Annotated in this window: 111 protein-coding genes, 1 tRNA gene, 1 other RNA gene and 1 pseudogene (1 of these 114 cut by a window edge); 37 read left to right on the top strand and 77 right to left on the bottom strand. The window is 59.7% G+C overall.

Features of this window, described 5'->3' with window-relative positions:
* The 17 genes and pseudogenes from JJQ76_RS10390 to rsmI all read right to left on the bottom strand — a co-directional run.
* Nucleotides 1-142 (bottom strand): annotated as a pseudogene (locus tag JJQ76_RS10390) (cell division protein FtsA); the annotation flags it as partial.
* An 11-nt stretch (nt 143-153) separates the two neighbouring features.
* A complete protein-coding gene (locus JJQ76_RS10385) occupies nt 154-906 on the bottom strand; it encodes a cell division protein FtsQ/DivIB (protein WP_246480565.1) in 753 nt (250 codons plus the stop codon).
* A 17-nt stretch (nt 907-923) separates the two neighbouring features.
* The gene (locus JJQ76_RS10380) at nt 924-1,871 is read right to left on the bottom strand and encodes a D-alanine--D-alanine ligase (protein WP_210396744.1); all 948 of its coding nucleotides are present in this window, start codon (nt 1,869-1,871) and stop codon (nt 924-926) included.
* A 5-nt stretch (nt 1,872-1,876) separates the two neighbouring features.
* Nucleotides 1,877-3,292 carry a UDP-N-acetylmuramate--L-alanine ligase gene (gene murC / locus JJQ76_RS10375; protein ID WP_246480564.1) on the bottom strand — a complete coding sequence of 472 codons (1,416 nt, stop codon included), beginning with the start codon at nt 3,290-3,292 and terminating at the stop codon, nt 1,877-1,879.
* Nucleotides 3,293-3,320: 28 nt separating this feature from the next.
* Complete coding sequence (gene murG, locus JJQ76_RS10370; protein ID WP_210396742.1) at nt 3,321-4,409, bottom strand: undecaprenyldiphospho-muramoylpentapeptide beta-N-acetylglucosaminyltransferase; 1,089 nt, start codon at nt 4,407-4,409, stop codon at nt 3,321-3,323.
* On the bottom strand, nt 4,406-5,587 hold the full coding sequence (ftsW, locus tag JJQ76_RS10365) for a putative lipid II flippase FtsW (protein ID WP_210396741.1): 1,182 nt from the start codon (nt 5,585-5,587) through the stop codon (nt 4,406-4,408). Before ftsW ends, murG begins: the two co-directional genes overlap by 4 nt.
* Complete coding sequence (gene murD / locus JJQ76_RS10360; protein ID WP_210396740.1) at nt 5,584-6,930, bottom strand: UDP-N-acetylmuramoyl-L-alanine--D-glutamate ligase; 1,347 nt, start codon at nt 6,928-6,930, stop codon at nt 5,584-5,586. The genes ftsW and murD overlap by 4 nt, the downstream gene beginning before the upstream one ends.
* 11 nt (nt 6,931-6,941) lie before the next feature.
* Nucleotides 6,942-8,024, bottom strand: coding sequence for a phospho-N-acetylmuramoyl-pentapeptide-transferase (gene mraY, locus JJQ76_RS10355; protein ID WP_210396739.1), 1,083 nt, complete (start codon nt 8,022-8,024; stop codon nt 6,942-6,944).
* 2 nt (nt 8,025-8,026) lie between these two features.
* Complete coding sequence (locus tag JJQ76_RS10350; protein WP_210396738.1) at nt 8,027-9,385, bottom strand: UDP-N-acetylmuramoyl-tripeptide--D-alanyl-D-alanine ligase; 1,359 nt, start codon at nt 9,383-9,385, stop codon at nt 8,027-8,029.
* Nucleotides 9,382-10,860, bottom strand: coding sequence for a UDP-N-acetylmuramoyl-L-alanyl-D-glutamate--2,6-diaminopimelate ligase (locus JJQ76_RS10345; RefSeq protein ID WP_246480543.1), 1,479 nt, complete (start codon nt 10,858-10,860; stop codon nt 9,382-9,384). Before JJQ76_RS10345 ends, JJQ76_RS10350 begins: the two co-directional genes overlap by 4 nt.
* A 1-nt stretch (nt 10,861) precedes the next feature.
* Entirely contained in the window at nt 10,862-12,562 is a 1,701-nt protein-coding gene (locus JJQ76_RS10340; RefSeq protein ID WP_210396737.1) for a peptidoglycan D,D-transpeptidase FtsI family protein, read from the bottom strand.
* Nucleotides 12,559-12,888 (bottom strand): cell division protein FtsL, encoded by a 330-nt coding sequence (gene ftsL / locus JJQ76_RS10335; RefSeq protein WP_210396736.1) that lies wholly within the window; start codon nt 12,886-12,888, stop codon nt 12,559-12,561. The genes JJQ76_RS10340 and ftsL overlap by 4 nt, the downstream gene beginning before the upstream one ends.
* A 7-nt stretch (nt 12,889-12,895) precedes the next feature.
* Nucleotides 12,896-13,831, bottom strand: a complete 936-nt coding sequence (gene rsmH / locus JJQ76_RS10330; RefSeq protein WP_210396735.1) for a 16S rRNA (cytosine(1402)-N(4))-methyltransferase RsmH — start codon at nt 13,829-13,831, stop codon at nt 12,896-12,898.
* An 11-nt stretch (nt 13,832-13,842) separates the two neighbouring features.
* Nucleotides 13,843-14,298, bottom strand: coding sequence for a division/cell wall cluster transcriptional repressor MraZ (mraZ, locus tag JJQ76_RS10325; protein WP_210396734.1), 456 nt, complete (start codon nt 14,296-14,298; stop codon nt 13,843-13,845).
* Between the two features lie 289 nt (nt 14,299-14,587).
* Nucleotides 14,588-14,794: a DUF2061 domain-containing protein gene (locus tag JJQ76_RS10320; protein ID WP_210396733.1), complete on the bottom strand. Its 207-nt coding sequence runs from the start codon at nt 14,792-14,794 to the stop codon at nt 14,588-14,590.
* A 128-nt stretch (nt 14,795-14,922) separates the two neighbouring features.
* An RNA gene (rnpB, locus tag JJQ76_RS10315) (RNase P RNA component class A) lies at nt 14,923-15,277 on the bottom strand.
* 42 nt (nt 15,278-15,319) lie between these two features.
* Entirely contained in the window at nt 15,320-16,162 is an 843-nt protein-coding gene (rsmI, locus tag JJQ76_RS10310) for a 16S rRNA (cytidine(1402)-2'-O)-methyltransferase (protein WP_210396732.1), read from the bottom strand.
* 53 nt (nt 16,163-16,215) lie between these two features.
* Here rsmI and JJQ76_RS10305 point away from each other — a divergent pair, with 53 nt between their 5' ends.
* Genes JJQ76_RS10305 through JJQ76_RS10290 form a run of 4 tightly spaced genes read left to right on the top strand, consistent with a single transcriptional unit; the run spans nt 16,216 to nt 19,558 of the window.
* Nucleotides 16,216-18,045: a penicillin-binding protein activator gene (locus JJQ76_RS10305; RefSeq protein ID WP_210396731.1), complete on the top strand. Its 1,830-nt coding sequence runs from the start codon at nt 16,216-16,218 to the stop codon at nt 18,043-18,045.
* Entirely contained in the window at nt 18,042-18,389 is a 348-nt protein-coding gene (locus tag JJQ76_RS10300) for a YraN family protein (protein WP_210396730.1), read from the top strand. The genes JJQ76_RS10305 and JJQ76_RS10300 overlap by 4 nt, the downstream gene beginning before the upstream one ends.
* A gap of 12 nt (nt 18,390-18,401) precedes the next feature.
* Complete coding sequence (locus JJQ76_RS10295) at nt 18,402-18,992, top strand: SIS domain-containing protein (RefSeq protein ID WP_210396729.1); 591 nt, start codon at nt 18,402-18,404, stop codon at nt 18,990-18,992.
* A complete protein-coding gene (locus tag JJQ76_RS10290) occupies nt 18,992-19,558 on the top strand; it encodes a BON domain-containing protein (RefSeq protein WP_210396728.1) in 567 nt (188 codons plus the stop codon). Before JJQ76_RS10295 ends, JJQ76_RS10290 begins: the two co-directional genes overlap by 1 nt.
* A gap of 57 nt (nt 19,559-19,615) precedes the next feature.
* On the opposite strand, the gene JJQ76_RS10285 is transcribed toward JJQ76_RS10290, so the two are convergent.
* From JJQ76_RS10285 to rplM, 7 genes are all read right to left on the bottom strand, one after another.
* Nucleotides 19,616-20,017, bottom strand: a complete 402-nt coding sequence (locus tag JJQ76_RS10285; RefSeq protein ID WP_210396727.1) for a ClpXP protease specificity-enhancing factor — start codon at nt 20,015-20,017, stop codon at nt 19,616-19,618.
* Between the two features lie 98 nt (nt 20,018-20,115).
* Complete coding sequence (gene sspA, locus JJQ76_RS10280; protein WP_210396726.1) at nt 20,116-20,742, bottom strand: stringent starvation protein SspA; 627 nt, start codon at nt 20,740-20,742, stop codon at nt 20,116-20,118.
* Between the two features lie 102 nt (nt 20,743-20,844).
* Nucleotides 20,845-21,579, bottom strand: a complete 735-nt coding sequence (locus tag JJQ76_RS10275; RefSeq protein WP_210396725.1) for a cytochrome c1 — start codon at nt 21,577-21,579, stop codon at nt 20,845-20,847.
* Nucleotides 21,579-22,838 (bottom strand): cytochrome b, encoded by a 1,260-nt coding sequence (locus JJQ76_RS10270; RefSeq protein WP_210396724.1) that lies wholly within the window; start codon nt 22,836-22,838, stop codon nt 21,579-21,581. The genes JJQ76_RS10275 and JJQ76_RS10270 overlap by 1 nt, the downstream gene beginning before the upstream one ends.
* On the bottom strand, nt 22,838-23,437 hold the full coding sequence (petA, locus tag JJQ76_RS10265) for a ubiquinol-cytochrome c reductase iron-sulfur subunit (protein ID WP_210396723.1): 600 nt from the start codon (nt 23,435-23,437) through the stop codon (nt 22,838-22,840). The genes JJQ76_RS10270 and petA overlap by 1 nt, the downstream gene beginning before the upstream one ends.
* A gap of 235 nt (nt 23,438-23,672) precedes the next feature.
* Nucleotides 23,673-24,065 carry a 30S ribosomal protein S9 gene (rpsI, locus tag JJQ76_RS10260; protein ID WP_210396722.1) on the bottom strand — a complete coding sequence of 131 codons (393 nt, stop codon included), beginning with the start codon at nt 24,063-24,065 and terminating at the stop codon, nt 23,673-23,675.
* A gap of 12 nt (nt 24,066-24,077) precedes the next feature.
* Nucleotides 24,078-24,506, bottom strand: a complete 429-nt coding sequence (gene rplM, locus JJQ76_RS10255; RefSeq protein WP_210396721.1) for a 50S ribosomal protein L13 — start codon at nt 24,504-24,506, stop codon at nt 24,078-24,080.
* 269 nt (nt 24,507-24,775) lie between these two features.
* On the opposite strand from rplM, the gene JJQ76_RS10250 reads away from it, so the two are divergent.
* A complete protein-coding gene (locus JJQ76_RS10250; RefSeq protein WP_210396720.1) occupies nt 24,776-26,485 on the top strand; it encodes a mechanosensitive ion channel family protein in 1,710 nt (569 codons plus the stop codon).
* Between the two features lie 13 nt (nt 26,486-26,498).
* On the opposite strand, the gene zapE is transcribed toward JJQ76_RS10250, so the two are convergent.
* Nucleotides 26,499-27,605 carry a cell division protein ZapE gene (gene zapE / locus JJQ76_RS10245; RefSeq protein ID WP_210396719.1) on the bottom strand — a complete coding sequence of 369 codons (1,107 nt, stop codon included), beginning with the start codon at nt 27,603-27,605 and terminating at the stop codon, nt 26,499-26,501.
* A gap of 123 nt (nt 27,606-27,728) precedes the next feature.
* Here zapE and JJQ76_RS10240 point away from each other — a divergent pair, with 123 nt between their 5' ends.
* The 5 genes from JJQ76_RS10240 (at nt 27,729) to JJQ76_RS10220 (ending at nt 30,426) form a co-directional block, all read left to right on the top strand.
* A complete protein-coding gene (locus tag JJQ76_RS10240) occupies nt 27,729-28,061 on the top strand; it encodes a CidA/LrgA family protein (RefSeq protein WP_210396718.1) in 333 nt (110 codons plus the stop codon).
* A complete protein-coding gene (locus JJQ76_RS10235) occupies nt 28,022-28,777 on the top strand; it encodes an LrgB family protein (RefSeq protein WP_343232520.1) in 756 nt (251 codons plus the stop codon). The genes JJQ76_RS10240 and JJQ76_RS10235 overlap by 40 nt, the downstream gene beginning before the upstream one ends.
* A gap of 92 nt (nt 28,778-28,869) precedes the next feature.
* Nucleotides 28,870-28,946: transfer RNA gene (locus JJQ76_RS10230), tRNA-Pro, on the top strand.
* A 113-nt stretch (nt 28,947-29,059) separates the two neighbouring features.
* Nucleotides 29,060-29,623, top strand: coding sequence for an NUDIX domain-containing protein (locus JJQ76_RS10225; RefSeq protein WP_210396717.1), 564 nt, complete (start codon nt 29,060-29,062; stop codon nt 29,621-29,623).
* Nucleotides 29,623-30,426 (top strand): alpha/beta hydrolase, encoded by an 804-nt coding sequence (locus tag JJQ76_RS10220; protein WP_210396716.1) that lies wholly within the window; start codon nt 29,623-29,625, stop codon nt 30,424-30,426. The genes JJQ76_RS10225 and JJQ76_RS10220 overlap by 1 nt, the downstream gene beginning before the upstream one ends.
* Before the next feature lie 38 nt (nt 30,427-30,464).
* Here the strand turns inward: JJQ76_RS10220 and mazG are convergent, their stop codons facing one another.
* The 14 genes from mazG to rpoE all read right to left on the bottom strand — a co-directional run bounded on the left by mazG (nt 30,465) and on the right by rpoE (nt 43,795).
* The gene (mazG, locus tag JJQ76_RS10215) at nt 30,465-31,313 is read right to left on the bottom strand and encodes a nucleoside triphosphate pyrophosphohydrolase (protein WP_210396715.1); all 849 of its coding nucleotides are present in this window, start codon (nt 31,311-31,313) and stop codon (nt 30,465-30,467) included.
* Between the two features lies 1 nt (nt 31,314).
* Nucleotides 31,315-33,567: a GTP diphosphokinase gene (gene relA / locus JJQ76_RS10210; protein ID WP_210396714.1), complete on the bottom strand. Its 2,253-nt coding sequence runs from the start codon at nt 33,565-33,567 to the stop codon at nt 31,315-31,317.
* Between the two features lie 141 nt (nt 33,568-33,708).
* Nucleotides 33,709-34,617 carry a cysteine synthase CysM gene (cysM, locus tag JJQ76_RS10205; RefSeq protein ID WP_210396713.1) on the bottom strand — a complete coding sequence of 303 codons (909 nt, stop codon included), beginning with the start codon at nt 34,615-34,617 and terminating at the stop codon, nt 33,709-33,711.
* 6 nt (nt 34,618-34,623) lie between these two features.
* On the bottom strand, nt 34,624-35,019 hold the full coding sequence (gene acpS / locus JJQ76_RS10200) for a holo-ACP synthase (RefSeq protein WP_210396712.1): 396 nt from the start codon (nt 35,017-35,019) through the stop codon (nt 34,624-34,626).
* Nucleotides 35,016-35,789: a DNA repair protein RecO gene (gene recO, locus JJQ76_RS10195; protein WP_210396711.1), complete on the bottom strand. Its 774-nt coding sequence runs from the start codon at nt 35,787-35,789 to the stop codon at nt 35,016-35,018. The genes acpS and recO overlap by 4 nt, the downstream gene beginning before the upstream one ends.
* A complete protein-coding gene (gene era, locus JJQ76_RS10190) occupies nt 35,773-36,687 on the bottom strand; it encodes a GTPase Era (protein ID WP_210396710.1) in 915 nt (304 codons plus the stop codon). The genes recO and era overlap by 17 nt, the downstream gene beginning before the upstream one ends.
* A 5-nt stretch (nt 36,688-36,692) precedes the next feature.
* Complete coding sequence (gene rnc, locus JJQ76_RS10185; RefSeq protein ID WP_246480542.1) at nt 36,693-37,373, bottom strand: ribonuclease III; 681 nt, start codon at nt 37,371-37,373, stop codon at nt 36,693-36,695.
* Nucleotides 37,366-37,740, bottom strand: a complete 375-nt coding sequence (locus tag JJQ76_RS10180) for a DUF4845 domain-containing protein (RefSeq protein ID WP_210396708.1) — start codon at nt 37,738-37,740, stop codon at nt 37,366-37,368. Before JJQ76_RS10180 ends, rnc begins: the two co-directional genes overlap by 8 nt.
* 10 nt (nt 37,741-37,750) lie before the next feature.
* Nucleotides 37,751-38,563 (bottom strand): signal peptidase I, encoded by an 813-nt coding sequence (gene lepB / locus JJQ76_RS10175; protein WP_210396707.1) that lies wholly within the window; start codon nt 38,561-38,563, stop codon nt 37,751-37,753.
* A 3-nt stretch (nt 38,564-38,566) separates the two neighbouring features.
* Complete coding sequence (lepA, locus tag JJQ76_RS10170) at nt 38,567-40,366, bottom strand: translation elongation factor 4 (RefSeq protein ID WP_210396706.1); 1,800 nt, start codon at nt 40,364-40,366, stop codon at nt 38,567-38,569.
* 121 nt (nt 40,367-40,487) lie between these two features.
* Nucleotides 40,488-41,900: a DegQ family serine endoprotease gene (locus tag JJQ76_RS10165; RefSeq protein WP_246480541.1), complete on the bottom strand. Its 1,413-nt coding sequence runs from the start codon at nt 41,898-41,900 to the stop codon at nt 40,488-40,490.
* A gap of 32 nt (nt 41,901-41,932) precedes the next feature.
* Nucleotides 41,933-42,370 carry a SoxR reducing system RseC family protein gene (locus JJQ76_RS10160; RefSeq protein ID WP_210396704.1) on the bottom strand — a complete coding sequence of 146 codons (438 nt, stop codon included), beginning with the start codon at nt 42,368-42,370 and terminating at the stop codon, nt 41,933-41,935.
* Between the two features lie 4 nt (nt 42,371-42,374).
* A complete protein-coding gene (locus JJQ76_RS10155; protein WP_210396703.1) occupies nt 42,375-43,181 on the bottom strand; it encodes a MucB/RseB C-terminal domain-containing protein in 807 nt (268 codons plus the stop codon).
* Between the two features lie 29 nt (nt 43,182-43,210).
* Nucleotides 43,211-43,795: an RNA polymerase sigma factor RpoE gene (gene rpoE / locus JJQ76_RS10150; protein WP_210396702.1), complete on the bottom strand. Its 585-nt coding sequence runs from the start codon at nt 43,793-43,795 to the stop codon at nt 43,211-43,213.
* A 244-nt stretch (nt 43,796-44,039) separates the two neighbouring features.
* Between rpoE and nadB the strand changes: the two genes are divergently transcribed.
* Nucleotides 44,040-45,656 carry an L-aspartate oxidase gene (gene nadB, locus JJQ76_RS10145; RefSeq protein ID WP_210396701.1) on the top strand — a complete coding sequence of 539 codons (1,617 nt, stop codon included), beginning with the start codon at nt 44,040-44,042 and terminating at the stop codon, nt 45,654-45,656.
* Here the strand turns inward: nadB and JJQ76_RS10140 are convergent.
* The 3 genes from JJQ76_RS10140 to JJQ76_RS10130 all read right to left on the bottom strand — a co-directional run bounded on the left by JJQ76_RS10140 (nt 45,623) and on the right by JJQ76_RS10130 (nt 47,244).
* The gene (locus JJQ76_RS10140; RefSeq protein WP_210396700.1) at nt 45,623-46,057 is read right to left on the bottom strand and encodes a protein YgfX; all 435 of its coding nucleotides are present in this window, start codon (nt 46,055-46,057) and stop codon (nt 45,623-45,625) included. The genes nadB and JJQ76_RS10140 overlap by 34 nt on opposite strands.
* Entirely contained in the window at nt 46,041-46,292 is a 252-nt protein-coding gene (locus tag JJQ76_RS10135) for an FAD assembly factor SdhE (RefSeq protein ID WP_210396699.1), read from the bottom strand. The genes JJQ76_RS10140 and JJQ76_RS10135 overlap by 17 nt, the downstream gene beginning before the upstream one ends.
* A gap of 292 nt (nt 46,293-46,584) precedes the next feature.
* On the bottom strand, nt 46,585-47,244 hold the full coding sequence (locus JJQ76_RS10130; RefSeq protein WP_210396696.1) for a YiaD family glycine zipper/OmpA-like lipoprotein: 660 nt from the start codon (nt 47,242-47,244) through the stop codon (nt 46,585-46,587).
* Nucleotides 47,245-47,492: 248 nt separating this feature from the next.
* On the opposite strand from JJQ76_RS10130, the gene JJQ76_RS10125 reads away from it, so the two are divergent.
* A complete protein-coding gene (locus JJQ76_RS10125; protein ID WP_210396695.1) occupies nt 47,493-49,409 on the top strand; it encodes a beta-ketoacyl synthase in 1,917 nt (638 codons plus the stop codon).
* A 30-nt stretch (nt 49,410-49,439) separates the two neighbouring features.
* Here the strand turns inward: JJQ76_RS10125 and JJQ76_RS10120 are convergent, their stop codons facing one another.
* The 4 genes from JJQ76_RS10120 to JJQ76_RS10105 form a co-directional block, all read right to left on the bottom strand.
* Nucleotides 49,440-50,222, bottom strand: a complete 783-nt coding sequence (locus JJQ76_RS10120; protein ID WP_246480540.1) for a TatD family hydrolase — start codon at nt 50,220-50,222, stop codon at nt 49,440-49,442.
* 78 nt (nt 50,223-50,300) lie between these two features.
* Complete coding sequence (locus tag JJQ76_RS10115; protein ID WP_210396693.1) at nt 50,301-51,041, bottom strand: hypothetical protein; 741 nt, start codon at nt 51,039-51,041, stop codon at nt 50,301-50,303.
* Nucleotides 51,042-51,274: 233 nt separating this feature from the next.
* Nucleotides 51,275-51,661: a hypothetical protein gene (locus JJQ76_RS10110; RefSeq protein ID WP_210396692.1), complete on the bottom strand. Its 387-nt coding sequence runs from the start codon at nt 51,659-51,661 to the stop codon at nt 51,275-51,277.
* Between the two features lie 281 nt (nt 51,662-51,942).
* Nucleotides 51,943-53,523 carry a peptide chain release factor 3 gene (locus JJQ76_RS10105; RefSeq protein WP_210396689.1) on the bottom strand — a complete coding sequence of 527 codons (1,581 nt, stop codon included), beginning with the start codon at nt 53,521-53,523 and terminating at the stop codon, nt 51,943-51,945.
* A gap of 346 nt (nt 53,524-53,869) precedes the next feature.
* Here JJQ76_RS10105 and JJQ76_RS10100 point away from each other — a divergent pair, with 346 nt between their 5' ends.
* A complete protein-coding gene (locus JJQ76_RS10100; protein WP_210396688.1) occupies nt 53,870-55,396 on the top strand; it encodes a SulP family inorganic anion transporter in 1,527 nt (508 codons plus the stop codon).
* Between the two features lie 22 nt (nt 55,397-55,418).
* On the opposite strand, the gene JJQ76_RS10095 is transcribed toward JJQ76_RS10100, so the two are convergent.
* The 4 genes from JJQ76_RS10095 to JJQ76_RS10080 form a co-directional block, all read right to left on the bottom strand.
* The gene (locus JJQ76_RS10095; protein ID WP_210396686.1) at nt 55,419-56,111 is read right to left on the bottom strand and encodes a flagellar brake protein; all 693 of its coding nucleotides are present in this window, start codon (nt 56,109-56,111) and stop codon (nt 55,419-55,421) included.
* A gap of 68 nt (nt 56,112-56,179) precedes the next feature.
* Nucleotides 56,180-56,623, bottom strand: coding sequence for a ribosomal protein S18-alanine N-acetyltransferase (gene rimI, locus JJQ76_RS10090; protein WP_210396684.1), 444 nt, complete (start codon nt 56,621-56,623; stop codon nt 56,180-56,182).
* Nucleotides 56,620-57,408: a hypothetical protein gene (locus JJQ76_RS10085; protein WP_210396683.1), complete on the bottom strand. Its 789-nt coding sequence runs from the start codon at nt 57,406-57,408 to the stop codon at nt 56,620-56,622. The genes rimI and JJQ76_RS10085 overlap by 4 nt, the downstream gene beginning before the upstream one ends.
* Nucleotides 57,408-58,946, bottom strand: a complete 1,539-nt coding sequence (locus JJQ76_RS10080; RefSeq protein WP_210396682.1) for a 2-isopropylmalate synthase — start codon at nt 58,944-58,946, stop codon at nt 57,408-57,410. Before JJQ76_RS10080 ends, JJQ76_RS10085 begins: the two co-directional genes overlap by 1 nt.
* Nucleotides 58,947-59,258: 312 nt before the next feature.
* Between JJQ76_RS10080 and JJQ76_RS10075 the strand changes: the two genes are divergently transcribed.
* Nucleotides 59,259-60,458 (top strand): MalY/PatB family protein, encoded by a 1,200-nt coding sequence (locus JJQ76_RS10075; RefSeq protein ID WP_210396681.1) that lies wholly within the window; start codon nt 59,259-59,261, stop codon nt 60,456-60,458.
* On the opposite strand, the gene JJQ76_RS10070 is transcribed toward JJQ76_RS10075, so the two are convergent.
* From JJQ76_RS10070 to efp, 3 genes are all read right to left on the bottom strand, one after another.
* A complete protein-coding gene (locus tag JJQ76_RS10070) occupies nt 60,449-60,775 on the bottom strand; it encodes a DUF1904 domain-containing protein (RefSeq protein ID WP_210396680.1) in 327 nt (108 codons plus the stop codon). The two genes, JJQ76_RS10075 and JJQ76_RS10070, sit on opposite strands and share 10 nt — an antisense overlap.
* 20 nt (nt 60,776-60,795) lie before the next feature.
* Nucleotides 60,796-61,752 carry an EF-P lysine aminoacylase EpmA gene (gene epmA, locus JJQ76_RS10065; protein WP_246480539.1) on the bottom strand — a complete coding sequence of 319 codons (957 nt, stop codon included), beginning with the start codon at nt 61,750-61,752 and terminating at the stop codon, nt 60,796-60,798.
* A gap of 85 nt (nt 61,753-61,837) precedes the next feature.
* The gene (gene efp / locus JJQ76_RS10060; RefSeq protein ID WP_210396679.1) at nt 61,838-62,404 is read right to left on the bottom strand and encodes an elongation factor P; all 567 of its coding nucleotides are present in this window, start codon (nt 62,402-62,404) and stop codon (nt 61,838-61,840) included.
* Between the two features lie 48 nt (nt 62,405-62,452).
* Here efp and epmB point away from each other — a divergent pair, with 48 nt between their 5' ends.
* The 5 genes from epmB (at nt 62,453) to JJQ76_RS10035 (ending at nt 65,773) form a co-directional block, all read left to right on the top strand.
* Nucleotides 62,453-63,514, top strand: coding sequence for an EF-P beta-lysylation protein EpmB (gene epmB / locus JJQ76_RS10055; RefSeq protein WP_210396678.1), 1,062 nt, complete (start codon nt 62,453-62,455; stop codon nt 63,512-63,514).
* 203 nt (nt 63,515-63,717) lie between these two features.
* A complete protein-coding gene (locus tag JJQ76_RS10050) occupies nt 63,718-64,368 on the top strand; it encodes a glutathione S-transferase family protein (RefSeq protein ID WP_210396677.1) in 651 nt (216 codons plus the stop codon).
* Between the two features lie 60 nt (nt 64,369-64,428).
* Complete coding sequence (locus JJQ76_RS10045) at nt 64,429-64,758, top strand: hypothetical protein (RefSeq protein ID WP_210396676.1); 330 nt, start codon at nt 64,429-64,431, stop codon at nt 64,756-64,758.
* Nucleotides 64,759-65,193, top strand: a complete 435-nt coding sequence (locus JJQ76_RS10040) for a DMT family transporter (protein WP_210396675.1) — start codon at nt 64,759-64,761, stop codon at nt 65,191-65,193.
* A gap of 10 nt (nt 65,194-65,203) precedes the next feature.
* A complete protein-coding gene (locus tag JJQ76_RS10035; protein WP_210396674.1) occupies nt 65,204-65,773 on the top strand; it encodes a lysophospholipid acyltransferase family protein in 570 nt (189 codons plus the stop codon).
* 50 nt (nt 65,774-65,823) lie between these two features.
* On the opposite strand, the gene pepQ is transcribed toward JJQ76_RS10035, so the two are convergent.
* The 10 genes from pepQ to JJQ76_RS09985 form a co-directional block, all read right to left on the bottom strand.
* Nucleotides 65,824-67,140 (bottom strand): Xaa-Pro dipeptidase, encoded by a 1,317-nt coding sequence (gene pepQ, locus JJQ76_RS10030; RefSeq protein ID WP_210396673.1) that lies wholly within the window; start codon nt 67,138-67,140, stop codon nt 65,824-65,826.
* Nucleotides 67,137-68,069, bottom strand: coding sequence for a LysR family transcriptional regulator (locus JJQ76_RS10025; RefSeq protein WP_210396672.1), 933 nt, complete (start codon nt 68,067-68,069; stop codon nt 67,137-67,139). Before JJQ76_RS10025 ends, pepQ begins: the two co-directional genes overlap by 4 nt.
* Nucleotides 68,070-68,198: 129 nt before the next feature.
* Nucleotides 68,199-69,215, bottom strand: coding sequence for an ABC transporter ATP-binding protein (locus JJQ76_RS10020; RefSeq protein WP_210396671.1), 1,017 nt, complete (start codon nt 69,213-69,215; stop codon nt 68,199-68,201).
* Between the two features lie 10 nt (nt 69,216-69,225).
* Nucleotides 69,226-70,212 carry an ABC transporter ATP-binding protein gene (locus JJQ76_RS10015; protein WP_210396670.1) on the bottom strand — a complete coding sequence of 329 codons (987 nt, stop codon included), beginning with the start codon at nt 70,210-70,212 and terminating at the stop codon, nt 69,226-69,228.
* Nucleotides 70,213-70,301: 89 nt separating this feature from the next.
* Nucleotides 70,302-71,246 (bottom strand): ABC transporter permease, encoded by a 945-nt coding sequence (locus tag JJQ76_RS10010; RefSeq protein ID WP_210396669.1) that lies wholly within the window; start codon nt 71,244-71,246, stop codon nt 70,302-70,304.
* Nucleotides 71,243-72,223, bottom strand: coding sequence for an ABC transporter permease (locus tag JJQ76_RS10005; RefSeq protein WP_210396668.1), 981 nt, complete (start codon nt 72,221-72,223; stop codon nt 71,243-71,245). Before JJQ76_RS10005 ends, JJQ76_RS10010 begins: the two co-directional genes overlap by 4 nt.
* 132 nt (nt 72,224-72,355) lie before the next feature.
* Nucleotides 72,356-73,918 (bottom strand): ABC transporter substrate-binding protein, encoded by a 1,563-nt coding sequence (locus tag JJQ76_RS10000; RefSeq protein WP_425515230.1) that lies wholly within the window; start codon nt 73,916-73,918, stop codon nt 72,356-72,358.
* A gap of 157 nt (nt 73,919-74,075) precedes the next feature.
* A complete protein-coding gene (locus JJQ76_RS09995; RefSeq protein WP_210396666.1) occupies nt 74,076-74,825 on the bottom strand; it encodes a hypothetical protein in 750 nt (249 codons plus the stop codon).
* Between the two features lie 60 nt (nt 74,826-74,885).
* On the bottom strand, nt 74,886-76,427 hold the full coding sequence (locus JJQ76_RS09990) for a GGDEF domain-containing protein (protein WP_210396665.1): 1,542 nt from the start codon (nt 76,425-76,427) through the stop codon (nt 74,886-74,888).
* 98 nt (nt 76,428-76,525) lie between these two features.
* Complete coding sequence (locus tag JJQ76_RS09985; RefSeq protein WP_210396664.1) at nt 76,526-77,371, bottom strand: LysR family transcriptional regulator; 846 nt, start codon at nt 77,369-77,371, stop codon at nt 76,526-76,528.
* A gap of 131 nt (nt 77,372-77,502) precedes the next feature.
* Here JJQ76_RS09985 and JJQ76_RS09980 point away from each other — a divergent pair, with 131 nt between their 5' ends.
* The 3 genes from JJQ76_RS09980 to JJQ76_RS09970 are packed head-to-tail and all read left to right on the top strand — an operon-like array spanning nt 77,503 to nt 82,007.
* Entirely contained in the window at nt 77,503-78,678 is a 1,176-nt protein-coding gene (locus tag JJQ76_RS09980; protein WP_210396663.1) for an acyl-CoA dehydrogenase, read from the top strand.
* A gap of 24 nt (nt 78,679-78,702) precedes the next feature.
* Nucleotides 78,703-80,967 carry a dehydrogenase E1 component subunit alpha/beta gene (locus JJQ76_RS09975; RefSeq protein ID WP_210396662.1) on the top strand — a complete coding sequence of 755 codons (2,265 nt, stop codon included), beginning with the start codon at nt 78,703-78,705 and terminating at the stop codon, nt 80,965-80,967.
* A complete protein-coding gene (locus JJQ76_RS09970) occupies nt 80,964-82,007 on the top strand; it encodes an ACP S-malonyltransferase (protein ID WP_210396661.1) in 1,044 nt (347 codons plus the stop codon). The genes JJQ76_RS09975 and JJQ76_RS09970 overlap by 4 nt, the downstream gene beginning before the upstream one ends.
* 67 nt (nt 82,008-82,074) lie before the next feature.
* On the opposite strand, the gene JJQ76_RS09965 is transcribed toward JJQ76_RS09970, so the two are convergent.
* Nucleotides 82,075-84,762 (bottom strand): S8 family peptidase, encoded by a 2,688-nt coding sequence (locus JJQ76_RS09965; protein WP_210396660.1) that lies wholly within the window; start codon nt 84,760-84,762, stop codon nt 82,075-82,077.
* Nucleotides 84,763-84,989: 227 nt separating this feature from the next.
* Here JJQ76_RS09965 and JJQ76_RS09960 point away from each other — a divergent pair, with 227 nt between their 5' ends.
* The 5 genes from JJQ76_RS09960 (at nt 84,990) to JJQ76_RS09940 (ending at nt 87,993) form a co-directional block, all read left to right on the top strand.
* On the top strand, nt 84,990-85,259 hold the full coding sequence (locus JJQ76_RS09960; RefSeq protein WP_210396659.1) for a hypothetical protein: 270 nt from the start codon (nt 84,990-84,992) through the stop codon (nt 85,257-85,259).
* Nucleotides 85,260-85,364: 105 nt separating this feature from the next.
* Nucleotides 85,365-86,315 (top strand): AEC family transporter, encoded by a 951-nt coding sequence (locus JJQ76_RS09955; RefSeq protein WP_210396658.1) that lies wholly within the window; start codon nt 85,365-85,367, stop codon nt 86,313-86,315.
* A 29-nt stretch (nt 86,316-86,344) separates the two neighbouring features.
* Complete coding sequence (locus JJQ76_RS09950; protein WP_210396657.1) at nt 86,345-86,521, top strand: hypothetical protein; 177 nt, start codon at nt 86,345-86,347, stop codon at nt 86,519-86,521.
* 114 nt (nt 86,522-86,635) lie between these two features.
* Nucleotides 86,636-87,577 (top strand): M23 family metallopeptidase, encoded by a 942-nt coding sequence (locus JJQ76_RS18250; protein WP_210396656.1) that lies wholly within the window; start codon nt 86,636-86,638, stop codon nt 87,575-87,577.
* A gap of 29 nt (nt 87,578-87,606) precedes the next feature.
* Nucleotides 87,607-87,993, top strand: a complete 387-nt coding sequence (locus JJQ76_RS09940) for a bactofilin family protein (protein WP_210396655.1) — start codon at nt 87,607-87,609, stop codon at nt 87,991-87,993.
* On the opposite strand, the gene JJQ76_RS09935 is transcribed toward JJQ76_RS09940, so the two are convergent.
* Nucleotides 87,990-89,111 carry a cation diffusion facilitator family transporter gene (locus JJQ76_RS09935; RefSeq protein WP_210396654.1) on the bottom strand — a complete coding sequence of 374 codons (1,122 nt, stop codon included), beginning with the start codon at nt 89,109-89,111 and terminating at the stop codon, nt 87,990-87,992. The two genes, JJQ76_RS09940 and JJQ76_RS09935, sit on opposite strands and share 4 nt — an antisense overlap.
* A 175-nt stretch (nt 89,112-89,286) precedes the next feature.
* Between JJQ76_RS09935 and JJQ76_RS09930 the strand changes: the two genes are divergently transcribed.
* Both JJQ76_RS09930 and msrB read left to right on the top strand, forming a co-directional pair.
* Nucleotides 89,287-89,739, top strand: a complete 453-nt coding sequence (locus JJQ76_RS09930) for a DUF302 domain-containing protein (protein WP_246480538.1) — start codon at nt 89,287-89,289, stop codon at nt 89,737-89,739.
* A gap of 78 nt (nt 89,740-89,817) precedes the next feature.
* Nucleotides 89,818-90,360 carry a peptide-methionine (R)-S-oxide reductase MsrB gene (msrB, locus tag JJQ76_RS09925; protein WP_246480537.1) on the top strand — a complete coding sequence of 181 codons (543 nt, stop codon included), beginning with the start codon at nt 89,818-89,820 and terminating at the stop codon, nt 90,358-90,360.
* Between the two features lie 27 nt (nt 90,361-90,387).
* Here the strand turns inward: msrB and JJQ76_RS09920 are convergent, their stop codons facing one another.
* The 3 genes from JJQ76_RS09920 to JJQ76_RS09910 all read right to left on the bottom strand — a co-directional run bounded on the left by JJQ76_RS09920 (nt 90,388) and on the right by JJQ76_RS09910 (nt 94,321).
* Nucleotides 90,388-92,199, bottom strand: a complete 1,812-nt coding sequence (locus JJQ76_RS09920; protein ID WP_210396653.1) for a hypothetical protein — start codon at nt 92,197-92,199, stop codon at nt 90,388-90,390.
* An 87-nt stretch (nt 92,200-92,286) separates the two neighbouring features.
* Complete coding sequence (locus tag JJQ76_RS09915) at nt 92,287-93,468, bottom strand: vWA domain-containing protein (protein WP_210396652.1); 1,182 nt, start codon at nt 93,466-93,468, stop codon at nt 92,287-92,289.
* A 7-nt stretch (nt 93,469-93,475) separates the two neighbouring features.
* A complete protein-coding gene (locus JJQ76_RS09910) occupies nt 93,476-94,321 on the bottom strand; it encodes an AAA family ATPase (RefSeq protein ID WP_210396651.1) in 846 nt (281 codons plus the stop codon).
* A 121-nt stretch (nt 94,322-94,442) separates the two neighbouring features.
* Here JJQ76_RS09910 and JJQ76_RS09905 point away from each other — a divergent pair, with 121 nt between their 5' ends.
* The 3 genes from JJQ76_RS09905 to JJQ76_RS09895 all read left to right on the top strand — a co-directional run bounded on the left by JJQ76_RS09905 (nt 94,443) and on the right by JJQ76_RS09895 (nt 96,970).
* Entirely contained in the window at nt 94,443-95,333 is an 891-nt protein-coding gene (locus JJQ76_RS09905; RefSeq protein WP_210396650.1) for an alpha/beta fold hydrolase, read from the top strand.
* 123 nt (nt 95,334-95,456) lie between these two features.
* On the top strand, nt 95,457-96,056 hold the full coding sequence (locus JJQ76_RS09900) for a gamma-glutamylcyclotransferase (protein WP_210396649.1): 600 nt from the start codon (nt 95,457-95,459) through the stop codon (nt 96,054-96,056).
* A 50-nt stretch (nt 96,057-96,106) separates the two neighbouring features.
* Nucleotides 96,107-96,970, top strand: a complete 864-nt coding sequence (locus tag JJQ76_RS09895; protein ID WP_210396648.1) for a hypothetical protein — start codon at nt 96,107-96,109, stop codon at nt 96,968-96,970.
* A gap of 18 nt (nt 96,971-96,988) precedes the next feature.
* On the opposite strand, the gene JJQ76_RS09890 is transcribed toward JJQ76_RS09895, so the two are convergent.
* From JJQ76_RS09890 to yfbR, 3 genes are read right to left on the bottom strand one after another with little or no spacing between them, the layout of a single operon-like run.
* A complete protein-coding gene (locus JJQ76_RS09890; protein ID WP_210396647.1) occupies nt 96,989-98,020 on the bottom strand; it encodes a cyclic di-GMP phosphodiesterase in 1,032 nt (343 codons plus the stop codon).
* A gap of 2 nt (nt 98,021-98,022) precedes the next feature.
* Entirely contained in the window at nt 98,023-98,229 is a 207-nt protein-coding gene (locus JJQ76_RS09885; protein WP_425515229.1) for a rubredoxin, read from the bottom strand.
* A 33-nt stretch (nt 98,230-98,262) separates the two neighbouring features.
* Nucleotides 98,263-98,886 (bottom strand): 5'-deoxynucleotidase, encoded by a 624-nt coding sequence (gene yfbR / locus JJQ76_RS09880; RefSeq protein WP_210396646.1) that lies wholly within the window; start codon nt 98,884-98,886, stop codon nt 98,263-98,265.
* A 132-nt stretch (nt 98,887-99,018) separates the two neighbouring features.
* Between yfbR and JJQ76_RS09875 the strand changes: the two genes are divergently transcribed.
* Nucleotides 99,019-99,753: a hypothetical protein gene (locus tag JJQ76_RS09875; protein WP_210396645.1), complete on the top strand. Its 735-nt coding sequence runs from the start codon at nt 99,019-99,021 to the stop codon at nt 99,751-99,753.
* A 7-nt stretch (nt 99,754-99,760) separates the two neighbouring features.
* On the opposite strand, the gene JJQ76_RS09870 is transcribed toward JJQ76_RS09875, so the two are convergent.
* The 5 genes from JJQ76_RS09870 to JJQ76_RS09850 form a co-directional block, all read right to left on the bottom strand.
* Nucleotides 99,761-100,204 (bottom strand): hypothetical protein, encoded by a 444-nt coding sequence (locus JJQ76_RS09870; protein ID WP_210396644.1) that lies wholly within the window; start codon nt 100,202-100,204, stop codon nt 99,761-99,763.
* Between the two features lie 81 nt (nt 100,205-100,285).
* Entirely contained in the window at nt 100,286-101,137 is an 852-nt protein-coding gene (locus tag JJQ76_RS09865; protein WP_210396643.1) for a diacylglycerol/lipid kinase family protein, read from the bottom strand.
* A 6-nt stretch (nt 101,138-101,143) separates the two neighbouring features.
* Nucleotides 101,144-101,506 (bottom strand): translation initiation factor Sui1, encoded by a 363-nt coding sequence (locus JJQ76_RS09860; RefSeq protein WP_210396642.1) that lies wholly within the window; start codon nt 101,504-101,506, stop codon nt 101,144-101,146.
* A gap of 36 nt (nt 101,507-101,542) precedes the next feature.
* The gene (arfB, locus tag JJQ76_RS09855; RefSeq protein ID WP_210396641.1) at nt 101,543-101,956 is read right to left on the bottom strand and encodes an alternative ribosome rescue aminoacyl-tRNA hydrolase ArfB; all 414 of its coding nucleotides are present in this window, start codon (nt 101,954-101,956) and stop codon (nt 101,543-101,545) included.
* Nucleotides 101,953-102,327: a hypothetical protein gene (locus tag JJQ76_RS09850; RefSeq protein WP_210396640.1), complete on the bottom strand. Its 375-nt coding sequence runs from the start codon at nt 102,325-102,327 to the stop codon at nt 101,953-101,955. Before JJQ76_RS09850 ends, arfB begins: the two co-directional genes overlap by 4 nt.
* Nucleotides 102,328-102,457: 130 nt before the next feature.
* On the opposite strand from JJQ76_RS09850, the gene JJQ76_RS09845 reads away from it, so the two are divergent.
* The 4 genes from JJQ76_RS09845 (at nt 102,458) to JJQ76_RS09830 (ending at nt 104,961) form a co-directional block, all read left to right on the top strand.
* Entirely contained in the window at nt 102,458-103,195 is a 738-nt protein-coding gene (locus JJQ76_RS09845; protein WP_210396639.1) for an AzlC family ABC transporter permease, read from the top strand.
* Entirely contained in the window at nt 103,192-103,521 is a 330-nt protein-coding gene (locus JJQ76_RS09840) for an AzlD domain-containing protein (protein ID WP_210396638.1), read from the top strand. The genes JJQ76_RS09845 and JJQ76_RS09840 overlap by 4 nt, the downstream gene beginning before the upstream one ends.
* A gap of 60 nt (nt 103,522-103,581) precedes the next feature.
* The gene (locus tag JJQ76_RS09835) at nt 103,582-104,274 is read left to right on the top strand and encodes a YciC family protein (RefSeq protein ID WP_210396637.1); all 693 of its coding nucleotides are present in this window, start codon (nt 103,582-103,584) and stop codon (nt 104,272-104,274) included.
* Between the two features lie 132 nt (nt 104,275-104,406).
* Nucleotides 104,407-104,961 (top strand): YfaZ family outer membrane protein, encoded by a 555-nt coding sequence (locus JJQ76_RS09830; protein ID WP_210396636.1) that lies wholly within the window; start codon nt 104,407-104,409, stop codon nt 104,959-104,961.
* A 479-nt stretch (nt 104,962-105,440) separates the two neighbouring features.
* Here JJQ76_RS09830 and JJQ76_RS09825 read toward each other — a convergent pair whose 3' ends face one another.
* Nucleotides 105,441-105,537, bottom strand: partial view of a type 1 glutamine amidotransferase family protein gene (locus JJQ76_RS09825; RefSeq protein ID WP_210396635.1) — the end only. The gene runs 98 nt beyond the window's last position; the window shows 97 of its 195 coding nt (coding positions 99-195); the start codon falls outside the window, past its right edge; its stop codon occupies nt 105,441-105,443.

Here is a 105,537-nt window from a genome sequence, read left to right as displayed (position 1 = left end):
CGCGCTTCAGCCCTTTGCTCGGGTGTGAACCTACGCCCACCACCTCGATCCGACCGTCGACGTCCACTTCCGCCACCAGCGCCACCACCTTGCTGGTGCCGATGTCCAAAGCCACGATCATGTTGTTGTGCTCCATTACCATCCTTCAGCTCACTACTTCGCGGCATCCAGGCGCCGCGGCGGTTCATTCCAGGTTACCGTCAACCCGTTGGTGTAGCGCACGTCAACCGCACGGATGCGATCAACATAGTCCTCTAGCTGGGCGGTGTAGATACGCGTAAAACGCTCCATCCGCTCCAACGTCTTACCGCGCCCTACCCTTAATTCGATGCCGTTATCCAACGTCAGCGTCCAGGCGCCACGCGCCTCCATCGACAACGCCGTTACTTTCAACCCCAGCGGACGCAACAACTGGGTAAAGTTACGGTACTGGCGCATCATCTCCAGCGCCTGCCCCTGGCCACCCCGCAGCAGCGGCAGCCGCTCAAATCCGGCGACCTGCGGCGGCTCAAACACTACCCCGCGCTCGTTCACCAGCCCCCGTTCACCCCAGCGCGCTACCGGACGATTCTCATGCACCTCGACCGCCAGGGTCTGGGGCCAGCGACGATGCAGATCGACACGATCGATCCAGGGGTCGCTTTCCAGTTCGGCCCGAATCGCCGCTAACGGCAGTTCGATGTAGGGCGTACCGGCATAGGCCATCAGCCGTCGCTGGATCGATTCTCCGGCCACCTGATGGAGGGTGCCGCTCACCCGAACCTCTTCCATCGGTGCGTTAACCCAGCGCTCAAAAACCCCGCGCAGTAACCACACGCACAACAGCAGCAGCAGCACCTGCAGCGCCACCAATACGCCGTACCAGCTCAACCGCATCGCCGGCGGCTCTGCCGGACTATCAGCCATAGCCACTAACGACACCGTCAGCCCACACTCGCCAATATTTTCACCACCAGCTGCTCAAAACTCAGCCCGGCCTCACGCGCAGCCATCGGCACCAGGCTGTGATCGGTCATGCCCGGGCTGGTGTTGACCTCCAGCAGCCAGAACTGCCCCTCGGCATCCTGCATCAGATCGACCCGGCCCCAGCCACGACAGCCCACAGCGCTGAACGCCTTCAGCGCCAGCGACTTGATCTCCTCCGTCTGCGTCTCGTCAAGCAGGGTGTCAAAGTCGTAACGGGTGTCATTGGCGAGATACTTGGCGTCGTAATCGTAAAACTGGTGAGGCGTTTCCAGCCGGATTACCGGCAGCGCCTGATTGTCCAGAATCGCCACGGTGTACTCGCGCCCCTGGATCCAGCGTTCGGCAAACACGCAGGAGTCATAGCCGGAGGCACTGTCGTACGCCGATGCCAGCTGCTCGGGCGTTTCCACCCGCACCATGCCGATACTCGACCCCTCATGAGCCGGTTTGACCATTGCGGGCAACGGTAACGCCTTGGCGATGGCATCCCAGTTCGAGCTACTACTGAGCAAACGATAGGGCGGGGACGGCAGCTGCAAACTGCTCCACAGCTGCTTGCAGCGCATCTTGTCCATCCCCAGCGCCGAGGCCATCACCCCGCTGCCGGTATAGGGGATCTGCAGCATCTCCAATGCCCCCTGAATAGTACCGTCTTCGCCACCGGGACCATGCAGGGCAATAAAAGCGATATCGATCGGCTGCGCCTGCAGTTGCGCCATCGGGTTGGCGCTGCCGTCGTCGCCGTACAGGTCGATACCAAAGGCATCAACCCCGGCGCGCTGCAGCGCCGCCAATACCGCCTTGCCACTGTTCAGCGATACCGGACGTTCGGAGGAGTTCCCCCCCATGAGTACCGCGACCCGGCCAAAGGATGCCGGCGAACGCTCACTGGGCAAAATCTGCATCTTGCTTAGCTCTCCTGTTCCGGTTGCAGACCACGCGCCGCCAGACTATTGGACAGACCGCCGATGTCACCGGCGCCCTGGGTCAACAGCAGATCGCCGGGCTGCAGGATGTTTTGCAATACTTTGGCGACATCTTCGCCGCGCTCAATGAACACCGGATCCACCTGACCACGCTGACGAATACTGCGACACAGGCTGCGCCCATCAGCCCCCGGAATCGGCTCTTCACCGGCGGGGTAGATATCCATTAGCAGCAACACATCGGTACCGGACAGCACCTGGACAAAATCTTCGTAGAGATCACGGGTACGACTGTAGCGGTGGGGCTGATAGATCATTACCAGACGCTTGTCCGGCCAGCCGGCACGGATCGCCTGCAGGGTGACTCCAACTTCGCGCGGATGGTGACCATAGTCATCCACCATCATCACCTCACCCTCGCCCGCGGCGGTCCTGATCGGGAAGTGACCCTGAATCTGGAAGCGGCGGCCGACACCTTCGAAACCGCTCAAGCCATCGATGATGGCCTGATCGTCAATCCCCTCGTCGGTGGCGACCGCAATGGTTGCCAGGGCGTTCAGTACGTTGTGCTCGCCCGGCATATTGAGGGTTACCTCCAGCTCGCCGGCACCATTAGGGCGCAAGGCACGAAAGTGCGTTCGCATCCCCTCCTGGCGAACATCGACGGCGCGGAAGTCAGCATCCTGATTGAAACCGTAGGTAATCACCGGACGACTCACCTGCGGCAGTATCTCGCAGACCACCGGATCATCGGTGCACATCACCGCCAAACCGTAAAACGGCAGGTTGTGGAGAAAGTCGACGAAGGTCTTTTTCAACACGTTAAAATCGCCGCCATAGGTGGACATGTGGTCGGCATCGATGTTGGTGACAATCGCCACCATCGGCTGCAGGTGCAGAAAGGAGGCATCACTTTCGTCCGCCTCCGCCACCAGATAGCGACTTTCACCCAATTTCGCATTGGTACCGGCGCTGGTCAGGCGGCCACCGATCACATAGGTGGGGTCCAGCTTGCCCTGGGTCAGTACCGACGCGATCAGGCTGGTAGTGGTAGTCTTGCCGTGGGTGCCCGCGACCGCGATGCCGTGCCGGTAACGCATCAACTCGGCCAGCATCTCAGCCCGACGCACCACCGGTACCCGCTGATCCCGGGCAGCCTTCACCTCGGGATTTTCCTCACCGACCGCACTGGAGACCACCACCGCGTCGACACCGCAGATGTTGTCTTCCCGGTGACCGATATGAATGGTGGCGCCAAAGCCCTTCAACCGTTCGGTAACCGCCGACTCGCGGATATCGCTGCCACTGATGGCATAGCCCTGGTTCAGCAACACCTCGGCAATACCGCACATTCCCACCCCGCCGATACCGACAAAATGGATACAGCGGATGCGGCGCATCTCGGGGACTTCATATCGTTTTGGCGTTTTAGCTTTCACCGGCACACTCCCGACATTGTTGAGCAACCGTCGCGGTGGCCTGGGGGTGAGCCAGTTCACGCGCCTTGCCGGCCATCGCCAGCAATCGATCACGATCGTTGTATTGATTCAGCAACGCACTCAGACGTTGCACGTTCAGTTGCGGCTGCGGCAGTAGCACCGCCGCGCCAGCGTCGGCCAGATAGCGTGCGTTGGCGGTCTGGTGGTCATCCACCGCAAACGGAAACGGCACCAGCAGCGACGGCACGCCGGCTGCAGCCAGCTCACTGACCGTCAACGCCCCGGAGCGACACAGCACCAGATCGGCCCAACCGTAAGCAGCGTCCATATCATCGATAAAGGGCACCACCCGCGCCTCCACTCCCAACTCCCGATAACGGGTCTGGGTCTCGTCCAGATTGCGCTTGCCGGTCTGGTGCCAGACCTCAGGCCGCTGCTCCGGCTCCAGCGCGGCCAGGGTTTCCGGTACGCAGTCGTTGATCGCCTTGGCACCCAGACTGCCACCCACCACCAGTAGTTTGAGGGGGCCGTTGCGCCCGGCAAACCGCTCCGCCGGCGCAGGCAGCGCCATGATGGAGCTGCGAATGGGATTACCGGTGGCCAGCGCCCTGGCGGAAGCCTCAAACGCGCCCGGGAACGCTTCCATCACCCGCGTAGCCAACCGCGACAAGACACGGTTGGTCATCCCCGGGATGGCGTTCTGCTCGTGAATCAACAGCGGCACCCGCTGCAGCCAGGCGGCCAATCCTCCGGGACCACTGGCGAAGCCACCCATGCCCAGCACGCATACCGGCTTTACCCGGCGGATTACCGCCAGCGCCTGCCAGGTTGCGCGCAACAGTTTAAAGGGGGCCAATAGCAGCCCCAGCTTGCCTTTGCCCCGCAGCCCCGCCACGCTGATTCGATGCAACAGAATATCGTTGGCCGGCACCAATTCGGCCTCGATACCGGCGGCGGTTCCCAACCATTCGATCCGGTAGCCGGCCTGCTGCAGTTCGTGCGCCGTGGCCAGCGCCGGGAACACATGACCACCGGTACCGCCGGCCATCACCAGTACGGTCGGAGCATGCATACTCATGCATCCTCCTCCGACTCGCGCTCGGCTTCGTTGCTGTCGATATGGATGCGACACAACAAACCCAGCATCCCCAACGACACGAGTAGGCTACTGCCGCCGTAGCTCACCAGCGGCAGGGTCAGTCCCTTGGTCGGCAGCACGCCGACATTGACACCGATGTTGATCAGCGCCTGACCGGCAAATACCAGCCCGATGCCGTAGGCCACGTAGGCCTGATAGCGCAGCCCCAGCTCCTCAGCCCGGCGCCCGATGGCAAACACTCGCACCACCAGGATGGCAAACAGCACCACCACCGTCAGCGCACCGATCAGGCCCAGCTCTTCCGCCAGCACCGAATACACAAAGTCGGTATGCGCTTCCGGCAGGTAAAACAGCTTCTGTACACTGTTCCCCAATCCCAAGCCAAACCACTCACCACGCCCAAAGGCGATCTGCGCCTGCGCCAACTGATATCCGGCGCCAAAGGGGTCCGCCCAGGGATTCATGAACGAGGTCAAACGCTGCATCCGGTAGGGTTCGGCCACCGCAATCAACGCCACCAAAATCGAGCTACCCAGCACCACCAGCAGGAACTGCCCCAGCTTCATGCCGCCCAGAAAGATCATCCCCAGCACGGTGCAGGTCATCACCACCACGGCGCCAAAGTCCGGTTCCAGCAGCAGCAAGCCGACATACACTCCCACCACGCACATCGGCTTGATAAAGCCGCTCCACTGGGTACGCACCTCGTCGAGGCGGCGCACCAGATAACCGGCGATGTAGACAATGACGCACAGCTTGGCCAATTCGGAGGCCTGAATATTGATCGGACCAAGCCGAATCCAGCGGATACTGCCGTTGACCTCGCGACCAATTCCGGGAATCAGCACCGCCACCAGCAGCAGGAATCCTGCCAGCAACCACCAATGCCCGGTACGCTGCCACAAGGACATTGGCACCAGAAAAACGGCAACGCCAAACACCAGCGCGATCAGCATGAACACCATGTGCTTGCCGGCGTGATAGAAAGGCGAACCGTATTTGACATCCGCCACCTCCATCGAGGCAGACGTGATCATCAGCGCGCCCAACACCATCAGGGTAAAGGCACTGAACAGCAGCCAGGGATCAAAGGCACCGGGAGTGCGCACCTCGGCGCTGGCGCGGGAGAACCAGGGCAGCGATAGAGGCAGGTTCATCGCAACCCCTCCACCGCGGCCACAAACTGATCGCCGCGGTCTTCAAACCCTTTGAACATGTCAAAGCTGGCACAGGCTGGCGATAACAACACCAGATCACCGGGTTGCGCCAGTGCGCGCGCGGTACCGACCGCGGCAGCCAGACTCTCGCTCTGGACGACCTGGCAGGCACCGTCAAGGGCGGCATCAATGCGTGGCGCGTCGGTTCCGATCAACACCGCCGCACGGCCATACTGCGCCATCGGTTGCTTGAGGTCGTCAAAGGCCGCACCTTTGCCGTCGCCGCCGGCGATCAGAATCAGCTTACCGGCACAATCAGGACCAAGGCCGTTGATCGCCGCCAGCGTAGCGCCGACATTGGTGCCCTTGGAGTCGTTAACATAATCCACCCCGTCCAACGCCCGCACCCACTGGCAACGATGGCGCAGACCGGCAAATTCGCGCAGAGTCGCGAGCATAGCGTCCATCGGTAACTTTACCGCCTGCCCCAGCGCCAGCGCCGCCAGTGCGTTAGCCACATTGTGCTGGCCGCGCATCTTCATCGCCGCCAGCGGCATCAGCGGCTCCAGCCCTCGGACCAGCCAGGATGCGCCTTCATGCTCGCGTACGCCAAAGGCGCCCAGATCGGGCTGGCCAAGGCCAAAGCTGGTCTGCGGCACGGTATCCGGCAGCAGTGGCTGGGTCAGGGTATCGTCACGATTGAACACCGCCTGACGACAGCCGCGGTAGATACGCTGCTTGGCCCGATGGTAGGCCGACAGGTCGGCATAACGGTCCATGTGGTCAGGACTGACGTTCAGCACCGTTGCCACCTCGGCCCGCAGTTTTTCGGTGGTTTCCAGCTGAAAACTCGAAAGTTCAAGCACATACAGAGCCTGTTCGCCCTGTTCCAGCATATCCAGCACCGGCGTACCCAGATTGCCGCCCACGCCCGCATCCACGCCGGCACGAGCAGCCATGGCGCCCACCAGCGAGGTGACCGTGCTCTTGGCGTTGGAGCCGGTGATCGCCACGATCGGTGCCTTCACCGCCAGACAGAACAGATCGATATCGCCCAGCAGCTCAACACCGGCAGCCGCAGCTGCCTGAATCGCAGGCTCCGCCAGCGCCACCCCGGGGCTGACCACCAAGCGACTGGCGCTCTTCAGGGTATCCGCGTTGAGCGGGCCACACTCGACCGGCACCTCCGGGTACAAGCGCTGAAATTCGGCCAGATTGGGCGGAGCAATACGGGTGTCCACGGCGCCAAAGCGCGCCCCAGAAGCCGCCAGATAGCGCGCACAGCTCATCCCGGTCTTGCCCAGACCGACAATCAGTGTGAATTGGTCGCTACCGATCAGCATCGCATTGGCCCTTATCGAATCTTGAGGGTCGCCAGACCCACCAGTACCAGAATGACGGTGACAATCCAGAAGCGCACGATCACCCGCGGCTCCGGCCAGCCCTTCAGTTCAAAGTGATGATGCAGCGGCGCCATGCGGAAGATCCGCCGCCCGGTGAGTTTGAACGACCCCACCTGCAAAATGACCGACACCGTCTCCATCACAAACACGCCGCCCATGATCACCAGCACCAGTTCCTGGCGTACGATCACCGCCACCACGCCGAGCGCCGCACCCAACGCCAGCGCACCGACGTCGCCCATAAACACCTGGGCGGGGTAAGTGTTGAACCAGAGAAAGCCGAGGCCCGCGCCCACCATGGCACCGCAGAACACGATCAACTCGCCGGAACCGGCGATATAGGGGATCTGCAGATAGTCGGCGAATTTCACGTGCCCGGAGACGTAACAGAAGATCGCCAGCGCACCGGCGACCAGTACCGTCGGCATGATCGCCAGACCATCGAGCCCGTCGGTTAGGTTGACCGCATTGCTGCTGCCGACGATGACAAAGTAGGTAAACACGATAAAGAACAGCCCCATATCGATGGCGATGTTCTTGAAAAAGGGCACGATCAGCTGGGTTTCGGCCGGGCCAGACGCCGTCAGGTAGAGCGCCACCGCCGCACCGATACCGCCCACCGATTGCCACAGATATTTCCACCGCGCGGGTAGCCCGCGCGGGTTCTTCTCCACCACCTTGCGGTAATCGTCAACCCAACCGACAGCACCGAACACCAGCGTCACCAGCAGTACGATCCAAACATATTTATTGGACAGGTCGCCCCACAGCAGGGTACTGATGCCGATCGACACCAGAATCAGCGCCCCACCCATGGTGGGCGTACCGGCCTTGCTGAGGTGGGTCTGCGGCCCGTCGTCGCGCACCGCCTGACCGATCTGATACTGCTGCAGCTTGCGAATCATCATGGGGCCGAACAGCACTGACAGGGTCAGCGCCGTCAACACCCCCAGAATGCCGCGCAGGGTCAGGTACTGGAACACAGCGAAGCCGCTGATGTAGTTGGATAACAGGTCCGCCAGGAGCAGTAGCATGGTTAACGGTTTTCCTCGTCGAACAGGGCCTTGATAACATCTTCCATGTGAGCGCTCCGGGACCCCTTCACCAGAACCACGCTGTCGTCGCTAATCGTGTTTTGGAGCCAGGCAGATGCCGCGGCGCAATCATCGAAGCAGGGAGCATCAGCGCCAAAGGCGTGCGCCGCATTAGCCGCGAGCCTACCCACGGCCACCAGCTGATTCACCCCGTGAGCGGCCGCATAGCGACCGATATCCGCGTGCAGCGCCTCGCTGTCAGCGCCCAGCTCCGCCATATTGCCCAACACCAGCACACGTGGGCCGGGCAGATCTGCCAGCACCCGCACCGCCGCTTTTACCGACTCGGGGTTGGCGTTGTAGCTGTCATCAATCAAACGCACCCCGCCGCGACCACGCATAACCCGCAGTCGCCCCGGCACGCCGACAAAGCGTTCCAGCCCCGTCGCGATCTCCGCCAGCGTGAACCCCAAAGCAAAGGCCGCAGCCGCAGCCGCCAACCCGTTACTCACCGCGTGTCGACCGACCACGCTCAGCGCCACAGCTACCTGATCACTATGGGTGTTGAGGACGAAGCGGTAGCAACCGTCACTGCCGGGCTCCAGATGACTGGCGAACAGATCTGCGGCCGCACTTTTCAGACTGAAGGTCAGAGCGCGTTTGCCGCGCAGTTGCTCCAGCCATACCTCTGCATGGGGGTCATCAAGGTTCACCACCCCGACGCCATCGCTATCGAGCCCATCAAAAATTTCGCCCTTGGCACGCACCACCCCTTCGAGACTGCCAAAGCCCTCCAGATGGGCACCACCGGCATTGTTCAGAATGGCCACCTGCGGACGAGTCAACCCCACGGTGTAGGCGATTTCACCAGCGGCGCTGGCCCCCAGCTCGATCACGCCATAGCGATGGGCATCGTCCAGCTCCAGCAGCGTCAAGGGCACACCGATATGATTATTGAGATTGCCGCGCGTGGCATGAACAACACCACGGGTTCGCAACACTTCCGCCAACATCTCCTTAACGCTGGTCTTGCCACTGCTGCCGGTCACCGCCACCAGCGGATGTTGAAAACGCGACCGATTGAGCGCTCCGAGCTGCCCCAGCGCTTGCTGGGTATCGGCAACCCGCAGCTGTGGCAACTCGCTCGCCTGCCAGTCAGTGACTACCGCCGCGCAGGCCCCGCTCGCAGCGGCTTGCGGAACAAAGCGGTTGCCGTCAAAGTTAGGACCGCTAAGCGCCACAAACAGGTCACCGGGTACTAACTGCCGGGTATCAGTGCTGACCCGCGCAAACTCGCTGTCACCGCGGCACTCGCCCTGCAGCGCCTCGCGCAGATCACTCAGACGCCACTGACCGATCACGCCGCACCTCCCAGTGCTTGTCGCACCTGATCCGCATCACTGAAGGGGTAACGCACGCCGCTGATCTCCTGATAATCCTCGTGTCCCTTACCGGCCACCAGCACCACATCACCCGCCTCGGCATGGGTGACGGCGTAAGTGATGGCGCGACTCCGGTCCGCTTCGACCACGACCCGCCCGGATCGTTTCAGCCCTGCAGATATATCCTCAATAATCGCCTGCGGTTCCTCGCTGCGTGGGTTGTCGCTGGTAATGACCAGGCGATCGGCCGCTGCCTCGGCCACGGCCGCCATCTGCGGCCGCTTGCCCCGATCCCGGTCGCCACCGCACCCAAACACACACCACAGCTGCCCCTGACAGTGACCGCGCAGCGCCTGCAGCGCCTTCTCCAACGCATCCGGGGTGTGGGCATAGTCGACCACCACCAGCGGGCGGTGGGGCTGATGGAAGCTCTCCATTCGCCCGGCAACACCCTGCAACTGCGCCAGCTGCTCGACCACCGCAGCCAACGCATGGCCGCGCCCCAGCAACACCCCGGCAGCCGCCAGCAGGTTGAGCAGATTGAAACGGCCGATCAGCGCGCTCTCCAGCGTGCAACGCTGCTCGCCGTAACGGATCACCGCGGCGATACCACTGGCGGTCTGGGAGAAACCCTCGACGCTCAGCCCGTCCTCACCCGGGTTATCCAGGCCGTAGCTGATCGACTGCACTTCGTCGCCGAGTCCGGCCAGCAGCGTACGGCCGAAGGGGTCATCGCGGTTAACCACCGCCCGGGTAACACCGTACTCATGGAACAGACGCGCCTTGGCAGCGCCATAGGCCTCCATTGTGCCGTGATAGTCGAGGTGATCACGACTGAGATTGGTAAACACCGCCTGGCTGAAACGCAGCCCCGCGACCCGCTGCTGCTCCAGCGCGTGGGACGACACCTCCATCACCACCTGACGCGCGCCGCGGTCGCGCAAGCCGGCCAACAGCTGCTGCAAACGAATTGCGTCCGGGGTGGTATGGCTGGCGCTTTCTAACTGGCCATAAAAGCCGTAACCGTTGGTGCCGATCAACGCCGGAGCCTCACCCATGGCGGCCAGCGCCTGGGCAATAAAATGGCAGCACGAGGTCTTGCCGTTGGTACCGGTAATGGCGATCAGGTCGAGCTCATCACCGGGCTGACGGTAAAAACGCGCCGCCAGCTCAGCCTGATGCACCGCCAAGTCAGGCTGCACCATAACCGGCACGCCCACCTCGCCGCCGGCACCGCCGTCGGTCACTACCGCCACTGCGCCTGCGGCCACCGCTGCATCGATAAAGGCAGCACCATCAAAACGCTCGCCACGGCAGGCTAAAAACAGGTCACCGGGCTGAACCCGGCGACTATCGTTGGTAAGGCCTGTGACTTCTTGCGCACACCAGGATGCGCCCGCCGCCAGTTCTGGCAGCAGTTCATCCAAGCGCATTCGGTAGTCCGGCTGATTCATCTCAGTTCCAGGCCAGTTGTTGTTCCAGCGGCGCCGGCATCTTGTCCGGGGCCACATTCATCAATCGCAGTGTGCCCGCCATCACCCGTGAAAATACCGGTGCAGCAACTTCACCGCCGTAGTACTTTTCGCCCTGCGGCTCGTCAATCATCACCACCGCCACAAAGCGGGGGTTCTCCACCGGCGCAATGCCGGCGAACACCGCCACGTACTGATCGTCTTCGTAACCGTTGCTGCCAACCTTGTGCGAGGTACCAGTCTTGCCGGCAACCCGGAACGCCGGCACCTGAGCGCGCGTGCCGGTTCCCCCTTTGAGGGTGACCCCCTCCATCATGCGCAGCACATCGCCTGCCACCCGCGTCGGCATGATCCGTTCACCGGCTACCGGCCCCTCTACCTTCAGCAACGATAACGGGCGCTTAAGTCCTCCGGTTGCAAAGGGGAGATACGCCTGCGCCAGCTGCAACGGCGTCACCGCCAGACCATAGCCGTAAGACATCGCCGCACGTTCGACCGTGCGCTTGGGTGAAAAGTGCGGCAGGGTACCGACTCGCTCGCCGGGGAAACCGGTGCCGGTCGCCTGCCCCAGACCCGCGTTGAAGAACAGATTGCGCACTGCGTCCTCTTCGAGGCTCAGCGCCAACTTGCTGGCGCCGACGTTGCTCGATTTGCTGATGATATGCGCCAGATCGAGCACGCCGTAATCACGGTGATCACGAATGGTGGCATTACGAATGCGCAGATAGCCGGGACTGGTGTTGACCTCACTGCTGGCGCTATAGCGACCGCTTGCCATGGCCGCGGCGACTGTCAGCGGTTTCACCGTAGAGCCCGGCTCAAAGGTATCGGTCGTAGCCCGGTTACGCAGGTGCGCCACTTCCAGCGTCGAGCGGTCATTGGGGTTGTATGAAGGCTGGTTCACCATCGCCAGCACCTCACCGCTACGCACATCCAGCACCACCAATGAGCCGGACTTGGCGCGATGCTGCTGCACCGCGGCCTTGAGCTCGCGATAAGCCAGATACTGCAACCGCAGGTCAATGCTAAGGGTGATATCCTTACCCGGATGGGCATCGCTGATCGCCTGAATATCCTTGATAGTGCGACCCAGACGATCCTTGAGCACCCGCTTGCGACCCGACTCGCCGCGAAGCCAGTCGTCATAGGCGAGCTCCATACCCTCCTGCCCTTTACCATCAAGATTGGTAAAGCCCACCAGATGAGTCGCCACCTCGGCGGCCGGATAGTAGCGCTTGTACTCGCTCTGGCTGTACACCCCGGGCAGCCGCATCGCCAGCACCCGCTCAGCCTCCTGCGGCGTCATATGGCGACGCAGATAAAGAAACTGCTTGTCCGCATTACGCTCCAGCTGAGATTTGAAACGCACGAAGGGGAGGTCCAGCGCCCGTGCCAAACGACGCTGCTGTTCGGTAGTGGCGTCGAACTCCTGCGGATTGAGCCACAGACTTTCAACCGGCGCACTGACTGCGAGCGGCTCACCATGACGATCCAGAATCATGCCGCGGTGGGCAGGAATCTCCACCACCCGCAAACTGCGCGCATCACCCTGCCCCTGCAGAAACTCATCCTCCAGCAGATGCAGATACACGATCCGGCTGACAACCACAGCGGCCATCGCCAGCAGCAGCACCAGAATCAGCCGCAAGCGCCAGGTATAAGGTAGAGAGGGTGCGGCGCTCATGGCTTAACCACCACGATTTCATGAGGTGCCGGCACGTACATATCCAGCTTGCGCGTCACCGCCCGCTCGATCCGGCTGTGTGCCGCCAGCGCACTTTGTTCCAGCAGCAACTGCCCCCACTCCACCTGCAAGCCGTCGCGCTGCTGCAACTGCTGCTGGTGCTCATTGAACAACAGGCGATAGTGGTAGGCGTTATAGATCACCGCCAGAGCCGACAGAATAACCATGACGAACAGCGCCGAACCCGCCGGCACCGACCACGCGCCAAGCTCGGGCATCACCCCGAACTTTAGCTTGCGCAGTCGATCCAGATTCAGCTTTACCATCCCGCCCTCACGCAATCTTTTCCGCCACGCGCATGATTGCGCTGCGCGCACGTACATTGGAGGTCACTTCGTCATCACCCGCTTTGACCGGCTTACCCACCAGCTTGAGGCGCAGCCCGAGCATATCCTGCGTCACCGGCAACCCCGGCGGCACCGGCTTGCCACGCGCCTGATCCCGCATAAAGCGTTTTACGATGCGGTCTTCCAGAGAATGGAAGCTGATTACCACCAGCCGCCCACCCACCTTGAGCACCTCCAGTGCGGCCTGCAGACAGCTTTCCAGATCTTCAAGCTCGCGATTGATGTGAATTCGAATACCCTGAAACGCCCGCGTCGCCGGATGCTTGCCTTTCTCCCATTTGGGGTTTGCCGCCGCCACAATGGAAGCCAGCCTGGCGGTGGTTACAATGGGTGATTTCTCGCGCTCTGCCACAATGGCGCGCGCCATCCGCCGGGAGAATCGCTCTTCGCCGTACTGGTACAACACATCGGCGATCTCTTTTTCATCTGCACGCGCAATCCATTCCGCCGCACTCTCGCCAGCATCCGGATTCATGCGCATATCCAGCGGACCATCCTGGGTAAAACTGAACCCGCGCGAAGCGTCATCAAGCTGCGGAGAGGAGACCCCCAGATCCAGCAGCACGCCATCGACTTGACCGGTCAAATCACGTTCGGCAACAAAGCGATCGAGCACGGCAAAAGAGCCGTGCTCGATCGAAAAGCGGCTGTCCCCTTCTTCTATCAGCCGCCCCACCTTGATCGCCTCGGGGTCTTTGTCGATGCCCATCAGACGACCGTTCGGACCCAGCTGGCTCAGCACCAACCGGCTATGACCACCTCGACCAAAGGTACCGTCGATATAAAAACCGTCCGCGTCAGTGATCAGTTGCGTGACCGCTTCCTCGAGCAACACCGTAATATGCTTGAATTCGTTACTCATTGATCACTGCCTCATAGCGACAGCGACTGCAGCTCCTCCGGCATGACCCCACCGCCTTCAACTTCTTGCAGGTAGGCATCCCGAGTCTGCGTCCACAGCGCCTCACTCCAGATTTCAAACTTTTTGCCCTGTCCGAGCAGCACCACTTTCTTGTCCAGTTCCGCATAGTCGCGCAGCGGCGCCGGCAACAGCAATCGCCCGCTGCCGTCCATTTCAAGATCGGTCGCGTGACCAATCAACAGGCGCTGGATACGGCGGGTTTCCGCATTGAAACTGGACAGCGCTTCGATCTTGGCCTGAATTACTTCCCACTCAGGCAGGGTATAAAGCAGCAGACAGCGAGCTTCGGTATCGATAGTGGCGACCATCTGCCCCTCGCAACGCTCGGCAATACGCTCCCGGTAACGGGTGGGTATTGCCATCCGTCCCTTCGCGTCGAGGTTGATTGGATTTACGCCCCTAAACATCGCTGCCGCCAAAATTACCCACAATTACCCACTTTTTGCCACTATAGCACACTTGGCATAGCCAACTACCACTTTTCCCCACCCTGAGCCACTAACGACGGGGATCATGACCCAGCGCATTAGCCGCTCACATGCAGCACCGAAGAAAGATGAGGAATGAACAGCAAGAGGTATCCAGAAAACAGCGAATTAGCACCCGCAAAGGGGATGCCGAAGAGAGCCGCAGAGAGAACGGCGCATGAGAATATTTTGAGCGGGCTGCAGTCCCAGCAACCCGCCCCATCAACATTCAGACGGAGATTGTCGCTGCATCAGCGTCCTTACCGGCCTGCTCGCGACGCTTCCAGAAGCGTTCGTGAAAATAGTACGCCAGGGTATTGACCGCAGGTTCCACCAGGGCGATGGTTCCACCGACCAGCACACTGCCAGTCATCAGGTAACCTACGGTAAACGCGACTGTAAAATGGAGCAGCGCAAAACTGATTGTCTTCGCCATCTGAGCCCTCCTTGCGGTCATGCGGATCGGCATGAGCCCAGTATCGGCGCACCAAAAACAAAGAGGAAATCAATTTATCCGAAATAAACGATAGCGCCAGCCTATTGACCACCGCCATCGACAGAAAAAGTCAGAGTCCGCCTATAAGCCGGGTTCTGTCGTGGACAGTCATTCATCTGGGACCTGCGTCGCCGCAAGCCTCAAGCAACCTACCCGGATCCAGCGCGGGACACGCCAATGGATCCCTATTTGGTCTTGCTCCGAGTGGGGTTTACCGTGCCGTGGAATGTTGCCACCCACGCGGTGCGCTCTTACCGCACCCTTTCACCCTTACCGGCGCGACCGAAGTCGCGCTTAGGCGGTCTGCTCTCTGTTGCACTGGCCGTAGGCTCGCGCCCCCCAGGCGTTACCTGGCACTCTACCCTGTGGAGCCCGGACTTTCCTCCATCCCGCAAGCGGAACAGCGACTGTCCGGCGGACTCTGGGCGGCAATGGTACGCGCAAGCCCGCGCCTTGCCAAGCGGACTATTCGCCTTTCAGGCGCAGCGCTTCTTGATACAGCAGCTTCTTCTTTACCCCTGTCAGCTTGGCGGCCAGCGCCGCCGCCTGCTTCACCGATAACTCTTCGAGCAGCACCTCCAGTACCCGCAACGCGTCACCATCCAAATCATCGGCCGCCGGTGCTTCCGCACCCTGCACCACCAACACAAACTCACCGCGCTGCTGATTGGCATCATGCTCCACCCAAGGAATCAGCTGATCAAGCGAATCCCCATGGATGGTCTCGAAGGTCTTGGTCAGCTCCCGCGCCAGCACCACGTAACGCTCTCCTCCGAACACATCACGCAAAGCCGCCAGCGAATCGAGAATACGGTGAGGAGACTCGTAGAAAACCAGCGTCGCGGTGTCTGCCACCAGCGACTCCAGGCGCTGAAGCCGGGCTTGCACCTTGGCTGGCAGAAAGCCCTCGAAGCGAAAACGGTCAGTGGCGATCCCTGCGGCACAGAGCGCCGTGACCAACGCACAACAGCCCGGCACGGGAACCACCCGGAGCCCGGCCTCTCTAACCGTGCGCACCAGATAGAAGCCGGGATCAGAGATCAACGGAGTACCGGCGTCGGAGATCAGGGCGATGTTTTCACCCCCCTTCAAACGCTGTAGTATTCTATCCGCCTGCCCGCGTTCGTTGTGGTCATGAACCGCCCACATCGGCGTTTCAATACCAAAGTGCTGCAACAAGCGCGCACTGTGGCGGGTGTCTTCCGCGGCGATCAGCTGCACCGAGCGCAGAACATCCAGCGCCCGGGCGGTAATATCGCCGAGATTTCCAATCGGGGTTGCGACTATATATAGAGCTGCTTCTGACATGGCACCCTGCGAGAGACCGTCACCACACCACCATGGCGCACCGACACTGTCTAATGATTAAAAACACGCGAATTGTTATCACCCTGGCCCTGCTCAGCAGTCTGCTGATCGGCTGCGCCCCCGGGCCGGAGCGGCCGCCGACCGATACCGCGACAGACGCCGGCAGCGGCCGTGAGCTGAGCGAAATCGAACAACTGCTACTGCAGGCGGAGACCGCTCCGCCGCTGGCAAGGGCGCAGTATACCTTAGAGGCTGCCAAGCGTCTTATCGCTGAAGAGCGGCAGGATCGGGCCGAAGCGCTGCTCCGCCAGATAAACCCGCTACTGCTGAGCGATGCCCAGCAACAACTGCTGTGGTTGCTGCAGGGCGAGCTCAGCAGTGCCAACCAACAACCGGCAGCAGCCCTCGACTGGCTCGAACGAATCCAGTCGCCGGAGCTGCTCACCAGCACGGATCAGGCCCGCCTGGCCGAATTACGCGCGGCAGGCCTCAATCAGCTGGGCGACATCAAAGCCTCAACCCTGGCCCTGATCCAACAAAGCAAGCAGGTTAGCGACGATCAGCAACAAGCGCTGTCCGATCACATCTGGCAGCAGCTTTTGCGATTGGACGACAGCACCATCGACGAGCTGCTGGGCCAGCAAAACGACTATCTGACCCAGGGCTGGCTGGAGCTAAGCGAACTGATGCGGCGCCCGGACGCCGACATTCTCGAGACCAGCGAGCAGCTGAACGAGTGGCATAGCCTCTGGAGCCTGCACCCCGCGGCCAGCCACCTGCCGCAGCCGCTGGCCCCGCTGCGCGAACTGCAAGCAGAACCGCCGCGCCATATCGGCGTACTCCTGCCCCAGAGCGGCAAACTGGCCGAGCCGGCACGCGCACTGATAGAGGGGTTCATGGCCGCCCATTATCGCGCCCGGCAACGGGGGCGCTCGGCCCCGCTAATCAGCTTTTTCGACAGCGAACAGATCGACAACCTGGGCACCTTCTATCTGCAGGCAGAGCTGCGCGGCATCGACCTCATTGTCGGTCCGCTGGATAAAGACCAGCTCAACCAACTGGCCGACAAACCGCTGCTGGGCATCACCACGCTGGGGATGAACTATGTCGACCACAACAGCATCGCCGCCGATCTTTACCAGTTTGGCTTGCGCGGCGAAGACGAAGCACGCCAGGCCGCCCGCCAGGCCTGGCAGGACGGTCACCGCATCGCCCTCACCCTGACCCCGACCACAAACTGGGGCGACCGTATTCTGCGTACCTTCCGCAACGAGTGGCAAAGCCTCGGCGGCATCGTCGCCGACAGCGAACGCTTTACCGGCGACAGCGACTACTCAACCCGCATCAGCCGCTTGCTGGCGGTGGATCAAAGCGAGCTGCGGGCCGATCAACTGCGCCAACTGCTGGGCGAAAAGATCGAGTTCGACACCCGCCGGCGTCAGGATGTCGATTTTCTGTTTCTGGCCGCGCTCAACAAAGATGCCCGCCAAATCAAACCGACCCTGGCGTTCCACTTCGCTGGCGACCTGCCGGTGTACGCCACCTCGCACGTCTATAGCGGCCAGCCCAATCCCGAGCGAGACCGCGATCTGGACGGCGTTCTGTTCAGCGACATCCCCTGGGTGCTTGACGACGACCTGCCCCTGCGCGCTGATATCGAGCGGCAACGCAAGGACTCGAGCAGCCGCTTTGGGCGCCTCTACGCGCTCGGCGCCGATGCCTATCGGCTCGCCCCCTACCTGACCCAACTGCAGAGCCTGCCGGGCACCCACCTCAGTGGCCTCAGCGGCGACCTGCAAGTCGATGCCAACGGCGAAGTTCTGCGCTCGCTGGAGTGGGCGACTTTTCGTAACGGCCGCGTGCGCAAACAGAGCGGACAATGAGCCGCAGTAAGGGACAGCAGCAGGAGCAGCTCGCCGAGGCTTATCTGATCGCCGCCGGCCTGACCCCGGTGGAACGCAATTATTTTTGCCCTCGCGGTGAGATCGACCTTATCATGCGCGACCAGAACACCCTGGTATTTGTCGAGGTCCGCTTTCGCCGCTCCCGCGGATTCGCCAGCGCCGCAGAAAGCGTGGACTATCGCAAACAGCAGCGCTTGGTCGCAACTGCCGAGCATTATCTGCAAAAACATGCCGGACGGCGGAACCCACCCTGCCGCTTTGATGTCTTGGCTTGTGACGGCGCCGCAGACTGGGTCTGGATAAAGAACGCCATCGACAGCTGAACGAGACCGTGCATGGACCTGCAACAACGACTGATTGAGCACTTTCACACCAGCCTGGATCTCAAGGCCCACGTGATTGAGGAGTATGCGCCGCAGATCGAACTGGCGGCGCAGCAGCTGTTTCACAGCCTGATCAGCGAAAACAAAATCCTCACTTGCGGCAACGGCCCCTCCGGCGCGCTGGCACAGTACTGCAGCGCCTTGCTGATCAATCGCTACCAGCATGAACGCCCGGGGCTTCCGGCAATGGCACTCAGCGCCGACAGTGCCAGCCTTACAGCCATCGCCGCCGACAGCCACTTTGGCGATATCTACTCCAAGCAGATACGGGCTCTCGGCCAGCCCGGCGACGTGCTGCTGGTGCTGTCATCCAACGGACGCTCTGCCAGCCTGATTCAGGCGGTACAAGCCGCCCATGATCGCGAGATGGTGGTGGTGGCGTTAACCGGCGACCAAGACGACCTCACCGCACTTTTACAGCCGGACGATATCGAGATCAGGATTCCGTCAGACGCAGCCGCGATGGTCAATGAAAGTCATCTGCTGATCATTCACTGCCTCTGCGACCTGGTCGAATTTCAACTTTTTGGTGGAATGGAATAATGAAGCTACCCGTACTGACCCTGAGCCTCTCCCTGCTGCTGGGCGGCTGCGCCACTGTCATTGACGCAACCTCGGAAAGCCCGATCGAAGAGAACCCCACCAGCCGCACCACCGGCAGCTTTATCGACGACGAGATCATTGAAACCAAGTCGCTGGTAAATCTCAACAAGGTCAGCGAACAACTCAAAAACGCACACCTGAGCGTGGTCAGTTACAACGGCGTGGTGCTGCTGGCCGGACAGGTGGCCACCGAACAGGCTCGCCAACTGGCAGAGAAAACCGTGCGCGAGGTGCGCAAGGTGCGCGTGGTGCATAATGAACTGACCGTCTCGGGCCCAACCTCTGCGATCGTTCGTACCAATGACGCTTGGCTGACCACCAAGCTCAAGACCAAGATGCTGGCAGAGAAGAACCTCGACTCGGGCAGCATCAAGGTGGTGACCGAGAACGGCGTCGTCTACCTGCTGGGACTGGTGCGCCGCATCGACGCGGACCATGCGGTAGCAGTGGCGCGCGGCACCAGCGGGGTACAAAAAGTGGTGAAGATGTTTGAATACGTCGACTAACCGCCTCTTCAGGACATAAAAAAACGGCGCCCTGCGCCGTTTTTTATGTCCTTTTGATTACTTCACAACCTTCAACGAGGGTCGCCCCTTGCTCTTGCTCTGGTCACTCTGCCTGGGCGGTTGCGGCTGGGTCGGCGGCTCTGGTGCCCCGGGCTCACGCCCAAAGCTCATCCCCTGGCCGGTTTCCTTGGCGTAGATCGCAAGCACCGCAACGATAGGGATATACACCTGCATCGGCACACCACCAAAACGCGCACTGAACGACACCGCATCATTGGTAATGGCAAGCTCCTTTACCGCGCTCATCGACACGTTCAGCACTATCTGGCCGTCGCTGACGTACTCCTGCGGCACTTCCACACCCTGCACTCCGGCATCGACAACGATATAGGGAGTACTGTGGTTATCATTGATCCACTCGTTGAGCGCACGAATCAAATAAGGACGACTTGGGGTCATAGACACTTTCCGCGGACTGACGCTAATTCCATTGCGATTATATCGATAAAAAAAGGGGGATGTCTTCGCATCCCCCTTATCCTGACCGCTTTTGCGGCTTATCGCATCTCTTTTTCCGCTTCAGAGAGACTGGCCTGGAACGAATCACGCTCGAACAGGCGATCCATGTAAGCCTGGATCAGCTTGCCAGCCTGCCCCGGCAGCTCAATACCGAGCTGCTCCAGCCGCCACAACAGCGGCGCCATGCAGCAATCCACCAGCGTGAACTCGTCACTCATAAAGAACGGCTTCTCGGCGAAGATCGGTGCGATCGCCACCAGACTCTCACGCAGCGTCTTGCGCGCCTCTTCAACCGCATCATCGTCCAGCGAGGTAAGGATCGTTTCGATCAACTGACCCCAGTCCTTCTCGATGCGATGGATGAACAGCCGGCTTTCAGCCCGCGCCACCGGATAGACCGGCAACAGCGGCGGATGCGGAAAGCGCTCGTCGAGGTACTCCATCATGATATTGGGCTCGAACAGCACCAGCTCACGATCGACCAGCGTCGGCAGACTGTTATACGGATTGATATCAGCCAGCTCCTCCGGCGGATTGTTCGGGTCGCTATCGATGATATCGACCGCCACACCTTTCTCTGCCAGCACGATGCGGACACGATGGCTGTAATGACTCAGGCCATCGGAAAAAAAGGTCATTGAGGAACGTTTTGCCATTACGCCCATGGATATCCCCTTGGCTATTACTTTCAAGTTAGAAACGCGTACGCGGCCTTACGGCCGCGCAGCATATGAGCAGTAGTCTGAACCTTCAGACAGGCTGCTGTATCAGTGCTTCTCCCGCCAGGAGCCACTGTAGACGTCTTTCCAGTACTCTTTCTTCAGCAGGTATGCGAAGACAAAGAGAATGGCCAGGAAGATCAGCGCATACTTGCCGATCTTGTCGCTCATCATCTTGGAAGGCTCGCCCATGTAGGTCATGTAGTTGGTCAGGTCGTACATCGCCTTATCGAACTCTTCGGCGGACATGGAACCGGCCTTAACCAGCTCCAGCTCCTCGCAGTGCTCGCCTTTACAGACCTGAACACCCTGCATGCCTTGCAGCACGTTAGGCATACCTACATCCTTGAACACCTTGTTGTTGACACCCCAGGGACGGGATTCATCAACGTAGAAGCTCTTGAGGTAGGTGTACACCCAAGCGGAACCGCGCAGGCGGGTTTCCAGCGTCAGATCGGGCGGAGGCGCACCGAACCACGCAGCGGCGTCTTTCGGGTCCATGGCGATGGTCATCTGATCACCGATCTTGTGATCACCGCGCAGCAGCTCGGCCTCAACCACGGCCTTGTCCATGCCCAGATCATCAGCGGAACGCTCGTAGCGCTGATACTTGGCGGAGTGACAACCGAGACAGTTCTCAACAAACAGCTTAAAGCCGCGCTGCAGAGACTCTTTGTCTGCCAGATTCGCCTCGAAAGGCTCCAAGTGTACGTTCGCACCACCGGCTGCCCAGACGGTCATCGGCAGCAGTGCGAACAGCATCGCAATCAGTTGCTTTTTCATTAGCCTGTCACCCTCTCAGGAACCGGTTTGGTCTTGTCGATCTTGCTGTACCACGGCATCGCCAGGAAGAACACGAAGTACAGGGTGGTGGTGATCTGAGCCACAACAGTGCGGCCCGGAGTAGACGGCAATGCGCCCAGCACACCCAGGATCACGAAGGAGACCGCGAATACCAGCAGCATCACCTTGGAGATCATGCCCTTGTAGCGGATCGACTTAACCGGGCTCTTGTCCAGCCAGGGCAGCACGAACAGGATTGCAATCGCGGCACCCATGACCACAACACCCCAGAACTTGGCATCCACACCGAACAGCGGGTAGGTCACCGCACGCAGCATGGCGTAGAAGGGAGTGAAGTACCATACCGGGGCAATATGCTCGGGCGTCTTCAGCGGGTTAGCCGGTTCGAAGTTGGGCTTCTCGAGGAAGTAACCACCACCCTCAGGGAAGAAGAACACCACCAGCAGGAAGACAAACAGGAACACCACCACACCGACGATATCTTTCACCGAGTAGTAGGGGTGGAAAGGAATACCATCGACCGGGATACCCTTCTCATCCTTGTTCTTCTTGATCTCAACACCGTCAGGGTTGTTGGAGCCCACTTCATGCAGCGCCAGGATGTGCAGTACAACCAGACCCAGCAGCACGATCGGCAAGGCGATGACGTGCAGCGAGAAGAAGCGGTTCAGGGTGATGCCGGAGATCAGGTAGTCACCACGAATCCACTGCTGCAGGTCTTCACCGATCCAGGGGATGGCACCGAACAACGAGATGATAACCTGGGCTCCCCAGTAAGACATCTGACCCCAGGGCAGCAGGTAACCCATGAAGGCTTCTGCCATCAGCAGCAGGTAGATGGCCATACCGAAGATCCAGATCAGCTCACGCGGGTTGCGGTAAGAGCCGTACATCAGGCCACGGAACATGTGCAGATAAACCACCACGAAGAACGCAGACGCACCGGTGGAGTGCAGATAGCGCAGCAACCAGCCGTACTCGACATCACGCATGATGTACTCAATGGAAGCGAAGGCACCTTCCGCTGAGGGGTTGTAGCTCATGGTCAGCCAGATACCGGTCACGATCTGGTTAACCAGCACCAACAGCGCCAGTGAGCCGAAGAAGTACCAGAAGTTGAAGTTCTTCGGTGCGTAGTATTTGCTGAGATGCTCTTCCCACATCTGGGTAGCGGGGAAGCGATCATCGATCCAGCGCATCAGGCCTTTTTCAGCCTTGCTTCGATTAGGATTTCCCATTATGCAGCCCCCTCAGGATCGATACCGATGACAAGCACATTGTCGCCCTCGTAGGAGTGCGGCGGGATCACCAGGTTGGTCGGCGCGGGAACGCCAGCGTAAACCCGTCCGGACAGGTCGAACTTGGAACCGTGACAGGGACAGAAGAAACCACCCAGCCAGTCATCACCCAGGTCAGCCGGAGCCACTTCAGGACGATAGGTAGGAGAGCAACCCAGGTGAGTACAGATACCGGTCATCACCGCAATCTCCGGTTTCAGCGAGCGCTGAGCGGTCTTGGGGATGTAACTCGGCTGCTGATCTTTCTCGGAATTCGGATCGGCAACTTTGTCGTTCAGCTTCTCAAGGTTCGCCAGCGCTTCTTTGGTACGACGAACGACCCAGACCGGCTTACCGCGCCACTCTACGATCATCTGCTGACCCGGCTCCAGCTTGCTGATGTCCGCCCGAACGGGGGCACCGGCAGCCTTAGCCTTTGCACTGGGATTCCATGAAGCTACAAATGGCACCGCTGCACCGACCGCCCCTACTGCTCCAATCGCGGAGGTAGAAGCAACCAGGAAGCGACGGCGTCCATTGTTTACGCCTTCAGTACTCATCAAGGTTTCTCCCATTTACCGACCACCACAGGGAAAACAACTCCCCCCGCTGGGCCGCAATGATTCAAAGACATGAATTCAAGGATTACAAAATGGCCGAGATTCTATAGGGAATAGCCATTTCTGGCAAGTGAGAGCAGCTCTTTTATTGCACTGCATCATACTAAGGAACAACCCTATTCCAGGCACAAAAAAGCCCGCAACTGGGCGGGCTTTTCGTAATATTCCAGCGAAATTAACGCTTGGAGAACTGCGGCTTCTTACGTGCTTTGCGCAGACCGACTTTCTTACGCTCAACTTCACGCGCATCACGGGTAACGTAACCCGCTTTACGCAGCACCGGACGCAGTGTTTCGTCGTACTGCATCAGCGCACGAGTGATACCGTGACGAATGGCGCCAGCCTGACCAAAGTTACCACCACCTTCAACGGTGATGTACAGATCAAACTTCTCGGCAGTTTCAGTCAGTTCCAGCGGCTGACGCACGATCATGCGCGCAACTTCACGACCAAAGTACTGCTCCAGAGAGCGCTTGTTGATTTCGATATTGCCTGTGCCCGGCTTCAGGAAGACACGGGCAGTGGAGGTCTTGCGACGGCCGGTACCGTAGTATTGAGTAGTGGACATTATCCGCCTTCCTTAAACGTTCAGTTCTTGAGGTTGCTGGGCTGCGTGCGGGTGAGAACCACCGGCGTACACCTTCAGCTTGGTGAACATGGCACGACCCAGAGGGCCCTTGGGCAGCATACCTTTTACCGCTGACTGGAGAACACGCTCAGGGGCGTGGTCGATCAGCTGATTGAAGTTCATGGAACGCAGACCACCCGGATAACCGGTGTGACGGTGGTACATTTTGTCCTGTGCTTTGTTGCCGGTCACGCGAACTTTTTCCGCATTGATCACAACAATGTAGTCACCCGCGTCAACGTGCGGGGTGTACTCGGGCTTGTGCTTGCCGCGCAGACGACGGGCAATCTCTGTAGCCAGACGGCCCAGAGTTTTACCTTCTGCGTCAACAACAAACCACTCGCGCTTTACTTCAGCGGGCTTAGTGCTAACAGTTTTCATGTGTATGACCTTTAAGTCTTCCCCGGGCCTCTAAGAACCCGGCGTTTCCTATAGTTATTGGTTGCCACACCTCAGACCGCATTCTATCGACGGCTGTCGGTTTGACGTGACAACTTACATACCTTGATTACCGCGGCAGGCAAACCGGCCTACCAAAAACGGACGGCGCATTATAGAGAAATATTTACCCGATGCAAAGCCTGGTTTCACTGCCATTATCACCCAAGGATCTATGCTAAAGATTCGCTGACCACCAAGAGGCACACCTGATGAACCGGCTTTGCCAACCCCTGCTTTGCGCGCTACTGCTAATCACCACGCCCGCCTTCGCCTCTGAAGCCCAGCCCTCAGCCAACCCACCGCCTGCCGAGGCTGGCACCGAGCTGTTTCAAACCTTCGAGCGCCAGAAAGAGGAGATCAGCACGCTCAGAGCACAGGCCAACGAGCTGAGCGGCGAAGAGTCCGCCGCCATCAACAGCAGACTTTACGAAAAGCAGCTGGCAGCGCTGGAACAGCTCATCAAAATGGCAGACCTGATTCAGCAGCGCCAGCAGGATAACCTTCCCGTGGACGAGCTGCGCGACCGCGCGTCACCCATTCTGCTGGCCGTTGGTCAGCAGATTATCGACGCCCTCGCCAAGGCGCAGACTCGTTACCAGCGTCAAAGCGCCGAAGAAGAGCAATTAAGTGCCGACGGACTGCGCACCTACATAGGCCACCTGAACAAGCTCAGCAACGCGCTCGAACACTTCACCGAGCTGACACTGAAAAACCAGCAGATAGGACTCGACGACAAGGTATCTCTGCCATACCTGAGAAAAACCCTCAGGGAGCGCGCCCAACTCGCGGTCGGCACGCTGGAGGTCAACCGCAACAAGCTCAGCGATCTCAACCGGCTGCTGAAGGTAACCCCCAAGGACGACGCCCTGCTGCTGCAGAAAGATATCCTGATCGAGCGCAACAAACTCACCATCGAACACCTGCGCAAGAGCATCGCTCTGATGCAACAACTCGACATCGCCACCGACGAGTATCAACAACACCTGATCAGCCTCAGCGGCGAAATCACCCCCGACATGCTGGACATTCAGCTCGCCTCGCAAATTCTCAGCCGCTGGAGCGAGACGCTGGTTACCTATTTTGCCGACAACGGCATCGAAATCCTGTTCAAGGTGCTGATCTTCCTTGCCATCCTGGCGCTATTCCGGTTTCTGTCCCGACTGGCGGAACGGCTGATACTGCGCTCATTCAAACGCTCCAACCTCAACCTGTCATCGCTGATGAAAGAGATGGTGACCTCCATCGCCAGCCGACTGGTGATGCTGCTCGGCGTTCTGATTGCGCTCTCACAGATCGGCATATCACTCGGGCCACTGCTGGCGGGCCTCGGCGTGGTCGGGTTTATTATCGGCTTCGCGCTGCAGGACACCTTGGGCAACTTTGCCTCCGGCATGATGATCCTGATCTATCGCCCCTACGACGTTGGCGACATGGTGGAAGCCGCCGGTGTCTATGGCGAAGTTAAAGGGATGAGCCTGGTCTCTACCACCATCCTGACGGTCGACAATCAAACCCTGATGATCCCCAACAACAAGATTTGGGGTGATGTGATCAAGAATGTTACCGCACAGAAAACACGCCGCGTCGACATGGTGTTCGGGATCGCCTATAGCGACGACATTGAACACGCCGAGCGGATCTTCCGCTCCATTCTGGAGCAGCACGACCGGGTACTGAAATCACCGGCTGCGGTAGTCAAACTGCACAACCTGGGGGAGTCGTCGGTGGACTTTATCGTTCGCCCCTGGGTGAAAACCGAGGATTACTGGGAGGTCTACTGGGACGTCACCCGCGAGGTAAAACTGCGCCTCGATAGCGAAGGACTCAACATCCCCTTCCCGCAACGAGATGTGCACCTGTACCCGGCCGGACCGATGGAACTCAGCACCATTGCCGGCAAATCCGGCGCATCAGGATAAAGGTTCAGAAAACTTAGAGGCGGTGGGCGCGAGCGAGATACTCGTGCGACTGCATCTCCAGCAGACGGCTGGTGGTGCGCTCGAACTCAAACTCGAGCCGCCCACCGGCATAGAGTTCGGTCAGCGCCACTTCGGCCGAGAGAATCAACTTGACCCCACAGTCGTAGAACTCATCCACCAGATTGATGAAGCGGCGCGCCTGATCATCGCGCTGACCGCCCAACTGCGGCACATCGGAGATCAGCACCGCGTGGTACTGCTTGGCAATCTCGATGTAGTCGTTCTGGCTGCGAGGGCCGTCACACAGCGCCTCGAAATCGAACCAGACCACATCCTCACAGCAGCGCCGACTGTGAATCGGGCGCCCGTTGATCTCCAGCAACTGACCGTTGATCGCCTCGCGCAGGTCCGGCGCCAGACTCTCGAAGCTGCGATTGAGACTTTCATCCGCCGCCTCATCCAGCGGCGAGTGGTAAAGTTCGGCCTGCTCCAGCGCGCGCAAACGGTAATCCACCCCGCTGTCGACATTGACCACCTCGGTATGCATGTTCAGCAAGGCAATCGCGGGCAGAAAACGGGCCCGCTGCAAACCGTTCTCGTACAACCGGTCAGGCACAATATTGGAGGTCGCCACCAGCGCCACGCCATGACCAAACAGCTTTTCCATCAGCCCGCCCAGGATCATGGCATCCGTGATGTCGGAAACGAAAAACTCATCGAAGCAGATAACCTCCGCTTCAGAAGCAAACTTGCCCGCCACGATATCCAGCGGGTTTTTCTCCCCCGCCAGCAGCTTCAATTCCGCGTGTACCCGCTGCATAAAGCGGTGAAAGTGGGTACGCATCTTGGTGGAAAACGGCAAACTATCGTAGAAGGTATCCATCAGGTAGGTCTTGCCACGCCCGACCCCGCCCCAGAAATAGAGCCCCCTGACCGGCACCGGCGTCTGCTTCTTGAAGCGGTTACCCAGCCTCGCCATCAAGGTCGGCTGCGGCCGGCTGCGACGTGCCAGCAGGTCGTCATAGAGACGCTGCAGATGGCGCACCGCCTGCTCCTGAGATGCGTCGTACTGGAAATCGTCGCGTTGCAGGTCCTGCTGATAGCGTTCAAGCGGAGTCATGATCGCACTTCGGTAAGAAAAAACGGCGCCACTTTAACCATAAGGACGTGTTTTATCAATTAGCCGATCCGCTTACACTAGCGCCCCGAACCCTTAACGACACGCTTCGACATGATCAAGGCAATGACCCAGATCCTGCTGTTCTGGCTGCTGGGCGAAACCCTGCACTACCTGACCGGCATCCCCATCAGCGGCAACGTACTGGGCATGCTACTGCTGTTTCTGTGGCTGATGATTCGCCAGCACCTGGATGACCAGCTCGAGCGCACCAGCCACACCCTGATCAGCCTGTTGTCGCTGTTACTGCTACCCGGAGGCGTGGGCCTGTTTTTTCTGGGCGAACGGATGCAGGGCCAGTGGTTGCCACTGCTGCTCGCCGTGGTGATCGGCACCGCCGTCAGCATCCTGATCTGCCTGTGGCTGATGCGCCGCCTGATGCCAGCGGAGAAGCACTGATGGAGCTGCTGGCCGGACTGATCGAGCACCTGGCAAAAACCCCGTTGCTGCCGGTGGCCATCACCCTGCTCGCGTTTCAGGGCGGTGTCTGGCTGTATCAGCGCCTGAAACGCCCCCCCTGGCTGCCTCCGATCGTTGCCGGCAGCCTGCTACTGGTCCCGGTGATCTACCTGCTGCCGATAAACTATCAGCAGTATTACCAGGGCGCGCGCTGGATTAGCTTCCTGCTCGGCCCGGCCACCGTCGCTCTGGCCATCCCGCTATTTCTGCAGTTTCATCACATCCGCGCCGCGCTGATACCGATCACAGTCACCTTGCTGGTCGGCGCGCCGCTGGCCGCCGGCCTGTCGCTAGCGATTGCCTGGAGCCTGGGCGCCGATACCACCGTTCTGCTCTCCCTAGCGCCCAAATCGGTCACCGCCCCCATCGCCGTATCGCTGACCGAGCAACTGGGTGGTCTGGTAGGCCTTGCGGTCGGCATCGTTGCGCTCACCGGCGTGCTGGGCTCGCTACTGACGCCGCTGTTCTGGCGCTGGATCAAAGGCGATGATGACCGAGTACTGGGCTTCGTCATGGGCCTTAACGGCCACGGTATCGCGACCGCCCAGGCCTTTGAAATCAGTGCCAAAGCCGGCGCATTCTCCAGCCTGGCCATGGGGCTGACAGGCGCGCTGACCGCCCTATTGCTGCCACTCTGCTTCAGCCTAATCAGCTAAGCCGAGAACACAAAGATTTTGTCATAAAACGGTTGTGTTTTACGGGCTGTTTCCCTATCATTCCCCGCGCTTGCAACAAGCACCATCAAGATCGGCGTGTAGCGCAGCCTGGTAGCGCACATCCTTCGGGAGGATGGGGTCGGAGGTTCGAATCCTCTCACGCCGACCATCTCTAAAACCCTGTTTTTCACTATTCTGGTTCAGTCTTACCTCTTGGTGAAAACCTTGGGGCCGCATTAGCCATGCGCTATGCTTGCAGCCATTGCCTGCTGGAGCCCCGCCATGAACGATTCCCCCTTCGCGCCTCACTGGACCACTCTGGCCAGCCGCTGGGTGTACGAAAACAACTGGATTCGAGTGCGTGAAGATGAGGTAATCACGCCTACCGGCAGCGAGGGGATCTACGGGGTGGTGAAGTTCCGCAATCGCGCGGTGGCGATCGTACCGATCGATGATGAGGGTCATACCTGGCTGGTCGGGCAACACCGCTATCCGCTGGACCGGTTCAGTTGGGAGGTACCCATGGGTGGCCACCCGCTGGATCAGGAGCCGCGCGACGGTGCACTGCGGGAACTGGCCGAAGAAACCGGCTTGCGCGCGGCCGAGCTGACCGAACTGCTTCGGGTAGATATCTCCAACTCCATCACCGACGAGCAAGGCATCATTTATCTGGCCCGCGACCTGACTCCGGGGGCGACCGACTTCGATGATACCGAAGACTTGGCCATCCGCCGCGTTCCGTTTGACGAAGCGCTGGCCATGGCCCAGGATGGCCGCATCAGCGACCTGATGAGCGTTACCGCATTGATGTCTCTGGCGCTGCGCCGCAAGGAGTTCAACCTCTAATGATGAATTTTGTCCTGGGCCTGCTGAGCCTGCTGTTGTTGGCGTTTCTGGCGCTCGTCGGGGTCGCCTATTTTTATCAGGACCGGATGTTATTTCACCCCACGCCCGTCGCGGCGGACAGCCGCGACAAGCTGGCGCCCTGGGCGGTCAGCAGTATGATCGGGGGGGCCCGCCTGCATGGCTGGTATGCTCCGGCCGATCGCGCTGACGCGCCGCTGCTGGTCTATTACGGTGGTAACGCCGAAGAGGTCTCATGGAACCTACCGGCGCTGCGCGAACTGGGTGTGGCGGTACTGCTGTTCAACTATCGCGGTTACGGTCTGTCCGAGGGTGAGCCGTCAGAAGCGGCGCTGAAGGCAGATGCGCTGGCACTGCTGGACCACTGGCTGGAGCAAACCGGTCGCTCGCCCGCTGAGACCATCCTGATGGGGCGCAGTCTGGGCAGCGGCGTGGCAACCTATGTGGCCAGCCAGCGGGCGGTACGCGGAGTCATTCTGGTCACCCCATACGACAGCCTGGTGCGCGTTGGTCAGACTCACTACCCCTGGTTTCCAGTCAGCACGCTGATGCGCAATCGGTTCGAGTCAATCAAGTTGGCGCCGCAACTGTCGATGCCGCTTCTCAGCATTCTTGCTGAGCAGGATCGGGTGGTGCCACCGGCGCTGGGTCGTCGCCTGAGTTCGGCTTGGCAAGGCCCGGTAACCGAGCTCGAAATCAAGGGCGCCGATCATATCAATCTTACCAGCGCGCCGGACTACCAGCCGGCGCTGAAAAAATTCGTGGACGATTTGAGCCGCGATTAGACTCGCCGTCTTCGGCCTGAGGAGGCAAGCGGTTGGTATCAGCGCCCGGTCGATGCCGTCAGCTCGGCCTTGGCCCGCTGCCACAGCCGATCCAGCTCCGCTTCATCCGCTTCTGCCATAGCGATACCGGCGTCAGCGGCTAACTGCTCGACCCGGCGAAAGCGGGTTTCGAATTTATGGTTGGCCTGACGCAGGGACTGCTCCGCATCTTGCTGCAGATGCCGGCTGAGGTTGACACAACTGAACAGCAGGTCGCCCAGCTCATCGACAATGGCGGCGCGATCACCACTGGCTACGGCCTCACGCAGCTCGCTGATTTCGCTCTCCAGGTTAGTAAACACCGGCTCCAGCTGGCGCCAGTCGAAGCCCACCGTAGCGGCGCGCTTTTGCAGTTTATGCGCCCGTAACAATGCCGGTAGCGCCGCAGAGATATCATCGAGCACCGATGCTGGCAGGTCGTCCAGCTCACCCGAGACCTCTTTTGCGGCCCGCTCCTCCGCCTTGATCCGCTCCCAGTTGGCTTTGATTTCAGCCTCGGTCAACGGCGATCCGCTGCCAAAGCTCGCCAGGGAGCCATCCGGAAACACATGGGGGTGGCGACGCAGCAATTTGGTCACCAGGCCGTCAACAATCCGGGCAAAATCAAAGCGCCCCGCCTCGGCACTGATCTGGGCATAAAACACCACTTGGAACAGCAGATCACCCAGCTCGTCGCAGAGATGGGCGTGATCCTCACGCTCAATGGTGTCGATCACTTCGTACACTTCATCGAGGGTATGCGGCACGATGCTGGCGAGTGTTTGCTCGCGATCCCAGGGGCAACCATGCTCCGGGTCACGCAGATTGGCCATCAACCGCAGCAGATCATTGAGGTTGTACCCTGCCATCTCAATGCCCCGGCAGCTGGCGATGAACGTCGATGATATTGGGCAGCTGGCTGATTTTGTCCATCAGCCGGCCCAGATCTTCAAGGCGCGCGATCTCGAGGGTAATCAGCAGCCCCGCGGTGCTCTGGGTTTTGTCGGTGCGGGTGTTCACCGCCAGCACGTTGACCTTCTCGTTGGCGGTGACCACCATGATATCGCGCAGCAGGCCGTGACGGTCGTAGGCGTCGATACGGATATCGACGGTGTAGTGGGAGCCTTCGCCCTCCCCCCAGCTCACCTCGATCATGCGCTCATGCTCGAGGTCTTCCAGTTGCAGCGCGTTGAGGCAGTCCTGACGATGAATCGAAACACCGCGCCCCTGAGTGATGTAACCGACGATGTCATCACCGGGCATCGGCTTGCAGCAGGCGGCAATGGTGGTCAGCAGGTTGCCCACGCCACAGATGGTCACCTCATCCGCCTTGCGCCGGCGCTCGCGTCCGCTGGCGGCAAAATCCAGCGCCAACTGGTCGTCGATGGGATGTCCTTCAGGGCTGCGCTGGGCGGCGCCGATCAACTGACTGATGCGCAGGTCGCCGGCCCCTAGCGCAACGTACAGGTCTTCAGCGTGATTGAAATGCAGCCGCTCAGCCAGCGCCTCATAGCTGATGTCAGTCAGCGCCAGGCGCTTCAGCTCGCGCTCGGCGATATGGCGACCGGCGACCAGGTTCTGGTCGCGCGCCTGCTCCTTGAACCAGTGGCGGATCTTGGCGCGCGCCCGTGACGAGGTCACAAATCCCAGATTGGGGTTCATCCAGTCGCGACTGGGGCCTCCGGATTTGGTGGTCAGAATCTCCACCTGATCGCCGGTTTTCACCTTGGTGGTCAGCGGCACGATACGGCCATTGATCTTGGCACCGCGACACCGGTGGCCAACCTCGGTGTGCACCCGGTAGGCAAAATCCAGTGGCGTAGCGCCCGCACCCAGATCAACTACGTGACCATCGGGGGTAAAGGCGTAGATGCGGTCGTGTTCGATATCACCCTTGAGCTGGTCCACCAACTCGCTGGCGTTACCGATATCGTCCTGCCATTCCAGCACCTGCCGCAGCCAAGCGATCTTGTTTTCATAGCTATCGCTTTTGCTTGAGGTATCCGTGCCCTTGTAGAGCCAGTGCGCACAGACCCCCAGTTCGGCGTCATCGTGCATCTGGAAGGTGCGAATCTGCACCTCCAGCACTTTGCCGGAAGGGCCGAATACCGCGGTGTGCAGCGAACGATAACCGTTCTTCTTGGGGGAGGCGATATAGTCGTCAAACTCGTGCGGAATGTTCTTCCACAAGCTGTGAACGATTCCCAGCACCGCGTAACAGTCGCGCGGCTCCGGTACCAGAATCCGCACCGCGCGCACGTCGTAGACCTGATGAAAATCGATCTGCTTGCGCTGCATCTTGCGCCAGATGCTGTAGATATGCTTGGCGCGCCCCATCAGCTCGCCCTCGATGCCGGCTTTTTCAAGCTCACCCCGCAGGGTAGCCAGCACGTCATTGATATACTGCTGCCGGTCGAGGCGTTTTTCATCCAGCAGTTGGGCGATCTGCTTGTAGGCATTGGGCTGCAGGTAGCGGAAGCTCAGGTCTTCCAGTTCCCACTTGATATGGCCGATCCCCAAGCGATGCGCCAGCGGCGCATAGACATCGAAGACTTCACGCGCGACCCGGTAGCGGCGCTTACGATCGCTGTTCTTGACCGCTCGGATGGCACAGGTCCGCTCCGCCAGTTTTATCAGCGCAACCCGCACATCCTCGATCATGGTGACCAACATCTTGCGGACGTTGTCCAGTTGGCCTTCACTCTGCCCCAGCACGGAGTCCGGCGTCGGGTGGATGATATTGCCAATCGCCGCCATCTGCAGCACCCCGGAGACCAGCTTGGCAACCGGGTCACCGAACTCATCCCGTACGCGGCGGATACTGAGTTTTTTCTCGCGCACGCCGCGATAGAGCACCGCGGCGACCAGCGCGTCCTGATCCAGTCGCAGGTCGGCGAGAATTTCCGCCATCTCCAGGCCGGTAATGAAACTTCCCGGGGTGTTCTCTGCCCACAGATCCTCACGAGCCGGCATTTTGTCCTGGGCTTCACGGCTGACTTCACACGCTCGCAACAGAACGTTGACGTCACGCACGTTGCCGTCTTTCTGAATCCGCGTCAGCCAGCGATCAAGATTGACCGAGCCATCGGGATCGATGGGGTGGTCTTCTCTTACTTTAACCATGTGATACTGCAACTCCCGGCATTCGATAGGGGCCCTGGGTTGTTATTTTATGCGGGCGTCGGCCACTTCCTGCAGCCGTCTGGGCTGGTTCACCCCGAGAAACAAAGCAGGCATTATCCCACGCTGGCCGCATAGCTCAAGTCAGGCCGACTCGGGCGAATCAAAGACCCCGGTGGAGAGGTAACGATCACCACGATCGCAAATAATGCAAACGATCACCGCATTCTCGACTTCGCGCGACAGACGCAGCGCACCGGCCACGGCGCCGCCTGAAGAAACCCCGCAGAAAATACCTTCCTGGCGGGCCAATTCACGCATGGTCCGCTCTGCATCGGACTGGGCCATATCGATCACCCGATCGACGCGGGTGGCGTCAAAAATCTTGGGCAGATAGGCTTCCGGCCAACGCCGGATCCCCGGTATGCTGGCGCCATCTTCCGGCTGCAGGCCGACAATCTGTACCTCGGGGTTTTGGCTTTTGAGGTATTGGGATACCCCCATAATGGTGCCGGTGGTCCCCATGGCGCTGACAAAATGGGTGATTCGGCCACCGGTTTGCTGCCAGATTTCCGGCCCGGTACCTTCAAGGTGCGCCACCGGATTGTCAGCATTGGCGAACTGGTCCAGTACCTTACCCTCGCCGCGCTGCTGCATCGCCATCGCCAGATCGCGTGCGCCCTCCATCCCCTGAGCCTTGGTCACCAGTACCAACTCAGCACCGTAGGCACTCATCGCCGCCTTGCGCTCGGCGCTCATGTTATCCGGCATGACCAAAACCAGACGATAGCCCTTGATCGCGGCCGCCATCGCCAGGGCGATGCCGGTATTGCCGCTGGTCGCCTCGATCAGGGTATCGCCGGCGGCTATATCGCCCCGGGCCTCGGCGCGGGCAATCATACTCAGCGCTGGACGATCTTTGACCGAGCCGGCCGGGTTGTTGCCTTCGAGCTTGACCAGAAGGGTGTTGCTGGTATCACCGGGCAAACGCTGCAGGCGCACCAGCGGGGTATTGCCAACACAGGCTTCAATCGTAGGAAACTCAATACTCATACCACATCACTCTTGGTGTTCGCTCCGGCGCTCCAGCACGACAAAAGCGATCACATGATCCTGTTCGTCGCTCAAACTGACGTGCAACGCGTCAATCTGTTGCACCTGTTGCAACTCCGCCGCCCGGCCACACAGGTGCAGCAGCGGCGCGCCGGAGGCTGCATGCCTGAGCTGGATATGGTGCCACGACACTCCTTTTGCAATACCGGTGCCCAACGCCTTGGACGCTGCCTCTTTGACCGCGAAACGTTTGGCCAGAAACACCGCCGGACGCGCTGCCGCGGCGTATTCAGCGCGCTCTTCAGGGGCCAGGATACGCTCCGCAAAGCGCGGACCACTGCGCTCAAGTGCAGCAGCGATTCGTTTAATCTGCACCAGATCGGTGCCAATACCAGCAATCACGATAGTTCCTCCGGGGCACCGCCCCCCGAGCCCAGCCGCTGCTCGGGGACTGCAGCAAGAGCACTGGTCTGAAACAGGCTGCGGCTGCGTAGAGGCCTGCCCCCCAAATGCACCGCCAGCGCACGGCGCATCAGCCCTTTGGCCACACGCCGCACCTGCGGGTCAGCATAATCGTCACCACCCACGGCCATGATCACGGCGCCCGGGATAGCGCCGGTTGCATCACCGGCCGGCAGCGGGTTAAACCCTGCAGCGGGGTCAAAGCAGTATTGCTGGGCGGGATCGATCGGCATGCCCGCCAGATCGTGGGTAAAACTGACACCGAAACCGAGCTCCTCCAGCAGGCGAACCTCGAACATCCGCAGCACCGCCTCCTCCGTTTCAAGATCGCCGAGCTGCTCCAGGCTAAAACGATAGAGGGCAAAGACACGAGGGTAAGGCTCATCTGCCGGCAGCAGGCGTACCAGCAGTTCATTGAGATAAAGGCCGCACCAGAGCGAGCGACCGGCAAGCGGATGCGCGAGCCCGACACCTTCACCATCCTGAATGGTTTTGAGCTCGCCGCGCCCCCGCCAGCTGACGCTCAGGGGTTGGAAGCTGCGCAGCAGCTCGCGCTTGCGCGAGCGCGGCTGCCGCACTCCCTTGAGGACTCCGCGTACGCGACCGAATTCCGGGGTGAGCAGATCAATCAACGCCGAGGTTTCACGGTAGGGGCGACTGTGCAGCAGATACGCATTCTGCCCCAGAACCGAATCAGCCGAGCTCGTCATAGCCCAGACTGCGCAGGGCCCGTTCGTCGTCGGACCAGCCGCTCTTGACCTTCACCCACAGGCGCAGCATCACCTTGGCATCGAACATCCGCTCCATATCGATCCGCGCTTCCTGGCCGATCAGACGGATACGCTCGCCCCTATTGCCGATGATGATTTTCTTTTGCCCCTGGCGCTCGACCAGGATCAGCGCCGCTATGTGCAAGATACCCTCGTCGAAACCGAACTCTTCGATCTCCACCGTCATCTGGTAGGGCAATTCGTCGCCGAGCTGGCGCATGATTTTTTCCCGCACCAGCTCAGCGGCAAGAAAGCGCGAGCTGCGATCCGTTATCTGATCTTCGGGGAAGTAATGAAACCCCTCCGGCAGCAGATCAAGAATCAGGGTTTCAAGACGTTCAACGTTATGCCCCTGTTTCGCGGACAGCGGAATGATGGCGGTAAACTCCCGCTTGCCGGCCAGCTGCTGCAGCTGGGGCAGCAGGGCGTCCTTATCATCCAGACGGTCGACCTTGTTAACCGCCAGAATCACCGGCACGCGGGTGTGCTGGAGTTTTTCCAGCACAATCTCGTCCTCGTCGGTCCAGCGATCCCGGTCGACTATGAAGATCACCACATCAACCCCGGACAGGGCCGAACTGGCGGCCCGGTTCATGTAGCGATTGATCGCTTTGCCGCCATCCTTGTGCAGACCGGGGGTATCGACGTAGATCACCTGATCCTTGCCCTCGGTTTTGATCCCCAGGATCTGGTGCCGGGTCGTCTGTGGTTTGCGTGAGGTGATACTCAGTTTCTGGCCGAGAATGCGGTTCAACAGGGTGGACTTACCCACATTGGGGCGCCCAACAATAGCCACATAGCCGCTTCGGGTGGGCGCTGTTTGCGAAGATTCAACCATGACGATTACGCCTCGACGCCGAGCGCCAGCAGGGCCGCGGCAGCGGCATTTTGTTCCGCCAGCCGGCGACTTTTGCCGCTGCCGGAAGAGGGGGTTGTCAGAAGCGCTACTTCGCAATCGATATAGAACTGCTGGGCATGCGCCTCCCCTTCCACCTTGATCAGATGGTACTTGGGCAGTTCCGCGCGGCGGGACTGCAGATACTCCTGCAAGCGGGTCTTGGGATCCTTGCGGGTGTCATCCAGTGTCAGATCGTCAAGACGCGGTTGGTACCAGGCCAGAATCCTCTCGCGACAGGGCTCCATGCCTGCATCCAGATAGATCGCGCCGATAATGGCTTCGAACGCATCGGCCAAAATCGATTTGCGATTGAAGCCACCACTTTTCAACTCCCCTGCACCCAGCCGCAGAAACTCGCTAAGGTCCATCTCGCGCGCCAACTCCGCCAGGGTCACCCCTTTGACCAAGCGTGCCCGCAACCGGCTCAACTGCCCCTCGGCGGCCTCTGGAAACTTGGAGAACAACGCATCGGCGATGACGAAGTTGAGGATGGAATCCCCCAGGAACTCAAGCCGCTCATTGTTACGAGCGCCGCAGCTGCGGTGGGTCAGCGCCAGCTCGGCCAGTGACTCGTCGGCAAACCGATAACCCAGCACTCGCCCCAGACGTTCGATGGGATTACTCAAGTTCCTGCCCCGTAAAGCGCTGTTTAAAGGACATGACCGCATCGACGTTATGGAAAATCGGAGTACGGATCTCGTAGTCAACGTCGAAATGAACGGTGCCTTTATCCTTGGAAATCGTCAGAAAGTCTTTCGGCAGCTTCATGTTGTTGATACCAAGCTTTTTTTCCACGTTCAGCTTGATCGTGCGCATATCCTTTGCCAGTTCTGCTCTGTCCGCTGTCGTAGACTCCATAATATCCTGCAGGGTGTAAAAATCCGCATAGGCCGGTGCCAGCTTGAACGCGATAGACAGGAAAATACCCGCCACCGTCAGCACCGAGATCAGCCCGGTGAAACTCCAACCACCTTGGGTTACCAATCTGCGCATCGTTGTGCTCCTATTCGATCACGCCATTGTTCTTAAAGCTTGGCAGAGAGAACCAGTTCTCCCAGTGCATCCACACAGCAAACGCCTTGCCAACGATCAGCTCGTCGGGGACAAAACCCCAAAAGCGGCTGTCGTTACTGTTGTCCCGGTTGTCACCCACCATGAAGTAGTGACCCTCGGGCACGACCCACTCCTTGGCCGGGCGCGGGCGGACCAGATCCTTGTAGATGCGGTGCTCGACGTCGCCCAACTGCTCGCGCAACAACTCACGCCGGGGTTCTAACGGCGGCAACTGCGCAAGCAACGCCTGCGGTGCCGCTTCACCATTGATAATCAGTGTTTTGTTATCATAGCGGATCCGATCACCAGGAAGGCCAACCACCCGCTTGATATAGTTTATCCGCGGATTATTGGGATACTTGAACACCACCACATCGCCACGCTCGGGATCGTTGATCGGTACCACCTTGGTATTGAGCACCGGCAGACGAATACCGTAGTGGTACTTGTTTACCAGGATAAAATCACCGATCTCCAGCGTCGGCAGCATGGAACCCGAGGGGATTTGAAAGGGCTCCACCAGAAAAGAGCGCAGGACCAGCACCAACGCCAACACCGGAAAAAACGACTTGGAGTATTCAACCACCAGGGGCTCCGGAGCCAGCTTGCGCCGGGTGTCCTCATCCAGCGCGGCACCGGTCTCGCTCTCAACCCCGGTCAGCACCGCCTGACGCTTGGGTGCCAGCAGCCAATGATCAACCGCCCAAACCACGCCGGTAACGGTAACCGCAATCACCAGAACCAAAGAAAAATCAATATCCATTAATTAGTTATCCATCTTGAGCACGGCCAGAAAAGCTTCCTGTGGTACTTCTACGCGACCGACCTGCTTCATCCGTTTCTTGCCCTCTTTCTGCTTCTGCAGCAGCTTCTTCTTACGGCTGACGTCACCGCCATAGCACTTAGCGGTCACATTCTTGCGCAGGGCCTTTACCGTTGTGCGAGCGATGATCTTGCCGCCGATCGCCGCCTGAATCGCCACATCAAACATCTGTCGGGGTATCAGTTCCTTCATCTTCTCGCACAACATCCGCCCCCGGTACTGGGCGTTATCCCGATGCATAATCACCGCCAGAGAATCGACTCGCTCGCTGTTGATCAGTACATCGACCCGCACCAAGCTGGCGGCCTGGAAGCGTTCAAAGCTGTAATCCAGTGACGCATAACCACGGCTGACCGACTTCAGGCGGTCGAAGAAGTCCATTACCACTTCACTCATCGGTAGCTCATAGGTCACCGCTACCTGATTGGCCATATAGTGCATGTCTCGCTGCACACCCCGTTTTTCCACACACAGGGTGATGACCGGGCCAAGATACTCCTGCGGCACCAGAATATTGGCGACCACAATCGGCTCACGCATCTCTTTGATGGCGCCGAAATCGGGCAATTTGGAGGGGCTGTCAACGTAAACAACCTCACCGGAGTTAAGCTCCACCTCGTAAACCACCGTCGGTGCCGTAGTGATCAGGTCAAGGTTATACTCCCGCTCCAGCCGCTCCTGAATGATCTCCATGTGCAGCATGCCGAGGAAGCCACAACGAAAACCAAAACCCAGCGCATCGGAGGTCTCGGGCTCATACACCAACGATGCGTCATTGAGAGTCAGCTTGCCCAGGGCATCACGAAAGTCTTCGTAATCATCGGTGGAGATCGGGAACATCCCGGCATAAACCTGCGGCTTGACCCGCTGGAACCCGGGCAGACTCTCGACATCCGGGGTTTTGATCAGGGTCAGCGTGTCGCCTACCGGAGCCCCATGGATATCCTTGATGCCGGCGACCACATACCCCACCTCACCGGCACGCAAAACTCCCGTTTCCTTGCGTTTGGGGGTAAAGACGCCAACGCTGTCCACCGGGTGGCTGTTCTTGGTGGATTTGACCAGAATTTTGTCCTTTACCTTGAGTGTCCCCTGCATCACCCGCACCAGTGACACCACACCCAGATAGTTGTCGAACCAGGAATCGATGATCAGCGCTTGCAAAGGCGCATCGACATCACCCACCGGGGGCGGCACCACATCAATAAGACGTTCAAGCACATCCTCAATACCCATGCCGCTCTTGGCGCTGGTCAGCACCGCGTCGGTGGCATCAATACCGATGACCTCTTCAATTTCCTGCTTGACGCGATCCGGCTCCGCCTGGGGCAGATCCATCTTGTTAAGAACCGGCATCACCTCGAGCCCCTGCTCGATGGCGGTGTAACAGTTGGCCACCGACTGCGCCTCAACGCCCTGCGCCGCATCAACGATCAGCAGCGCACCTTCGCAGGCCGCCAGCGAGCGCGACACTTCATAGGAAAAGTCAACGTGTCCCGGGGTATCGATAAAGTTAAGCTGATAGATCTCGCCGTTACGGGCGTTGTAGTTAAGGGTAACGCTTTGCGCTTTGATGGTGATACCGCGCTCGCGCTCGATATCCATGGAGTCCAGCACCTGGGCCGACATTTCGCGCTGCTCCAGGCCGCCGCACAACTGGATAATGCGATCGGCCAGAGTAGACTTGCCATGATCAATATGGGCAATGATAGAAAAATTGCGGATGTGCTTAAGGTCGCTCACCGGTGAAACGCTCTAAAGGAGAAGGATTAATTAAGGGGCGCGATTTTAGCTTATTTAGGCCCACAGAGCCATGTGCACGCAGCCTGAAAACAGAGAGGGCGCCCGCGGCGCCCTCTCTGCTCTACTCTTGGATTTTAAGCGGCAGGAACAAAGGGCTACCTCGTCGTACGATCCTCATCGGAACAGCCTTGCCTTCCGGCAACGAGCTGGCGACCTCCTGAAACCTCGCAACATCAGTAATGGAGGCGCCATTCAGCATGGTAATCACATCGCCCGCAACCAGACCGGCATCGGCCCCCGGGCCCTGCTCAACCGAGCGCACCACAACGCCACCGCTGATATTCCATTTGGCACGCCGTTCCTCTTCCAGCGGAGAGACCTGAATACCCAGCCGGTTGCTGTTGGCTTCAGCATCACCACGAGCAGCGAGCGCCAGAGCATCCTCTTCGGGGAGCACACCGATGGTTACCGATAACGCCTTGTTGGAACCGTTTCGTACAACCTCCAACGGCACCGAACGGCCGGGTTTGATGCGCCCTACCAGCTGCGGCAGCTCCGACGATACCGAGATCGGATGGTCATTGAACTCGACGATGATATCACCCTCTTGCAAGCCCGCCTGCGCGGCAGGGCTATCCGGCAACACCTTGGCAACCAGGGCCCCCGCCGGTTTGTCCAGACCGAACGACTCGGCCAGATCTCGATTGACCTCCTGGATGATCACCCCAAGCCAGCCGCGGGAGACATGGCCACTCTCCTTCAGCTGCTCGACCACCTCCATCGCCATGGTGATGGGAATCGCAAAGGACAGCCCCATAAAGCCGCCGGAGCGCGTGTAAATCTGGGAGTTAATGCCGACCACCTCGCCATCCAGATTGAACAGCGGCCCGCCCGAGTTACCAGGGTTGATAGCCACATCCGTCTGGATGAACGGTACATAGTTTTCGTTGGCCAGGCTGCGCCCCTTGGCGCTGACGATGCCGGCGGTAACGGTATGATCAAAGCCGAACGGCGATCCGATAGCGAGTACCCACTCACCGACTTTCAGCCGGTCGGAATTGCCCAGCCGCACCACCGGCAGGTCGTCTGCTTCAATCTTGAGTAACGCCAGGTCAGAACGGGGATCGGCCCCAATCAGGGTTGCCTCCAACTCGCGTCGATCACTCAGGCGGACCATGATCGTATCCGCCTCTTTGACCACGTGATTATTGGTCAGCAGATAGCCATCTTCCGAGATGATAAAACCGGAGCCCAATGAGCGTGGATGACTCCGGCGCGGCGCATTGAAGCCGCGCTCGCCGAAGAAGTGCTTGAAAATCTCCGGCAGCTGCTCCGGGTTATAACCTTCGAGCGGATTGTCGTCTTTGCTCTCGTCACCATCGGCCGCACGAACAGAGCTGATATTGACAATGGCCGGGGAGGCCTCTTCAACCAAATCGGTAAAGTCTGGCAGGCTGGCGGCACGCGCAGCGTGACTGAACAACGCCAGCAGCAGCAATGCCGACAACACTCGCCACAGAGAATGAATATTCATTCGATCGCCTTCCTCACACAGCTGCGCACGGGTTACGCAGCCTTACGCAACACTTCCGGCTGGTAACGACAGTCTTGACTGCGCCCCGGCCCCCAATGCCTTACGCCCAGCAAACCGAGCCCCAAACCGACCATACCTGCCAGCGCAACCAAGCCTTCAGCAGCCCCCGACCATTGCGCGACCACCGCGGCGACAGCCATCGTTACCAGAGGGAGGAGATAAACCAGCGCCGACGCCGTGAGCAGGGAGGATTCCGCCAGACCCAGCACCACCGGGTCACCAGGGCTGAGAACCAGTTGCCGGGGATTGCGCGCCAGTACCCGAAACCGGGCCCCCTGGCCGATATCACTCAACAGCTTTTGCCCACACCCCTTGCGGGCGGAGCAGCTGCTACAGGCACTCTGGCGCACGGTTTCGACCCAGACGCCGCCGTCAGCGGCTTCGATAACCTGAGCGGATTCTTCAAGCATCGCCTCAACGTTCTACCAGCGCCACCGACGACGCGATACGGTCGGCCATCATCAACGGCAAGTCGCCGACCACCGTGACGAACTGGTCGCCAACCTGCTTACCAAAGGCCACCGTGCCGCCCTCCTGGATCGCGCCCGCACGCGCTTTGCGCTTACCAAAGGGTTCCACCGATACCGAGATCGCAGTACGGCCGTTGGAGTACAGCATCACTTCGGAATCTGGCATCACATCATGGCGAACCTGCTTGAACTCCCCTGGGATCCAGCCCGCGCTCCACTTCTCTGCACGCTCGCGCATCAAGGCATGATGCTGGTGGATGTAGTACTCCATCGATGACGACAGGCGGATAACATCCTGCTCACCCAGCGCAGGATGACGCGCCAGTTCGTTACTGCGACCATACTGGGCCGGAACCAAGCCAGAGCGACTGGGAGTCGGCGCCGGCAGGACACCGACCCCGGAAGAAGCCACCTGCGGCGCCGTATCCGGGGTATAGCTCTGTGCACCAAACATAACCATCGCCGTCACCGAGGCGGCTACGGCGACACTACCCAGCGGTTTCCAGAAACCTTTCAGCGACGCTTTCTGCTGATAGACCGGCTCCTCGTCAAGTGCTTTCCACACCGCGCCACTGATCTGAACATCCTCAGACCGGACCGACTCTCCCCGCAGCACAGCACCCGCCACCTGGTACCGTGCCCAAGTATCGGCAGCGTCATCGTCCATCTGCTGCAGCACGCGGCGAACCTCAAACTGGTCTGCCTCGTCATCCATCAGCGCAGAAAGAGACTGCTTAACTGACTCGCTCATCACCCACCTCTTACAAAAGAGTTTTCACCCTAACTCATCAACGGTGAAACGACCTTGTCGATCGCTTCGCGCGCCCGGAATATACGTGACCGCACCGTTCCCACGGGGCAGTCCATCACCCGGGCTATATCCTCATAGCTCATACCGTCAAACTCCCGCAGCGTCAGCGCAATGCGCAGATCCTCCGGAAGTTTGTGTAACGCCTGGTAAACCGCTTTTTCCAGCTCTGCCTTGTACAGCGCATTTTCCGGCGTCTCGATCTCTTTCAGCGACCGGTTGCTGTCATGGTGCTGCGCATCGTCGATATCCACATCGACATCAGGCGGCCTGCGCCCCTTGGCAACCAGATGGTTCTTGGCCGTATTGATGGCAATACGGTACAGCCACGTATAAAAAGCGCTTTCACCTCGAAATCCCGGCATCGCACGGTAGGCCTTGATAAACGCCTCCTGTGCAACATCCATCGCCTCGTGGTGGTCATAGACATAACGCCCCACCAAGCCGATAATCTTGTGCTGATACTTCTTTACCAGCAGATCGAACGCGCGCTTATCACCCTGCTGTACACGCTGAACCAGCTGCTGATCCGTGGTCGTTTGCTTTCCTGTAGACAATCCGTCGGGCCCCTGTCCAGGTCTGAAAATATGCCGCTAAGCTACAACTTAATCCCTACTTTAACAACCAAGTACACCCGCTGCCCGGCCTGTGACCCACTACGTCGACGCACGAAGTACTAGATAGGAACACGCCTGTTGCGGTAAGTTCCACAGCCTATCGTGATCCGTATCAGGTTATGATAGGCAACCTCGATTTTTTTAACCCATCTCGAACCTTGCAAACGAGTAGCGCCCGGCAGACATGAGCAAAGAGTTTCACTACGACGTCGTCATCATCGGCAGCGGTGCTGCCGGGCTGACTCTGGCACTGAAGCTGGCAGACCAATGCCGGATCGCAGTATTGAGCAAGGGCGAGCTAACGGCCGGATCGACCTATCTGGCCCAGGGCGGGATCGCGGCGGTGTGTGACGCCAACGATTCCACCCAAAGCCATTTCGACGACACCATGACCGCCGGCGGCCACCTCTGCCGGCCGGGCGCCGTACGCCAAACCGTCGAGGGCGGCCGTGCGGCGATAAACTGGCTGATCGAACAGGGGGTGCCGTTCACCCGCGATCCCGACGGTGCGCTCCATCTTACTAAGGAAGGGGGGCACAACCACCGCCGCGTAGTGCATGCCGCCGACGCCACCGGACGCGCGATCTCCGAGTCGCTGATTCACCAGGCCCGCCAGCACAGCAATATTGACCTGTTCCCGCACGCCATCGCTATCGACCTGATAACCCGTCGCAAGCTCAAGCTGGCGGACAACCGCTGCGTCGGCGCCTACGTACTGGACCAGCGCAGTGGTCACGTGGCGACCTATCTGTCGCCTTTCGTGGTGCTGGCCACCGGCGGAGCCAGCAAAGCCTACCTGTATACCAGCAACACCGACGGCGCTTCCGGTGACGGTATCGCCATGGCCTGGCGCGCCGGCTGCCGCGTTGCCAACCTCGAATTCAACCAGTTTCACCCCACCTGCCTGTATCACCCACAAGCCAAATCTTTTCTGATCAGCGAGGCCGTGCGCGGCGAAGGCGGCCGCTTGCTGCTGCCTGACGGCAGCCGCTTCATGGCCAATTTCGACCCCCGCGAAGAGCTGGCCCCCCGGGATGTCGTCGCCCGGGCTATCGATCACGAGATGAAACGCCTGGGTTGCGACTGCCTGTTCCTCGACATCTCCCACAAGCCGGCCGAGTTTGTCCGCAGCCACTTCCCTACCATTTACGCCAAGTGCCTCGAGTACGGGCTGGATATCACCCAGCAGCCGATCCCCGTGGTGCCCGCCGCCCACTACACCTGTGGCGGGGTCATGGCCGACGAACACGGCCGCACCGACATCCCGGGGCTCTATGCCATCGGCGAGACGGCATTTAGCGGCCTGCACGGTGCCAACCGGCTCGCCAGCAACTCACTGCTGGAGTGCATCGTTTTTGCCTCCGCAGCAGCCAACCACATTGCCAGCCAACTGGACCAGCAACCACCGCTTCCCACCACCCCGTTCTGGGACGAAAGCCAAGTCACCGACTCCGACGAAGACGTGGTAATTTCGCACAACTGGGACGAACTGAGACGCTTCATGTGGGATTACGTTGGCATCGTGCGCACCAAGAAACGCCTGCAACGCGCACTGAATCGGGTAAGCCTGCTGCAGCAGGAGATCAGTGATTACTACAGCAATTACAAAGTCACCAAAGACCTGATCGAGCTGCGCAATCTGGCAGTTGTGGCCGAGCTGATCATCCGCTCGGCCATGCGCCGCAAGGAGAGTCGCGGGCTGCACTACACTCTCAACTACCCCAACCTGCTGCCTGAGCAGCGCGATACCTTACTGACGCCGCACAACTACGACTGGGGCGGCGAAGAGCTCATTCGATAACGCAACTCAACCAGCAAGCGGCGAAAGCCCTCAGCTTCTGCAGCGTCGGCAAACAAAGGCAACCACAGCCGACGCCCGTCTGCTGTATGCAGCTCCAACAGCAGCGCAAATGAAAACAGGCGCGAATGGCGACCTATCTCGACAGGCTGCCAGCCGGTGCCGGCGAAGCGAATAGCCAGCTGTTCCTGATCCCAGCGCAGCCCGGCGATCCCGCGTTGACGACCAAGCTGACGATCGCTCCGGTAACGCGCCGCCATCAGCATCGCCAGTAACAGCAGTTGGAGCAATGGCGGCGTTCCGGACAACAAGACGGCAGCTATTGCTGCGAGATACAACCCTCCCAGCAGACAGCGCAGCTGTAGGGAGGGACGAAGATTCAACTGCTCAGGCCGGAATCCCATCGAGAATCAGCCCGACGATCCGTTTCAGGTCGGGATCTTCCGGCTCTGCGTTGCGCATGATCCAGCTGAAAATATCCTGATCCTCACAGGCAATCAGCTTCTCAAAACGCTGCTGATCTGCCTCTTCAAGACTTCGAAAGCGCTGCTCCAAAAACGGAATCAGCACCACATCAAGTTCCAGCATACCCCGCCGGCAGTGCCAGCCGAGACGGCGAATATCGACTTCGCTAAACATTCACAACCTCTCCAATCGAACGTGGCGCCATGATAGCACAGGCCTTGACAGGGGCGGTGCATCAATACACCCACGACTTTTAAGATTTTTTCCTATGGAGCCGGACAGGCGCTGGGCGTAGTATCGGTTCTGTAAACAGGGAGTGCGGACGGATGCCGCCGACTGTGAAGGATCCACAGCCTTGACCTAACAACACATGGAAAAGTGTTTCAGCAGGGATGCTGGAAGAAGGGCCTCAGGCAGGATCGCCGCAGGCCCTTTTCTTTTGCCCGCCATATGGCGGGCAATCAGATTACTGCGAATCGAAGCTCTTGATATTCAACTCTACTCGCCGGTTTGCCGCTCGCCCCGCGGCGGTGCCGTTATCGGCAACCGGATAACGCTCCCCCCAGCCTTTGCTTTGCAGACGCTGGCTCGCCACCCCGACATTACGCAAATAGCCCGCCACCGAGCTGGCTCGACGCTCAGACAACTGCTGGTTGTACTCGAAACTGCCCTGACTGTCGGTAAAGCCGTCAACCATCAACTGGGTTTGGTCAAACTTGGTCAACACTTTGGCTACCGAATCCAGCACTGGCATAAAGGATGAATTAAGGTCGTGCGAGTTGGTAGGAAAGGTGATATTCCCCGGCATCACCAAGCGGATCTCGTCGCCGTTACGCTGGACCTGAACGCCACTGCCTGCAAGCTCTTGCCGCAGCAGAGCCTCCTGCTGATCCATGTAATAACCAACCCCTCCGCCAACAGCACCGCCGACCAGAGCACCGGTCAAAATGCCCTTGTTGCGATCCCCCTTGCTGCTGGTCATCGCTCCCAGCACAGCTCCGGTAGCGGCACCGATACCCGCCCCCACGGTTGTATTGCTAGCCTTCTGTTCACCGGTATAGGGGTCGATGGTCTGGCAACCGGTGGCCACCACCACGGCGGCACCCAACGCTATCCATTTGTTCACAAAGTGCTCCTTTTGCTGCTGTAGATAAACCGCTCACCTCGGACTAAGAGGCTAGGACCTTGGACGACCGCACAAGTTCAGCCTACCCGCCCAACCGGCGTTCGAAAAAGCACGCTAAATACCTCTCATCGGTCATAAAAGCTACTTTTTTATGGCCCCGGTCCGCTAGTAACCTTCGATGACACCTTATAGAATGGAGCGAACAAATTCGCCACCGTTGTCGGTTTTTTCTTCCCGAGGAGAGTTCGTTGTCTCATCTACCAGTCATCGTCGGATTCGGAGGCATCAATCCGGCTGGACGCTCGTCATTTCATCACGCCTACCGGCGACTCATTATCGACAAGCTTGAGGCCGGCGACCGCGACAACATGCTCACCGGGCTGGCAACGCTGACCGGTCGTGCACGCTGGCAAGATGGCCAACTGGTTGCTTCTGATGGCAGTGCCATCGACAGCCAGCGCCTGCGGAGCGAACTCGCCCCCCAACTGCTCAACGACACCCTGATTCGCAAGATTCACCCCGACTGGTTCGACATTGACCATACCGTGTTCAATGCTCCCGCATCCATCTCGCCCGCGGAGAGCGGCTGCTCCTTTCAGCTGCGCAAGCGCCATTTGCCGTCCGATATCCCGCCGGGCTGGCAAATTCTTGATCTCGGCAAAGGCATGGTCGAGGTTCAGGTGAACGACAGCTTCGAGCTATTGTTCAAGGACACCCGAGCCTCGCAGGTTCGTGCCGCCGGCCAGCTACCCACCGGCTTTAGGCCGGGCGAGCTGTATCAGTCGCGCAACCACCCGCGCAACCTGCAGATGACGGTGTTCGGCGCCTCGGACGCGATCAATTCCGTTGGCATTCCGTGGGAACAGATCCGTAACCTGCTCCCTCCCGATCAGGTCGCCGTATACGCGGGTAACTCCATTGGTCAGCTGGACGACTACGGTTTTGGCGGACTACTGAAATCGCCAGTACAGGGCAAGCGGACCACCTCCAAGCAGATGCCTCTGGGCTACGGCCAGATGCCTGCCGATTTCGTTAACGCCTATCTGCTGGGCAATCTCGGCGCGACCGGCTCCTCTCTAGGAGCCTGCGCAACCTTCCTCTACAACTTGCGCAACGGGGTGGATGATATTCGCAGCGGCCGTCGTCGACTGGTACTGGTCGGCGGCAGCGACGCACCGGTAACGCCGGAAATCATCGAAGGCTTCCGGGCCATGGGCGCACTGGCCGAAGACAAGGACCTGTTGGCACTGGACGGTGTGAGCGTGTTGAGCGACGAACACTACCGCAGGACGTCGCGCCCCTTTGCCAACAACTGTGGCTTCACCATGGGTGAAGCCACCCAGTTTGTAGTGCTCTGCGATGATGCCCTGGCACTCGAACTCGGCGCTGATATTTTTGGCAGCGTCCCGGACGTCTTCATCAATGCAGACGGTCACAAGAAGTCGATCTCTGCTCCAGGAGTCGGCAACTACATCACCATGGGCCGGGCCGCGTCTCTGGTGCGCTCACTGCTCGGCGACGCAGCACTGAAACAGCGCAGTTTCGTCCAGGCACACGGCACCAGCACGCCGCAGAATCGCGTTACTGAATCCCATGTGATTAACGAAACGGCCAAAGCGTTCGGAATCAGCAACTGGCCCGTCGCCGCAATCAAGTGCTATCTGGGTCACTCCCAAGGCACCGCCGGGGGTGACCAGTTGGCCATCTCTCTCGGGGTGTGGCGCTACGGTTATATTCCGGGCATTACCACCCTGGATCAGGTTGCGGATGACGTCCACCGCAGCAATCTGCGTTTCGAACGTGACCACATCGAAGTCGGCCGCCAGGGCATCGACGCCGTGCTACTCAACTCCAAAGGCTTTGGCGGCAACAACGCCAGCGCCCCGGTTTTCAGTCCTGAAGCCACGTTGCAACTCATGCGTCGCAAGCACGGTATGGCGCCGTTCAAAGCGTACGAGGCAAAACTACAAGAGGTGCGCGCCTCGGCGGGCGAGTACGACCAGGAGGCAACCCGCGGCTTGAACCGCCCTACCTACCTGTTTGGACAGAATGTGCTATCCGGAGAAGATATGCAGATTACCGATCAGGAGATTCGGATTCCCGGTTACACTCAAGCCGTGCAGCTGGACACCAACCACGAACTCGACGATTACTGCGACCCGTAAGGTATTATTCCGCCGGGCAACCGACCCTGCTCAAGCAGCTTCAAGGCGCAACACCCGACAACTGTTGCGCCATAACTGCTCTGCCAGCTGTTCAGCCGGTCGCTGGCACACCTCCGCCAGCGCCTGCAGCACCTCAGGCAACTTTTCCGGGGAGTTGGGCTGCCCCTGATAGCCACATAAGGGCATATCCGGCGCATCAGTCTCCAGCACCAGAGCATCGTCCGGCATCGCCGCCAAGGTTCGCCGCAGCTTCCTGGCCCGCGGATAGGTCACGCCACCACCGACCCCCAGACAAAACCCCAGCTCCAGATAGCGTTCCGCCTGCTGCTGACTGCCACTGAATGCATGAACAATCCCTCCCTGAGTGAAGCTCCGCCGGCGCAACAACGCAATGGTCTGCTCATGCGCTTTACGGACATGCAATAGCACCGGCAACTGAAACCGCTCCGCCAACGCCAACTGGGCCTCGAAATACTCGCTCTGCTGCTTCAGCGTGCTGTCGCCATGCCACAAGTCCAGCCCGATCTCCCCCACTGCGCAGACGCGGCGCTCCGCCAACAGCGATTCCAGCTCAAGCAGGTGGTCAGGAAGATGATGCTCAACAAAACAGGGGTGCAACCCCAAGGCAGGCAACAGTGGCTCATGCATATCCGCCAACTGCATCAAACGCGGCCAGTGATCCGCTATCACGGCGGGAATTACGATTCTGGCTACACTCAGCCGAGCACAGCGCGACAACAGCGCCCTGTGCTGGCCATCAAAGACCGGGAAATCGAGGTGACAATGGGTATCGATCAGTGGCGGCATCAGCATGACAGGTATCCGGCGGCAGCGTCTGCCGCCAGTCTAGCCCCAAATCCAGGCAGACCGAAACCGGCTGCGCTCGGATACTCAGTCGTCGTCAACCTCGCCGAGATCGCTCTGACGGGGTCCGCTCTCACGCAACGGGGTCAGGAGCTCGGTATACATCTCTCGTGCTTGCGCGAGCTGACGCTGCCAGCCCTCACTGCCGTCAGCGCTCTCCGAGCGCGCTTCTAACTGCGGCCGCAATACCTCATCAAGCAGCTGATCTAACTGCGCAGGGACCTCCAGCAACTCCTCAGCCAAGCGTTGCGCCTCCCTTAACGCCGATACCAAACGCCCCAATCCACGCCCCGGGTCAGGCTCCGGATCAGCAGCAACGGTACGGTACTGGCTCACTGCCGCTTCGCTATAGCGCGCACTGACAGACGTTTGCTGCTCCAGCTGCAATGAAAATCCGGCAATCTCGCCGCTATCGTAGCCCAGCTGCTTCAATTTATCGAACGCAACCATGGCACCGCCATTAAAGAAACTATCCGATACCTCATTGAGCTGCGCAACTAACGCATCAATGGCCGCCACTTCGCCCTCATCCAGCTCTCCCTGAATTGACAACTCCACACCGGAGTGACGCTGGAGCGCTCCCTGCTGACGGCTGACAACCTCACTACCCTCTTCGGTCACGCGCTGCACTTGCTCAAGCGCCAGCGACCCACGTTGGTCACTGCTGAGCTGCAAACGAACTCGATCGCCGTCCCGGGTGGTCAACTCAAGTTCAAATGACTGGCGCTGCTGATAGCGAACCTCGGCGGAGCGGACACTTGCCGACATCGCCGCTCCGAGTCGGGTCGATTCGCGCGCGACCGGCGGCTCTGGGTCTTGACCACGAGCCCAGCCGTGCAAACTGCGACCAGGCGAACGGACCACGTCCTGCGACGCAGGATGGGGGGATGATAAAAAGGATGAGAAAGGAGCGAGATCCACGGCGACACCTCGATGCTGAACCACACAACGAGGTATCGGCCGCAGCGGTTACTTATTAACCGCTCAATTGAAACATCTGTTTACGCGTGAACATCGTAGTAGGAGTGACTGCGGTAGATAGCGCGAATAATCCACACCAACACCCCGGCCAGACAGAGCATAATCCCTGGCACCACACCCCAGGGCGGCGAAACACTGAGCAACACCAGGACCCCGACACCGAGATAAATAAAGGGCAGGTACTCATAGATAAATGCGGGGAAGAGCATAAAGCCCTTGCGGTTACGAATCAGCGCCGGCGAGGTCTTGCGCCGATAAGAGGAACGCATAACCCAGACCGCCGCGCCGCAGGCGTACAGAATGGCAGCAAAAAGATACACCAACCCGCCATCAGTGAACGCCATTACCGCCAGGGCAGACACAATATAAAGGTAAGGTAACGCTTCATAAAATCGCTTAGGTAACACTTCAAACACCTCCAACAGCTCTTGGAGTCACAAAAAAGCATTCAAGAATAACTGAAGCATTTCTTGTGCCAAGACCATAACACCTTGTTTACATTAACGCTTGCTGCATGAGCTGTTGAATTAGACGGTGGGAATGTAAAAAATGCTGACGTGATTATCTAACACACGTTTAAAATCGCGGTAACTAACGCAGCATAACTATCGCATGAGTAAACAGGAAGAGGAGAGCGGCGAGAGCTTCGACAAAAACACCTCGCCGCGGATAGCACGAACCGCTGAGATTAGTGCTCGCGCGTGGCACGGAAGCGAACGTCAGGCCAGCGCTCTTCGGCCAGACTGAGATTGACGCGCGTAGGGGCCAGGTAGGTGAGCAGATTACCCCCGTCAACCGATAGATTGTCGTGAGCCTTACGCCGGAACTCCTCCAGCATCTTGCTATCGTCGCACTCTACCCAGCGTGCCGTCTGTACGCTGATCGGCTCGTAGATACACTCCACCTTGTATTCGTCTTTGAGCCGGAACACCACGACTTCAAACTGCAGCTGACCCACCGCGCCAAGAATCAGGTCGTTGTTTTTCAGTGGCTGGAACAGCTGCACTGCACCCTCTTCCGACAGCTGTTGCAAGCCTTTCTGCAGCTGTTTCATTTTTAGCGGATCCTTCGGACGCACACGCCGGAACATCTCCGGAGCGAAGTGGGGAATACCGGTGTACTTCAATACCTCGCCTTCGGTGAAGGTGTCACCAATCTGGATGGTGCCATGGTTGTGCAAACCGATAATATCGCCGGACCAGGCCTCTTCGACATTTTCCCGGTCGCCGGCCAGGAAGGTCACCGCATCAGCAATCTTTACATCTTTACCTATGCGGGTGTGCCGCATTTTCATTCCCTGTCGATAGGATCCCGAACAGATCCGCATAAAGGCGATGCGGTCCCGGTGCTTGGGGTCCATGTTGGCCTGAATCTTAAACACGAAGCCACTGAACTTGTCCTCGTCGGGCGCAACAGCACGGCTTTCGGTAGCACGCGCAGGCGGCGACGGTGCCCATTCAACAAAGTCGTTCAGCATCTCACGGACGCCAAAGTTAGCCAGTGCGGTACCGAAAAAAACCGGGGTCAGTTGTCCGGCCAGAAAGGCTTCCTGGTCGTACTGATGAGTAGCGCCGCGCACCAACTCCATCTCTTCCAGAAAATCATCGTACTCGTCGCCCAGCAACTCCCGGGCGGCGTCACTGTCGATTTCCCGGATCTGTTTGTCTTCGGGGATGGTATGACCCATGCCGGGGGTAAACAGGTGCAGCACATCGGTGTAGAGGTTGTAGACCCCCTTGAAGTCCTTGCCCATGCCGATCGGCCAGGTAATAGGCGCCGCAGCAATTTTAAGCACCTCTTCGATCTCGTCGAGCAGCTCGATAGGGTCACGGATGTCGCGGTCCATCTTGTTAACGAAGGAAAAGATCGGCGTGTCACGCAAGCGACAGACATCCATCAGCTTGATGGTGCGATCCTCAACCCCCTTGGCGCCATCCACCACCATCAATGCGGAGTCCACCGCCGTCAGGGTGCGATAGGTGTCCTCCGAGAAGTCTTCGTGCCCGGGGGTATCCAGCAGATTGACCATACGACCGTTGTAGGGGAACTGCATCACCGACGAGGTGATCGAGATCCCCCGCTCCTGCTCCATCGACATCCAGTCCGAGGTGGCGTGGCGGTCACTTTTCTTGCCCTTGACGGTGCCAGCCTTCTGAATCAGGTTTCCGAACAACAGCAGCTTTTCGGTGATCGTGGTTTTACCGGCATCGGGGTGCGAAATAATGGCGAAGGTACGCCGCTTGCTTACTTCAGTCTGTATCTGGCTCATGCTTTCGACGGTATCAGGCGTGGCGCGCGAGTGCGCAAAGGGGCGACATTATAGCCGCTAGCCGGCGCGGCTCCTAGTCGCACCAACCTATCGACCGCAAACAAGCCGCACTCGACTCCGCCGCAACTGCGATCCGCTTTCCCGCCCGATACGGACAGCCACACCAGAATCACCATTTGATATAACTCACCACAACAACCCACCGGCGGTTGAATCCTCGCCTGTGACGGGTATAATCCGACCCCTTTCCAAACCTATTTTGCACCGCAGCATGGAATGCTGGCGGCGTGGCGCTATTGCGCCCGTTCATGACAGTGGAATCGTTGCAGTTACTGAGGTAATCCCGATGTTTGAACTGGCCGTTCGGCGCAGCCAAAATCTCAAAAACGACATATTATCCGGTCTGACCGTAGCCTTGGCTTTGGTCCCCGAAGCGGTCGCCTTTGCGTTTGTGGCCGGGGTTGAGCCGCTGGTCGGACTTTATGCGGCATTCATGGTCGGCCTGATCACCGCAATCGCCGGTGGGCGACCCGGCATGATCTCCGGCGCCACCGGTGCCCTGGCCGTGGTCATGGTGACGCTGGTCGCCGAACATGGCGTGCAGTACCTGTTCGCCACGGTGGTGCTGATGGGTTTTTTGCAGATCCTTGCCGGCGTGCTGAGGCTGGGTAAATTTATCCGGATGGTTCCGCACCCGGTGATGCTGGGCTTCGTTAACGGCCTGGCAATCGTGATTTTTCTCGCGCAACTTAGCCAGTTCAAGTTTCTGGACAGCAACGGCGAACTGCAGTGGATGCAGGGCAGCCAGCTCTACCTGATGCTGGGGCTGGTGGCGTTGACCATGGCTGTTATTTTCTTCTTGCCGCGCCTGACCAAGGCGGTCCCCGCCTCGCTGGCCGCCATTTTGGGGGTCAGTTTGCTGGCTGCCGGCTTAAGCCTTGACACCCGCACCGTGGGCGATGTGGCTTCTATTGCCGGCGGTTTGCCGACCTTCGCCATCCCTGCGGTGCCATTCAATCTGGAAACACTGATCATCATTCTGCCCTACGCGGTGATTCTTGCCGCCATCGGCCTGATCGAATCACTGCTGACGCTCACCCTGATCGACGAAATTACCGAAACCCGCGGACGCGGTAATCGCGAGTGCATCGGTCAGGGTACCGCCAACGTAGTCACCGGATTCTTTGGTGGTATGGGCGGTTGCGCCATGATCGGCCAGAGCATGATCAACATCAACTCCGGCGGTCGCGGTCGCGCATCCGGCATTACCGCAGCGCTGGCGCTGCTGGCATTTATTCTGTTTGCCTCACCACTGATCGAGCAGATTCCGGTCGCCGCCCTGGTGGGGGTGATGTTTATGGTGGTGCTCGGCACCTTTGAATGGTCGAGTTTCCGCATCATGCGCAAGATCCCGCGTGCAGACGCCTTCGTGTTGATCCTGGTGTCCGGCGTAACCGTAGCGACCGACCTGGCCATCGCGGTGGTAGTCGGGGTTATCGTATCAGCGCTGGTGTTTGCCTGGCAGCACGCCAAATATATTCGCGTGGTCACCAGCATGGAGGGGGAGACCAAGATCTACCGTCTGCACGGTCCGATCTTCTTCGGCTCGGTAAATAACTTTCTCGGTCTGTTCGATCCGGCCAATGATCCGGACGACGTGGTGATCGAATTTCAGTACTCGCGGGTGGCGGATCACTCCGGTCTGGAAGCGATCGACACCCTGGCGGAGCGCTACATCAGCGCTGGCAAGCAGCTTCACCTGCGCCACCTGAGTCCGGAGTGTCGCAAACTGCTGCGCAAAGCGGGAGACCTGGTAGAAGTGAACGTGATCGAAGACCCCAAGTACCACGTCGCCACCGATCAGCTCGCCTGATCCGCGGCCATAGCAAGGGGCTCTAGCGCCCCTTGCCGTGGTGCAGGATCTGTTCGTATACATAGCCGGAGATGCGTATCCGATCCTCTTCGCCCACATCCATGAACTGCAATCCGTACTGGTAGCCCGCGTCTTCCGGCCCTTGCCCCACCTCGGTGATATTACGCACAATCGCGCGCACCTGCTCATCGCGCTCGACGGTATCGATCATCACCCGAAACCGCAACCGTAACTCGCTCCCCACCGCTGCCACCGGTTCTTTACTGTGCAGCCGCGCCCCGCCACTGCTCATATCGATAATCAGGCCTTTCTTGGGCCACTGACCCGGCAGCGCACCCGGCTCGAACTCCGCCACAATCGCCGGCAACTTCAACGCTACGCGCGACGCTTGGCGCACGGCTACCGATTTGATGCTTTTGGGGTAGGCCAGATGGGCATACAGGAAGGGGGTACGACAGTTGTGTAACACCCGGGTTTCAAAGCCACAGGCGATGTTGTCCGCCATCATCCTTACCCGCAGCAGTTGCCCTTCAGGCAACAGAAAGGTTTTCCCCTGAATGCGCGGGGTACTCACCAACAGACTGTCACCTTCGCTGTAACCGATCAGGCGGACGGGATAGCGCTTGGGGGGAGTAATGGTTTCGACACTGAACGCATCGCCCGGCTGCACTCTCAGCTCGGCGAATCGCGTCGGCAGTCCTCCGTGATCGGACATAGGAACCTGAACATCCTGATAGTTCGAATGGGTAGAAGATACCCAAGCACCCACTGGGCGACAAGGGGTTACAAGCTCAATCGATACAGCAGTGCGTCTTCGCGCCCGTCGTTCAACGGATAGTAATGGCGCCGATGCCCCACTGGCACAAAGCCGTGGTGCTGATAAAAAGCTTGCGCCGCGGCGGCTGACTGCCGCACCTCGAGGTGCAGCGCAGCCACCTGGTGTTGATTCAACAAGCGGACAAAAGCCCTCAGCAACTGACTGGCGCGACCTCTGCGACGCTTGTCAGCATCCACCCCGATCTGCAACAGCTCGGCCTCATCGGCCACAATACGACCCACAAGATATCCCGTCAGTAGACCATCGTCCCAACACCCCAGCACGGGCTGCCCGGAGGCCAGCGCCTGGCGCAGACTGGCCCGCGGCCAGGGGTGGGTAAACAGACGCTGATCCAAAGCCGCCAGGGCCTCCAGATCGTTCACGCCAAGCGCGCGAACCGAACCGCTCACCGGTTCCTGATCGGCTGCAACGCCCGCCACAGATCGGCCTTGCGCGCAGGGATACGCAGCATTTCGTTGAGGCTGGGTCCTCGCACGACCGGCCCTTGATAATCCGCCTGCTCACCCAACAGATGGGTACCAGCCTGCTCACCGAGCAACAACAGCGGCAGTTGCGGCGGCAACTGGTCGAAACCGGCCTCGTTGCGCAGCATCATGGCCGCCACATCTGCCCCTTGGTCATGCCCGGAATCGGCGGCGAACATCGGCCAGCTGACTATATGACTCTTAAGCACATCGCCTCCCAGACCCACCGACGCCAGAATGGCCGCCAGCAAGCTCTGATGCTGGGGCGTGACCGGCTGGGAGGGGTCCAGTGGCAGGTCATCCAGAACCAGACAGTCGGCATAGCGAACCAGCAATAACCGAAAGCGCGGGATGGCCGACATCAACGGCGCCGCAGGCTCCGAGGAAGGCGTCACCGGCGCGGGTGTCGCCTCTTGCGGCGCCACGGGTTTAACAGGATTGGAGCTCAGATCGCTGACGCCAATCAGCGAGCGAACATCAACCCGCGCTGAATCCGCTGCCGGCTTTTGCGAGACCCTGGATTCGGCCGTCGCAGGGGCTACCGGCGCTTGGGCTTTTACCTCACCAACGGCAGGCAGCGGGTCCAACGGCTGCCAGTGCCAGCGCGGTGATGGGCATGCTCCCGGCAGGGCCCGGGTCGGCAGCCATGGCGTGATCCCCATGGCTGCCAGGTAGCGCTGGCGTAGCGGCTCGTCGCTCGTCAGTGTCATTAAACTTGCGGGTGCGCTTTGGTGGTATCCGACAGCAGCAGATTGGCCGCATGCAGGTAAGCCTTGGCGGAGGCGATAACGATATCGGTATCGGCACCCAGGCCGTTAACGATCCGCCCACCCTTTTCCAGCCGTACCGTGACTTCACCCTGCGAATCGGTACCACTGGTGATGGCGTTGACCGAATACAGCTCCAGACTGGCTTCGGTATGAACGATACTTTCAATCGCCTTGTACGCGGCATCTACCGGACCACTGCCTGCGGAGGTGGCACGCATCTCTTCGCCTTCGACCATCACCACCACCTCGGCCACCGGGGTTTCGCCGGTCTGCGAGGTCACCTTGAGCGAGCTCAGGCGATAGCGCTCATTAAAACCGGCCGCCTTGGTATCACTCACCAGCGCCTGCAGGTCTTCGTCGAAGATCTCGTGCTTCTTGTCGGCCAGTTCCTTGAAGCGGGCAAACATGGTGTTCAGTTCAGCATCAGTTTCAAAGGTGGTGCCCAGTTCCTCAAGCCGCGAGCGAAACGCGGCCCGGCCGGAGTGCTTGCCCAGCACCATCTTGTTAGTGTGCCAGCCCACATCCTGCGCGGTCATGATCTCGTAGGTTTCGCGATGCTTGAGCACGCCATCCTGGTGAATGCCGGACTCATGGGCAAAGGCGTTGGCGCCGACGATCGCCTTGTTGGGCTGCACCGGAAAGCCGGTCACCCCGGATACCAGCCGTGAAGTCGGCACGATGTGGGTGGTGTCGATGCCGGTCTCCACGCCCAGGCGGTCGTGGCGGGTACGAATCGCCATCACCACCTCTTCCAGCGAGGCGTTACCGGCCCGTTCACCGAGACCGTTGATGGTGCACTCTACCTGACGGGCACCGTTGGAGACCGCCGCCAGGGAGTTGGCCACCGCCAAGCCCAGGTCGTTATGGCAGTGAACCGAGAAGATCGCCTTGTCGGCGTTCGGAATCCGCTCAATCAACTGGCGAATGGTGTGGCCGAACTCTTCCGGCACCGCGTAACCTACGGTATCGGGAATATTGATGGTGCGGGCACCGGCGTCGATCACCTGCTCGATGATGCGACACATGAAGTCCAGCTCCGAACGGCTGGCATCTTCCAGTGAAAACTCGACGTCGTCGATCAGGTTACGGGCACGCTTGACCGCATACACCGCCTGCTCCACTACCCGATCCGGCTCCATCTGCAGCTTGTATTTCATGTGGATCGGCGAGGTCGCAATAAAGGTATGAATCCGACCGGAGTTAGCGTTCTTCAAGGCTTCGCCGGCACGGTCAATATCAGCGTCCAGCGCCCGCGACAAACTGCAGATGGTGCTGTCCTGGATGGTATCGGCGATCGCTTTCACCGCCTCGAAGTCGCCGGGGCTGGCGATGGCAAAGCCCGCCTCGATCACGTCAACGCGCATCTTCTCCAGCGCCTTGGCAATCCGCAGTTTTTCCGCTTTGGTCATCGATGCGCCGGGGCTCTGCTCGCCGTCGCGCAAGGTGGTATCGAAGATAATGACTCGGTTGTCGCTCATGGTGATGCTCCATCACGACCGGACTCAGCAGGTCCGGCAAACATTAATTCTGCAAGTGCGTCTGCAAATACGAAAAGGGGGTGAGGTAGATCAGTGGCCTGCCATTACGGCAGTCGAAGGAGCAGCGGGCGCGCAACCTGATACGCAGCACCCAGGGCCTGAAGGCGGCCGGATGAAGCGGTGGAACGGTAGCCGAATGTGGTCTGCATGGTCGCTCTGTCTTGGAAACACTAGGGTTTCGGCTAAATATACCGCTAAAATCGGGCATTGCAACCCATAACCGACTGCCACAATCAGGAAATTGGTCGAACCATGAGCAAATCCTCGACGCCGTTGACACCCCCTACCGCCCACAGCTTTGATCAGGCCCCTGACCGGCGCCACACCGCCAGCGAAAAGTGGGACAAGTACCGTGATCGCGACATCATTCCGTTGTGGGTTGCCGACACCGATTTCATGTCGCCGCCGGCGGTGATCCAGGCGTTGCATCAACGTATCGACCACGGCGTGTTCGGTTACGGGCGCACCCCTGATGAACTGGTGGAGGTAGTGCTTGAACGGCTGCAGCGGCTTTATGGCTGGCGGGTCGAACCGGACTGGCTGATCTGGTTGCCGGGGCTGGTATGCGGGTTGAATCTGGCCTGCCGTACGGTGGGTGGCAGTGGCGACAGCGTCATCGCACCAACGCCGATCTACCCGCCCTTTATGAGCGCGCCGAGACTGTCAGATCGACGCCTGATCAGCGTACCGATGACACAGCATGATGGACGCTGGCTGCTGGATCCGGAGGCGCTGGAACAAGCGATCACCGACGACACCCGGCTGCTGCTGTTCTGTAACCCGCAAAACCCCGGCGGCACGGTCTACCGGCGAGAAGAACTGCAGCAGATTCTGGATATCTGCGCGCGCCATGACCTGACCCTCTGCTCGGATGAGATCCACTGTGACTTGATCCTGGAGCCGGGTGCCCACCATATCCCCGCAGCCAGTCTCAGCGACGATGCCGCCGCACGCACCATCACCCTGATGGCACCGAGCAAAACGTACAACATCGCTGGCCTCGGCTGCTCACTGGCGATCATTCCGGACCCCACCCTGCGGCGCGCGTTTATCCGTACGCGTAAAGGCATAGTGCCGGACGTCAACGTACTGGGCTACACCGCGGCGCTGGCGGCATACCGCGACGGCGATGGCTGGAACCAGCGTCAACTGGATTACCTGCGCCACAACCGGGATCTGCTGGTAACGCGCATCAACCAGATCAAAGGCCTGAAGCTAGCCCGGTTTGAGGCGACCTATCTGGCCTGGATCGATGTCAGCGCACTCCAGCTCGACAATCCCCCGGCGTTCTTCGAGCAGGCCGGGGTCGGCATGTCGCCCGGTGTCGATTTTGGCGACAAACGCTTTATGCGGCTGAACTTCGGCTGCACCCGCATCACGCTGGAAAACGCGATACAGCGAATCCAGCGGGCGGTCGAACAGCTGCACGAGCGCCGCGCAACTCAGAAGTGAGTGCCGTTCTCGTAGTAGTTGCAGCCCTTGAGGGGAGTAAAAAAGATATCACTTGCGGTCACGCCAGCCGCTTGCAGGTGGCGGGTAATCGCCATCGCGGTCAGGTCCTGCAACGCCTGGCCGCGATCAAACCAGAGCACCTCGATAAAGGGATACCCGGCCACCCGCTGACCGTCGGCGACATAGACCGAGGACACCACCTCCAGGGTCAGATCATCACGCGGACAATCCAGCAGGCGCTGAAGTTCGTCCACCAGTGCGGTACTGATTGTTTCAACGGTATCGACTTCGACACCACGGAATCGCAACTGGGGCATACAAAACTCCTTTTATCGGGTCATGCCCGGGCAATGGGGAATGCCAGCACCTGATCTATATGATCCAACTCCAGTGCCAGCATCAACAGCCGGTCGACACCAAGCGCCACCCCTGCACAGGCCGGCATGCCCGCCCGCAGCGCTGCAACCAGATGCGGGTCTGAGGGGTTAACCGCTTTACCTAACCGGCGGCGCTGCTCTGCATCCGCCGCAAAGCGGCGCGCCTGCTCGTCGCCGTCTACCAGTTCGTCATAGCCGTTGGCCAGCTCGATACCGTTGACGAACAGCTCAAAACGCGCGGCCACCGCCTCGCCCTGCGCATCTTCATACACTTTGGCCAACGCCGCCTGCGAAGCGGGAAAGTCATACACAAAGGTCGGTTGCTGCAAGCAGGGCTCGATCACCTCCGCCAGTAGCAACTGCCGCCAGGTATCGGGGTCATCGTCGTCAAATGTCACCCCCAGATGCTGCACCGCCAGCGACCTTAAAGCGGCGACACTGGCGCGGTGAGGGTCGATCTCGAATCGCTGCCGGAACAGATCACGGTAGCTTATGCGCACGAAATCATCACGTTTGAGCACAGCCGCCACCAGCGTTTCCACCTCATCCATCAACATGACAGTGTCGAAGCCCGGGCGGTACCACTCCAGCATGCAGAATTCGGGATTGTGGCGTCGTCCTGACTCGCCGTTACGAAACGCCTTGGCCAACTGGTAAATAGGCCCGCTACCTGCAGCCAGCAAACGCTTCATGGCGTACTCGGGCGAGGTTTGTAAAAACAGCGCGGTTCCCTCGGCGGCACCCGGCCCCTCATACCGCGACGGCAACGGATCGAGGTGAGGGTCAGACACCGCCGCCGTCGACAGCACCGGGGTATCCACCTCAAGCACCTTGCGCTCGGCAAAAAACTGGCGAATGGTCGCATACAGCCGCGCACGGGCGTGGATAGCTTCCAGAGATGCAGTGGGCTGCCACATAAGCCGCGCCTCCGATAAACGCATGCAGAAACGATCAAGGCCGGCAATGCCGGCCTTGATAGGAGTCACTAGTCTGGCCTGACAATCAGGCGCGGCTGACGTACTCACCGGTACGGGTGTCGATCTTCAACACCTCACCCTGATTGATGAACAGCGGCACGCGCACCACCGCGCCAGTGCTCAGGGTTGCGGGCTTGGAACCGCCCTGAGCGGTATCACCTTTGAGCCCCGGATCGGTTTCAACCACTTCCAGCTCAACAAAGTTGGGGGCAGCGACCGCCAGCGGCACGTTGTTGTATAGGGTCACGGTGCAGACGTTCTGCTCTTTCAGCCATTGCTTGGCATCACCTACCGCCTTCTCGTCCGCTGCATACTGTTCGAAGGATCCGTCGGTCAGCATGAAGTGCCAGAATTCACCATCGGTGTAGACGTACTCCATGTCCTGATCCATCACATCCGCCTTTTCGAGCGATTCACCAGACTTAAAGGTGCGCTCCCAGATCCGGCCGGACTTGAGATTACGAACTTTAACCCGGGTAAACGCCTGACCTTTGCCGGGCTTGACGAATTCCACATCCACCATGGAGCAGGGATCGCCATCGATCATTACCTTAAGACCGTTCTTGAATTCGTTGGTAGAATAGCTAGCCATTTTTCCTCACCGAATAGCTTGAGATCCCCGAGGGGCAAAAAGAGGCTAATGATAGCGCGAACCGAGGCGGCTGTGCAGACCATACCGGCACAACAATCAGGTGTTTGTTGCTGGCAACAGCAACTTCGAGAAGCGATCACCGATCCGGTGCGGCTGGCCGAGCGGCTGCAGCTGCCCGCACCATGGGCGCAGCAGATGCTCGCGGCAGCGGCCAGCTTCCCCCTGCGCGTACCCGAAGCCTACCTGCAACGGATCAAACCGGGGGATCCGCAGGACCCGCTGTTGCTGCAGGTCCTGCCGCAGGCACAAGAGCTCGACCGCCCTGCCGGCTACGTGACCGACCCGTTAGGTGAAGGTGACGCCAATCCGCATCAGGGCGTTATCCATAAATATCGGGGGCGTCTGCTGTTGATCGTCAGCGGCGGTTGCGCCATCAACTGTCGCTACTGCTTCCGGCGCCATTTTCCTTACGGCGACAACCAGCTCGGCAGCGAGAGTTGGCAACAGGCCCTGCGCTATCTGCGTAAGCACACCGATGTCGAGGAAGTGATTCTGAGCGGCGGCGATCCACTGGCGACCTCTGATCAGCGCCTTGGCGCGATGATCGACGATCTGGAACGTCTCTCTCACCTCAAACGGCTGCGGATCCACACCCGGCTGCCGATCGTCATCCCGGATCGGGTAACCCCCGCCTTGACCCAACGTCTCGCCCACAGTCGCTTGCATACCCTGCTGGTCACCCACATCAACCACCCCAACGAAATTGACGGCGAGGTGCGTGCAGCGCTGGCCAGACTGGCAGCGAGTAACACCCGGTTGCTGAACCAGAGCGTGCTCCTGAAGGGGATCAACGACAAGGTTTCAATCCTCAAGAGCCTCAGTGAAGCGCTGTTTGATTGCGGCGTCATGCCCTACTACCTGCACCTGATGGATCCGGTAGCAGGGGCAGCACACTTCGATATCGGCGATCAGGCCAGCCGGGAACTGGTCGGCAAACTCGCCGCCGAGCTACCAGGTTACCTGGTCCCCCAGCTGGTGCGCGAACAAGCCGGCGCCGAAGCCAAAGTGCCGCTGGCACCATTGATTCCCGGTGCCAGCGGCACTCCCTAGAGGCCCAGAAGCTAACCCGCTGAGGTATGGCGACTTGATCATCGACCGCACGCCAGCCACGCACCCAACCGTTACAGTGTCTCAGCGGGCAGCAGGTTAGCGGCGCGGTTTTCTTGCACAACCCCCATATTGATCCAGACTCTGTCTACGAGCCATACCCGCAGCGCCGCCGGCGCCGGGGTTTACCCACAGAGGACAACGCCATGAAACTCTTCGGCCTCGCAGTCAGCAATTACTACAACACGGTGAAATTGGCACTGCTCGAAAAGCGGCTGGATTTCGAGGAGGTTGCTGTCGCACCGGCTCAAACGCCGGAGATCCTGGAGCACAGTCCGATGGGCAAGATTCCTTACTTTCAGCATCAGGGACAATACATCTGCGAATCCCAGGCGATCCTGTTTTATCTGGAGGTCTACCAGCCCACGCCCCGACTTTATCCAACCTCTGCTGCCCGCGCCGCACTGGCACAGCAGATCCATCAGTTTATCGACCTCTACGTTGACGCCCCGGCCCGCCGCCTGCTGGGAATGGCCTTTTTCGGCCAACCGCACGACCCGGAGATGATCAAAGCGGTGGATCAGGAGCTCAAGCACAACATGTCGGCGCTCAACAGCATTATCAGCGTATCACCCTTCATCGCCGGTGATCAGCTCAGCCACGCCGACCTGGCCGCGTTTACCACCTTTGGCCTGGTACAGGCGATTATGGAACAGACCGGCGGTTCGGATCCGCTGGCCTCCATTCCCGGGATCGGGGTTTACATGGAGATGATGTCGCAGCGGCCCAGCGTGCAGAGAGTGCAGGCCGATCAGGCGGCCGCCATGAAACAGCTCTTTGGCGGAAACAGCGGTTAAACGGTTCACCCCCCGCGGTGCATTGGGTACACTGCCGATTTTCTCTCTGGACCCTGTGCGATGAAACGACTTTCCCTGATTCTGGCCCTGCTGGCGCTGGCCGGCTGCACCCAGGAAACCCAGAACAAGCTCGGCCGCGCGGTACAAAACTGGACCGGCACCAACGGCGTACTGGAGATCTACGCTGGCGACAAGCTGGTGCGGCGTTTTGTCGAAATCGACAAGCTGAGCACGGCCAGCGGCACTCAGGACGGAGGGGTGCGCCCCTACCGCTACGGCTACGGTGTGTTTGATAGCAACCTCAACGGTCGCAAAGATCCGGGAGAGAAGAAGGTGTACTTCGAATTCAGCGACTACTCCACCCCCTACGTGTTCTACGAGAACCCCTGAATGAGCGCCGTCTGGGTCATTACCGTTGCCGCCATCGCCGGCGTGGCCATCACTGTTCAGGGACAGCTGATGGGCATCATGGACCGCGGCCTTGGCACCATGGAGAGCGTATTTATCACCTACGCCGTGGGCGGGGTGTTGGCGGCGTTGCTTCTGCTGCTATTTCGCGGCGGCAATCTGGGCCAGTGGCAGCAGCTGCCCTGGTGGGTACTCAGCTCCGGCATCGTCGGCCTGGTAATCGTTTCCGGCATCGGTTACAGCGTCGGCCAGCTCGGCGCCGTCGGGGCTTTTACCGTCATCGTGGCAGTACAGTTCTTCGTCGCCACGCTGATCGATCACTTTGGCCTGTTCGGCGCTCCCGTGCGCGAAATAGGCCTGCGCAAACTGACCGGCATCGGCACCCTGATGCTCGGCGTCTGGTTAACGCTGCGTTAGGGTGCCGCCGATGATCGCCTGGCTCTGCTCCCTGATTCTAAAACTGAGTGGCTGGACCATCGACGACCAGCAGCGCCCTGCTATCAAGCGCTACGTGCTGATCGGCTATCCGCACACCAGCAACTGGGACTTTGTTCTGGCGATGCTGGTAAAAGGCGCCCTGGGTTTCCAATTCAACTGGGTCGCCAAGCACACCCTGTTTCGCTGGCCGCTGGGGCCGCTGATGCGCGCCATGGGTGGTATTGGGGTCGACCGCACCCAAAGTACCGGTTTTACCGCCGCACTGGCAGCTGAATATGGCCGGCGCGAGTCGCTGGTGGTGGTGATTACCCCCGAGGGCACCCGCGCCCATCGCCCCTACTGGAAAAGCGGCTTCTACCATCTGGCACTGGAGGCCGGGGTACCCGTAGTGCTGGGCTATCTGGATGCACCCAGCAAGCGGATAGGCTTCGGCCCCAGCCTCACCCTGAGCGGAGACCGGGATCAGGATCTGGCCCGCATTCGCGCATTTTACGCCGACAAGCGCGGCATCCACCCGGCGGATGCCGGCACCATTACCTTCACCCAACCACCGAGCTGACACCAAACAGTCAAGCTGCAGGTGTTCCGGTCGCTCAGGCAGAGTACTACTTAACTATTGGCAAAGGCGTCGCGGGTCAGGTTTTCGGTATGATCGGGGTGGAGCGCAAGGTTGTCCTCGATACGGATGCCGCCACAGGGGCGCAACTGCTCCACTCGCTCCCAATTGACCGCCTTCGCTTGCGGGTGGTGGCGCAACCCGGCCAACAGCGTATCGATGAAATAAAGTCCCGGTTCCACCGTCAGCACCATGCCGGCTTCCAGCGGTCGGGTCAGGCGCAGGAAAGGGTGCTCATCCGGTGGCGGCAGCGGCGTACCTTGGGGGTCAGCAACCTGCCCGCCCACATCATGCACCTGAATCCCCAGCAGATGCCCCAGGCCATGGGGATAAAAGCTACGGGTAATACCGGTTTCAACCAGTGATTCCGGTGCCAGATCGACGATCTCGAACAGCTGCAGCAGCAGCGCCACTGCCTGATGGGTACGCTGGTGCAGCTCAACAAAGCTGGCACCAACGCTAGCGCTGGCCACCAATCGTCGCTGTACTTCGTCCATCGCCGCCACCAGCTCGGCAAACAAGCCCGGGCGGGCGGCATAGGTTCGGGTAATATCAGCGCAATAGCCTCTGACCTCGGCGCCAGCGTCAATCAGAAAGGCATCGGGACTGGCCGGGTGACGCCGGTCCAGATGCTGGTAGTGAAGCACCGCCGCATGCTGATCGATGGCGATGATGTTGCCGTAGGGCAGCTCGTTCTCCCGCTGGCCGCTGGCGGCCAGATAGGCCAGATGAATGTCAAACTCGCTGCCTCCGTCACGAAAGCACTGTTCGGCGGCACGATGCCCGGCGACCGCCAACTGACTGGCTTCACGCAGGCAAGCCAACTCGTAGCCACTCTTGTAGCCGCGCAGCCAGTTCAATTCGTGCAACAGCGGCTCAGGATTGATCGCCGTGAATCCCCAGCGTTGTGCCAGCGCCGCATCTTCACCAACGAACGCCAGACCGGGGGTATCACCCAGCGCCGACTGAACCTCCACCGGATCAGCAAACTCGGCAATATCAAACGGGTCGGTCCAGAAACCGCCCGGGGCTCCGTCGCTCAGGTGCCAGAAGTCGACCGGAGAGTGATAAAACAGCTGCGGTCGCTTACCCGGACGAATCAGCAAAAAGCCGTGCTGGTGCCGGGGAAGCGGCAGCCAGTGCTTGAAGTGAGGGTTGGCATAGAACGGCAGCGCGTGATCATCGAGAAAAATACCCGTTGCCGTGCCGCTATAAATTACCATCCCGGCGTAACCCAGCCGCTCCAGCAGTGCCGCCGTGTGCCCCTGCAAGGTCGCCACATGATCGGCATACAGTTCACTCAAGTTCATGACGTCTCCAACGATTGGGTCAACGTATAACGGCTAGCGCGTTGCCAGCACTCCGTCATTTGCGGATGCCGGTTTTGGCGCAGCCGGTAAAGGCGCAGCTCCAGTGGCAGCGTCCACTCGCTATCGCCGGCCGGCAGCAACCGCTCGCGCTCATCCTCCTGCACCAGGCTCTGGGGCAGCCAGCCAATACCGAACCCCTGACCAATCATCGCCTTGACGCTGATCGCCTGGGTATTTTCGTTAACCACCAGCAGGTGGGGCTGCTTGTGCAAGCGGCGCAGATGGTTGCTGATCACCGGACTGAGAAAACTGCGACTGTTGTAGGTGATATACGGCAACGGCTGGGCGTCGCTACCGGGCAGCTGAAACTTGGGCTCGCCACGCCGGTTGAGTCCGGTGAAGGGCGCCAGCGAGTCTTGCGCCAGACGCAGAAACTCGAACGCATCGCTGTCGAGCACTTGCAGGTAGTCGATATCGGGATGCCAGTAGCAAAGGATCAGATCACACTCGCCCCCCTCCAGCGCCTGCACAAAGTCGTTGCCACTCCAGGAGGTCGAGCGCAGATCGAAGCTGATATCAAGATCATCCCCCAACTCACGCACCCAGTCGCGACAGAAACTGAGATACAGGGTCTGGGTACTGGCCAGCCGCAGCTTGCGCGCTTCCTCCTCTTGCTGTGCCTGGCAGCGCTGCCGGGTATCGCGCATCAGCTTGATAACCTGTTCAGCACTTTCCAGAAAAAGCTTGCCAGCCGGGGTCAGCGACAGCGGCAGGGTATTGCGATCAATCAGCATCACCCCCATCTCATCTTCCAGCAGCTTGATCCGCCGACTGAGGGTGGGTTGGGTCACATTTTGCTCGTCAGCGGCGCGGGAAAAATGGCGAGTACGCGCAAGGGCGCAGAAATCCTCCAGCCAACGTAACTCCATGCCACCCACCCTGATAGGCAGGCTCAACGGCCCGCCGCTAAAAACGTTAACAAACTATACGTCTAAAAAAAGAAAAAGGCCCAGACAAGCCATGACCGTAACTCGCCCGGGCCCGCAAACCAATGACAATTACAACCGACCTTCCTCGATGCCGTGGCAGGCGACCTGGCTGCCATCGCTCTGGGCGATCAGCGCCGGGATCTCCTGACGACAACGGTCGTTGGCATAGGGGCAGCGGCCATGGAAAACACAGCCCGTCGGCAGGTTCACCGGCGTCGGCACCTCCCCCTGCAGCTTGATGTGATTGGGCCGATTATCCTCCAACCGCGGAATCGCACTGAGCAGCGCCTGGGTGTAGGGGTGCTTGGGCTCGGCGAACAGGGTTTTGGTCGCGGCCAACTCGCACACGGTGCCCAGATACATCACCGCCACCCGGGTACCAAAATGCTCCACCACCGACAGGTCATGGGTGATGAACAGGTAAGTGAGGTCGCGCTCCTCCTGGGTCTGCATCATCAGGTTGAGCACTTGTGCCTGGATCGATACATCCAACGCCGAAATCGGCTCGTCGGCGACGATAAACTCCGGTTCCACCGTCAGCGCACGGGCAATGGAGATCCGCTGGCGCTGGCCGCCGGAAAACTCATGCGGGTAGCGCACCCCCCAACCGGGATCGATACCGACGGAGTACATCACCTCTTTGACCCGTTCGCGCACCTCGGCACCGCTCATCGACGGGTTATGAAACCGAACCGGTTCCTCCAGCGTCTGAGTGATGGTCATGCGCGGGTTCAGCGAGGCATAGGGGTTCTGAAAGATCATCTGCATCTTCTTGCGGTAGGGCAACAGCGCGGTGTCGGACAGATGGTCGATCCGCTCACCTTTGTAGCTGATGCTGCCGGCACTGGGCTTGAGCAAGCCCATCACCGTACGCGCCACGGTGGATTTACCGCAGCCGCTCTCACCCACCACGCACAGCGCTTCACCTTTGGAGACGTCGAAATTGACCCCATTGATGGCGTGCACGTGTTCCTGATGGCGCACGATCTTGCCGCCCTTGAACTGCAGTTGGTCAAGAAAGTCGCCGGAGATATTGAAACGCTTACGCAGATCACGGACCTGCAACAGGGATTCCTGGGTACTCATACTCTGCTCCTCAACCCGCCGCTGCGGCCTTCTCTTTCATCGCTTTGACCATGTGACAAGCGACCGAACAACCTCCAGAGCGGGTAAAGCCCGGCAGCTCCCGCGAGCAGGGCTCGATCACAAACTCGCAGCGCGGATGGAACGCACAACCGGTGGGAATTTTCTGCAGGCTGGGCATGGAACCCGGGATCTGGTTCAGACGCTTGCCCGGTAACGTCTGCTGTGGCAACGCGTTGATCAGCCCCTGGGTGTAGGGATGCTGGGCATCGTTGATGATCTCTTTGGTGGGGCCTTGCTCGATTACCCGCCCCGCGTACATCACTACCGCTTTTTGGGTTACCTGGGATACCACTCCCAGATCATGAGTAATCAGGATCAGCCCCACGTTCTGGCTGTCGCACAGCTCCAGCAACAGTTCCATGATCTCCGCCTGAATGGTGACGTCGAGGGCCGTGGTCGGCTCGTCGGCGATGATCAGCGGCGGATCCAGCAGCAACGCGATGGCGATGATGATCCGCTGGCGCATGCCGCCGGAGAGTTCATGTGGATACTGGTCAATGCGGGTTTCCGGCGACGGAATATGCACCAGCCGCAGTTTTTCCAACGCGACCTCGCGCGCCTCGGCGGTGGATATCTTACGGTGCGCCTTGAGACACTCCACCATCTGCTGACCGAGGGTCAGCACCGGATTGAGAGTCATCATCGGGTCCTGAAAGATCATCGCGATGCGGTTGCCACGGATGTCGCGCATCTCCTGTGGTGACAGTTTGGTCAGATCCTTGCCTTCAAACAGGACCTCGCCGCCGGAGATGTAACCCGGGCGGCTGATCAGATTGAGAATCGAAAACGCGGCCACCGACTTGCCGGCTCCGGACTCGCCGACAATACCGATCCGCTCGCCGCGTTCGATACTGAAGCTGACGTCGCGGAGCGCCTTCACAGCGCCCTGGCGCAGACCGAAGGTAACCTCGAGGTTTTTAACTTCCAACAAAGCCATCGCGCTTACCCCTTGTACAGTTTCGCTGGGTTAAAGAGCAGAACGTCACGCCGCCCTAAAACAGCTTTTAGATTCACGAGCGACATGGCTCAGCCCTTGTACAGTTTTGGGTTGAGAACATCACGCAACCAGTCGCCCAGCAGGTTCATCACCAGCACCAACAACACCAGTACCACACCGGGGATGACGGTGATCCACCAGGAGCCGCTAAAGATGTAGGCGAAGCCGCTGGAGATCAGCGAACCAAGGGAGGGCTCGGACACCGGCATTCCCAGCCCCAGAAACGACAACGACGCCTCGCTGATGATGGCGTTGGCGACCTGCACGGTGGAGATCACCAGAATCGGTGACAGGGTGTTGGGCAGAATATGACGCCACATGATCCGGCGGCTCTTGAAGCCCATTACCCGCGCCGCATCGACGTACTCTTTATGTTTCTCCGCCAGCACCGAGGCGCGCACGGTGCGGGCGTACTGTGGCCACTCGGCGATACCGATCACCATGATCAGCATGAAAATCGCCAGTTTGGCGTAAAGTTCGGCGCCGAATGCGGCCTGAAACAGGGCCAACACCACGATCGCCACCATCATGGTGGAGAAGCTCAGCTGCACATCGGCAATCCGCATCAGAATACTGTCGACCCGGCCGCCAAAGTACCCCGCCGCCAGACCGATCACCACGCCGAGAAACGCCTGCATCAGCACCGCACAGATGCCGATCATCAGCGACACCCGGGTACCGTAGAGAATGGTGCTGAGCATATCGCGCCCCTGGGCATCGGTACCCAGGGCGAAGCGCTCATCGCCCTCTTCGCTCCACGCCGGAGCGATCTCGGAATCCATAATGTCGATCATCGCCGGATCATAGGGATCGTAGGGCGCAATCAGCGGGGCAAACAGGGCCGCCAGGGCAAAAAACAGGAATACCGAAAAGCTGATGATTGCGACTTTGTCGGTACGAAAGCTGTGCAAGAAGTGGGACGCTTTGAAGCGCTCCCAGGCAGTCGGACGCTGCTCCAGAGTCTGTGTATTCATGATTTCTTACCCGTCAGATTGACGGTCGGGTTGACCAGACCGTAGATCAGATCCACCACCGTGTTGGTGACCACAAAAATAGCGCCAACCACAATCAGATAGGCCACGATCAGCGGCGTATCGACGCGGTTAACCGCTTCCAGAAACAGAAAGCCCATGCCCGGCCACTGGAACACGGTTTCGGTCAGGATGGTGTACGCCACCATGGTCCCGATCTGCACCCCGCCAACGGTGATTACCGGCAGCATGGTGTTCTTCAGCGCGTGGAGAAAGTAGATCCGCATCGGCGACAACCCCTTGGCCCAGGCGTACTTGACGTACTCCGACTGCAGCACCTCCATCATCTCGGCGCGAATCAAACGAATAAACAGCGGCAGCATGATCGACGCCAGCGAAAAGCAGGGCAGCACCAGATGGAGCAGACCATCACGGGTCAGATAACCGGACTCCCAGCCCCAGAACATCGGCTCCAACTCACCGCGCCCGTAGGACGGCAACCAGTTCAGCTCTACCGAAAACAGGAAAATCGACATGATCGCGGTCAGGAACACCGGCACCGAGATGCCGACAATACTCAACCCCATCACGGTTTTGGAAAACCAGCTATGCGGTTTAATCGCCGAATAAACCCCCAGCGGCACCGACAGCAGGATAATGATCAGCGTTGCCCCGAACACCAGCTCCAGAGTCGCCGGCAGTTTCTTCAGAATGACGTCAAGCGCCGGCTCCTTGAAGAAGTACGAGGTGCCAAGGTCTCCCTGCAGCGCGTTACCGGCAAAGCGGACGTACTGCACCAGGAAGGGGTCGTTGAGACCCAGTTCGTCACGCAGCGCCTGACGCTCCTCTTCGGAAACTGACTGCCCCACCAGCTCACGCAAGGGGTCACCCAGATTATCCTGAATCGAAAAACTGATCAGACTGATGACGAACATGACGACCACGGCCTGCATCAGGCGACGTATCAGAAAGGCGATCATGACGTTTGTTCTCTTAAATTAGGGGCACGGCCAAGCCACGCACACAAGGTACAGCGACGTAATTACAGCAAGAGTAAAGGTGCCGGACTGAAGCCCTGAGCGGAGGTGGACCCCAGCCCGGCGCGGGTGAACTTACTGGTCGATTACCAGATCGCCCAGATAGGGGAAGTTCATCACGTTGACGATATCCGCTGCGTGCACGCCGTTACGTGCAGCCCAGGCCAGGTTCTGCCAGTGCAGGGGTACAAACGCCGCATCGTCGTAAAGAATCTGCTCGACCTCCTGCAACATCGCCGCCCGTTTGGCCGGGTCGGTTTCGCTGGCGCTGGCTTTCACCAGTTCATCAACTTTAGGGTTGCAGTAATTACCGCTGTTGTACTGACCGGCGCCGGTATCGCTGTTCGGACAGGCCGTCAGGAACTCGGTAAAGTTGGCCGAATCCTCGGTATCCGCGTGCCAGCCGATCATCATCATGTCAGCGGAACGTTTGTCGAACTCAGGCCAGTACTGCGCCTTGGGCATGGTCTTGAGATCGACCTTGATGTTGATCTTGGCCAGCATTCCGGCCACAGCCTGGGCAATCTTGTCGTCGTTCACGTAACGGTTGTTGGGCGCCATCATGGTGATGCTAAAGCCCTTCTCGTAACCGGCCTCTTTCATCAGTTGCTTGGCTTTCTTGAGATCGTAACGCGGCGTCAGCGACTCCTTGTAACCCGCATAACCGGCCGGGCCTTGCTGGGCCGCCGGAGTAGCAAAGCCCTTCATGATCTTCTTGACGATGCCTTCGTTGTTGATCGCGTGAACGATCGCCTGACGTACGCGCACATCCTTGAACTCGGGACGACGTTCCTGATTCATCTGGAAGGTGATGATCCGGGTGCCAGGCAGGGTGACCAGATTAACCTTGCCGTTCTTTTCGATCCGGGCATGGTCGTTCGGCGGCACCGGCGCGATAAAGTCAACATCACCGGACAGCAGCGCGGCAACACGGGTCGGGGCTTCTTTGATCGGCGTCAGTACGATCTTGTCGACGTTACCCTTGGAGTCTTTGTCCCAGTAGTCGGCAAAGCGTTCGAAATCGACCTTAACCCCCTGCTGGCGGGCAGTAACGATGAAAGGGCCGGTTCCGGAATGATTGGTGGAAGCAAACGAATTGCCATGCTTGACCAGCAGGTCTTTGGGCTGACCGTTGGCGTCGTTACCGCTGTAGAACTTGGAATCCATCGGGAAGATGTAGGTCGCGGTGTGCAGCACCAGCGGGTAGGCCACTTTGGTCTTCAGCTCGATGGTGTAGTCATCGATCACCTTCACTTCGGTGAAGTTATCGAAGATACCCTTGAAGTCGGGGCTGGTTTTCAGACGGTCAAAGGTCCAACGCACATCTTCGGCGGTCATCGGATTACCGGAGTGGAATTTGACGCCCTGACGCAGAGTGAAACGCACGGTATAGTCATCGACACGCTCCCAGCTTTCTGCCAGACGCGGCTCAAAGCCCAGCTCACGGGTCCAGCGAACCAGCGGATCGAAGATCATGTGCGACAGCTGCAAGGTACCACCGGAAAGCTGCTCGTGCGGATCCAGAGAAACCGGGTCGGCGTCATAGGCCAATTTAAGCGTCGCCGCCTGGGCACCGAAACCGAGTCCCATCGCCAGCACGGCGCCGGCCATCAAGGCAGGTATTTTTTTCATCGTCATCTTCCCGAAATAGGTTGGAGTTATGGTTGTTATGGTCGAATTTCAGGAAGCCAGACTAGACCAGCGGACAAAAGCCGCTCAATCGAAATTACGCCTGAGCCCTATACACAAAACGAATCAGCCCTTAAACCTGCTTATCAAACAGTTAGTTGGGCAATCAATCTTGGGCACGATGAAGCGTCTGGTGTTGCTCGTCGAGGGTGCGCCCAGCGGCGATGGCGGCGGCGATAGCAGCATCAGCAGGCTGCGCCAGCATCGCCAACACCAGCGTCAGCCGTTCAAGGCGGAAGTCCCTGATCCGGTCAACCCGGGTACTCAAGCGGTGGTCACTGCTATCAAAACGCTTGAACGCGCTGGACACGCCGCGTAATGCGGTGTCGAGTTTACGCTGCTTGCGCGCGATCCGCTTGACGATCAACGCCTCGGGTTGCACCAGCGTAATGATCTCATTCAGCATCCGCTGCGCTTCACGGTCACGGGCCTGAACCTCCCGGGTCACAAACGCCATCAGTCGCTCGTCACACTCGGACCGTAACTCTGTTTGCTGCCGAGCCTTGAACCGCGCCAGCGCCTCGGGATTAAGCTCCCGGGACGCGGCCTCCAGCGCCACCCCATGACGCAGTTGCAGCGCCTCAAGGGCCTCCGTTACCGGCAGCGGATAACTCTCACTGTAGATGCGCTGTTTAACCAGCTCGGCGGTATCAAGCTCATGATTGGCGAAACTGACCAACAGTTGGAACAGTTTCAGCGGACCATTCTCGAGCTGTTGCAGATGGAGCTGATAACGATCCAGCAACGATTCCTGGGCGCCCATCAAGCGGTCGTTCTCGGTGCTGGTAATCGGTGCTCCCACCAGCATTACCGGCCATAGAGCAACCAGAACCCCCACCAGCAACCGTTGCTTCATCCTCGACACCTCCCGCCTGGCCGCCACTGGAAGAAACTATAGCGGATCAGCCAGGCCGGTTCAGAGCGGCAGCGCCGCCTCGTTGTAGCGTCGGTGCTTGCCCTGATACATGCGCTGGTCCGCTACCGATATCAACGTCTCAACCTCGGCCGCGTCGTCCGGATAGACGGCTACCCCCTGACTGCATCCCAGGTTGAGGGGCACCCCGTCCATATCGAAAGGCTGCTCAAACGCTGCGCTGATCTTGGCCGCCACAGACTCGCGATCCACATGCTGGGCCTGCATAGTCAACATGATGATGAACTCATCGCCATGGATGCGCGATACGGTATCCTGCATCCGGAACTGCTGCCGCAATCGTCGCGCCACTTCCACCAACATGCGATCACCGGCATCGTGCCCCCAGCGGTCATTGATCGGCTTGAAGTGGTCCAGATCGAGATAAGCCAGCACCACCCGCTCTTCGTCCGGGTTGAGCGTTGCTATGGCCCGCTCCACGCGATCCATCAGCAGATTGGTGTTGGGCAGACCGGTGAGGTGATCGTAGTTGGCCTGCTGGAACAACGAGCTGTGCTCTTCCAGCTCGCCCTGATTGCGCCGCTGGCTAAAGGAAACGACCCGCATCGCCAGAATAATCAGCGCCAATACCAACGCGGTCAGCAGCCCCAGATACTGGTGATCCAGATCCCCCCACAGCGGGCGATAACTGAAGCGTAAAACAAAGGGCTGCGACTCGCCGCTGAGATGACGCTCTGCTTCAAAATGGCCGAACAGCGCCGCCATACCCTGGAAGGGCTGATTACTGAAACGCCAGAGCTGCTCCGCTGGCCGGGTATCGGTCACCTCAGCGGACAACTGCAGCGACCAGCCTGTCCGCCCCACCATGTCAGCTGGCACCAGATCTTGCGCATGGACCAGTAACAGTGCGTAGGCCTGCCGCCAGGGTTTGTTGGCCACCGCGCCCCCGGGCGCATCGCTACTCACCGGGGCAAACAACAGATAGGCGACTTCACCATCCTGACGCTGAAAGGGCCGCCCCGCCTGCTTGCTCCGCAGCGGGTCTCGCAGCTGATAGGCGCGATTGAACGCGCGATCGATACTCATCAACCGCTCCGAGGATTGCAATTGCGGCTCGGTAAACACCATCGGCAGCCGATAGGATTCCTCCTCACGGCGACTCGCACCACTGTCGCCCACACGCAGCCGCGCAAGACGCAGGCCGCTGTAGCCCAGCCGTTGCAGGCGGTCACCGTCCGCCAGATGGCCGGCGGCTTCGACCAGTTGGACGATGGCGAACAATCGCAGTTCGGGGTAGTGTTCACGCAGAGTAGCGGCATAGCGGCGGGCCGCATCAAGGTCCGCGGCCGGAAGCAGGTCCAGAAACTGGCGAAAACCATCAAGAGCCACATCAAAGGTCTTCGCAGTGCGCTCGCTGTGACGGGCAACCTGATCGACCTGCGCCAGAAAATCGCGCTGTAAGCGGTCATGTTCGGACTTCAAGCCGAGCACGAAGACCGCGCCGATAAACAGCGCCCACAAAAAAACGCGCTTAATGAGATGAATCCGCAACCTCTGCCGGTAGCGGGTATCGTCCTGATACATGTTCCGTCCTTGAAAAATTGACCGTTAAGTCAAAAAACGAACAGTACATTAACTGATCAACGCCAACAACACCTTGACCCAGCGCACAGCCACGTCGATCACTGCCGCCGCCGGGTCTGCCTGCTGATCTCCAGAGCGGCCACCAGCGCTGCGGTAACCGGAGCCGAGCGGTCATAGGCCAGCCCCACCTGCTGTTCCAGTTCCAGCTCGCCGATAGTGCGCAGCACCAGGTCGTCACGCTGGCGAATGCTGTCCCAGTCCGGCACCAGGGCGGCGCCAACCCCGGACGCAACCAGCCCCACCGCATATTCGACCGTGCGGATATTGGCACGTGCGGTAAACCCCAGATCGCGGGTTTCCAGCGCCCGCTTCAACCCTTCCAAGGCCCGGCAGGGTTCGCGGTTAATAAAGGGCAGTCCCTTCAGGTCGCGGAGGTTCAACTGCTCCTTGAGACTCAGGGGGTGCCCCTGAGGCAGCGCCACCAGATAACGGTCCTGCCAGATCGGTTGGAACAGCTCCCACTCCTCTACCTCGCTGACCTCGATGATGCGGGCATTACAGGGCTCTTCCGGGTTCACCAGCGTGAGCTCCATCTGCTCCACCGCCGCGCTCAACTCTTTCAGCCACAGACTCATCCGCTCCACCCCGAGCGAACGCATCAGCCCTAAGCGAAAGGGCGCCGCCGCGGGGCGTTCGACAAACAACTGCTGGATCGCACGCGCTTCGCCGGTCAGTTTCTTGGATAACGGATACAAACGCTCACCAGCTTCAGTGGGCACCACCCCCTTGGCGTGCCGCACAAACAGCGCTGTCTCCAGAGTCTCTTCCAGCTGTTTGAGCGCAGCCGAAATCGACGGCTGGGCGATAAAGCAGACCCGCGCCGCCGCGCTGATACTGCGCTGCTCGTAAACCGCCTCGAAGTAACGCAGTGCTCGCAGATCCATAGCCACCCTTAGCCATAGTTTTTTTCGATAGATGGTAAAGCAAAAGAATATTATCTCTTTATCTAACTTACTCCTACCCTTACCGACATTCGCTGCGCAGCAGCTACCACCCAAGCAACCGGACGATACCCATGAGCAAACCCGCCTTTAACTGGACCGACCCCTTCGATCTCGATAGTCAACTGAGCGAAGAGGAGCGTATGGTGCGCGACAGCGCCCGCGACTACTGCCAGGACAAGCTGCTGCCACGGGTGCTGGAAGCCAATCGCAACGAGCATTTCCACCGCGAAATCATGAACGAGCTGGGCGAGCTGGGTCTGCTGGGCGCCACCCTGCCAGAGCAATACGGCTGCGCCGACGTTAACCACGTCTGTTACGGCCTGGTAGCGCGCGAGGTGGAACGAGTCGACAGTGGTTATCGCTCGGCGATGAGCGTGCAGTCATCCCTGGTAATGCACCCGATCCACGCCTACGGCAACGAGCAACAGCGGCAGAAGTATCTGCCCAAACTCGCTAGCGGCGAGTGGATCGGCTGCTTTGGTCTCACCGAACCGGACTCCGGTTCCGACCCTGCCAGCATGCGCACCCGCGCCGAAGCGGTAGAGGGCGGCTACCGCCTCAAGGGTAACAAGATGTGGATCACCAACAGCCCCATCGCCGACATCTTTGTGGTCTGGGCCAAGCTTGACGGCGAGATCCGCGGTTTCGTGCTGGAAAAGGGCATGCCGGGCCTGTCTGCCCCCAAGATCGAGGGCAAGTTCAGTCTGCGAGCCTCGATCACCGGTGAGATCGTGATGGACAACGTACTGGTTCCCGCGGAGAACCTGCTGCCTGACGCTTCCGGTCTCAAGGGCCCGTTCGGCTGCCTCAACAAGGCCCGTTACGGCATCAGCTGGGGCGCGCTCGGTGCCGCCGAGTTCTGCTGGCACGCGGCGCGCCAGTACACTCTCGACCGGCAGCAGTTCGGTCGCCCACTGGCTGCCAACCAGTTGATCCAGAAAAAACTGGCCGACATGCAGACCGAGATCAGCCTCGGCCTGCAGGGCTGTCTGCAGGCGGGTCGTTTGATGGACGAGGGGCGCTGCGCGCCGGAGTTGATCTCGCTGCTCAAGCGCAACAGTTGCGGCAAGGCGCTGGAGATCGCCCGCCAGTCCCGCGATATGCACGGGGGCAACGGCATCAGCGACGAGTTTCACGTGATCCGCCACCTGATGAATCTGGAGGCGGTCAACACCTACGAAGGCACCCACGACGTGCACGCCCTGATCCTGGGTCGCGCCCAGACCGGTCTGCAGGCGTTCAGCTAAACCGAGCGCGCCCCGGAGAGCCCCATGCAAAATCGTGCCGAGATCGTCGACCGCAACTTTATCCAGCGAGTACAGACGGGCAATCTGCCCGCCGGTAGCGTGCAACTCAGCCTGGAACAGGCCGGACTTACCGCCATCCAACTGGTGGAACTGTTCGACAGCCAACTGCTGAGCCGTCATCTGGACCTCTGTTCGCGCAAACTGCAGGCCCGTGGCGAATCCTTCTACACCATTGGCAGTGCCGGTCACGAGGGCAACGCGGCGGTCGCCGCCGCCTTTCGCCACGACGACATGGCCTTTTTGCACTACCGCGACGCCGCCTTTCTGATCCAGCGCGCCCGGCAGACGCCGGGCGAAACGCCGCTGTGGGATATGCTGCTGTCGTTCGCTGCCTCCAGCGAAGACCCGATCTCCGGCGGCCGCCACAAGGTGCTCGGCAGCAAGTCACTCTATATTCCGCCACAGACCAGCACCATCGCCTCGCACCTGCCCAAAGCGCTGGGTGCCGCCTACAGTATCCCGCTGGCCAAGCGGATGCAGCACCAGGGCGAACTGCCCCACAATGGCGTAATAGTGTGTTCATTTGGCGACGCCTCGGCCAACCACAGCACCGCCCAGGGGGCGATCAACACCGCCTGCTGGACCGCCTACCAGAAGGTGCCGCTGCCGCTGGTGTTGGTGTGCGAGGACAACGGCATCGGCATCAGCACCCGCACCCCCGGCGGCTGGATCAACGCCAGTTTCAGCCAACGTCCGGGGCTGCACTATCGTTACGCCGACGGCCTCAATCTGCTCGACACCTACCGCGCCGCCAAGGAGGCGGAACGGCTGGCACGCAACTACCGCCAGCCGGTGTTCCTGCACCTCGGCTGCGTGCGCCTTTTAGGCCACGCCGGCTCCGACGCCCAGAACGCCTACCTCAGCCGCGAGCAGATCGAGGCGGGCGAAGCGCAGGATCCGTTGCTGCACTCGGCACGATTGCTGTTGGAGCTGGGGATTCTGCGCGCCGATCAGATCGTCGCGCGCTACCAAGAGACCGACGAGCGGGTCGCCCGCGTCGCCGAACTGGCGATCCAGCGCCCCAAACTGACCACCGCCGGTGAGGTGATGGCGAGTCTGGTACCGCCCACGCGGCACCCGAAACCGTCTCGGCTGATCAATGACACCGAGCGTGACGCCCTGTTCGCGCGTGAAAAGTCGATGCTGGAGCAACCGCAGCACCTGGCGCGGCTACTCAACTGGGCGCTGGCCGACCTGATGGCCAGCCACCCCGAGATCATCATGATGGGCGAAGATATAGGCCCCAAGGGCGGGGTCTACAACGTTACCAGCAAGCTCAGCGAAAAGTTCGGCAGCCACCGGGTGATCAACACGCTGCTGGATGAGCAGAGTATCCTGGGGCTCGCCATCGGCGCCGCCCACAACGGCTTTATCCCGATCCCGGAGATCCAGTTTCTCGCCTACGTGCACAACGCCGAGGACCAGATTCGTGGTGAAGCAGCGACCCTCAGTTTCTTCTCCAAGGGGCAGTACAGCAACCCGATGGTGATTCGTATCGCCGGCCTCGGTTACCAGAAGGGCTTTGGTGGCCACTTTCATAACGACAACAGTTTCAATGTGTTCCGCGATATCCCTGGCGTCATCGTCGCCTGCCCCAGCAACGGCAGCGATGCGGTGGAGATGATGCGCGAATGCGTACGGCTGGCGCGCGAAGAGCAGCGGGTGGTGGTGTTTCTGGAACCGATCGCGCTCTACATGACCCGCGATCTGCACAGCGAGGGTGACGGTCTCTGGACCACGCTGTACCGGGATCCCGGCCAAGCGCAACCGATCCGTCTGGGGCAGCTGCACCAGCAGGGCGAGGGCAGGGAACTGGCGATCCTCAGCTACGGCAACGGTTACTACCTCAGCCGTCAAGCGGTGGCGCTGCTGGAAGCCGAAGGGGTTCAGCTGCGGATAATCGATCTGCGCTGGCTGGCACCGCTCAACGAAAGCGCCATTCTGGATGCGATCAGCGGCTGCGAACACCTGCTGATTGTCGACGAATGCCGCCGCACCGGTTCCCTTGGCGAACAACTGGTGACGCTGGTAACCGAGCGGCTGAAACAACCACCCAAACTATCCCGCATCAGTGCCGAAGACAGCTTTATTTCGCTCGGTCGGGCAGCCACCGCCACCCTGCCCTCACGCGACACTATTGTCGCGGCGGCCAAAGCACTGCTGACGCCCACTCAGCCAACCGCCACCAGTCCATCTGATCAACGGACCGACCGCGAGAACCAGCAATGAGCAACAGACAGCAAGCCCTGGTGATCTGCCCCGGCCGCGGCACCTATAACGCCCCCGAGCTGGGTTACCTAAAACGTTTCCACAGCGACAAGCGGGCGCTGCTGGACCGCATCGATGCCTACCGCCAGCAGCAGGGTCAGCCGCTGCTCAGTGCGCTGGACGGCATGGAGCGCTACAACCTCAAAGAGCACAGCCGCGGCGACAACGCCTCGGCGCTGATCTGGGCCTGCGCCTACGCGGATTTTCTCAGCATCGACCGCGAATGCTTTGATATTTGCGCGGTGACCGGCAACTCCATGGGCTGGTATATCGCCCTCGGCTGCGCCGGTGCGCTGGCGCCGGACAACGCGCTGCAGTTGATCAATACCATGGGTACCCTGATGCACCGCAACGGCAGCGGCGGCCAGTTGATCTATCCGCTGGTGGATAGGGACTGGCAGCCGATCCCCGGGCGTGCAGAATGGCTGGATCGACTGACCGCCGCGATCAACGCCGAACCCGGCTGTGAGCTGGCGCTGTCCATCAACCTCGGAGGCCTGCGGGTGTTCGGCGGCAATCGGGCGGCGCTCAAGCGCTTGATGGAGCAGTTGCCGCCGGAGCAGGAACGCTACCCGATGCAGCTCTACAACCACGCTGCCTTCCATACTGCCCTGCAACAGCCGGTGGCCGCCGAAGGACGCCGGGCGCTGCCAGCTGCGCTGCTTGAACAACCGCAGCTGCCGTTGGTGGACGGTCGCGGTGCTATCTGGAATCCCGAATCGTCAAATACTGCCGCTCTATGGGAGTACACACTCGGCCATCAAGTAGTGGCTCCCTACGACTTCAGCCGTGCGGTGCAGGTAGCGGTGAAGGAGTTCGCCCCCGACAAGATCATCATCCTCGGCCCCGGCACCACCCTCGGAGGGGCGGTGGCGCAGGCACTGATCCAGATCGGTTGGCGCGGCTGGCAGAGCAAGAGCGATTTTATTAAGGCCCAGAAAGCCGATCCCTACCTGATCAGCCTGGGGATGGAGCACCAGCGCCGGCTGGCAGTGGCTTGAACCGCAAGCCGGCCAAAGCGCAGAGCGGCAGCAATCGTCGCGCTACCGCCCTCGCCTGCTGCCGCAATCAGAAAGGCTGCTGAGCAGCGAGCAACAGCATGGCATTGGTTTCGCCTGCTCGATGGCCGGCGTTGTGCTGGTAGATCAACGATGACTTCATCTGCAACCCGGCAGGTGAGGAGAACCGGTAAAACAGCTCGTAATCCAACTGACGTGCGCCCGCAGAAAGGTCTAGCTGCTGGCGACGGGTATTGAATTGATTGCCCTCATAACCATCGGAATAGGTCAGCGTCATGCGGCCCGATGCCAGCCGCAGCGGCTGGCTAACACCAACGCCGAACTGCTGCCGGGAGTCGAGCTGGTGTTGGAGCCAAAAGGCCATGGTTTCCGCACGCTGCTCGCTGATATCGGTGATCAGGCTATCCGCCATCAACCCGGGCTGCAGCCAGGCCATAGTCGCCATCGCTTGCAAACGGGTCTGCGTAGTCAAATCCAGCTCGCCCCAGAAACTCGCAAAACGATACGGGGTGTCCCCCTGAATACCGAACGCCCCCGAAAAATCTGCACCCAGCATACCCTCCTGCTCCTCGCCGACACCCAGTTGCAGCCCCAACTGCAGGACACCGGCCGGTTGTCGCCACCCCAGCCCCAACGACGCCGCGCGACTCTGCATCGCCGCCGATTCATCATCCATTCGTGCCGGCATCACCCACATTGAGCCCAGCGTCCAGTCACCCCACTGCAAGGCGCCGGCGGCACTCCAGTAGCGGTCAGCCTCCTCGGCAATCGGCAGTCCGAAACGGCGGCTAGTAAAGCTATCGGCCGGAGAGGGACTCAACAACGAGTCAGGCTGCTGGCCCATACCCCACTGATAGCGCCAGTTCGAACTCTGAGCAGCCACCTGCAATCGTTCAACGCGAGCCTGGTCGCCTGTCCCCGAGAACCTTATGCTCAGTTCGGCACTGCCTATAAATCCCGACGCCGGCAGGCCCTTCGCACGATAATCGGCCAGCAACGCCTCCAGATCATCGTCACCCGGAGCAGGCGTCACTAATTGGTCAAAGTTAATAAAGAATCCCGCCCCCTGAGTGTCAGCCACGGCCAGCCGGTTACCGGCCAGCACCTCAGCCAATGACGCACCGTAACCGTTACTCAGTGCCAGATTAACCTCGTTCAGCGCCAGTGATGGCTGCCCCTGACTCTTGTTGATGAGCGGATTCACCACCGCAAGCGGCCCAACCGGGTCAGTGGCTTTGTTGAGGTCCAAAAGCCCCTGACCGTAGATCGCGCTGTTGGCGTAGGGGCCAGTTTTATTGGCCGTCAGGAACAGGCGATCAACGATCACATCGTTAGTGAGCGTCGGGAAGCGTTGCTTCAAGACCGCCAGAGCGCCAGTTACCATGGGTGTAGCCGCTGAGGTACCAAACCCCTGCGCGTAGGTGTCATCACCGGTGTGGAATGACGAGATGATCAGATTTCCGGTTTCACCCCCGGGCGCGACCAGACACCAGCCCGCCGCCACGCCACAGGGCTGGGAGTAGTCCGTGAGCAAGCCATCCGCACCAACAGCTCCCACCGCCACCCAGTGTTCTCTCAGCTCGGCGAAATGAAAAGGCAGCCCCGCCTGGATATTAGGCTGCGTCAATGTGGGCGCATCGTTGCCATTAGCGAACACCATCACCACATCCGCAAGGGCGGCATCACGATATGCCTGCAGTTCCGCTGGTCTCGCAGCCTCTATGGCCGCTTTGGTGACACTGTTGATGGCCAAACCCACCCCCCAGGAGTTGTTCACAAAGTCAGCCCCTTGGGCGACTGTATAGTCGATCGCGGCGCCGGTTTGTGCGTCACTCAGGGTGAACGACCCATCGACGTTGTCGCCAATACGCACCCCGATCAGCTGTGCACCGGGTGCGACGCCAGTTACGCCGTTGCCGTTAACCTTGGCAGCCAGTACCCCGGCAATAAAGGTTCCATGGCCGTCAAGGTCGGCCACATCGCCGGCTCCGGTGTTGGTGGTGTAGGCGTTGTAGTAGGCCACAAACTGCCCGCTCAGCTCAGTGTGAGTTGTTCGAAAACCGCTATCGATCACTCCCACGGTGACCCCGCTGCCATCCAAACCTCGTGCGTGAGCTTGTTCGGTACCGACCAATCGATGGCGATAGTCGGCACTGTAGTTGGCGCTGACCGCAAAGCTGGGAGCGGTCCAAGGCGGCGGTGCATCATCACCTCCACCACCACCTCCGCCACCCGCCGCAGCGGCGATTCCTGCCGCGGCGCCGGCGCCAAGCAGCACTTTGGGCCAGATCGAAGGTGGCTCATACAGCAACGCCCCGTCGATGACGATCAAACGCCCCTCCACTACCAGTTCCCGCAGGGACGCCTCGAGCGCATTGAGCTGAGCCAGAGAAACCCGGCCAATTGTCTCTTTATGCACCGAAACCAGCTTATAGGGGGAGTCCGTGACCAGATCTTCCGCGGCCTCGGCAACCGCGTTTTCACCACCTTCCACGTCGGCCAGAAGAAGCTCCAGATCGCCACTATCAAGCAGGTTGCGGTACCGCGAATCCCTGCCCGCGTTGATCAGAATGGCATTGGTGTCGAGCGGATCCTGCGCAATACGCTCGACGGCGTTAGCGACCAGTGTGTAGCTTTCGCCGGTGGCGGTATAGGCATCCGTTGCGCACGCAGACTCGGGGATGGTCGCGATGACCGTGAGACAAGCAAGTAATAACGATGCGGGAAAGAGTTTCATCTGGCAGTTCCATAGGTACAACAGTGACACCATATCAGGAACAGCAGCAGAGACGGAGCCCGGCCAGCCTGACTCCCAACCGTCTACTAACAGCCATCCCTGTCCGTTAGCGAAGGCGCAGCATAAACGAACCATCGATCAGAAAATAGATCACAGCAGGGGGCGAACCCCGATGCTCCACCCCGGCTTAGCCTATGCTGGATGGAGCAACCGGAGGATTACACCCCATGAACGCCATCATCCCAACCGCCGGCATCCTGCTGTGGATACTGGCCCTGCCCGCCAATGCGGCCGATCCCGCCGAGCGAGCTGCCCGGCTGAACAGCAGCCTTGATTTCGAAAGCGGTCGCATCGTATTGATTCAGGCTGACGCAGACAAAGGCGTATGGGCCCTGACCCGCAACGGCAAGCTCTACCATTGCCAGCGGATCTCGGCACCGCAGGGCGAACGACTGCATTGTATCGGCCGGGAGGGTGAGGTGATGGGCGATTACTGATCCCAGGCTACGGAACAGTCCATCAACTTCAGCTCTTTATCTCGCCGATTCCACTAGGTTACTATCGCCGCCCTGATCCGCGACGCAGCCCGGGGCTACAACCTGATGTCCGATTTCCTGCAGACACTGGCTTTTTCCTTCTCCATCACCGGCCCCATATTCGTGGTACTGGCGCTAGGGGTCTTGCTCAGCAAACGCGGGCTGATCAACGATAATTTTATCGATATCGGCTCCCGACTGGTGTTCAACATCACCCTGCCCTCACTGTTGTTTATCAGCATCGCCCAAACCAGTATCGAGAACGCCGCCAACCTGACGCTGATCGGTGTCGGGCTGATCGGTACGCTGGTCATGTTCTTATTGCTGGAACTGATCTCCGCCCGTTGGGTAGATCCCGCCTCTGAACGAGGAGTGGTCGTTCAGGGCGGCTTTCGTTCCAACATGGGTATTATCGGCCTGGCCTACTGTGTCAATGCCTACGGCAACGAAGGCCTGATCGCAGCCTCGCTGTATCTGGCGCTGGTAACGATTCTGTTCAATGTATTGTCGGTGATCACCCTGAGTCGTTCGCTCAACCGCGATGGAGGTATCGGCTCAACACTCAAGGGAATTGCCAGCAATCCGCTGATAATTGGCATTCTGCTCGCGCTCCCCTTTGCCTGGGCCAACGTTACCCTGCCTGCGATTGTGATCCGTACCGGCGAGTATTTCGCCCATATGACGCTGCCGCTGGCACTGATTTGCACCGGTGCCAGTCTCAACTTTCGCGCCCTGCGCCATGGCCTCAACAACGCGCTGATCGCTTCGGTATCCAAGCTGCTCATTGTGCCCTTCGGCCTTACCGCAGCAGGAGCGCTGATCGGCTTTCGTGGTCTCGATCTGGGGGTGCTTTTCCTGATGGCATCAGCGCCCACCGCCGCCGCCAGCTATGTCATGGTGCGGTCGATGGGGGGCAATGCGGCGCTGGCCGCTAATATTATCGTCATCACCACCCTCGGTTCGCTGCTTACGACAAGCGCTGGCGTCACCTTGCTGCGCCACTTCGGGTTGATTTAATATCGCGCAACGGAGGACAAGTGATGCGGATGACATTAGTACTCGCAGCAGTCATGCTGCTGGCCGGTTGCAGTAGCGAATCGCTGCAGCGAACCGGCTACAACACCCTGCAGAATATTGAGCAGCAGCGCTGCGGTAACGACCCCGGCGAACAGTGTGCCGAACCGCAAAGCTATGACGATTACCAGCGCCAGCGTAAACAGTAATACCAGCAGCCCCCGCGCAGCCAGCGACGAGAGCGCTTTTATCCACTGACAGGGTGGAACTCCTGACGTATAGTGAGGTCACTTTCCAACCTGGCCGGCTGTACCGAGGAAGGCGTGAAACACCGATTAATCCTGACTATCACCACGACCCGTGGCTCGTGGCAATTCAACCTCAACAAGCTCGGCAAGTACCTGTTCACCCTGTTCGTGGCGCTGCTGCTGGCCAGCTTCACCGTCGGCAACTGGCTGCTGATGAAAACCCACGACGACCTCAATTCGCTGGAGCAGGACCATCAGCTGCTCTCCTCGCTGTACACCGACGCACTGGGTAGCAACGAGCGGGTCAGAACCGAGCTGGATGGCCTGACCGACCTGCTTGGCCAGATTCAGGAAGAGCGCAAAGAACTGGTCAAAACCAAAGTCGAGCGTGAGCGCTGGAGCACGGCGTTGCAAGAGCTGGAATCCCAGATGGGATTGGCCATCAGCAGTGAGATGACCCTCGAGCGCTCCCAGGCGCTGCAAAACATCGCCGCCGAGCGACTGTTCATGCTGCGCGGCATTCCCAACGGCTCACCGGTGGAGGGGATCCCCTACACCGACAGTTTTGGTTACCGCAAACACCCGGTAACCGGCAAAAAGCGCCACCACAACGGGCTGGACTTCCTCGCCAACACCGGCACACCGGTTTATGCCACCGCCGATGGTGCCGTCGAGTACTCGGGCTTTCACAAGGAAAGCGGGTTCGGCAATCTGGTTATCGTTAACCATAATTTCGGATTTAAGAGTTACTATGCACACCTCAAGCAGGCCAAAGTGAAGAGCGGCAAGCTGGTGCGAAAGGGGGAGCTGATCGGTTATAGCGGCAACTCCGGCGTATCCACCGGCCCACACCTGCATTATGAGGTTCGTTACTTGTACAAGCCGCTCAACCCCGTGCCCTTCGTCAAATGGGGCATGGATAACTACGATGACATCTTCACCAAGATACGGGGTATTGCATGGGATTCATTAAAAGAAATGCATCCGCTGAATCAGCTCGAAGCGCCGTTACTATAATCGCTCCGGGCAATCGTTTTACCGGCGAAATGAACATCGTCGGCAAGCTGCACATCGACGGGTTATTTGAAGGCCGCATCGCGTCACTGGACACCGTTTCCGTGGGTAAACGGGGCGAACTCCACGGCCACATCCAGGCGCAGGAGATCCACGTCAGCGGCAAGATAGAGGGTGAAATCAATTGCGCCGAGCTGATCATCGAAAACGGCGGCGAGGTCAAAGGTACCGTTTACTGTGACGAGCTGGTGATCGCCCGCAAAGGCAGTTTTATCGGCGAACGACGCCTTAAGAGTGAACTGAAAACCCTGCCGCAAAACAGCGGAACCGCCGCGGATAGTCATCAGGGCGACGATGTCGACAAGATGCTGTCACAAATGCTGGACGAAAAAAACGACACCCCGACAAATAACCGTTAAGGCGAGACCACCTCTGCATCCTGAGTCGGCGGGGCCCGGCGCACCGGCGGCTCAGGCAGTTCAAACGCACTGATCCCCCGAACCCTAATCGACACCTCGGCCACCTGTGGCATCTGTTCACGCAGGCTCTGTTCCAGCTCCAGGATAATCGCCTCTGCCCGTGTCAGAGTGGCTTCCACTGTTGCCCGTGCCGTCACAAACGCCAGCGCTCGGGTTTCTCCCCGCTGGGCTTGCGGTAACTGCTGCAACAGCTGCTTTTTGGCGCCACTGATACGGGTCAGCAACCCCGACACCATCGCCTCCTGCTGCAGCTCAATTTCGGCAAATACCAGCGTGCGGTGATCATCGAGAATGATCGAATGAATGTGGTCACAGCGCTCCACCGCCCGGCGGGCTTCGGCCAGTTCGCGCAAGGCGGTTTCGGCCGACCGGTCACGCACATCGGTCAGGTAACGCATGTAGAGGTAGCCCAGATAGTAAGCCACCCACCCCATCAACACCGCGATCCCGAGCGCGGCCAGCGCGTCCCAGAGCGGGTTGAGCGTCAGCAGTGTGGCCACCGCGCCGGCCCCCGCCATCATCAACCCCAGCAATCCGGCGCTGGACTGCACCACGATCACCGCCAAGGTCACATCGCCACAGCCCAACAAATAGGTAAATGGATTGCGCTGCCGCTCCACCATCATCCGCCCGACAAAGTCACGCGCGGCGAGAAAAAAACTGTACCCCTGAATTAGCAAGCCGCCGGCGACCGCCAACAGCAGGGTCCAGTTGGCCCCGTCCAGCAACGGTTGCTCCCTGCTTACCGCCAGCAATGCATAGATGCTCCAGGCCAATCCCAGGCCACAGCCGATCGAGAACAGTCCCACGGAGCTCCAAAGGTTGACCAGATAGCGGGTTTTTCCGTGACCATAGGCATAGACGTGATCGCCGGCAGCACGTCCCTTGCGCGCGCTGCTGAACAGTACTGCCTGATTAAGTACATCCAGCAGGCTGTGCAGCGCTTCGCTCAGCAACGCCGCCGAGCCGGTAATCACCCCGGTTACCAATTTGAACAAGGTGGCCGCCACATGAGAAAACAGCGCAACGCGCACGACCCGTACCGATTCCTGACTCATGCCATCACTCCCAACACGCTCTGACCAAGCTTAAGAGGTATCCGCCATGAAGCGCGCGGACCTGCATCAACATCTTGAGCGATAGTTCAAACATCCGTTTAATCAAACCCCTGTAACAACAGGATTGTTCAGGCGTCAGGGTTGCATCCAAACAACTGGCAGGGGAGCACAGCTGATGTACCGTCCAGCACTACTGCTAATGCTATTAATTGTCCCGGTAGCGCCCCTGCACGCCGCCGGCGGGGTTACCCACGTGCGCAGCGCGCACGACGTCTCAACCACACTGGACAGGCTTGAAGCGGCCGCTGTCGGCAAAGGGATGACCGTTTTTGCGCGCATTGACCACGCGGCCGGAGCCGCCAAGGCAGGACAAGCTCTGCCGCCCACGCAACTGCTGCTTTTCGGCAACCCCAGCATCGGTACTCGTCTGATGCAGTGCGACCGCGGTAGCGCCATCGATCTGCCGTTGAAGGCGCTGGCTTGGGAGGATGCGGAGGGCAAGGTGTGGCTGAGCTACAACACCCCGGATTATCTCGCCCATCGCCATCAACTGCAGACCTGTGCCGGGGTACTGGACAAAATGCGCAGCGCGCTGGCCTCCTTTGCCAAGGCGGCGGCTTCGCCCTGAGCAAGACGGGCATGCTGATCAACTAAACTTTTCGCCGCCACCACAGACCAATGCGATATATCAACCCGGAGAACAATGATGACCATCAGTCGCTCGCTTCGCACCGCCATGACCACCCTGACACTTGCCGCGGGGCTAACTCTGGCACCGCTGGCGCCAGCTGCTGAAACTGATGCGACCATGCGCTATCAAAAGCCGCCTGCGGAACAACTGAAGCAGATGCTGACGCCCCTGCAGTATCAGGTTACCCAGCAGGATGCGACCGAGCGACCGTTTGACAACGAGTACTGGGACAATAAAAAACCGGGCATCTACGTCGATATCGTCAGCGGTGAGCCGCTGTTCTCCTCCACCCACAAGTACAAGTCGGGCACTGGCTGGCCCAGCTTTTATCAACCCATTGATGAGCAGTTCATCGTCACCCACACCGACTACAAACTGATCTGGCCGCGTACGGAGTTGCGCAGCAAGTATGGCGATTCCCACCTGGGTCACGTCTTCAAGGATGGTCCCGAGCCGACCGGCCTGCGTTACTGTATCAACTCGGCTGCCCTGCGTTTTATTCCTGTGGCAGAGCTGGAGAAAGAGGGTTACGGGGAGTATGCCTCGCTGTTCGAATAGCCCCCACCGCTGGTTGATTCACCGAGATCAATCACGCAGCGCCAGGCGCCAATCTAACGGCGCCCGCGGAATCGGGAACGGCTTGAGCAGATGGCGTTCCACATCCGCTGCAGTGGGTGTCTCGGCGTAAAACGCCCGGATCTGCTCCGGATCGACGCCGTAGCGTTGGTGCAGCTCTTCCAGGGCCTGGGAGCCAAGCCGCAGACCATAGAAGCGGTAGATCGCCTGGGCCAGCGCCTCGGCTGCCTGGCACATATCTTTCTCCAGCTCCTTAACCATCGCCTCACCCCAGCCGATCTTGGTACGCACGCTGAGATCACTTTCGAAGTAGCCCATGTTGAGCGTATTGGCGTTATCGATGGCGCGTTGAACCTCCGGTTTACGCAACTCGATCTGTTCATCCAGCGCCAGTGCGATACGGATCGCCAGGTGCTTCATGACCCGCAGCTGCCGCGCAGGATCGTTCATCCGCTCATAGTTGCGCGCTTGCTTGAGAAATGGCTTATAGAGCGCACTGACCAGTTTCATCTTCTGCTTATCGTTGAGGTAGATACTGTCCTCGATGATCTGCAGTCCGCTTCCCCCTTCGCCGGCATCGATCTGACGTTCATCTTTGGGGCGGGCCGCAATCGCCCGTCGCCAGGCTTCCACATGGCGTTGAAACCGTTCGAACTCCTTGCCGGTCTGCCGATTGGCCAGATAGGCCTGATGATAGAGCTCCAGCGCCTTTTCCAACGCCTGCTTCAGGGTCCGGCGCAGGGGGCTGCGCCGTGCTTCCGCCTGATACTCGGCCAGCAGGGATTCGATCTGTTCACGGCAATACTCCAGCAGCTGCTGACCAGTCAGTCCCACCGGCGCCAGCGAGGCGCTGTCGCCAAAATCGTTGAGAAAGGTGGCCAGCGCCAGCAAGCGGCTGTAGCTGCGCGAACGAGCCAGGCGAAAACGCAGCCGCTCCTTCTCCAAGTCGTTGGTCGATTCCGCCAGTTGCCAGTCGCCGGAGTAATCAAACACCAGCATCGGGATTCGCCGCCCGCTCATCAGTTCGAACAGCAGGGTAAACACCTCCTGCACGTCGGTCTGGGTCATCAGGCTGGCGTCATCGTCGTCGATGGCGGCAAAGATCCGTTCGATGAAATAACGGGTGCGAGGGACACCCTGCTGCAGGCTGGGTCGCTCGCCGTGAAAACGGGCGCGCAGCAGCTCTGCCAGTTGCGGCACGTCGTCGGCAAAGCGAGCCACCAATCCGTCGATGCGATGCTGCTGCTGGGCGACCAGATCGGCGATACGGGTGTACAGCCCGGCACGGCGCAAGACCTCTACTTCTTCGGCCAGTCGAACCAGCGACTCTTCCGCACCCAGAGTACGTACCGCCACACCCAGCCACTCGGGGCCAAGGTCGACCTCTTGCAGCAACAGCCGCGCCGACTCCAGCCGGCGCGCATCTTCATCAAGCTGCTGCAGCTGCAGATCCCGCAGTTGTAGAATACGGTCGGGAAGGTTCCCCACCACGGCAGTCAGCTGCTCCTGCGCCTCGTGCAGTTTTTTGTCACGCGTCAGGCGGAAGATAAAATGCGCCGCCAGACCGATCACCCCGGCAATCACGGTATAAGCGATAAAAAAGATCAGGGTGTTGGTCGGCAGCATTTTACCGTTGCCGAAGTAGTAGCCGCCGACGGATGCGATCAAGGTCACCGGACCGGCCGTCCACGCCAGCTCCATCACCTTTTGACTGGTACTCTTGCTACCCGCCACTTCGGCTAGCTGATAGATGCGGCTGGCACCGCGATCCTCAATCAGCAGCGCTCTGGATTTAGCATTTCGAAACGGCCAGAAGCCCATTAAAACAGCCCCATAAAAACAATCTGTTAAACAAGCTTGATAGCTTGGCACCAGGCGCTGCCGGTCGCAAGATAGTTGCTACCCAAATTAACGCGATAGTTGGCGAATCGCCTGCTCCAGACCGCCCAGCGTTAACGGAAACATCCGCCCACCAAACTGCTGCTGAATCATCTTGATACTCTGGGTATAGGGCCAGTAACGCGATTCCATCGGGTTTAGCCAAACGCACTTTTCCCAGGTGTCGAGCAGTCGCTGCAGCCATAACTGGCCAGGCTCCTCGTTCCAGTGTTCGACGCTGCCGTGGGAGTAGACCAGCTCGTAGGGCGACATGGAGGCATCCCCCACCAGGATCACCCGATAGTCGGGACCGTAGGTATGGAGAACATCAAGGGTGGAGATCGCCTCCTGATGACGGCGCTGGTTGTCGCGCCAGACCCGCTCGTACAGACAGTTGTGAAAGTAAAAGTACTCCAGATGTTTGAACTCAGTGCGAGCGGCCGAGAACAACTCTTCGCACTGGCGGATATAGGGATCCATGGAACCGCCGACATCGAAGAAGATCAGCACCTTGACCGCGTTGTGCCGCTCCGGCACCAGCTTGAGATCCAGATAGCCGGCGTTGTTGGCGGTTGAGCGGATAGTATCGTCAAGGTCCAGCTCTTCGGCGGCGCCGGTGCGGGCAAACCGGCGCAGTTTGCGCAGCGCCACCTTGATATTGCGGGTGCCCAGCTCCACCGAATCATCCAGGTCGCGGAACTCGCGCTTCTCCCACACCTTGACCGCGCGCTTGTGTCGGCTTTCGCCACCAATACGGACCCCTTCCGGGTTGTAGCCGCTATGACCAAAGGGTGAAGTGCCACCGGTGCCGATCCACTTGTTGCCGCCGGCATGACGCCCCTGCTGCTCTTCCAGCCGCTGCTTCAACGTATCCATCAACTTGTCGAAACCACCGAGCGCTTCAACCTTGGCGCGTTCCTCGTCGGAGAGCTGGCGGATAAAATCACTGCGCAGCCACTCTTTGGGAATCAGCGCCTCCAGCAGCCCTTCGCCCTGCAGCTGGGCAATACCGTCGAAATAGGCGGCAAAGGCCTGATCGAAGCGGTCGTAGTACTTTTCATCCTTCACCAGACAGGTGCGCGCCAACAGGTAGAACTGTTCCAGATCGGCGAAGGCGATGCCCTTGTCGAGTGCCTCCAGCAGCGCCAGCAGCTCCTTCAGCGATACCGGCACCTTGGCGCCGCGCAGGGCGGTGAAAAAATCGATCAGCATGATGCTCTCAGCGGTTCTCGCGACGCGCCATAAAGGCCAGCCGCTCCAACATATGCACATCCTGCTCGTTCTTCAGCAGGGCGCCGTATAGCGGCGGTATCGCCTTGGTGGGGTCACGGTTGGCCAACACATCGGCCGGTATCTGATCCGCCATCAACAACTTGAGCCAATCAATCAGTTCCGACGTCGATGGCTTTTTCTTCAGTCCGTTAACCTTGCGTACCTCGAAAAACAGCTCCAGCGCCTCGCTAACCAGCTTGGCGGTGATGTCGGGAAAGTGCACTCGGACAATCGCTTCCATGGTCTCCTTGTCGGGGAAGCGGATGTAGTGAAAGAAGCAGCGGCGCAGAAAGGCGTCGGGCAGCTCCTTCTCATTGTTTGAGGTGATGATCACAATGGGGCGCTGTCGGGCCACCACCTGTTCGCCGGTTTCGTAAACATGAAACTCCATTTTGTCGAGTTCAACCAGCAGGTCGTTGGGGAACTCGATATCGGCCTTATCAATCTCGTCGATCAACAACACCACCGGCTCGTCGGCAGTAAACGCCTGCCACAGCATCCCCTTGCGAATATAATTATTGATGTCATGCACGCGGTCGTCGCCCAGCTGCGAGTCCCTTAATCGCGACACCGCATCGTAGTCATAGAGGCCCTGCTGGGCTTTGGTGGTTGACTTGATATGCCAGCGCAGCAACGGTTTGCCGAGCGCAGTGGCGATCTCTTCCGCGAGCATGGTTTTGCCGGTGCCCGGTTCGCCCTTGACCAGCAATGGCCGTTGCAGGGTGATTGCGGCATTTACCGCCATCTGCAGATCATCGGTGGCGACGTAACGTTCGGTACCTTCAAAACGCATCGGAAACTCCAGTAGTTGACAAAACTGTTTGGTTAAACCGAGTGTACCAGAGCGACAGCGAATGCAAATGACGATTGCGCTCATTCCACACCGTCATTGTGTTCAATCCAAGGAGCATAGAATGTTTGGCAACAACTTCAAAAGCGCCCGTTTAACGGTCACCACCGCCGGACACCCGGTGGAGATAAATTTCAAGCATGGCGGATCAGGACCACCGTTGCTGCTGCTCCACGGCTACCCCCAAACGCACTGCATATGGCACCGGGTAGCACCGGCACTGGCCGACCGCTTCCACCTGATCTGCCCCGATCTGCGGGGTTATGGCGACAGCGCCAAGCCGGAAGGCGCCAGCGACCACGCCAACTATGCCAAACGCGCGATGGCCGCTGACCTGGTTGCGGTCATGAAAGCCCTTGGCTATTCGCGCTTCGACGTTGCCGGACATGATCGTGGCGCCCGGGTGACCCACCGGCTGGCGCTGGACTACCCGGAACAGGTGCGACGCGCCTGCGTGATGGATATCGCCCCCACCCTGCATATGTTTGAACATACCGACCAGGCTTTTGCCAGCGGCTACTATCACTGGTTTTTCCTGATTCAGCCGGACGGTCTGCCAGAGCGCCTGATCGGAAACGATCCCGGCTATTACCTCACCGAGAAACTACGCCGCTGGAGCGCTCCCGGCGCCGAGTTTTCCGATGCGGCGATAGCCGAATATCTACGCTGTTTCAGCCGGCCGGAAGCGATCCATGCCAGCTGCGAAGACTACCGCGCAGCGGCTACCATCGATCTGCAGCATGATCGTGCTGACCGTTCGCGCCAACTCGACTGCCCGCTACTGGTACTGTGGGGCGCGCGCGGCTTTGTTGCCCGCAGCTACGACCTGCTGTCGGTGTGGCGGGACTATGCTCGACACGTCGAGGGGTACGCGCTGGATTGCGGCCATTTTCTGCCCGAAGAGGCCCCCGAGGCCGTCATCCGCGCCTTGCGCGACTTTTTCAGTCGTGACTAAATAGCCACCGCGGCTCCGCATAAATCAGGAACCGCTCCAGCCGCCCAGCGATAGCCAAATCACGCAACAGGGTATAGGTTGGTAGGCTCATCGCTTCCATTTATTACCCATAGCACTCCGCTCATGCAGACCACACTGACCCCGCACCCGGATACCGAACGCCCCTCGCTACCACCGGGGCCCCTCTGGGTGTTTGCCTACGGGTCGCTGCTTTGGCGCCCCGAGTTCGAGTACCAGCAGCGACTGCCGGCGCGACTGTTCGGCTACCACCGCTCGCTCTGCGTCTGGTCCCACGTCCATCGCGGCACCCCACAACAGCCGGGCATGGTGCTGGGCCTGGACCGTGGCGGCAGCTGCTGCGGCTGCCTCTACCAAGTGGACGCGGACCATAAACACGCGGTTGCCGAATACCTCTATGCCAGGGAGATGCCCACCCGTATCTACCGGGCGCGCATTCATCCCGTTTACCCGGCCGGTCAGCCTGCGGTCGCCGCGCTCACATTCGTGGTGGATCGCCGCGACCGCCAGTACGTGGGCGCCCTCAGTCCGGACGAAGCCGCGCACCACGTTGCTGCGGCACGCGGGATGAGTGGTTCCAGCCGAGACTATCTGCTGCACACGCTGGAGCATCTGCAGCACCTGGGCCTGCGTGACCGCCATCTGGAAGCGATCGCCGCCGCACTGCCGCGTTGTGATCTGCGTCAGCGCGACAGCGGCCAGTGAGCGCTATGCTTACCGGATGAGTGAATTATCCCCGTAGTTTGGAGGACTCCATGCAATTGACACCCTCGCTGCCCGCGCTGTCCCTGTTGTTGGCCTCCCTGATAGTGGTCCAACCAGCGCAAGCCGAACCCTTGCGTGAGTGTTACCAGGACGCCTGCGCCGAGATCGAACTGCCGGCCTGTAACAACAACGGCAGCGGCACACCGCTGCGGATCGCCGGCCAGCTCGCCAATCCCCACCGTAACAGCATTACCGCGTGGCAACTGGTAGCGGATGCTGAGTGGGAGTACAACGCCAACCACCAGGTCAAGCTACTGTCCGGCAACCCCATCGACAGCAACGGTTTTCAGTTTGGCAGTGAGTTTGAACGCCAACTGCTGCTCACCGGCACCCTGCCCGGCAAGCTGCTGCTGGCTTTCGGCCCCCGCAGCGGCGGCCATGGCTTTTACGACGTAGCCGTCGAAGTCACGCTCTCTCCGCAGGGCGAGCAACAGGTGCAGTTGGACGTCAAACCCGGCTCCTGCCCCAACCCGGTCAACCGCGACAAGAAAGGGCTGACACCGGTAGCGGTGGTCGGCAGCAATGATCTGGACGTGCGCGAAATCGATCTGCACTCGATCCGTATCGCCGGGGTCGCACCGGTTCGTTACAGCTACAGCGATGTCACCACTTCCCTGCCGCAGGGCGAGGGCGGCTATGCCTGCACCACCGCCCGCAGCGACGGCATCAGCGATCTGACGCTGAAGTTTAATACCGCCGAGTTGATCGCGGCGCTGGAGCAGGAGCGCGGACGTGTTCTGTTTGACGGCGAGATCGTCACCCTGCCCTTTCGGGCAAGGTTGAAGGATGCAGGACAGTGCAGCGGCGGGTTGATTGGCGAGGAGCAGATTCAGATCATCAACAACAGGCGCTGACCCGGGTTTTCGGCAGTCTCACTGCTCTTTGAACAGTTTGACAAAGCCGGCAAACAGGCGCTGATCAAAGTGGTCCGACATTCGCTCTTTCATCAACTTCAGCGCCTCGAAGGGCGTCATCGCCACCTTATAGGAGCGCTCGGCGGTAAGTGCGTCAAAGACGTCGGCGATGCAGCAGATTCGCCCGTATTCGTGGATCTCCTCGCCGGCTAACGCTTTGGGGTAGCCGTCCCCTCCGGCCCGCTCGTGGTGCTGCATAACGATAATGCGGCACTCCTCGGTCAGTTCACCGGCGGCCTCAAGGATCTTGTAGCCCTGATAAGGGTGGATCCGGATATGCTTCATCTCGGCGTCGGTCAACTTGGCCGGTTTGTTGAGGATGTCCGGATTCACTTTGACCTTGCCGATATCATGCAGGAAAAAACCGGCTGCCAGCTCGTGCATATTGTGGGCGTCGGAGCCGCCATAGAGTTCTTTGGCCAGCATGATCGACAACACTCCCACGTTGACCGAGTGGGTGTAGGTGTAAAAATCGTGATGGGTCAGGCGCAGCATGCTCATTGCCGTATCCCGGTCGGACAACACCATATCCGAGACGTCGTAGATCGCCTGCTTTGACGCTTTGATGTTCTCGGCGGTAGGGCTTTCCAGCAACCGCTTCATCATCGTGCGCGAATGCCGATAAACCTGCTCAGCACGCTGCTTGGGCGTCATCTCCCTGTCATGCAGCGCTTCACGCAGATAGCCGGGGATGAGCGAATCTGGGTCCCACTTCGGTGGCGCCAACCCCGCTTCCTTGGGGTCAACCGGCGCATCACCATGGCTGACCTTACTGAGTTCATCGACACTGCTCGGGTAGGCCGCAGGATCCGGTTTCACCTCGCTGCGATCAAGGTCAACCTCGACGCTGTCGAAAGGACAGGCGCGCAGGCGATCCAGATCCTTCCGGCTGGTGATCTTAAAACGGTTGCGGAGAAAGGGGTGGTCGGCCCAGTCGCTCTGAATCTCGACGTACATCCCCAATTTGAGATCACTGGTTTTAACCCGCATGGTTACTCCGTCGCAATGAAGGCCGATTTGGGTGCACCACAATCGGGACAAACCCAATCATCCGCTATATCTTCCCAACGGGTGCCGGCGGGGATCCCTTCGTCGGGCAGCCCCTTCGCTTCGTCATAAATCAACCCACACACATCGCATTCGTAGCGCGCCATGATCACCTCCTGTGATGGCAGACCGGGGAATTGTAGACCAGCCACCAGCTCCATCCGTTGACTTATATCAGCCGATCCTCAAGTTAACTCCCGCAGGACCGGTGCGGTCTCCACCCCCGGCGCCAGGATCTCATCCAGGGTCAGGTCGTAGCTCGGCGCGAAGGTTTCCAAAAAGTAATCGATCTCGGGCTGCTGATAGTTGCGCAGCCGCCGGGCAATGCTTTCGGCCGCCTTGGAGAACTGCATATTGCCGTTCTTCAGCTCCATCTGGCACTTGAGGTAAGCGGTAATGGTATCGGCCATTTTGATCAGCTGCTGGTGCTCCATGGGCAGGTTATCCTCGATCAGAACCTGGGCGAAATCGTGGCGCAGGTCCTCCGGCAGCATCGCCACCAGCTCTTTCTCGGCGGTGCGCTCAATCTCCTTGAACGCGGTACGGATCGCTTCGGAGTGGTATTTCACCGGGGTGATAACATCGGAGCAGACCGCCTCGACTGAATCGTGATAGAGAGCCGCCACAACCACCGCATTGACGTCCACACCGCCCCCATAAACACGGTTGCGAATGGTCGCCAACGCATGGGCGATGGTGGCTACATCCCAGGAATGCTCCTTGACGTTCTCCGGTACGGTATTACGCTTGAGCCCCCAGCGCAGCACCCAACGCAGTTTGTCGATATAGGCGAAAAAATGACTGCTCATGAACCTTGCCCTGCTACCGCGAAATGAACCCAGAGTGTAAACCAAGCCGCGAGGGGGACCAATCAGCAACGGGACTTGTCGCCAGCGCCGCGACAACGCACACTGCGCTTTTATAACCGGATAGAGATCGCCATGTTCGCCAACCTGTTCCGCTCTGCGCCATTGGTCGACGACGCCACCCTAAACCTGATGCAGCAGGTTCACTGTTGGGCGCTGGAGCAGTTCGGCCATGAACACTTTGCCCAGCAAGTGAAGCTGGTGCCGCCCACCAACAACTACTTTCCGGAGCGCATCAGCAACGTCGACGAGATGGCGGCGGCGCTGGCGCGGCGAATGGCAAACTATGCCGGTATCAGCCACTGGCCTCTGGCGGTAACGACCGATACTACCGCACCACTGCAACTGCCGGCTGCGCTCACCGGCCCGCGCTCCACCGAAAGCCAGCCAACCAGCGCAGAACCGCAACCGCAGCAAGCCGTAGTGCTCCGCTATAACCCGCTGCAAGCGAGCGATCCGCAAGCGATGATCGCCAGTCACGCACAGCAGTTCGGCGCCCTGCTGCTGGCACTGGCAACCGAACCGCCGCCCGTCAATGAACTGCAAATTCCACTGGTGGCTGAGTTACTGGCGGTGCATCTGGGGTTCGGCATTCAACTGGCCAACAGCGCGTTCGTGTTCGCCGGGGGCTGCGGTGGCTGCAAGCGCTCCGCCGCCGGTCGGGTCGCCTACCTCAATCAGGACGAAGCCCTGATGGCGCTAGCGCTGTTCTGTCATCACAAACAGATCGGTACCAGCGAGGTGACTCCGCATCTGCATAAACACCTGCGCGCGGTGTACAAGCGCGGCGTACGCCAACTGGCGAATTGACGGGGGGTCAGTTGTCGCTGGACAGGTCCAGTTGCTGCAGCCGTTCGCGGCTCTGCTCAAGGTGGGCCAGCAGTTCGTCCATGATGGCCAGTACCGCGGCCGGCCACTGGTCGCGTTCGGCTTCTTCCAGTTCCTGCTGCCACTCCTGATCAGCGCGAACCAGACGTTCGACAATGCGCTCCAAACCGGCCAGCGACCCTGCCCAGCGATCGATCAGACTTTCCAGAAACTCGCGATCGGGATTGCCCGCTTTGGCCAGCCCACCCTCCTGCTGGATGGTGTCACGAAAGCGATCCATCAGGGCTTCGCGCTCATCGGCAATCTCAGTCAGCACGCTGTGCATGCCGGCTGGCAGCGACTCCAGCTCGGCCAGATCCCGATAGCGCTCGGCAAGCTCGAACCCGCGCCCGCTCACGCCATAAAGCAGCACGTCATGTTGATGGTCCAGCATAGTCTCGTTCTGTCCTCCGTGGAGCAGAAGCCATTGATTAATAGCACCCCGTGCCTAGGGAGTATACACCGCAGCTTCGGATTACACCGGCGCGATCACTCGCAGCGAGGCAGGCTCGACCCACGCATGCAGCGGGGTATACCCCACTGCCTCACCATCGGCACTGATCAGCAACCGTCGATGGGTATCCAGGCGACAATCCGTCACCCGCTCGAGCCGGATCACCTTGCGATTGAGGGGCCTCCCCAAGCGCGCCAGCAGCCACGCCAGGAACAGGCGAGGCAGCGGCCGAGCACGCACGCAAACCAGCGTCAGAGCCGCACTATCCAGACGCGCACCGTCAATCTGATGCCCGCCGCCAAACGAGGGGCCGTTGGCGATCGCGATCTCCAGCCAGCGCCCGTAAAGCACCCGTCCGTCATAGGTAATCCGCCCCCAGAATCCGCGCTTGCGAAAGAGCAGGGTGAGCAGGTGCCGCAGGTAACTCAACGGCCCCCAGCGCCGCTTGATCGCTTGAGAGGTACCCGCTCCTACCTGTGCGCCTAAACCCACGTGAGCGACGTTGAGGTAGATACGATTGTTGATACGTCCAACATCCAGACGCTGCTCCTGACCCGAGCGTAGCAGGTCCACAGCGCCAGACGGCCCCAGCGGCACCCCCAGTGCACGGGCAAAATCGTTGCCGGTGCCCGCAGGCAGCACCCCCATCTGTGCCTGCTTCGCCACACAAATGGTGGCTACCGCACTCTGGGTACCGTCACCGCCCAGAGCCAATAGCCGGTCATCTGCAACAACAGCTGCCGCCCAGTCATGGCGATCCAGCAGCAGACGCCCATCCAGAGTAATGTTCGCATCAGCCAGCGCCTGCAGCCAGGGTTTGAGCCGTTCGGGGCTGTCCGCCAGAGCGCGATGGGTGACCAGGTAGGTGGCCATACCCGGTTAGCCTCCGGCCTTCTTGACCTTGAAGCCCCGTTCACTGAGCAGGCTGGCCAACAGGTCGCGGTGGTCGCCCTGAATTTCGATGACCCCATCCTTGACCGCACCACCGACACCACATCGCTGTTTCAGGGTTTTGGCCAGCGTCTTGAGATCAGCCGCTGCCAGTGGCACGCCGGTAATCAGGGTCACCCCTTTGCCCTTGCGTCCTTTGGTTTCAAGGCTGACCCGCACCACGCCGTCGCCTTCGGGTATGGTGGCGTCATCGCGACAACAGCAGGCGGCGATCGCCTGACCGCATCCGGGGCAGGTGCGACCCACTTCGGTGGAATAGACCAACCCGCCCTGTGAAGACTTTTTGCCCACAACACACTCCTTGAACTGACGATGGAAATATGCGGATCAGTGATCGACCCGGCCACGCAGGGATTTTACGTTACTGCGGCGGGTTTTCGAATCCATCCGGCGGCGCTGGGACGCGCGGGTCGGCTTGGTCGCCACCCGTTTCTTTTCAACATAGGTGACGGAGCGGATCAACTCCACCAAGCGCTCAATGGCATCTTCACGGTTGGCTTCCTGAGTACGGTATTGCTGCGCCTTGATCACCACCACCCCCTCTTTGGAGATGCGCCGATCCTTGAGCGCCAACAGCCGCTCCTTGTACACTTCGGGTAACGACGAGGCGGCGATATCAAAGCGCAGATGGATCGCCGATGAGACCTTGTTGACGTTCTGACCGCCGGCCCCCTGCGCCCTGATCGCACTGATTTCGACCTCATCTGGCCGCAGCGCAACACGGTTGGATATCTCGATCACGGCTGCTCCAGCTCCCGCACCTCAACGCGTTCGGCCTCACTGAGCTGTACCTGCAGCCCGTCGATGGTGGTGAACTGCCGGCCCTGCAATGCGCTGCGATACGCCTGATAGCGCTGTTCCTCACCGGTAACCGGGTTAATCACCCGCACCTCCAGCTTCACCCGTTGGTCCTGCCAATCCATCACCATCAAGGTAGCCGCCAACACCACCGCGACCGCCAGCAACGCGGCCAGAATCCAACCCAAGCGACGCCCGGGACCGCTATCGCCCCCCTGGTTCTGCGCCACCGCCGCGGCTCGTCTGCGCTGCAGTTGCAGCAGAAAAAAACAGCCGAGAATCACCAGCAGGGTCAGCAGCAGTTTGGTCAGCATCGTGCTCTCCTTATCAAGCCGTTGATTCTCCGGTAGTGCCCGTCAACAATCAACCGCAGGACTCAAGCCGGTTGAACTGGCGCATAACCGTCCCCATTAACCGAGCTTTACTCATCAGGAAAAACCGGCCTTGAATGACGCGTCCGACAGTTCGACCGAATCCCCCGCCGAAGCGTTCCGTGCCGGGGCCCGGGCCACGCTGCCGCTGATCATTGGCGCCATCCCGTTTGGCATTCTATTCGGCACGCTGGCCGGCCCCAGCGGTTTGTCGGTCGCGGCAACACTGGCAATGTCGCTGATCGTGTTCGCCGGTTCAGCTCAGTTTATCGCCCTTGGCCTGCTGGCGGGCGGAGCCGGCATCGGGGTTATCGTGGCGACCACTTTCGTGGTCAACCTGCGCCATCTACTCTACTCGGCGGCGCTGGTGGAACGGGTCAAATCGCTGCCACAACGCTGGCGGGTCCCGATGGCGTTCTGGCTCACAGACGAGACCTTCGCCGCGGTTTCCAACCGCCTGCTTACCCATGAGCGGGATCCTAACCCCCATTGGTTTTATCTCGGCTCGGCCTTGGCGATGTACACCAACTGGCAGCTATGCACCTGGCTTGGCGTCGCCCTGGGCGAGTTGTTTCCGGATATGACCAACTGGGGGCTCGACTTCGCCATGTCGGTCACCTTTATTGGTATGGTTGCGCCCTATCTACGCAGTCGCCCCATGTGGCTCTGCGTGATTACCGCCGCCGCCATGGCGATGGCCACCTGGCAGTTGCCGCATAAACTCGGCCTGATCGTCGCGGCCTTATGCGCCATTGCGGTGGGCTATTCGGCACACCGCCTGGAACGTGCCCGCCTGGAGGCTCCCCTGTGAACGAACTTGCGCTGATCACCGGTATGTTTCTGGTGACCTTCGGTACCCGTTACCTGCTCTGGGGAACCGCAGGGCGTTTCCGTTTCCCCCCCTGGATGTCTGACGCGCTGGGCTTTGTACCACCAGCCGTGTTAACCGCGATTATCACTCCGGCAGTACTGGTCCCGGACGGTCAGGCGCCCGACATCAGCCTCGCCAACCCCTACCTGCTGGCAGCACTGGTGGCGCTGGCGGTGGCCCTGTGGCGACGCAACCTGATGCTAACGATTATCGTGGGCATGACTCTGTTCATGCTGCTGCGCTGGGGATTGGGGCTGGGTGGTTAAGCCTTGGCCGCAGCGCCCGCAAAGGTTAGGATGCGGCGCATCATCTCAGGAACACGGATTATGACCAAACTGCTGCGCGAAGCCTGGTTCTTTACTCGAACCCACCTGAAACCGCTATTGGCGATCGCCCTGATCTACACCCTCCCCTCGACCCTGATGGAGCTTAGCCGGCTGGGCGCCGAAGAGCCGCTGCCCCAGAACCAGCAGCTGGTGATCGGCGCGCTGTTTATCTGCCTGGGCGTCATCCAGTTCGGTGCCGCGATGATCTTTATCCACCGGCGAGTTGAAGGCGCGGCCGTCAGTCTGGCGGAGGCCATCAGCCTGGCACTCAAGCAGCTACTGCCACTGCTGCTGGTCAACATCCTGATGGCGTTGATGATCGCGGGCGGATTGATGTTGCTGATTTTGCCCGGTCTGTTTCTGGCCTACAAACTGCTGTTCGCCGAATTCATGCTGCTGTTCCATGGCATGGGGCCGATCGATGCGCTCAAGGCCAGCTACCGCAGCACTCGCGGGCTGGCGGGTGAAATACTGCCCCCGCTGTTACTCTGGGCCGGTTTGGTGATCGCCGTATCCGTGGCAGGCACTCTGCTGTTTAACCCTGACGGTGAAAGCGGCGCCTTGGGACTGCTGGTGCAAGAGGGTTTGTCCATGCTGGTATCCGTCTACGGCTGGGCGCTGCTGTACCGACTCTATCAATGCTTTATCACCGCACAGATAGCAGCACCAGCGCGACCTGACGACGAGTTTTAAAGCCACTGCCCGGGCCGCCGCTAACCTGACCAACCCGGCGCGGCCGGAACCAATCGAGGGGGACGCAGTCAATGGAGTGCGACACGCGTCACCCATTTTAAGACCACAGACAATATAGCCATGGATCGATTTATGATGACTCCTACTTCCGCCACCAAAGCCACCCTTGCCGGGCTAGCTGTTGCCCTGATCAGCTCCGCTGCTAACGCCAGTGATTTCAACTTCGGCATCAACAACGACACCATCGAGCTGGGGCTGTATGCGCCGATGTCGACCACGTCGCGCCTGAGCGCCGAATACTTCTACCATGATGAAGATGGCAAAACCCTCGGCCTCGGGTACCAGGTCACCAATCGTACCCAGATGGGCGATGTGGCCATTGGCGGCAAGCTGGTTAAACTGTGGTCAGACAAGCGCGACAACGGCCATGCCTTTGCCATCGGCGGTGACTACAAGCTGCCGCTGGATCACAAGCTCTGGCTGGGGCTATCCGCCTACTACGCGCCGAGCGTACTCTCCTCTTCTGGAGTTGACCGCTACTATCATGCCGATATCAAAGTAGGCTACAACCTGATGCCCAATGCTGACCTGTTTGTCGGCTATCGCGATATCCACTTCAAGTTCGACAACCAGCCCAGCCTGACCCTGGAACAGGGTGCTTACCTGGGTGCACAGCTCAAGTTCTAAGCCTTACCTCGCCGCCCACGCCGTCGCAGCAGCGATGGCGTGGGCGCACCATAGCCACTGATTTTTCAAACAACGGTTATCCAAAAACCACTCTCTGCCCCACGCCACGCCAGTAATCGCGATCCTGGCTCATCATGGTTAGATATTTCCAATATTAAGCTCGCGACCTTGAGGTGAAGGCCAGGTGGCACGATCATCTGTGGCATAGCCCCCGGATGAGGGACCAGGGGGGGGTTATCCCTATGTTTCGGTTCTGGTTTCTGATTGTTATTGCGCTCTTCTATTTAGCCAAGACCTTTCTCGGGAAGGGGCAGCAAGCACTGATGACTCCAGTCTGCAGGTTCTGAAAAAGAGGTTCACAAGCGGCGATATGACCAGGAGAAGCTCGAGCGTCGTTACCAGAAGTGAAGCAGGTCGATTAAAAGCACCAAGCTGGCGCCCCCCCCGATCAGCAGATACCGGGCTAATCCATCATCACATCAGTCGCCCAATAAAACCCGATCAACAAATTTCCTGAGCAGGTGATTTGACTCCGGGGTCTCCACCGCCGCGTCCAGGATTTGCTGCAGATGGCCG

Origin of the sequence: Motiliproteus sediminis, from assembly GCF_017912535.1 — a bacterium.
Taxonomy (GTDB): domain Bacteria; phylum Pseudomonadota; class Gammaproteobacteria; order Pseudomonadales; family Balneatricaceae; genus Motiliproteus; species Motiliproteus sediminis.
This window is presented reverse-complemented; position numbering and strand designations above follow the sequence as displayed.

Coding starts and splice junctions, on each gene's coding strand:
- JJQ76_RS10385 (WP_246480565.1), bottom strand. CDS start 906: ATGGCTGATAGTCCGGCAGAGCCGCCGGCGATGCGGTTGAGCTGGTAC.
- JJQ76_RS10380 (WP_210396744.1), bottom strand. CDS start 1,871: ATGCAGATTTTGCCCAGTGAGCGTTCGCCGGCATCCTTTGGCCGGGTC.
- murC (WP_246480564.1), bottom strand. CDS start 3,292: ATGCGCCGCATCCGCTGTATCCATTTTGTCGGTATCGGCGGGGTGGGA.
- murG (WP_210396742.1), bottom strand. CDS start 4,409: ATGAGTATGCATGCTCCGACCGTACTGGTGATGGCCGGCGGTACCGGT.
- ftsW (WP_210396741.1), bottom strand. CDS start 5,587: ATGAACCTGCCTCTATCGCTGCCCTGGTTCTCCCGCGCCAGCGCCGAG.
- murD (WP_210396740.1), bottom strand. CDS start 6,930: ATGCTGATCGGTAGCGACCAATTCACACTGATTGTCGGTCTGGGCAAG.
- mraY (WP_210396739.1), bottom strand. CDS start 8,024: ATGCTACTGCTCCTGGCGGACCTGTTATCCAACTACATCAGCGGCTTC.
- JJQ76_RS10345 (WP_246480543.1), bottom strand. CDS start 10,860: ATGAATCAGCCGGACTACCGAATGCGCTTGGATGAACTGCTGCCAGAA.
- JJQ76_RS10340 (WP_210396737.1), bottom strand. CDS start 12,562: ATGAGCGCCGCACCCTCTCTACCTTATACCTGGCGCTTGCGGCTGATT.
- ftsL (WP_210396736.1), bottom strand. CDS start 12,888: ATGGTAAAGCTGAATCTGGATCGACTGCGCAAGCTAAAGTTCGGGGTG.
- rsmH (WP_210396735.1), bottom strand. CDS start 13,831: ATGAGTAACGAATTCAAGCATATTACGGTGTTGCTCGAGGAAGCGGTC.
- mraZ (WP_210396734.1), bottom strand. CDS start 14,298: ATGTTTAGGGGCGTAAATCCAATCAACCTCGACGCGAAGGGACGGATG.
- JJQ76_RS10320 (WP_210396733.1), bottom strand. CDS start 14,794: ATGGCGAAGACAATCAGTTTTGCGCTGCTCCATTTTACAGTCGCGTTT.
- rsmI (WP_210396732.1), bottom strand. CDS start 16,162: ATGTCAGAAGCAGCTCTATATATAGTCGCAACCCCGATTGGAAATCTC.
- JJQ76_RS10305 (WP_210396731.1), top strand. CDS start 16,216: ATGATTAAAAACACGCGAATTGTTATCACCCTGGCCCTGCTCAGCAGT.
- JJQ76_RS10300 (WP_210396730.1), top strand. CDS start 18,042: ATGAGCCGCAGTAAGGGACAGCAGCAGGAGCAGCTCGCCGAGGCTTAT.
- JJQ76_RS10295 (WP_210396729.1), top strand. CDS start 18,402: ATGGACCTGCAACAACGACTGATTGAGCACTTTCACACCAGCCTGGAT.
- JJQ76_RS10290 (WP_210396728.1), top strand. CDS start 18,992: ATGAAGCTACCCGTACTGACCCTGAGCCTCTCCCTGCTGCTGGGCGGC.
- JJQ76_RS10285 (WP_210396727.1), bottom strand. CDS start 20,017: ATGACCCCAAGTCGTCCTTATTTGATTCGTGCGCTCAACGAGTGGATC.
- sspA (WP_210396726.1), bottom strand. CDS start 20,742: ATGGGCGTAATGGCAAAACGTTCCTCAATGACCTTTTTTTCCGATGGC.
- JJQ76_RS10275 (WP_210396725.1), bottom strand. CDS start 21,579: ATGAAAAAGCAACTGATTGCGATGCTGTTCGCACTGCTGCCGATGACC.
- JJQ76_RS10270 (WP_210396724.1), bottom strand. CDS start 22,838: ATGGGAAATCCTAATCGAAGCAAGGCTGAAAAAGGCCTGATGCGCTGG.
- petA (WP_210396723.1), bottom strand. CDS start 23,437: ATGAGTACTGAAGGCGTAAACAATGGACGCCGTCGCTTCCTGGTTGCT.
- rpsI (WP_210396722.1), bottom strand. CDS start 24,065: ATGTCCACTACTCAATACTACGGTACCGGCCGTCGCAAGACCTCCACT.
- rplM (WP_210396721.1), bottom strand. CDS start 24,506: ATGAAAACTGTTAGCACTAAGCCCGCTGAAGTAAAGCGCGAGTGGTTT.
- JJQ76_RS10250 (WP_210396720.1), top strand. CDS start 24,776: ATGAACCGGCTTTGCCAACCCCTGCTTTGCGCGCTACTGCTAATCACC.
- zapE (WP_210396719.1), bottom strand. CDS start 27,605: ATGACTCCGCTTGAACGCTATCAGCAGGACCTGCAACGCGACGATTTC.
- JJQ76_RS10240 (WP_210396718.1), top strand. CDS start 27,729: ATGACCCAGATCCTGCTGTTCTGGCTGCTGGGCGAAACCCTGCACTAC.
- JJQ76_RS10225 (WP_210396717.1), top strand. CDS start 29,060: ATGAACGATTCCCCCTTCGCGCCTCACTGGACCACTCTGGCCAGCCGC.
- JJQ76_RS10220 (WP_210396716.1), top strand. CDS start 29,623: ATGATGAATTTTGTCCTGGGCCTGCTGAGCCTGCTGTTGTTGGCGTTT.
- mazG (WP_210396715.1), bottom strand. CDS start 31,313: ATGGCAGGGTACAACCTCAATGATCTGCTGCGGTTGATGGCCAATCTG.
- relA (WP_210396714.1), bottom strand. CDS start 33,567: ATGGTTAAAGTAAGAGAAGACCACCCCATCGATCCCGATGGCTCGGTC.
- cysM (WP_210396713.1), bottom strand. CDS start 34,617: ATGAGTATTGAGTTTCCTACGATTGAAGCCTGTGTTGGCAATACCCCG.
- recO (WP_210396711.1), bottom strand. CDS start 35,789: ATGACGAGCTCGGCTGATTCGGTTCTGGGGCAGAATGCGTATCTGCTG.
- era (WP_210396710.1), bottom strand. CDS start 36,687: ATGGTTGAATCTTCGCAAACAGCGCCCACCCGAAGCGGCTATGTGGCT.
- JJQ76_RS10180 (WP_210396708.1), bottom strand. CDS start 37,740: ATGCGCAGATTGGTAACCCAAGGTGGTTGGAGTTTCACCGGGCTGATC.
- lepB (WP_210396707.1), bottom strand. CDS start 38,563: ATGGATATTGATTTTTCTTTGGTTCTGGTGATTGCGGTTACCGTTACC.
- JJQ76_RS10165 (WP_246480541.1), bottom strand. CDS start 41,900: ATGAATATTCATTCTCTGTGGCGAGTGTTGTCGGCATTGCTGCTGCTG.
- JJQ76_RS10160 (WP_210396704.1), bottom strand. CDS start 42,370: ATGCTTGAAGAATCCGCTCAGGTTATCGAAGCCGCTGACGGCGGCGTC.
- JJQ76_RS10155 (WP_210396703.1), bottom strand. CDS start 43,181: ATGAGCGAGTCAGTTAAGCAGTCTCTTTCTGCGCTGATGGATGACGAG.
- nadB (WP_210396701.1), top strand. CDS start 44,040: ATGAGCAAAGAGTTTCACTACGACGTCGTCATCATCGGCAGCGGTGCT.
- JJQ76_RS10140 (WP_210396700.1), bottom strand. CDS start 46,057: ATGGGATTCCGGCCTGAGCAGTTGAATCTTCGTCCCTCCCTACAGCTG.
- JJQ76_RS10135 (WP_210396699.1), bottom strand. CDS start 46,292: ATGTTTAGCGAAGTCGATATTCGCCGTCTCGGCTGGCACTGCCGGCGG.
- JJQ76_RS10120 (WP_246480540.1), bottom strand. CDS start 50,222: ATGCTGATGCCGCCACTGATCGATACCCATTGTCACCTCGATTTCCCG.
- JJQ76_RS10115 (WP_210396693.1), bottom strand. CDS start 51,041: ATGTCGGCAAGTGTCCGCTCCGCCGAGGTTCGCTATCAGCAGCGCCAG.
- JJQ76_RS10105 (WP_210396689.1), bottom strand. CDS start 53,523: ATGAGCCAGATACAGACTGAAGTAAGCAAGCGGCGTACCTTCGCCATT.
- JJQ76_RS10100 (WP_210396688.1), top strand. CDS start 53,870: ATGTTTGAACTGGCCGTTCGGCGCAGCCAAAATCTCAAAAACGACATA.
- JJQ76_RS10095 (WP_210396686.1), bottom strand. CDS start 56,111: ATGTCCGATCACGGAGGACTGCCGACGCGATTCGCCGAGCTGAGAGTG.
- JJQ76_RS10085 (WP_210396683.1), bottom strand. CDS start 57,408: ATGACACTGACGAGCGACGAGCCGCTACGCCAGCGCTACCTGGCAGCC.
- JJQ76_RS10080 (WP_210396682.1), bottom strand. CDS start 58,946: ATGAGCGACAACCGAGTCATTATCTTCGATACCACCTTGCGCGACGGC.
- JJQ76_RS10075 (WP_210396681.1), top strand. CDS start 59,259: ATGAGCAAATCCTCGACGCCGTTGACACCCCCTACCGCCCACAGCTTT.
- JJQ76_RS10070 (WP_210396680.1), bottom strand. CDS start 60,775: ATGCCCCAGTTGCGATTCCGTGGTGTCGAAGTCGATACCGTTGAAACA.
- epmA (WP_246480539.1), bottom strand. CDS start 61,752: ATGTGGCAGCCCACTGCATCTCTGGAAGCTATCCACGCCCGTGCGCGG.
- efp (WP_210396679.1), bottom strand. CDS start 62,404: ATGGCTAGCTATTCTACCAACGAATTCAAGAACGGTCTTAAGGTAATG.
- epmB (WP_210396678.1), top strand. CDS start 62,453: ATGATAGCGCGAACCGAGGCGGCTGTGCAGACCATACCGGCACAACAA.
- JJQ76_RS10050 (WP_210396677.1), top strand. CDS start 63,718: ATGAAACTCTTCGGCCTCGCAGTCAGCAATTACTACAACACGGTGAAA.
- JJQ76_RS10045 (WP_210396676.1), top strand. CDS start 64,429: ATGAAACGACTTTCCCTGATTCTGGCCCTGCTGGCGCTGGCCGGCTGC.
- JJQ76_RS10040 (WP_210396675.1), top strand. CDS start 64,759: ATGAGCGCCGTCTGGGTCATTACCGTTGCCGCCATCGCCGGCGTGGCC.
- JJQ76_RS10035 (WP_210396674.1), top strand. CDS start 65,204: ATGATCGCCTGGCTCTGCTCCCTGATTCTAAAACTGAGTGGCTGGACC.
- pepQ (WP_210396673.1), bottom strand. CDS start 67,140: ATGAACTTGAGTGAACTGTATGCCGATCATGTGGCGACCTTGCAGGGG.
- JJQ76_RS10025 (WP_210396672.1), bottom strand. CDS start 68,069: ATGGAGTTACGTTGGCTGGAGGATTTCTGCGCCCTTGCGCGTACTCGC.
- JJQ76_RS10020 (WP_210396671.1), bottom strand. CDS start 69,215: ATGAGTACCCAGGAATCCCTGTTGCAGGTCCGTGATCTGCGTAAGCGT.
- JJQ76_RS10015 (WP_210396670.1), bottom strand. CDS start 70,212: ATGGCTTTGTTGGAAGTTAAAAACCTCGAGGTTACCTTCGGTCTGCGC.
- JJQ76_RS10010 (WP_210396669.1), bottom strand. CDS start 71,246: ATGAATACACAGACTCTGGAGCAGCGTCCGACTGCCTGGGAGCGCTTC.
- JJQ76_RS10005 (WP_210396668.1), bottom strand. CDS start 72,223: ATGATCGCCTTTCTGATACGTCGCCTGATGCAGGCCGTGGTCGTCATG.
- JJQ76_RS10000 (WP_425515230.1), bottom strand. CDS start 73,918: ATGACGATGAAAAAAATACCTGCCTTGATGGCCGGCGCCGTGCTGGCG.
- JJQ76_RS09995 (WP_210396666.1), bottom strand. CDS start 74,825: ATGAAGCAACGGTTGCTGGTGGGGGTTCTGGTTGCTCTATGGCCGGTA.
- JJQ76_RS09990 (WP_210396665.1), bottom strand. CDS start 76,427: ATGTATCAGGACGATACCCGCTACCGGCAGAGGTTGCGGATTCATCTC.
- JJQ76_RS09985 (WP_210396664.1), bottom strand. CDS start 77,371: ATGGATCTGCGAGCACTGCGTTACTTCGAGGCGGTTTACGAGCAGCGC.
- JJQ76_RS09980 (WP_210396663.1), top strand. CDS start 77,503: ATGAGCAAACCCGCCTTTAACTGGACCGACCCCTTCGATCTCGATAGT.
- JJQ76_RS09975 (WP_210396662.1), top strand. CDS start 78,703: ATGCAAAATCGTGCCGAGATCGTCGACCGCAACTTTATCCAGCGAGTA.
- JJQ76_RS09970 (WP_210396661.1), top strand. CDS start 80,964: ATGAGCAACAGACAGCAAGCCCTGGTGATCTGCCCCGGCCGCGGCACC.
- JJQ76_RS09965 (WP_210396660.1), bottom strand. CDS start 84,762: ATGAAACTCTTTCCCGCATCGTTATTACTTGCTTGTCTCACGGTCATC.
- JJQ76_RS09960 (WP_210396659.1), top strand. CDS start 84,990: ATGAACGCCATCATCCCAACCGCCGGCATCCTGCTGTGGATACTGGCC.
- JJQ76_RS09955 (WP_210396658.1), top strand. CDS start 85,365: ATGTCCGATTTCCTGCAGACACTGGCTTTTTCCTTCTCCATCACCGGC.
- JJQ76_RS09950 (WP_210396657.1), top strand. CDS start 86,345: ATGACATTAGTACTCGCAGCAGTCATGCTGCTGGCCGGTTGCAGTAGC.
- JJQ76_RS09940 (WP_210396655.1), top strand. CDS start 87,607: ATGAACATCGTCGGCAAGCTGCACATCGACGGGTTATTTGAAGGCCGC.
- JJQ76_RS09935 (WP_210396654.1), bottom strand. CDS start 89,111: ATGAGTCAGGAATCGGTACGGGTCGTGCGCGTTGCGCTGTTTTCTCAT.
- JJQ76_RS09930 (WP_246480538.1), top strand. CDS start 89,287: ATGTACCGTCCAGCACTACTGCTAATGCTATTAATTGTCCCGGTAGCG.
- msrB (WP_246480537.1), top strand. CDS start 89,818: ATGACCATCAGTCGCTCGCTTCGCACCGCCATGACCACCCTGACACTT.
- JJQ76_RS09920 (WP_210396653.1), bottom strand. CDS start 92,199: ATGGGCTTCTGGCCGTTTCGAAATGCTAAATCCAGAGCGCTGCTGATT.
- JJQ76_RS09915 (WP_210396652.1), bottom strand. CDS start 93,468: ATGCTGATCGATTTTTTCACCGCCCTGCGCGGCGCCAAGGTGCCGGTA.
- JJQ76_RS09910 (WP_210396651.1), bottom strand. CDS start 94,321: ATGCGTTTTGAAGGTACCGAACGTTACGTCGCCACCGATGATCTGCAG.
- JJQ76_RS09905 (WP_210396650.1), top strand. CDS start 94,443: ATGTTTGGCAACAACTTCAAAAGCGCCCGTTTAACGGTCACCACCGCC.
- JJQ76_RS09900 (WP_210396649.1), top strand. CDS start 95,457: ATGCAGACCACACTGACCCCGCACCCGGATACCGAACGCCCCTCGCTA.
- JJQ76_RS09895 (WP_210396648.1), top strand. CDS start 96,107: ATGCAATTGACACCCTCGCTGCCCGCGCTGTCCCTGTTGTTGGCCTCC.
- JJQ76_RS09890 (WP_210396647.1), bottom strand. CDS start 98,020: ATGCGGGTTAAAACCAGTGATCTCAAATTGGGGATGTACGTCGAGATT.
- yfbR (WP_210396646.1), bottom strand. CDS start 98,886: ATGAGCAGTCATTTTTTCGCCTATATCGACAAACTGCGTTGGGTGCTG.
- JJQ76_RS09875 (WP_210396645.1), top strand. CDS start 99,019: ATGTTCGCCAACCTGTTCCGCTCTGCGCCATTGGTCGACGACGCCACC.
- JJQ76_RS09870 (WP_210396644.1), bottom strand. CDS start 100,204: ATGCTGGACCATCAACATGACGTGCTGCTTTATGGCGTGAGCGGGCGC.
- JJQ76_RS09865 (WP_210396643.1), bottom strand. CDS start 101,137: ATGGCCACCTACCTGGTCACCCATCGCGCTCTGGCGGACAGCCCCGAA.
- JJQ76_RS09850 (WP_210396640.1), bottom strand. CDS start 102,327: ATGCTGACCAAACTGCTGCTGACCCTGCTGGTGATTCTCGGCTGTTTT.
- JJQ76_RS09835 (WP_210396637.1), top strand. CDS start 103,582: ATGACCAAACTGCTGCGCGAAGCCTGGTTCTTTACTCGAACCCACCTG.
- JJQ76_RS09830 (WP_210396636.1), top strand. CDS start 104,407: ATGATGACTCCTACTTCCGCCACCAAAGCCACCCTTGCCGGGCTAGCT.